Raw genomic sequence first — 111,687 nt, 5'->3', positions numbered from 1 at the left:
TGCTCGGCGCGGGCGGGGATGGCGATGACGCTGCCGCCCCAGTTGCCGCCGATGCCGGGGACGCTGGTGACGCGCCAGTTGCCGGCGGTGTCGGGGGCGTCGGTCTTGATGCCGGCGAGGATCCACGAGGGGGCGATCGTCACGGCGAAGGCGCCGTTCGCGCGGCCCGGGGCCCAGCCCGAGGACCAGGCGGCGATGCCGGCGCTGATGCCGGCGTCCTTGGTGTCCACGGCGACCTGGAACGCGTCCTTCACCTGCGGGTTGGTGTCGTAGACCAGCTCGCCGTCGGGCGAGTAGTACTTCTCCGAGACCTGGTTGACGGTCGAGAAGAAGACGCTGGTCTCGATGTTGTCGACGAACGGCTTGCCGGTCGCGTCGGTGTACTTCTTGCCGGTCTCGATGAAGGACGGCCAGTCCTTCCAGAGCTCGGCGACCTGGTCGGGCTCGGTCGGCAGGCCGGCCTGCTCGAAGAGGTCGGCGCGGTAGGCGAAGCCCAGTCCGCCGACGTCGGTCGGGACGCCCACGACGGAGCCGTCGTCGGCGGTCGCGGCGGAGGCGGCCCACGGGAGGTAGGTGGAGGCGACGTCGTCGCCGCCGAGGGTGCGCAGGTCGAGGAAGTTCGAGCTGTTGGCGACGAACTGGGGCAGGTCGTCGTTCTGGATCATGACCAGGTCGGGCACCTTGCCGCCGGCGAGGGCCGCGGTGAGGGCGGTGGCGGTCTCGGTCGTGCTGCCGACCTCGGAGAGCTTGATCTTCGCGTCGGGCATCTTCGCGAGGTACTCGTCGACGCTGTCCTTGGCGTTGATGCCGGTGAAGGACCAGAAGGTGGCTTCGGCGTTCGGGTCGTCCGAGGCGCCTCCTCCCCCTCCGGACGAGCACCCGGTCAGGGTGAGCGCGACTACTGCTGCTGCTGCGGCTACGGCCGTCAGGCTTCTTTTCACGACAATTCCTCTTCGTTGGGGATTCGCAGGGTTTCGGTGAGGGCGGGCCTCAGAGAACGATCTCTTGGCGGCAAACCTAACCCGCCCGCGAGCACGATGCAAGCGAGAACCGGTCTCCACGAGATAACGATCTCCGCCTAGTATCAAAGGGAAGTTTCGCAAATCGAGCAGTTCCGGACGGCCGCCCGCCGCCCCGTGCGAGTCTTCACTCCGACGTTCTCCCCACCGTGCTCCGCGGGGAGGCGCGGAAGCCGGAACCTCCCCTCGCAGAAGGAAGCAGCATGACTCGACCCACGCTGGTGGACGTCGCCCAGGCCGCGGGCGTCTCGCGCGCCACCGCCGCCCGGGTGCTCGCAGGCGGCACCAATGTCGACGTCCGGATGACCGCCGCGGTCGAGCGCGCCGCGAAGTCCCTCGGCTACGAGGCGAACAGCGCCGCCCGGATGCTCCGCGGCGGGCGGGCCGGGGCCATCGCCCTGATCGTCGCCTTCAACGAGCTCGACAGCCTCACCGGGACGTTCTTCACCTCGGTGCTGAAGGGCGCCGCTAAGGGCCTGTACGCCGGCGAGGTGCAGCCCGTGCTGCTGCCCGCCGACCACGACGACAGCGACCGCATCCCCCGCTTCCTCCGCTCGCGGGCCGTCGACGGCGCGATCGTGATCCTCCAGCACGAGATCACCCACCTCGCCCAGGCGCTGGCCGACTCCCCCGTGCCGATCGCCTGGGTCGGCCGCCCGCGCGTCGCCCTGCCCGAGGACGCCATCGTCATCGACTCCGACAACTACGGAGGCGGCCGCCTCGCCGCCCGCGCGCTCGCCGACTCCGGCCGCCGGCGCCTGGGCATCATCGCCGGCCCGCACGACATGGAGCCCGCCCGCGACCGCATCCGAGGCTGGCGCGACGAGCTCACCGAGCTCGGCCTCGACTCCAGCCCGATCGTGCACGGCGCCTTCACCCTCGAGAGCGGTTCCGCCGCGATGGCCCGCCTCCTGCAGCGCCACCCCGACCTCGACGGCGTCTTCGCCTCCTCCGACCTGATGGCCAACGGCGCGATCCGCGTGCTCCAGGCGTCCGGCCGCCGCGTCCCCGCCGACGTCTCCGTCATCGGCTTCGACGACGTCGTCATCGCGACCACCTCGGATCCGACCCTCACGACCATCCGGCAGCCCCTGGAGGACATGGGCCGCGTCGCCGCCGAGACCGTCGTCGCCGTCGTGCAGGGCCGCCCGGTCGACCGGCAGCCGATCCTCGCGACGACCCTCGTGCAGCGCGAGTCCGCATGACCCCGCCTCCCCCGCACCGCCTGATCGTCAGCACCGACGCCGCGAACGAGGCCGACGACCAGTTCGCGATCGTCCAGGCGCTGCTGACCGAGACCCTCGACGTCCGCGGCCTGGTCGCCGCGCACTTCGGCCGGCCGGGGAGCATGCCGGAGTCGCGCGCCGAGATCGACCGCATCGTGGAGTTGGCGGGATCGACGGTGACCGTCGTCGACGGCGCCGAGTCGGCCCTGCCCGCGACGGCATCCGACGGCGCCCGCCTGATCGTCGCGGAGGCCCTGCGCGACGCGGGCCGGCTGTGGATCGCCGTGCTCGGGCCGCTGACCGACGTCGCCGCCGCCCTGCTGCTCGAGCCGTCGATCGCCTCCCGCGACGTCGTGGTCGTCTGGGTCGGCGGCCCGCCCTACGACGAGATCCCCGCCTACAGCCCCGAGTTCAACCTGATCAACGACGTCGGCGCCGCGAATCTGGTGCTCGAGTCGGGCATCGCCCTCTGGCAGATCCCGATGCCCGTGTACTCCGGAGTCGGAGTCGGACACGCCGAGCTGCGGACCCGGCTGCGCGGAACCAGCCCCCTCGGCGACTACCTGGTGGACCAGCTGATCGCGTTCAACGACACCATCCCGTACGGGCCGCTCGACTTCCGGTCGCTGGGTGACAGCCCGGCGATCGGCGCCGTGATGAACCCCGCCGGCGGACGCTGGCGGAAGCGCCGCGCACCGCGGTTCTCCGCGGACGGCGAGCTCCTGCCCGAATCCGGGCCGTACACGATCCGGGTCTGCGAGGCGTTCGACACCCGCTGGCTGATCGAGGACCTGTTCGCGAAGCTCGTGGAGTTCGGGGAGCGGTCGGGCGGCGAGCGCTGATGGTCCCTCGTGGCGAGGCATCCGATGCGTGCGCTCGCTGAACAAACGAAGGCCTTCTGCGATGCGAGCGGACACCGCGGGTTGCTCGCACGATCCCGAGATCAGGTGTAAAGACGCAGCTCGGCTTCGAGAAGCGACTCAGCCCTGAGTTCCTTTATGAGTTCTTGAAGAGCTTCCACCGCGACGGTCTCGGCGCTCTCCGAGTCGGTCGCCTTGTGCGCAGCTCTCAGTACCGCCTGATGTCTATCGTAGATCGGATCCTCTGCATAAACAGTCTCGAGCACATCCGCGAAATCGACGAAATACCGGTAGAGAGTGCCGATGCCGACGCTGGCGCGAGCCGCCACCTTGGCGGTTGTCGCCCGATCTCTACCCACCTCGATGACGACTTCGCGTGCCGCCGCGACGATCGCGGCTCGCGTTCGATGAGCTCGATCTTGGAGTGGTTTCACTGGTGTGCTGCGATTTTTCGCTCCTGTCATACCTTTCATCCTCTCACCACACGCCTGGAACGTGACACATACTCATATGGTCGATCGGAGTGTGCTGCCAACGAGAGTCGCATTGCGGGCGGCCCCCGAAGTGATCTCACCAGCGCGCTGGCCGCCACCCTTCCGGCCACGCCAACCGAGGGCGCTGAAGCAAGCGAAAGCGGAGGAGAGAAAGAAGTAGAGCCGAATTCACGAAGATCCGAGTAAGACTCCTCGCTCACGAACGCGCCACTTATCCCGCCACTTGAAGGTCCGCTCTTGACCGTTCCTGACTTCGCTGCAAGCGTTCTTCAAACGCGGAGATCAATCCGCATTTGAAAAAACGCTACAGATGAAAGGCCGTTCGATATGCCATTGAGGGAATTCAGAAGTGCCAATGAGAGTAGAGACAAGAAGCTAAAGGTGGATCGCATGAAGCGTTTCCGTTCCTTCGCTGCAAGCCTGCTTATTGCGGGCATCGCAGCCACCGGAATCGGACTGGTCTCTACGGGACCGGTGATGGCAGCACAACCGCCCGCCGGCTACCCCAGTACAGACACCTTCGCGACGGTGTCGAGCAGTACGCATGGGAGTTTCCCGATCCGGCGCGGCTTCTACGATGCAGACATCGAGCGCGGGTGGGGCCTCGACAAGGTTTTCCACAAGCACAACATCTGGAGCACCAACGCAATGAAGAAGGTGATGGCTTCCACGAACAGCACGCTGCAGGGGAACGGCAATTACAATCTCAAGGCCTACGCGGGCAACTACGACTGCGTCGACGGCAGGTGCGTGCTCCGCGAGCAGGTCGAGTTGCTGGGCATCTACAATCCCCGGTCGTACGACCTGTACTACGGATGGCCCGTCGGCGGAAAGATGGGCATGCAGACCCTCTACTGCAAGCAGGGCGGCGAAGCTCGCTGCGCCGACTGGGTGACGTACTCGATTGACTACCCAGGTGTCGACAACCCGTTTAGCCGGTCGAGCACGCCTGCGGAGGAAGGGCTCACGGCGGACCAACAAGCGAAGCAGGCCGAGATCCTCGCGTCGCCGGAGATCGAGGAGCTGAAGGCAGAGATCGCAAGCGACGTGACCGAGGTCGCGTTCGACTACGCGCCCCTGCCGGAGATCATGTTCACGGAGTAAGTTCGGTCAGTAGCAGAGGAGAAGAAATCTACTCTTCTCCTCTGCTACTGTCGATTAGGAGGAGTTGGGCAATGACACAGGCGGAACATACAGCCGACGCCTTCCTGCGCGGAGTGCGTGTCTTCCTAAAGCAAGATCGTGCTGGTGATATCGAACTTATTCACTGCTGGGCACAGGAACCTAATGACGCCTTCATCCTCTATAGATATCGAAGAGGACCCTCCAACGTTTTCGGGTGGCATGAACAGCTTCTCACGTCCGAAGGAGTGGAAGCCGCACTACTTCATGGTATGGATACAGCCCAAGAGCTTTCGGAACCCGTTGGAACCGCGTCTATCAAGGCTGATGAGAATGGCATCAAATGGGTCGGGCAAGCAATTCAGACCAGCCAGCCGAAACTTACCTTCGAGGCAGTGACTTTATTGCGTTCCGCTATGGAACGCTAGAAGAGGTAACGCGGGGCTTCGCAGGCCCGGCGGCGTGGCCCTGTGGCCGGGAAGGGTGGCCGACGGGCATGGGGGCTGGGCGTTTACATACCCGCGAGCCCCTGTGGTACCTCCTAGTTGGGTGTGACGGCGGAGGGAGGAGGGAGCGAGCCTTTGCTCGAGCGGTGCGTGTGAGCGCATCGCGTCACTCAGCTCCGAGCACCGTGCTGTCAAGGGGTCGGTTCAGGGTCCTGCGCATGGTGTCCGACCTGATCGGCACCTACGACCGGGAGACGACCTCCGCGAGCATGAACAAGGGTGTGCGCTCGACCACGAGCGCGTTGAAGCGCGAACTGATCCTCGACGGCGCGGAGCTGGCGAACCTCCCCACACCGCGGAAGGGCCGCAAGATCGGGCGCGCGGTGATGATGTCCTCCGGTAACCTTGCCGCGATCCTGCGCACCGTCCCGTTGTTCGACGGACCCAAGGCGCTGGTGGAGTCGATCAACGCCTCCATCGCGAACCACAAAGCGGGCAAGCCCGCACCGACCACGCCGCCCCTCGTCACTACCGCCGCTATGGAGGAAGCATGACCGCAGACGACTTCGACCCGTTCGGCGGTGAGGACTCCGCACCCGCCTCGGAGCACGCTCCGGCGCAAGACGAGGAGGCAGTGACGACGCACTACGGGTCCGCGGATGAGTTCGTGCGCAAGCAGCTCATCAGCACCTACCGGCGCCGGGTGATCGCCTACGGCTCCGGGGGCGGCATGCGCTGGAAAGCGGCCTGGTGGGAGAGCAAGGAGGCAGTGCAGCGCATCGAAGCCCTGTGGCGGGCGTGGGAGGCCGCACGACGAGACGAGACGGACGGGCCGAGCACCTGGTGGGTCAACCACTGCGACCCGCACATGAACGTGCTCCTGTCGATGGATGGGCCGTTCGCGGACTCTCGCGACGAGAACGACATCGGAGATCCGCTGCCCTACACGCCGCCACCGGCCGGCATGTTCGAGGACGACAACCAACCCCCGCTCTATACCGACGTGGTAGCGGCCCGCGAGGACACTGGCCTGCGCGCCTCTACGGGTGACGCCTAGCCACCGTTACCGGAAGTGGGTGGCAACGGGTTCCTTCGGCATCGCCTGTCATACTTTCTAAGCGAGATATAGCGATCTGTCGCAATGTTTCGGACGTACTTAACGCCATGACCGTCAGTGAAGACTACAAGCGGTCGAAAAGTTTTCCGATCGATGGCACGCGGGCCGCCAAAAATACCCGTCATTCCACCTTTGACTCTCGAGACGCCAAAGTCGCTGCTCGTTCCTCCGAGAACCTGTCTCACCTTCGCGTCCTCACGCATCTCGCCGATCGGAAACACAAGACGTTGACTTCGCAGATCGAAGTAGTCGATAAAGGGATCGGTTACAGGAGCTTCTCCCAAGTTATAGGCCGTGCCGCGGAATCGCGTACGGTTATCAGTCGACTGCTCGAGGAAATGTACATTCACCACAAATTGGTCCGCCCAGGCAGTCCGACGTGTGGTCAACTCACGCCTGGCAGTTGCGACACCGAAGAGGATAGCTCCTACAGCGCCAAGCCCAGCGACCCAATCGGGGACCGATCCCCAGTCCTGGGAACGCCACCAGGACTCAAATCCTTCTAATACCTCCACCTTATGCAAAGTAGCCTATCCTTCTGGTTGCCGCCGCGGCGGAACGGTTTCAGGAGTCAGAGAAGGGAGGCGGGCAAAAGTCCCGATTGCACTGACCCCTTGGCGCTAACGGTGTACTTCACGAACCAACGGTCGGAATGGCCAGGTGCCATAGTGAGCATGACGGGATCTCCGGTAGCCCTCCGAGCCGGATGATGCGTTCGTAAGGCTTCCTCTTCTCCGCCGATAATGAATCCTGCTTCGCGCCAGAACGGTATTGCGGCCGGCAAGCTCTGCCCATAAACGAGTACCGCGCCCGCAGCACGCGCGGTTTCAAGGACCACCTTGAGTAAGCCGGTTCCGTACCCGCGCCTCCGGTACTCGGGGGCGACCACGAGGGCGTTGATGCACCACCACGGCTCGACCACGTTGGCATCGACGAACATCGCGTCATCCACCCAGCTGAACCCGATGAGTTCGCCGGAGGGGTGACCCGCTCGCAGGACCAAGGTCCAACTACTACGAATCGACGTGCCGGTGTCGAACCGATGCGCCCACCGGTCCGGATCGTGCAGGAACGTCATCGTGGGCATCTCAGCGCGCGCGAGGGCTGCGAGTTCCGGCGCGTCCTGCGCCGTCGCAGCCCCTTGATAAACGTGCTCATCCATGAGCGCAGAGTACCCGAAGGGCGCCACTCGATGGCCGGCGCGCACTCGACCTGCATACTTAGTCGCGAGCATGGGGGGCGGTGCCGTGGGTAGGGCAGCCAAGAACAAGGCAGCACGTGCTGCGGCACGAGCAGCGATCGCAACTGCGGTTCCGTCGATCAGCCGGGTTGATGAATTGCGTGCAGCCGCAATCGTTGTTGGCGACCTCTTCGGGACCACCCCGGACTGCGCCAGTGCTGCAGGTTTTCTCTATGAAATTGCGGCAGAGCTAGGCCAGGAGCTCCACCCCCGACCCGTATCAGTCATGGGCTCCGACCAAAGAACGGGAACGCAGATCGTAATGGGGCCGCGGGCTACAGCCCTACTCGGCCCTGACGAAGCGGCGCGCTTAGACGACCAACGTCCCAATGGTAAGGACACCGGCCACTTGGTACTGACATCGGATGAGCACTCCTTGATGCTCGATCCAAACATGCGTCAACTTGGAAGGTACGGCATCTACGCTCCGAGCGTGATAATCGAGGTGAATACCGAGCCAGACAATCACGAATGGGGGTTAAGGGCGGGCGGCCTAACCTTGCGGTATTTGCTCGATGACGACAATGAGACACTACTGCCAGCATACGAGAAAGCGCGCGTCAGATTCCGAGAAGAAGCCCGACGGATTGTGATAGACATACGAGCGGGGCTCCCGACCGATCAGGCAGTCAGGCGAGCCCGACAACGACTTGCGGCCTAATCAGAAAGGCCTCCTCCTGCGTCATTGGATCGAGGCGCGTCAGGAAAGTCGCAACATCCTCGTTGAACTGGCTGACTCCGGCGGGGCGGTCGAATGTACCCTCGCCCTCCTGGCCCTGTCAGCGGGCGCCGAAACACTCTGTCCTGCACGCCGCCACCGGTCGGCATTTTCGAGGACGACAACCAGCCCCCGCTCTAAACCGAAGTGGTGGCGGCGCGGGAGGCGACAGCCTGAGCCCAAGGCAACAGCGAAGGGGAGCATCCGACTGGTTGCTCCCCTTCTTTGCGTGGTGTGCCTCAGCGTCCGAGGTCGCTACGGTCCGCTCCTTGACCCCTGCCGCGGGTGCGGCGCGTCTGCTGAATGGAGCCGCTCCGGGCGGTGCTGGACACCGCGGCGCTGGCGGGGGAGGCGTGCGCGGCATCGGCGCTCATGCGCGTTTCGATCGCGTGCGGAGGGACTCCCTTGGCTTCCATCGCCGCGATCATCGACTGCCGGCGGTCCGCGCTGTCGTAGGAAGCCTCACCGGCCTGGCGCGCCGCTGACGCGCGAGAATCGGATGCGGGGGGCGTGTGGAATCGCCCGTAGCCGTCCCGGGGCCCTGAGCGGCGTCCTGGCGCTCCATGGGGGCGTCGTCGCGGAAGAGCTGTGCCTGAGCGCGTGCGTCGGCGGCGAGCTCGCGCAGCTCGTCGGGATTCGCGTTGACAGTGCCTCCGGCTGCCGCATCGCGGTCGTAGTCGTTCGCGCGATCTTCGAGCTGTGCAGCCATCTCCGCGCGACCGTTGTCGACGTCGGAGGCGCCGGGGGTTTCTCGAGCGGCGTCCTGGCCGCGAGCGTCGTTCGCGCGGTCGAGCCGGTCGGCCTCCGCGATCTGCAGTTGCGCTTCGGTGACCTCTGCTGCCGCTCGAGCGCGCTCGGGGACTACCGCGTCCTTCCACTCCTCCACGAGCCCCGCTCGCGCAGCGGCGACGGCCGCGGGGTCCGGGGAGGACACCTGGCCGGCGTCGGTCCAGTCGATCGACGTCTGCACGCGGTAGTCCTGGAACCCGGCCGGGTCGGTGTCGCGCTTCCACTCCTCGGCCGCGGAGAGTTCGAGGGTGCCGGCGTCGCCCGCGAGCGCGGCGCGATAGTCGGTGATCAGAGCGCGCTCCGCGTTCACGTCCGGCTCCGCGCGATCGCCCACCTGCATGGTGAGGCGGTCGTCGTCGTGGCGGTGGTAATGCTCCGGCGCGGAGTTGGTGGCCCATTCCTTCGCCAGGTCCAGCTCCGACTTCCCCTGACCGGCCGCGTCGCGCAGCACGGCGGTGTCGACACCGTAGCGCTCGAGCACTTCGCGCTACACAACGGCCGCGGCGCGCTCCGCGATCGGGTCGTGGGTCTTCCACGCCTGCGCCGTCTCTGCGATCTTCGCGATGTCCTGGACGCTCGCCTTCTCCCACCAGTCGGGCCGATCCACGATCTGCAACGTCGCTCGTGCAGCGCCGCGCTCGGCGTCGAACCGCGCGGACAGCTCGCGCGCCTGCGCTGCGGAACGTGCCTGCGCGTCGCGTGCCAGCTCCTCGCGCAGCCGGGCGAACTTCTCGCCCATCTGCAGGGCGATCGTCAACGCGATCCGGACACTCTGACCGACCTCCTGGCCTACCTCGTCGTCGTCACTCATGGGGTCCCCTCGTTGTTCTGCCTAGTGCGGGTCATCGGCCGCGGTCGCCGCGATCGGTGTCTGGCTGGGTGCGGCTCTCGCGGGCTCGGCGTGCGAGCTGATCCGCAGCTTCCTACTCGCGCTTGGTCAGCGTCGTCGGCACCGGGCTACCCGAACCGAACGACGCCTGTGTGAGCCGGCGGTTCTCCTTCAGCTCGTCCGGGAGTGCCTGCCACTGCTGCTCGCGCTCCGCGGCCTTCACCGATGGGATCCAAGTGGAGTAGCCGTCGCGGACTTGCGTCAACTGGCGCTGCAAGGTGGACGACAGCTCCGCTGATCGGCGGGTGTCTCCGGCTGCCTTGTGGGCGCTCATGATCGCGTGGCTGGTCTTCGCGAGCTGACGGAACAGCAGCAGCTCCGCGGCCGCGTTCTTGTTCTTCCCGGCCGCCGCCAGGATGAGCGCGGTCGACGCGGAGCTCGACGGCATGCCCGCCGGTCGCGGAGCACTCTCGTGCGCCCGCAGGTGCGCCGACCGGGCCAGCGATCGCGCAGCGTCCGCGAGCGGTCCCGGGGTGGGCTCCATGCGCCGGGACCACGCCGCGTAAGCGCCGGCCGTCTCGCGTGCAACGTGCGCCCACGTCGCCTTGTCGGAGGGATCCACGGACCTGATGTAGTCGTGCAGCCGGTCCATGTCCGTGGCGTACTTCTCGAACAGCTGAGGCGACGGCTCCGCGACCTCCCGGCCGGGATTCACCGGCTGGTAGCGCCACGGGTTCTTGGACGTCGCGCGCCACTCCTCGGCAGCCTCCGTCGCCTTCGTGGGGTCGTCCGGCCAGCCTTCGCGCAGCCGCGGGAGGGTGAGGTCGCGGGCGAGCGTCCCTCCTCCGTGCCAGCGCACCGGCTCGTCCTTCTCAGGGCGCAGCGCCACGCTGTAGCCCTGCACGACGTCGTTGCGTCCGACCGCGAACCGCGGGCGCACCAGCAGACCCTCTTGACGCATCCGGCGCACGAACTCGCCCTCGTCCACGCTGGACGATGCAGCAGCTCGGACGCTGCGCTCCAAGCGGCGCACGTCGGGCTCAATGGCGCTGCGCGAACGTGCCGCCTCGCGCGCTCCGGGGACGATCCCGCGCTCTCCCAGCTCGCGCCCCTCGGGGTGGAGCTGCGTCAATCCGTGGTCACGTTCCAGCTCGCGGGCGACCTTCTGGCTCAGGCGCTTGTCGTAGGGGATGTGCGCCTTCGTCCCGTCCTCGCGGACGAGGGAAACGGCGATGTGGATGTGGTCGTTCCCGTTCTTCGACGCGCCATGACGGACGGCGACCCATCGCGCGTTCGCCTTCCCGATGTCATCGCCCGCGAAGCCCATGCGCTGCACGAAATCGGTAGCGATCGCGCCCCACTTCCCGTCCGTCAGCGAGCCCTCCTCGGCGCTGAGGGAGAGCGAGCAGTGCCACACGTGAGCGTCCTGCTTGACGACGGCCTGCTTGCCCGTCGCAGGGTCCACGATCGGCTTGCCCGTCTCGCGGTCGAACTGCTTCACGGACCGGATGACCTTCGTGCCGTAGAGCTCCGCCGGCTCGTCAAGATCGCGGGCGATCGCCAACTCGGCAGCACGGTCCAGCACCTCGTACCCGTGCAGCGCCATGATCGCGGAATCCCCCGCGATCAAATGCTGCTCCGTGTGCTCGTCCGAACGGCCCGGGCCGGCGAGATAGCTCATCAGTCCGCCCATCTGCGAGCCGTACGTGACGTTCGGGATCACTTCCCCGCCACCGACCGGCACGCTGCACTGATCTGCGGCACCAACGCCGCGAACTGCGCACGGAACTCCTCCACCTGCGCCGGGAACTGACCCTCGGTGTTCGCGAACCGGGCGAGCTGGTTGAGGTTCCGAGCCATGCCGCCCAAATCGGCGCGCACCTGCATCAGCTCAGCTACAACGCTCTTCCACTCCGCGTCGGTACGCACCTGGGCGTTCATCGCGGACTCGAACAGCAACCGCGGGACGGTGATGTCACCGGCCACCACGGCACGAGCCTGCAACGCCGCGTCCTCCTCGGCGGTGACGTACACGCGGTAGTACTTCTCGCGTGCGCCCTCCGTCGCGTTCTCGCGGCGCTTCCGAGCGAACAGCCGTCGAAGATTCCCATCCGACACCCGAACCACCGCCCTTCACAGCCAGCGCAGCGAACCCGCCAACGGGGGGGACCAGAGCTGAGCCCGCGTCGCGGTCTAGCCCGGCGGTGAGGGTGTCGGTGCCGACCGATATAAGTGGGGGATGGACTTCACTGAGCTCGCTGGCCGCGTGGAGAAGAACGTGTTGGGTCGCCTGATGCATGGGCAGCGTGAGTTGTTTCACAGCAACCTGCTCGCCTGGTTCTTCGAGACGTTGCCTGATGCCGCGGATACAGTTTTTCTGCCACTCAGTGCACCCGGTGCGGGCACGGCGCGCCTCGTTGAGCGAGAGCGTCAGAACATGGATCTGGTGCTGCGGTGGCCTGACCGCGCACCCCTGGTGATCGAGAACAAGGTGTTCGCGATGCCCGACATCAACCAGCTGGACGAGTACGCGCAACTCGCCGCGGCGTGGCGAGGTTCGCCTCCCGCCTTCTGCCTGCTCGCAATGTCGGCGCCGGTCCTGCACGCCAGCGCCAGTGGAAACCTCGTGACGCAGAACGGTTGGCAGTACCTCAGCTATGCGGAACTGGCGCGCAGAATCGAGGCAGCTCTCCCTGCTAGGGAGTCCTACGAGGTGGAGACAATGCGTCGATACACAGCGCTGATCGGTGACCTTCAGCAGTTGATCTCCGCCGTCGACGTGACGTCCGATCAGGAGGAAGCGTGGCTTCCGGAGACGATGTTGGGTGCGGTGGGGAGTTCCCAGACCCGCGCTGCGTTGCAGAAGGCCCGGTCGCAGCGCATCGCTAGCGCCCTCCGCCGGGACACGTCAGGTCGAGCGCGGTCAATTGGCCACGGGATGACCCGTTCGGTCGCGCTCGTCGAGTCCTTCGAGCACGTGCTGGTCCAAGGAATCGACCTTTGGGCTGGATGGCAGCTTCAAGGTCCACAGTTCCGCCGAGTGGTCATCTTCACCGACCCCGCACTTCAAGGCGGTAGTCCTGCTGCACGGGAGCAGCGAGCCTCGCTCGCCCGATCGCTCCCGGAACTTTTCACACTTCCGACAGTCCTCTCTGCAACTCCCGCGGGGCGGAACGAGTTCAACCACTACGCACCGAACTTCGTCTACCAGTACGGCAAGGTTCCCTCACTGAGACTCGATGCCCTACTCCAGGCGACGTCGGAGATCCACACCGACCTCGCCCGCTTCGAGAGCGTCCATGCGGAATCGCTCGACCGAAGTCACGTACGCACCCCCTCCTACTAGAGACTGAACGGCAGCAACCGATGTACCTTCCCGCTCCCCGTGGTTTGAAAAGCCCTGAAGCAGTCCGCGAACGGCTAGACCTCCTCAAGACGGAGCCACGCGTCCAGCCACTCCGCGCTTGGGCAGCAGAGGTTGTCGAACGCCGCCGCCCGAGACAGCCCGACATCGTCATTCCGCACTTCGACCCAGCCGAGGCGGGGGTAGAGGCCCGAGCGCTCCTGCTCTTCGAAGCACCTGGCCCCAAAACGGTTCCCGAGTGGGGTGGCTCCGGCTTCATCTCCGTCGACAACAACGACCTGACAGCGCAGAACGTTTGGACGGCCCGTAACGACGTCGGGCTCCACGAATACGTGCTGGCCTGGAACATCAACCCGTGGGTTCTCGGCCGAGCAGATGTGAAACCGACCGCTGACGAACTCGGGCAAGGTGCGTCCGAACTACGCCGGCTGCTAGCCGTCCTCCCGGACCTGCGCGTTGTCATCGCTAGCGGAAAGAAGGCGCAGGCCGGCTGGGACCGGCACGTCGCGCCATTTGTCGGCGAGAAGTACGTATCAATCCATGCGCCGCACCCCGCCGGGCAGTCCTTCGCTCAAACAGGGAACCGGGAGCGCTTCGTGCGCTCCCTCGAACGCGCGGTTCAGCTTGCAGGTTAGGCGAGCGCGGCCAGCACTCTGATCCCCGCGTTGATCCGCGGCGCCGCGCTCGCTCTCGCGAAGGAGTCCACCACTACGACTGCGGTCCCGTCCTCGGACGCCGTGATGTCGAGAGTCCGCGCGTCGATGCGGTCTGCCCTAACCACGGCTCGGGTCTGAGGTGCGCGAGCGGCGGTAGAACGTCGCTCGGGACATGCCCAGATCCCGGGCGACCTGAGCGGCCGGCTCCCCCGCCTCGACCAGGCGCAACGCGGACTGGATCTGGCTGTCAGTGATCTTCTGCGGACGGCCGCCGAGGTTCTTGCCGGCAGCTCGACGCTTGCTGATGGAATCGACCACCCGCTCGCGCTTGATCTCGTGCTCCATCTGCGCAAGCGCCGCCATGATTGTGAACAGCATTGACCCCATCGGAGTTGACGTGTCCACGTCCCCTCCCCCGAGGTTGAGCACGCGAAGGCCTGCACCACGACCGCGTAGCTCGTCCGCGAACGCCAGCATGCTCTGAGTCGACCGGCCCAGGCGATCCAACGTCGTGATGACCAGCGTGTCTCCCTCGTGCAGTGCGTCGAGCGCGCGATCAAATTGTGGCCGTGACGCTCGAGCACCTGAAACCCCGTGATCGACGTAGAGGTCATCGCGCCGGATCCCGGCCTCTAGCAGATCGGCCTTTTGCCGATCCGTGGACTGCTGGCGCGTCGACACCCGCGCATACCCGATCAACTTCGCCACAGGACTTCCCCACTGTCTCGAAACTCTCGCCTAGTACTATCGCTGAGCCACGAGGTTACGCGACGTAGTTACAAGAATCGGCGATCCGCCGAAATTCGCTCTCGCTGCGGACGGACGGCGGCCGTGCACGAGACGTCTCGTATCGCTAGCGATGCGAGACGCAGTCGCGGGTTGGACTGCTCGTCGTAGCGTCCAAGCACGACGATGGGCAGAGCGGACTTGGGTCCGTTCGCGGCAACCGACTCCGCGGACACGCCTGCATCACATGCGCTCTCGTAGAGGCGCCGGCCGGTTTCTCGCTGCAGCACTGCAACGACGGAGGTCAGGTGGGTCGCCAACGCGAGGCTTCCGCTGCCATTTCTGCACGTGCACGGCTGAGGCGTGCGAGGCGCCTAGGGTTCTTGTCGATATTCAGCGGCGGCGTGAGGTGCTCGATCACCGCGGTCTCGACCTCCTTCAGAGGGACTGGCATGCACGCGGGTACGGGCCACACCGCGAGCGTCAGTCGCGTGTGCATCCACAGAGTCAGCCGCTCGTCACCGCCGGGCGCGAGCGCGTAGTTCGCGAACCGCTCGGGATTGGCAGGGTTGCGAGGAACAGCCTCCAGTTGCAGCGATGCCCGAAGGAGCGCGGCGAACGAGCGTCGCACCGTTGAGCTCCCGGTTTGCGGTTTCGACCGCGGGTTCGTCGCGAAGTGACCGTTGAGGTCTCGGGAGACCAGGCTGTCCTCCGCCTTGCCGACGTAGAGAGGCCGCCCAGGCGCAGCGAGCGCGAGTTCTGCCCAAGCCTGGTCATCGCCGTAGATCGCATACAGGCCAGGCCGCGCCGGCACGTGCCCGCCTGCGGCGGTGATCGCCCAGCGTTCTCCGCTCAGCGTGTGGACCGCGGCTGTTACGAGGTCAGTAAACGGGATGATTGCGACCATGATCGCGACTGTACAAGCGGTCCGCGACGGCATGCTGCACCGAATGTCGGCGACTCACACCATGCTGAAGGTGTGCGACACATCGACTCTCCTCAGGCTGCTCGTGAGCTGGGCACCGAGGTCCTGAGTCCGCGGCGCCGTCCGCTCGTGCTGATCAGCACCGACGAGTCCGGAGCGTTCCTCTACGACCCGCAGCACGTCGAAAGCGAAGTCGGACAGCATGTCGACGTTGTGACGATCGCCACGGCTGAAGCGACCTACGCACTTGAGGCCGTGTTGCCGGCAAAGACGAGCCTCTATGGCGGTGCGGCACGCGCGTATCCGCCTGATTTCCACAGCGCGCCGGACTGGTGGCGCTCCTCGCTGCGCTTCCCGAAGTACCACGGTGTCGAGGAGCTGATCGAGGATGCGCTCGCGCAAGTGGTCACAACGGTCATCGCTCCGGTCGAGCGAGCTCGCTGGGTGAGTGCGACGGTAGAGCTCGTCTCCGGCACGACCGGCAACATCGCTCGCCTCGAAGACGGGGAGCGGGTGATGATCGTCGCCGACCGCCTCTCCTCATTGGCCTCGCTCGCAGAAGGGCTCGAGGTCGGCGGCCACGTCGATGGCTGGCTCCTCGGCAAAGACCTCGCCCCGGAGGCTGAGCAGTTCACCCCCAGCCGGTTCCTCGATGGATCCAGCACGCTCGCCCGAGTGGTCAAGGTCACCGACCGGCGCGTGAATCTCCTGCTGCATCCGCTGGCGCCGGAGTTCGTACTGCGCAGACGGGACGTCATCCCAGGCGTCGACGAGGGCGAGAACGATGACGTTTCCTGCGCCGACATCGTGCGTGAAGGCGAGACGGTTCGTGTACGCGTGACACGAAACGGGCAGGCTCTTGCCCTCTCCCTGATCCACGTGGATCCGAACGCAACGCTCGTCGAGCCGCTGCCTCTATTGAAGGGCGGAGTGCCGTGGCTGCGAGAAGGCGTGCATCAGCAGGTCGCAGCCCCGAAACCGCTACTCGATCCGTCAACCGCGGCGCCGCCGCCGTCGGAGGCGACAGTGGTGCCGGCGTTCCTACCGCCCCGGACCGCCGGAGCGAGCGCCGGCACCCGTGATCTGCAGGACATCCGCGACGAGCTCGCAGGGCTCCGCAGCGCTATCGGACGCCTCGGGCACGAACTCCGCGAGGGCACTGACCTCGAGACACTCGATCGCCTGCGCGACGAAGTCACCACGCTGACGGCGCAGCTACGCGAGGAACGCGAGAAGAGCGGCGAACGTGCCCTCATGATCGGCAGGCTGACACGTGACCTCCGCGAGGCAAAGGCCGCGAGGCCCGAGGTAGCGCACGACCCCGACTCGCCGTCCCAGCGACGTGGCCTCTGGCCCGACCCCGAGTCGTGGATCCGCAACGAGATCCGCATCGCGTGGACGCATCGGGTCCTGGCTGGAGAGAAGAGCCGCTACCCGCTCCAAGACGGCTACCTCGTGGGATCGGACTTCGTCAGCTCTCTCCAGATCCTCGATGACGGACAGCTAGACAAGATGCTGCGCGCCGCCGTGCACGTGCTCACCGGGCGTGCACCCGAGGTACCAAGCCTGGAGTTGCACGAGCTGCGCACAGGGCTGGGCGGTGAAGACGCCCCGGTCACGCGCGCCGATGGCGCTAAGTGCTGGCGGGTCGCGATCGAGCAGAAAACCGCATCGGCACGAAGCCTGCACTACTGGGTGCTACCCGGCAGGCGGATCGAGCTCAGTCGCGTCGTCATCCACGACGACTACACGCCATGATCAGCGCGTGCGGACCGAGAGGCCGACAGTAGCCTTAGATCAAGAATAACGAGCGGCGGAGAGAACATGGGATTTATTGACAAGTTGGTAGTCGGCGGGCGTGATCAAGCCCTCCAGCTTCTACACCGACCATTTCATCGTCGTTCGACGGGGAGCCATATGACCTCCTCGAGCGCGGTGCTGACATCACACTCCGGCTCCGAGGGCGCGTGCCCAGCCGCTACAAGCAGGGTGGCATGGACGCCGACTTCGGGCGTGGGGCGGACGAGGAGGGCGTCATCGTCGTCGAGCGTTTCCTCGCATGGAATGAGCAGGCCGGACCGGGCGGCGTCGTCCGATTCGAGGGGCTCGTGCGGCTGCACGAGCAGACGCTCCGCGCCAAGGGGACACTCGTCTTTGGGAGCCTGGCAATGCCGGCGGGTATCCTCGCGATGCTCGGCCACGAGGGGAGCAGCCCGGAGAAGCGGCGCGCGCTGAGCATGATGGCGTCGCCTCCGTGAAGGTGGGTCCGAGTTAGACCGTCCCCGACACCCCAAAATCGGCCAAGAGGATTTGAGTTGCATTGCCCCGATGAGTCCCACCAACGCTGTCGCAGACAGGTTGCCGAATTAAAGCCGTTGGCCCGTCTAGAATCAGGACTGACCTTCGCCTTTGGCCTTGGTCTTTCTCATCTACCGGACGGTGCGGCGTTATGCTAATGAATGGTCAAGGGCTCGCCTAAAAAGGAGCATTTTCCGATGACGGTTTGTTCACGAAATCCAAACCACGTGTATCCCGGGCACAACAGAACGTGCCCCTGGTGCGCAGCCGCTACCAGCAGTGCCGTTCGACAGAAAACATCCCCGCAGGCTCGCGCGTCATCCCGCGGAAAAACACCACATCCCACGCCCTCCTGCGTCGCCGCGCCGGTGTTTCACTCACCTCCAACACCGACTGCCCCTCTGGCCGCCTCCCGCCCGGCCGGTGCGTCAGCAAAGACGCCCGCCAACCCCCGACGGGTCGATCATGTGATACTGAGCGTCGGGATAGTTCTATGCGTTACAGTCGTCGTGCCCTGGCTTATTGGTCGGCATTTGCTACGCGACAGCATTTTCCGGGTTCGCGACACAGAAGTGTTTGATGTCGCGGCCCGTAACGATGGGGACTACTTCATGACCGATTGGCTCTCCGGCTGCGTTGTGGTGATGGTCATCACCGCGCTCATCATGCTTCGACCGTCGTGGTCTCGCCGCGTTCTTCCCGTCGCCACCGGAGCCCTCATCGCGAGTATTTCAGCCCTGCTTCTTGTGCCGCAGGCTGCAGCTTTATGGTCCACTGCCGAAGCTGCGACTGTTGCGCGTCTCGCAGCCGAAGCATATCCAATGGCGAAGTCGGAAGACGTGTGTGGAAGTACCGGAACCACGGTCACGGACGCAACCGGGGTCACGCATAACTACCAAATGTACGCAGTCGCGGGGTGCAGCAAAATCGAGGTGTTTGACGGCTGGACCCGGGTCGGTCAGTTTTCGCTACCCACAGGCGCACGATTCGGCGGCACGGATGGAATTACTGGCAGCTTATGGACGAATTTTGACCCTTTTGAGTCCGGATCGGCCGAGACTTCCGGGGCACTTTTGCAAACTACAGTCGGCACCTCGGTAGGCCTGACATACGCTAACCCCGCGGGCGCTTGGACGCTGGGCGGCGCGGCGAATGTCTATGACGCAAACCTGGCTCTTATCACACTCCTCGCCGATAGCGCCGAGGGCAGACTCGTCGGTATTTCACCGGCAAGCGGTCAGAAGCTTTGGTCAATTGAGTGCCCGGTCCCAGGCCAGGTGATGAGGAGCGCCGGTCTAGGCTCGTTCAACTCAATCGGAATGAACTGCCTTGGAGAACCTGCGACTGGTGACACCGGCAGTCGTAACTACGATATCGACCCGTCCGGCATCATCCTGAATGGATCATAGTCGGCCGCCGCGGGCACTTCCTGGTGCCCCCGGCAGACGTGGCTGGGTCACGCTCGCAGACTGCCATGCGCCTACTCAACTTTGCAGACGCTTCCCGTACCCCATTCGGTGAGGCCCGGGCCGAGTTTTTACGGGGCTAGGAAGTCAATGCGGGTCAGATCGACGGCAAAGGGGACAGCGGACACCGGGCGGCATTGCACGAGGGCGGAGCGCACGCCCCACGGAGGGTTCATAATCTCCCGCTTGCCGAGCACCGGCACGGTCGAAAGCACCCGCGAATATTGTGTGCTCGACGGCGCGTTGAACCCTCCCACGGTTCGGCTCTCCGTCAGCGTCGAGACCTGCCGCGTGCCGAGCCTGGAGGCGAAGTATGTCGCAGACTCGTCCGAGGGAGAGGGGAGCGCAACATAGGTCGCGCAGTTATCCAGGATCGTTGCCCGCTCGTTCTTGTCGGCGAACTGCGTCACGTTCTGCGCCGCGAGGACGACCGAGATGCCTGCCGCACGTGAGACTGATAGCAACTCCTCGAAGTCGATGCGATCAGTGAGCCGTGCCGCTTCGTCGATGAAGTAAAAAACCTTGCGCGCGTTCCTCTGGCCGAACCTCGTATACAACTCCCGCGTGAGCATGGAGATCATCAACGACGACAGGCTGACCGACGTGCGGGAGCCGCTCAACGGCGCCCCGATGATGAGCAAGGACGGGGCGTCCGTGAGAGAGCCGAGCGTGAAACCGCCCCCGCGGGTGACCGCCTTCACGCCCGCGTGGCCGAAAATATCGAGAGCATTTACAACGCCGCTCATCGCGCGACCGAAGTCTGTCGCAGGGAGACCCGCTACTTCGGCAAGCCGATTCCCTACCGACGGGCTGAGGGTTGCCAGCCTGCGGAGCAGAGACTGGTCGCTCGCGCTTGTAAGCAAAGTATCTAGGGACGGCGAGGACGTGGCAAGCACGCCCTCGATGAGTCCTCGGAGCACCCGCTTGTCGCGCTGCATAAAGTACGGCTGAGGATCGTTGGGCCTGTCGCGGCCGATCAGCGCCTCCACGGCGGCGACGACGGCATCCTCCGTGGTGAGGTCATCCAGCCACCCCCAGGTTGCGGAGTTGGCCGGCCGGGTAAAGTCCCACACCGCGACCCTCGCACCGAGCGCGCCTGTATTTTGCGCGTACTCTTCGACTTTGTCGAAAAGATTGCCGGTGACGTCAACCGCGATGACCGAATGGCCGTCGCGTAGCGCCCCGGCGATCCAGGGCACGATAAGCGAACTCGTCTTCCCAGCGCCGGTGGGGCCGATGATTGCGGCATGCTGCTCGAGGACTTTGGCGGTAATCCCGATCGGTGCGACCGGCCCCCTGCGGGGATCGACGGCGTTCCCAAGCGGGAACTCCCCAGCCATGCCGCGGAGTTGGCGGGCCGGGATAATGCCGCGGTAGTCGTAGATGTCGCCCGAGTTCGGGGGAGGAGATGCGTCGCCGGGACCGAGGATACCCGATCGTGCGGCGAATGCGCCACGAGTGGCCATCGCCGATTCAACCTGCCCGCCCACGGCCCGCCCCAAGGCGGTACTCGCCTTCGCGGTCCCCCTCGCAAGCGCGGAGACGATTTGCCAGCCGGCCCCCACGTCGTTACCGATCCCGCATGCGCTCTTGCGAGCGTTCGATCTCGAACCCGCGCTCCCGCTCCCCGGATACCTGTGTGCGCACTTCCCCACGGGCAACCTCGTGTGCTCGGTCGAGCGAACGCTGCTGATCGACAACCTCTGGGGCGACGCGGTTCATCTCGCTCTCCAGCTGGGCACTGATCCTGTCGAGAGTCTTCTGGTCGGCAGCTCGAACGTGCACGGGCAGGAAAGGCGCGCCACTCTCCTCGGCAGCCGAGAATCGATGCCGCCCCCTCGTGACTACCAGGCCCACGCCATCCTGAAACTCCGCCTCAAGGCGGGACTCGCGACCCAAAACGGAGTACATCCGCGTATAAGCATCACCAATGACCCGCTCCTGCTCCGTAAGCGGTGCGGCGCTCATCTGCCGGAAGTCCGCCTCTGTGAACCCCGCGGCCAGCCTACGGTGAACCTCCGGCACCGCGGCCACGTAGGCCGAGAGCTGCTGCTGCGTAGCTTTATCAGTCGGCGCGAGCCGCTCGCCACCGAGAGTCATCGCAGACGTCGGCACAGCGAGGAACCGCGACGGCCACGTCATGGCGCGGACTCCGACCCAGGCACGGCCATCGCATGCACGGGAGGCAGAGGAGGTGCTGGAGGAACGGGAACGGCAGAAGAACTAGGGGGTACGGGGGGCACGGAAGGTGTGGGAGGAGCCTGAGAAGCCAGCGAGGCAGGAAACATGCTCTCGCTCAAGGGGGCCTCGACCAGAGCGGCGGCGACGAGCGTCAAGTCGTCGCCGGTCTGATCATCAAGGGAGGTCAACCAGTCCGATAGAGCGGCCGCAGACAACGAACCGTCGGCGACGGCCTGCCACACGGCTTCAAAGAACGGGTCGAACGGAATGCCACCTTCATGCAGTCGGAGGATCTTGTACCTAAGTCCGTCGGTGCTCATAGCAACGCGGGGAACCAAGTTGTCGAAAAACCGTGTACGGACATGCGAGTCGAGTTCCCTTGGAGATGTTAGGAAGACGACTTCGTTCGCGTACTCACCTTTCTCCTCGGGAATAAGCGACTCAAAACCGGAATTGAGATCGAAGACGATGATCCCGTCGCCAATCTGAGCGACAACGGCGCTCCCCGGTGTGATTACGGCAACAGCAAGAGTCGTGGCGAGGTCACGCGTCTGGAGGCCATGCTCTCCCGCATAGGACTCGACCGCAGCTCGCGCCGCAGCGAAGCATCGGCGAAGCGCGGGCTCCGCGGAGATTTCCGACGTCGCGGCCACTATTAGCGCGGAAGCTTCAGCGACAACCGCTCGACAGGCCGCGAAAGATCCGAGCGCAGAAGTTCCACTACGGCTTCCAGCCCCATCAGCGACCGCGATGACAACACCGCGACCATCAGGCGCGACCTCGTACGCGAACGCGTCGTCGCACCCCCGACCCGACTCAACATGAGAAGTGCCAGGAACGCTTGCCGCGGTCACCCGCCAAGTCCGATTCAACCCGAGCGGCGGAACACGCGCAGCGTCCAGGCCCAGGGATCCCGGTCTCTTACGCCGGGGTGCTGCCCATCGGGGCCCCCGGAATCGGATTCGCACCCCTCTACAGCACCGCCCAGCCCTGCGGCGAGGGAAGGGCGATCTGCTGGGTCTGGTTGGCGACGTCCGCGTCATTGGCGCCGTAGTTCGACGAGTTCGAGACAGAAGAGAGTGATGCAGACAGCCACTTGAACATGGCGCCGAAAGCGAGACCATCCATGTGGACGGCGACACGGTCCTTGCTCAGCTCGTTCAGCTTCTCCCAGTTGACGGCGCTGCCGACACCGACGCCGAATACTGTGACTTGCCTACGCGCCTCCGCCTCGTTGAGGCGCTTCACTGCGACGTCGAAGCCTCCCGAGTTGGGCTCACCATCGGTGAGCAAGAAAAGCCACGGGCGGAAGTACTCCAGGTGCTCAGCCTTGTACTCCTTCTTCCGGGCCTCCAGCTCATCGAGCGCGAGGTTGATAGCAGCAGCCATGTCCGTCGATCCCTTGGCCTCGAACGACACCGGAGAGAGCGAGCGGGCCTCCTGGAACGGCACGAGAAGATTTGCATCGGTACCGAACGTCACCACGGCAACCTCGGCGCGCTTCCGAGCCAGCGGGTCGGCCTGAATGTCATCAATGAACGTCTTGAAACCCCGCGCGAGGTCTGCGACGTAGCTCGACATCGATCCCGATACGTCGACGAGCAGCACGCACGCGATGCGCGGGTCTCTGTTTTGCGTGTTGACCGGAATATCTAGTTCGCCGAACGCCATGCTCGACCTCCCAAATTGATCTGCTTGACGGCCGCGTCGTCCGTCCCCAGCGACACAGCGAGCCCGCCAGACGAACTCACGATCACCCTAGTGGTTTGGAGTAGCTGTTGGCAGGGGCGTCGCGAGGCTGGGCTGAAAACAATCACCGCCGCAACAGAGCAGTCGCTGAGCTCGACATCGCGGGCAAGCAGCGCCTCGCTGCCGCCCGACACGTCGCCCCGGACGGGGCGATCCTGCGGGGTCATACCCCCGGTGCGACGTAGCTCAATTGCGGGTTCGTCTCAGCCTTCCCTTGTGCCGCTACTTAACGTCCCACCCGCAGTGCGGGCACTTGTACGGTCCGTTCGGGTGCATCTGGTCCTTATACACCGTGTGGCCCTTCTCGCAGGTAGCACGTATAAGCCAATTGCCGGTCGCCGCCGCCGAAGCCTTAGTTTTGAACATTTGAGAATCCCTTACTCAAAGCGTTTTAATCATTTTCGTCAGCGCAACACGCCAGTCCGCCCCTGTCGGGCGGGCTTCAGGGTTATTCACTCCGACATTGAAGGCCTTCTCGAACAGCGTGAGAATGTCGGGAGGGAGGAACGTCATCGGAAGCGCGGAGCGCATCGGCCTAACCGGAGACTTTGGTCCACCCGAGTAGTATCCCCGCTTGATCCGCTGAGCCGCGCCAGGGCGTTCACCGCGGCCAGTCCACTCGCCGGCTTGGAACGGATGCGCGCCGTCGAGCAGCAGCATGTATATATGGATCGCGAGAGCGAACAGGTCCGAGGCCGGGGTGCGCACCACAGTGCGGGTATCCGCACCCTGGAGCTCTGGCGCAGTAAACTCCGGGCGCCCCACCTCGCAGAGATAGATATCATTTCCCTGCCGAACCTGCATCGAATCACAGTCGACAAGAGTGACCAGCGTCGTAGGCTTGACGAGCACATTACGTTCATTGAAGTCGCCGATAACGGCACCGCCGATGTGTGCCGTGCCAACGGCGGCGGCGAGGTTCAGAGCGATGTGAGACAGGTGTCGGAAATTCACCCCGCGGCCCCACTGAGGCCCATTGGGCATCGGATCGGCCCGGTCCGATGGATTCGCCACCTGATGCAGCTCGAGCACATCTGACAGGTCGATTTTCGGCATTACGAACCCAACGATGGTGCTTCCTTCAAGCAGGACGTCCTCGGGCCAAGCGAGCACGACATGCCCGCTTCCGTCGCGCCAGCCGACGGGCTTCTGCTTGACCATCGCAGCGACTTTGCTGCGCTTGCGCGCGAGGCCGGCCTGCTTCCGCCGCAGATCCGCCGGGCCGGCTACGCCAACGAACTCTGTGTGGAAGATCTTGGCAACGAGCTTGGGTTGTCCGACGACATCCGTGACACGTCCCTCCCCGGCGCTAGCAAGCTCCCGCCCGAGTTCCACAGCCCGTCCGGAGCCAAGACGATATCGCGGCATCAGCATCCCTTCGTTGAACATGCAGATCGCACCGCTGCTTTGGCCGTGCGATGCCGCGACGAACCTGGCCATTACGACGATACCGGGTGCTCAGAGCAGGACCGGGATCGTGACCGATGGGGCGACGCCGCTGCCGGGCATCCTGGGGAGCTGACTGTAGAGCGGGAATGACTCAACGCACGACCAAACCTCGACCCGCTACCCTCCCAAACACGGGCGCCCGCTCAACGTACGTTTTGGACAGGAGCTGACATGGCAGTCTGCAGCCGTGATCCGCGGCACGTCTACCCCGACCACAACAAGACCTGCCCGTGGTGCCGACAGCAGCAGCCGGCGAATATTCCGCAGCAGACGGCGATGGCACCTGTGAACTCGTCCGCCCCATCGCCGATCCGTCAGAGCCCGCAGCCGACGCCGGTCTCCACGAGCAGAGCGCATCGGCCCCGTAGAACCTTCACCGGGATCACCTCCCTGATGATCATCGGCATCGTTGTCGCCGGCATCATCGTCGCCCTTATTGCAACACAGGGCTCTCCCGAACAGAACACGGCATCTGATACAGATCAATCTGAAGTCGTCGACGACCCAACAGTCGTAACCGAGGAACCCGCGCCCCTCGACGGGGCCGACGACTCGAGCGAAGGAAGCTTCGTCGGTACGTGGACCGGCCCCATCAATCAACCTGGATCATGGGGCTACACCACGGAGTTGACCATCGCGCAAACCGCGGACGGCGCCTACACCGGGACCGTCCGCTACCCGGAGCTGGGGAACTGCGCGGGCTACCTCTCCGACATCACGGTCTCAGGGGAGCGGATGACGGCGACGGAAAACATTACGACGACTCCGGGCAGTTGCGTGCAGACGGTATCGCTGGAACTCGTCCTTGAAGGGAACACCCTCCGGTACGCGATCCCCACCGGATCTGGCTCGGGAACCACCGGCACCCTTAATCAGGTGCGGCCGCCGAGCGAAGTCGAACTGTCGACCGGCACGCAATGATTTACGAGTTCTCGACCGGCGGGACAAACACCTCCTGCGAGCAGGACAAAGCGCGCCTGACGACGAACGGAGGGCGGCCCCCTGCGCGCCGCTGCCGGGCATCCTGGGGAGCTGACTGTAGAGCGGGAATGACTCAACGCACGACCAAACCTCGACCCGCTACCCTCCCAAACACGGGCGCCCGCTCAACGTACGTTTTGGACAGGAGCTGACATGGCAGTCTGCAGCCGTGATCCGCGGCACGTCTACCCCGACCACAACAAGACCTGCCCGTGGTGCCGACAGCAGCAGCCGGCGAATATTCCGCAGCAGACGGCGATGGCACCTGTGAACTCGTCCGCCCCATCGCCGATCCGTCAGAGCCCGCAGCCGACGCCGGTCTCCACGAGCAGAGCGCATCGGCCCCGTAGAACCTTCACCGGGATCACCTCCCTGATGATCATCGGCATCGTTGTCGCCGGCATCATCGTCGCCCTTATTGCAACACAGGGCTCTCCCGAACAGAACACGGCATCTGATACAGATCAATCTGAAGTCGTCGACGACCCAACAGTCGTCACCGAGGAACCCGCGACAGTGAGCCGCGCAATAGCGCAGCCTTCCGTCAATCTTTACAGCGGTGCTGAGAGTCGATACTCCGCCGACTACGCGGCGCGCATCGACGCGGTAAGCCATGATGGCATCCAAGTTCACATCGACGTCTCCGCGTTCGGACAGTCGGACCTCCGTCGCCCAGAGACATCTTGTCTAGTTATCATTGGCACGGACGGCCAGACTTACATGGCCCGCCCGACAGAGGTCGCACTCACGACCGACGAGCGCGGAAATTTTGCAGGCAGGTTGTCGTTCCCCGCGATTATCACAGGCGCCTACGGGTTCCAATACTCCTGCTCAAGCGACTACTCCACCGCCGAGATCGGGTCGATCATCGTCCCCGCAGTCGGTGTCAGCCGGTTCAGCGAGGACTACTACGCTGTCGTCCTCGGCTTTGACGGCACTCGCATTCAGTTCGCGGTGCACGGCCACTCAGACCTCCGCAGCCCCGAGAGCAGCTGCATCAATCTCAACGGCCAATCATTGACACCGGAGGTCGCGATCGAATCAGAATGGGCGAATGACGCAATAACCATCACCGGGGCGATGCTGTTCCCACAGGACGTTGGAGGATGGACGTTCGTGTACTCGTGCTCCGACTACTCCGATGTTCATCTCGACTGAACGTCGAAAGGACTTTCGGCAGCGCCGCAAGCGAAGATATGCGCATGGACGCAACCCATCCGTGGAATGTGCGGCCGACCGACGACTTGCGCCACGCTCAGAGCGAGAAGCCGGTTCGTTGTACCATGGCAGACAATCGCTTCAGCTAGGCCGATGTATCTCCTTATCCTCGCGCTTAACTTGCATCCTCACCGCGTAGGCGTGCACTTTCGAAGCCGACCAACGTCGCGACTCTTTCGCGAGCGCGCCGGCTACGATCGGACGCAGTTCGATGGGAACGAGGTCGGGCAGCTCGTCCGCATGGGCACGCTTAATGCGCTCGCCAGCGTTCCAAACAGAACCGAGCGCGCATTGAACCAAAATCAGTCCAAGAGCCCAGACATCATCCGAGGGGCGAACACTTTTGTCTTGTGCAGAAGATCTACGCCGATGCGCCCATTCCGGCGAGATACACACTTCTGATGTTCCGAGGTAAGGGGCGCTTCCGGTGCCTGGATTGAGTTGCGATGTGACATTGAAATCCACTAGCCGCCAGCTTAACTGATGTCCCGTCCGACGTCCCACTACATTGGCCGGCCGGACATCAGCATGAACTAAGTGGAACTTTGCGTGTAGCGCCGATAATGCTGAGGCAATGTCACGTGCGACACTTAAGAGGTCTGCAATCGACATCGCTCCGTCGGAGTTAACATATCGGGCGAGGTCCGTGTCAGCCCATTCCAGTATCTGGACTAGCGCGCCTCCAAACTCACCAAAAACTAACTCTTTCGGAAGAACGAAGCTTCCAAAAGCCGCGACCAGGCCGTCCGTCGCAGAGATTTTCTCGGCAATCGAGATCTCCCGCCGTGCAACTTTTGAGTTGCCACTGCCAGCGCGAGTACATTTCGCTGCAAACAGCTGAACCCCACCTGCCGCGCTACGACGGCGCACCTGCAACACCGAAGCGAAGTACCCCGACGCTCCGGCTGAGGGCGAAAAGAAGTCGAAGCCGTCAAAAGTGAAAATGGGCTCGGTGTCCTCGGGGATTCCTCTGCCCACGGGCCACTGAGTTTGGGCGGCAGCAAGCTTCACCGTCACCGTGGGAAAGACGGTGGATTCTCCTCTCGATCGCTCGGTCCCGATGCGGTAGCCAGGCGCTCGTTGTTCGTCCTCTGCCCACGTGTATTCACCGACGGAAAGCTGCAATCGGTTTTTATCAAAGGACCAACGGCCGTGCCAATCCCCCGCTGACCAGCCTCCGAGCAAGTCGTATTCGCGAAGCATCCCATGCGGGTGCAGTTCCCCTACAATTGCCGATCTTTTTTGAACGAACTTAATCACGGCGATGCGTTCATTGCTTAGTGTCGATGAATGTGGTTCAGCGACAGCAAAAATAGCGAAAGGCTGAGGTTGCTCAGTCGGCTTGTCCAGGTTGACTTCGAGACCGGAGTGCGAGCCGTCAGCGATCGATAGACGGTACGGTCCAACGTTGACTTCCAACGCACGGGCGGTTCTCCTCCACGAGCCAGACCACGTTCGATCCCAGCGTTCGACAGCACGTTCGGTCAGAGTGCCGTCCGGATGAAGCTCCGTGTACAACGCACGGCCGTGTCCGCCGAGCTTAAGTATCGGCCCTGGTGTCTGCCACTGTGGACCCTCAAGATTTCGCATGTGTACCCACTCATCTAGCGGGACTTGCTGTGCCGCTGAAACCATTCTGTTCTGCTCTTCAGTCCCGACCGTCGTGGGTTTGATGGCTCCTCGGTGGCGCACGGTCGCGCCGCGAGGTGCTGATCGCGTCCGTCTGCGCGGTGATGCGATGACGACGCTGAACGGGCAGTCGTGCCGGACGCGAAGCTTGACGGCCAGTCGCGCGTTGCAGCCGGGGCGACGAGCCGTGCTCCTCACGAATGAGAGTATCGCTCGTCGTCGTGCCCTCAGCGACCGTCGCAAGCGTGTCTGCACCCCTCTCCCTCATTGCCGCGTTCGACGCGCAGCGAAGCGCGGAGAATGTGACGCCGCATTGCAGGCGGCAGACCTGGGTGCCGCAGACGGGCCAAACGCCGGATGCGGCAGGTTGTAGTTGCCCACAGCCCTGTGAATCCACGCGCAACGCCATGCCGTCCTTAAGACGGGACGATAAGCATTGTCGATGCGGCTGGCAACCTAGTTGGAGTACACCCCAACGCAACAGTGGGGAAACCCGACGACGCGCGTAGCAGTAGAGTCCCTGCTCCGCCTTTCGCTACACATCTGTGTCAGGGTCTAGGAGTGACGCAACGAACGCAGACCGTCGGCTACGTCCGAGTCAGCACGACCGACCAGAACCTGGATCGGCAAATTGAGGCGATCGGCGCCGTCGACCGGATCTTTGAAGAGAAGGTCTCCGGCGCTACCCGCACCGACCGGCCTGCTCTCGCCGACTGCATCAAATACGTCCGAGACGGCGACCTCGTCCGAGTCGCCTCGATGGATCGCCTCGCGCGCTCGCTGCGAGATCTTCGCGACGTCGTCGACGAGATCGTCGCGAAGGGCGCCTCCGTCGAGTTCATCAAGGAACAGCAGACCTACGGACCTGGCGGCGACGATGCGCTCGGTCAGCTCATGCTGCACCTGCTCGGCGCGTTCGCGGAGTTCGAGCGTTCCCTGATCCGAGAGCGGCAAGCCGAGGGCATTCGCATCGCGAAGGCCGCGGGGAAATACACGGGCCGGCAACGCCGGCTCGACGCCGACCAGGTCGCTGCAGCTCGAGCGGACATCGCAGCCGGCATCCCGAAGGCAGCAGTGGCACGCAAGCTCGGCGTCGACCGTACGACCCTCTACCGAGCGCTGGCACTCCCCCCACCCGACGAGCTCGCCAAGACCGAGATCTAGACCGGCGTCAGAACGCCGCGACGTCCACCTCTGAGCGCAGCTGCTGCTCGAGGTCGTCGAGCGCCTCGGCTCGAGTGCGCAGCATCGCCTTCTGATCCACCATTCCAGTGTCCCGATAGCCGCCCGGTCACCGGGCATTTCGTCGGGCGGGTCTTACGGGACACTGCTGCCCGCGCCGAAGCGCGGCGCATCCTGCTCGGCGAACTGACGCGGTGAGCGACCGTCTTTCGGACGGACAGATGCCTCGTAGGTCCCTTCCCTCACGAGACGTGGAAGTCTCCCTCTGCAGAAACGAAAGGGATCACTGCCGACGCTCGCGCTGGTGCCTCGAGCATTCGCGGAGCATCTGGAGCCACCCGGTCTTGATCGTCGTCCCTGTCCTGATCGTTGTCAGCAATATTCACGGCGTCCCGTGTTCTGAGGAGTTCGAGGGCCCATGGCGACGACGTTGCGCTCGTCAAGCCACTCAGGGTCGTTCCTTGCGAGTCGATGGGGTTGTGATGCTCCGAGACGTGCAGAAGATGTTCTAGCTGAAAGTGCCATTTTCTCATGGACAATACAGGCACTGCCGGTGAGAGCATCTGCTTCGTATTAAGGAAGAGGCTGATTCCACCGGGCGTCTGGGCAGGGCCACGAAGCCACGGTTCGTTCGGGTCGTTGCTGTAAAGCCCCGCCTGCGTCCGGCTTACCTTAGTGCAACCACCGAAGGCCACACACACGTAGTCCGCCGACGTCTTGGGCTGCCTCCTCTTCACGAACGGCGGTACGACATCATTGTAGAGCAGCATGCCGGGGACGAGGTTGTGACCCCGAGCCCAATTGATCAGGTTCAAGTTCTGCGCTGGCTTCCACGCGCTGTACTCACCCGAGGGCTTCAATGCCTTTGCTTGGAGTAGCAGATTGAGCCACTTCCCCGGACTGATTTCAATCGACAGCTCGAGGTCAGCTCCACTAGGAACCCGTACCTTCGGTTTCGCCTTCGCCTTGTATCCACCCTCAAGCGAACGCGTGTGCTGAATGGCCGAGGCGCCTAGGTTCTGGCCCAGATAGCCAAGCTGGCGCAGAAGGTTGCTGGTGGTTGTTTCCTCTGGCTGCCTAGCCGCACGCGGTTTCAGGTCCACACCGAGCTCGAAAACGTGCTCTCGAGTCTGCCTGGTGTTCAGCATCGCCAGGGACGACACGTTCCACAACAGTTCCTCTGAGCTGGTCGCAATCCTCATGTGACCGGACTCTAGCGGTGACGGTCACGGCCACACGCAGAGGGACGTCCCCAGCGTCCTAGGGGTTCCGCAGGAGCGGATCTACAGCGACCGCGGCATGACTGGGACCAACAGGGAGCGGCCGGGGTCGTCACGAAACTCGATCGACTCGCGTGATCGCTAGGAGACGCAGCCGACATCGCCGAGGAGCTGACGCGCCGCCAGGTGCGGCTGAACCTTCTTGGATCGGTCTGCGACCCGACCAACCCCATCGGGCGATTGCTCTTCATCGCCCTGGGGATGGTGGCCGAGTTCGAGTCCGACCTGATCCGAACGCGCACGCGCGAGGGCATGGCGACGGCGAAGGTGTGGGGGAGCTCAAGGCGCAAAGCCTCCAGGGCGACCTACCCGTTCCGAGCAACAGCGTCCGCTCCGCTACCCGGTAGCCTCCTTGAGTGGCCCACATCGACGACCTGATCCAGCGCATCGCCGACAAGACCCTCCGCAACCAGGTAGCCGACGAGGTCGGAAAGATCCTAGAACGTAAGGACTTCGGCCTCGTTTTTCAACGTCACCTTCCAGAAGACATTGAAGTACCCGGGGTGCGCCCTCGTCGCGGAGACGAAGTCCGCTTGCGGCGCGACGCGGAAAAGCAGAACCACTTGGTGTTGTCGGTCCGCGCAGACGCCGCCGAGATCGTCGCTATAGACAACTCGAAGAAGCCCGTTACTGGCATCAAGCCCGAGTCGATAAAGCTGAACGAACTTGTAGTCGTCAAAGACTTCAATACGGAAATTTATCCCGGTCTCCACTCTATATCTGCAGTGAATCGGGGCGGCACGAAGCCTTACCACATTGTGATCGAGGGTGAAAACTATCACGCACTCGAAACACTACTCTACACACATGAGCAAAAGGTCGACGTAATCTACATCGATCCCCCTTACAACACAGGGTCGGACGAGTGGATCTACAACGATCGCTACGTTGTCCAAACCGACTTATACCGGCATTCAAAGTGGCTGTCTTTCATCGAACGCCGACTCCTTCACGCCAAGCGTCTCCTGCGAGATTCAGGAGTGATATTTGTCGCGATAGGTGATGACGAACATCATCGTCTCAGAATGCTACTTGACGAGATCTTCGGAGAACAGAACTTCATTGCCAACGTGGCCTGGCAGGGCGGCGTCTCCGCTCTTGCAAAACACACCGGCGGCGGCCTAGATTACATGCTCGTTTACGGACGCAACTCTAACGAGGTGAAAAGCTTTCGAGATCCAAAGCCGTTCGCACCTGAGATGCTAGACATCGTAGCTGCAGCACTTCATCGAGGAGCTAACCCTGACGAAGCTCAGCAGGAGCTTGCTCGTTACATCAAGAGCAAAAGCAAAGAAATATCTATCGGTCTCGCAAGATTCAATAAGGTTGACGAAGCGGGTCGTATCTATCTCGAAGGAGACCTCGCCAACTCCCTCTACCGCCCCAATCTGCGTTACCCAATCACCAACCCGGAGAGCGGCCGCGTTTACGAACCGCCCGCAAACGGGTGGGCCGTTGGATGGGACGCAATGCAAGAATTGCTGAACGACGGAATGGTCATTTTCGGTGGCGGGAATGTTCCCGCGAGAAAACGGCTCCTTTCTGATCACATGACAGCCTTGCCCGCTCCAAGCTTCACTCGAGACCGACGAGCTTCTACCTTACATTTACAAAAAATTCTCGGGGACAAACGATTTCCCAATGCAAAAGACCATGAGGTGCTCATGCGTTGGCTTCGAATGGCTTGCCCGCAAAACGGGATTGTTTTGGATTTCTTTGCTGGTTCGGGCACAACTGCCGAAGCCGTCATGCGCCTTAATGCCGACGACGAAGGCACGAGGCAATCCATCATAGTCACCAATAATGAGCTGGGCGCGAAAAATGCCAAGCGCCTACGTGACGGGGGACATTTGCCAGGCGACCAATCCTGGGAAGCGGAGGGTGTATTCCAACGCGTGACCCGCCCGCGCATTGAAACCGTCGCGTCAGGTATTCGCGAAGACGGCTCAATCTACTCCGAAGGGCTTCGGGAGAACGTCGCATTTTATCAGCTCACCTATGAGGACGAGAATCTCGTTGCGCTGGGGCGGAAGTTTGAAGCTGTTGCTCCCTTACTCTGGCTTAAAGCTGGCGGCGTCGGCGATATCGTTAATCGCAATGGTGATGAACCTTGGTCAGTTCCCCGGACCGCCAAGTACGGGGTTCTCTTTGACACCGCGCATGCGAAGTCATTCGCAGACGAAGTAGCTGACCGAGCAGATCAGTTGGTACATGTGTTCGTAGTCACGGACTCAGAAAGTGCCTTTCAGACGGCGATTGCGTACTTGCCAGCCGAGCTGCGAGTAACGACCACCAGGCTCTACGCCGACTACCTGCATTCCTTCAAGATCAACGGTAGGGACTAACTCGTGAAATTTCAGCTTCTCGATTTCCAGCGAGCAGCGTCTGAGGCTCTCGTAACGGAGATCAAAAAGGCGCAGTCCCGCTACGACCATGATCCCGAGGTGCTTGGAGCAGTTGTGCTCGAAGCCGCAACTGGAGCCGGCAAAACCGTCATTGCTACCGCAGTAATAGAGCAATTTTTCTTCGGCTCCGACTTCACCGAGCCCGTTGACGGAACGACCATCTTGTGGGTAACAAACGACCCGAGTCTCAATGCGCAGACAGCGCGTAAGATGCAAGAAGCGAGTGAGCGGATCAATGACATCCGCCTTATTGGACAGGGAGCGTCCTTCGATGAGGAAGCCTTCGAGCCGGGGGTGCTCTACTTCCTTAATACGCAAGCTGCATCAGCATCAGCACGGATCACTAAACGATCCGACACACAGTCGTTCACGATCTGGGATACGATTGCCAATACAGTTGATCGGTTTGGTAGTCGATTCATCGTCATCGTGGATGAGGCACATTACGGAGTCACCGAAAAAAGCAGCGGATCTCCTACCATCATCAACAAAATCCTCAATGGAGCCTCGCCCATTCCCGTATTTGTCGGGATTTCGGCCACAGTTGAACGTTTGAATAAAGCACTCGCCCAACAGAACCGGCTTCGGCGGAGCGTCGTCGTCCCAATTGAGCTGGTCAGGGACTCCGGCCTTGTAAAGGACCGGATCGCCCTCGCACCCGCAGCCCACTCCGGTGGAGTTATCGCCGACACCACATTCGTGCGTCTAGCAGTGCAGAAGACGCTCGAATACGAGCGCCGTTGGGAGGAGTATTCACGAAAGCAGCGCGAGTCGCCTATTCGTCCTGCACTGGTCGTCCAACTGCCCGACCGGCGCACGGACGATCAAGACTTCAGGGCGCTCGTGCGCTCAGTGGTGGACGCTGTCCTAGAAGAATGGCCGCGCCTCATAACCGCGAACATTGTCCATACCCTCGGCGAACACACTGCTATCGATCTAGGCTCTGGCCGCGCCGTGCGCTACATGCCACCGCAAGACATTCAGGACGCAACGGAAGTTCGCGTAATTCTAGCGAAAAACGCAATCACTACCGGCTGGGACTGCCCTCGCGCCGAAGTTCTCGTCTCGCTTCGGGCATCGACGGACTACACCCCAATCGCCCAGTTGATCGGCCGTATCGTTCGACAGCCTCTTGCGCGGCGTATTGCATCAGACGAGACACTAAACCGAGTGCACGCCTATCTGCCCCGATTCGATCGCAAAACTGTGATGGACGTGGTTCGCCAATTCTCCGGCGCTGAGGCGGGCGCCACAGCCGAAGTCGTCCGCCTTCCCCTTAACTACAATGCGCCTGCTGAGATGTCAGATGCACTCGCAACTCTCTCGCTGTTGCCCTCATACGCCGTCCCTGCGCAGGCCTCTACCCCGGAAGTCCGACGCTTACATACTTTGTCAACGCTACTGGATAATGATGAAATTCGGCCAGGGGCGTTCTCGCAAGCAACGCTTTACCTTAACGGGCAACTTGACAACGAGGCGAGCAAGCTTGAGGCGGGAGGCGAACTCGAAGCCAAACGCGCCGAGGTATCTAGCGCCTCCGTTTTTGAAGTACTTACTTCCCTCGATGGGTCCGTCATCGACGGAGAGCGCACACTCGTTGGCACGCGGCTAGATGCCAAGAATATTGATGACGTCTTCCGTCGAGCGGCGAGGAATTTAAAGGACGGGACAGCGGAGGCCTATTGGGGATACCTCGTCGACAAGAACGAAGATGAGGACCCCATCGAAGCCAAGATCACGGTAGCCGCACTTGCACTTACAAATCAGGTCGTATTGAATATCGAGCAGGCTGCGGCCTCTCTGACCGCAGACTGGTTTAAAAGCCACGCCAAAGCAATTTCCATGTTGCCAGAAGCAGATCGAGAACGATATTCTCGCGTCCTCGCTGAGGCAAGGGAGCCAGCGCAGCGACCTGGAATAGCCATCGACGGAACTATCGAGGATGCCCTACCGCTTACTCGTTCAGCAGACCTGACAGACGAGGAGCTATTGGCCGACCTTCACGGCAAGACCAAAGACCGCTGGCCTAAGCATCTTTATCAGGACGCCGATGGCCTTTATTGGAAAAAGGCTACGACTTCCGACGGGCTGGAGCGCGCCGTCCTCGACTCGGAACTAGCCGAGTCAAATCTTGTCGCCTGGTATCGCAACCCGACCGGCGGAGACCGAGCTCTCTGCATCCCGTATAGAAATTCTGGAAACGGTAAGTGGTCAAGACTGTACCCAGATTTTATCTTTTTTCACCAAATCAACAACACCATCCGTGCATCGATCATTGATCCTCATGGCATTCAACTCGAGGATTGGGGTGATAAGCTCCGCGGCTACCTTGATTATGCGGACAAGCACTCCTCCGACTTTCGAGCTATTTTCCCTCTCACCCAAATCGATGGCCAGATGCTGGTACTTACCTTGCACGAGGCAGGGACCCGAGTAAAGGTGCGCGAATCTCTGGATGCCGGAGATAGTGTTGAAGCACTTTTCCGGAAGCACGGCATCACGTATTAGGTCCGCGTAACTCACGGCTCCGCTCGGGTCGTCCTCGGGAATGTTCCTGTTAGTGACGAGCTAATGGATCGATCGTGATTCCGGGAGCACGAGGTGTGGCACGTCGAGGGCCTGCCATCAATGACGACACAGTGATGTTCGGTCTTGCCGGCGTCGATACCGGCCCAGAGTTGGGGCACGCAGGGTCCTTCCGTTGAGGGGGGCGGTGCGCCGTGAACGACCGTGCCGGCATGTCATCACGGGGCGATCTGGTCGCGTTTCTCAATGAGCGGTCCTGCCGTTGCGGGGTCCCGAGCGGCTCATCACGGCGTGCCATCAGTCGGCTGAAGGCGGTCAGCCATACCCGGGACCCCTGGCGCGTTCCGGAGCCTACAACTGCCCCGAATCCACGGAAATAACGGTAAGGAAGGCGGTTCTCCGCCTTAGCAACCGAAGGGCGCAGTGCAACCAGCTTGTTCAATGGGGGCAGGGATGACGGGTCTGCAGCCCGTGGTCCTCAGATCGTGGATGGTCTCGCTCTAGTGCAACCTGTCGGCTCTTGTGGCCTGGCTTCCTGCGGGCGCGCGGGCCATCCACGATCTCTTGGTGGCGTGGCTCGAGAGAGGCCTGGATGCGTTCTGGAAGCTGGTTTGCCCTCCGCCAAACCCATTGAATGGACTGAGCTGGAGGGCACGACATGTCGACGACGATCATTGGTATCGACCCGCACAAAGAGAGCTGGACAGCGGTAGCTGTCGGCCCTCGCGGTGAACGGATCGGCGCCGTGCGGGCGCCGGTAACGAGCGCCGGCTACCGGCAACTCCGGCGGTTCGCGGCCCGTTTCCCCGAGCCTGTCTGGGCGATTGAGGGCGCCTATGGTCTCGGAGCACCACTGGCGGCGATGCTGACCGAGGACGGAGTCACCGCATGGGACGTCCCCGCGAAACTCGCCGCACGAGTGCGGGTCCTCTCCACCGGCCACAGCCGGAAGACCGACGAGGACGACGCCCTCTCGGTCGCGGTCGCTGCCACGACGTCCAGCAAGCTGCGAACCGTGCAGGTCGACGCGGCCTCCACGGAGCTGAAGCTGCTCACCGAGCATCGCGACGACCTCGTGCGCACCCGTACCCAGACCATCAACCGGCTCCACGCCATCATGACGTTGCTGGTCGTCGGAGGAGCGCCTCGCAGGCTGACCGCAGACATAGCGGCTGCCCTGCTGCGCCGAGTCCGCTCGACCGAGAGCATGACCACAACACGCCGGCTCATCGCGGTCGACCTCGTCGCGGAGATCCGCCGTCTCGACAAGCGGATCTCCACCGCGACTGGACACATCCTCGAGCGGGTCAATGCGACGGAGTCCACCCTCACCGTTGTTCCCGGGATCGGGCAGCTCACCGCGGGGAAGATCCTCGCCCGCACCGGCCCCGTCACCCGATTCGCTACCGAGGCCCACTTCGCCGCTTATGCCGGCGTCGCACCTCGCGAGGTGTCTTCAGGCGACGTCGTGCGGCACCGCCTCTCCCGAAGCGGCGACCGGCAACTGAACTACGCCCTCCACGTGATCGCGCTCACCCAGGTCAGCATGAAAACCAGCCCCGGCCGAGTCTTCTACGAGCGCAAACGCGCCGAGGGCAAGGGCAGCAAGGAAGCGCTCCGCGCCCTGAAACGGCGCCTGGCAACGGTCGTGTTCCGCATCCTCGTCGCCGACCACCTACGCGCAGCGGTGGGTCCGGCGGGACAACCAGGAACGACGCTTCAATCCAGCGCGGCCGGCTCACATCCCAACGCCGACTCTTCGGATAAGTCACTCACCGAACCCACCTCAACAGAGCCTATCCACGTCGCCGCTTGACCAGAGAGGCGCCCGCAGGGCGGCGGTGGAGAGAGTTTCGGCGCGGTGAGAGGGAGCGCAGCGACCGCGTGCCGAAAGTCTCGGAGGAGCCGGTGGCGCAGCCACTTGAACGGAGCCCGTAGGTAGCTACGAGCGCAGCGAAGCGGAGGGAGCCGCCGAAGGCTTCACGGCAAAGAAGCGTGAGCCCAACGGGCGAACATCAGCGGCCGGCACCGCCGGCCGAACCTCTGGGCGGCGCTCCGTCGCCGCTGCGCGAGTGCAGCTCGCGCCCCCGGAACGGGGATGCCGGGGAGTGTGAGGGGATCGCCCCTCGCGGGCCGGCTGGAAGGCCGGCCCTCCCCCACCTGCGACCCCTGCATGTGAGACCGAAATCCGACTGCTGGACGCGGCGGATCTGGGGCACACCGAGATCTGATCGTCGCTGAAGGCCGGGGTCCCGCTCCCGGCCTTCGTCATTTCTGGTCCCCACCCGGAAAGGGGCCGCCGCGGAGGGACATCTGCCCGTTCCTGCACGGATGTTCACGGTAACGTCAGCCGACTCCTCAGCGGCGAGGAGGTCGGCGGGAGCTCGTGCCCCCGCCTGCTGCCGCTCGGGGCACTCAGCGAGGACCGACCCAGAGGACGACCATGCGACGACGACACGCCCTGCTCCCTGGAGCGCTCACCGGACTGCTGCTGGCCTCCGGGCTCGTCGCCGGAGGGCCCGCCGCGGCTCCAGCGGCGGCCGCTCCGGTGGCCCCCGCTCCCGCCGCTCCCGCTCCCGCTCCGGACCGCCCCGTCGCGGCTCCGGACGCCGAGCCCACCGTGATCGAGCCGGAGGCGGACGCGACGACGCAGCAGGCCGCCCTCGCCCTCGACGCCGACTTCGTCGACGTCGAGATCCCGGCGCGCGCCCAGGTGCAGACGCATCGCGTGACGATCGCGCTCGTCGCTCCGCAGGGCACCGTCCCGGGCGGGTACACGACCGCCGACGCCGTCCGCGCCCTCGACCTCGTCGACCGGTTCTACTCCCGCGAGACCAGCGGGGCGATCCGCTTCGAGCTCGACCAGGTCGTCGACTGGCAGGTCGTCGACCAGCCGATCGGCTGCACGAACACGGGCGAACTGCAGGACTGGATCGCGCAGAGGACCGGCTGGCAGCGCGGACCGGGCAAGCACCTGGTCGCCATGGTGCCTGAGGGTGACCCGTGCCCGAACTGGGCCAACGGCGAGCAGTCCGGCGATCCCGATGACGGCGGACGCGCGTTCCAGCCCGGACCGGACGCGTACTTCCTCGCGCACGAGCTCGGCCACAACCTCTCGCTGCCGCACGCCTACAGCGTGAACTGCGCCACGACCCGCGACTACGCCTCCACCCCGCTGCCCGCGGACTGCCGCCGCGAGGAGTACGGCAACCGGACCGACGTGATGGGCGGCGCCTGGTCGTTCCTGCCGCTGTCGTCCCCGTCGCTGGCGCGCCTGGGCACGCTGCCGAACACCCGCCAGCCGGTCTGCGGCGCACCCCGCACCACAACGCTCGACACCCTCGGAGCCGGACCCGCCGGCCGGCGTGCGCTCACCTGGAACGACCCGCAGGACACGGGCATCCGCTACTGGGCGCAGTACAACGACCGCGCCGACACGACGTCCGACGGCGGCGCGTACACGAGTCCCTTCCAGGTGCGCCGCGACGTCTCGGGCGTGCAGATCCTGCGCTCGAACCCGGGCCAGCCGTACGCCGGCGACCTGCTCGAGCGTCCGGGCGACGCGAGCGAGGCGAACGAGTTCGTGCTCGCCGGAGAGAGCGCAGTGCTCAACTCCGGCATGTCCGTGCGGGTCGACCGGATCGACGAGCTCACCCGGACCGCGACGGTCACCGTGACCGTGCCGTGCACCGACTACGTCGGCGACATCGCTCCGCTCGCCTCGTCGACGAGCGCTTCGTACACCTCGCCGTGGACCTCGGTCGGAGCGGTCGCCGACGGCGCCGCCTCGACGATCTGGGGCTCCTGGCCCCGGGTCGGAGAGCAGCACGTCGAGCTGCGCTGGCCGAGCGCCGTGACCGTCGACAGCGCCTCGGTGCTGTTCGCGAGCGACGCGGCCGACGCCGACGGACGCGGGCTGATCCCCGCGCGGTCGTGGCGGGTCGAGCACCTGGTCGGCGACGTCTGGACTCCCGTGAGCGGAGCGGCTCCCGGCCGCGAGCGCGACGTGCTGAACCGCGCGACGTTCGCTCCGGTGACCACGACGGCGCTGCGGCTCGTATTCACGGCGTGGGGAGCCGGCGAGTACGGCGGGTCCACGGGCGTGGCCGAGATCGAGGTGAACGGCATCGCCCTCGCGGCCTCGGCGGAGGCGCGCGGGACGCTGCAGAGCGTGCCGACCGCGACGACGCGCGACCTCGCGCAGTCCGTGCTGGTGCGCGACTCCTCCGGTCGCGCCCTCGCGGGCCGCTCGGTGGGCTTCGCGATCACCGGGCCGGCGGCCTTCGAGAGCGGAGCGACGACCGCCGCGGTGCTGTCGGGCGCCGACGGCGTCGCCGCGCTCCCCCGGATCCGCACCGGCTCCACCGCCGGCACCGTCTCGATCACCGCGCGCGTCGACGGCGTGACGACGGCGCTGGCCGGAGCGAGCGTTGCGCCCGGCGCCTCCGTCACCGCGAAGGCGACCTCGCGGCTGATCCTCGGGAAGGTCGTCGTCACGGTGACGGCGACGAACACCGGCCGCGCGGCCGCAGATCTGACCGTCGTGACGCCCTACGGCACGGCGTCCTCGGCCGCGGTCGCCCCGGGCGCCACGGTGACCAAGGTGTTCCGCACGGGCAAGAGCTCGATCGCCGCCGGCACCGGCACGGTCACGGCCGTCTCGGGCGCCTCGCGCGCGAGCGTCTCGGTGGTCATCCCGCGCGCGTGACCGGGACGGGGGCTGCCCGCCCGCCAGGACGACTCCGTCCGGGCGGGCGGCTGCTGTTGGCGTCGAGGTGACGCGCCCGGCGACGTGCCGCGGCGGAGTGATCGGGGGACACGATGAGGCGGACGACCGCAGGGATCGCACTGGCAGGAGCACTGCTGCTCGCCCTGACGGGATGCGCGGGCGGAGGCGGGACGGTGGGCGAGGTCCGACTTGTAAGCATGACAACAAGTCAGCGCGGCCCGCTCGTCAGAACAGAGGAGGGAGCTGCCCTGAGGTGAGGATCAGCCGCAGCCCGACCGCGAGAAGAGCGCCCGTCGCGATGACGACTCCGACGATGAGCCGCCGCTCAGCGGCGCTGTCCGCCGCGGCGATCCGGTTCGCTCGGATCGCCTCCTCCTGCTCGATCAGGCGGCGGCTCGTCTTCCGACTCAGCCCCGTCAGCCGCTCGCCGTGCAGGCGCACACGGTCGGCCTCCTGCTGGAGTCGGCCGCTGGACAGGCGCGAGAGCTGATGAGCCGCGCGCGCGGCCCCGGGCCGCTCATCGACACGGCTGCGCTCGATCACGTAGTCACCGCCGGGATGAGGAACGCGATCAGCGCGGCGGCGTGGTCGGTGCCGTCCTCCCGGACGGGGAACCCTCCGAGCACCCACACCCCGGGGAGGGTGAGCGTGTTGCGGACGCCCGCGAGCAGCCGTTCGGTGCTGTAGCTCTCGTGCTCCTCGTAGTAGTTGCGCTCGAACGCGACGATGAGGCCGATCTGCTCGGGCGTCGCGCATCCGGTGTCGGCGTCGATGACCGGTGCGGTGCGGGCGGGGTCCGGGGTGAGGAACGCGATCAGTGCGGCGGCGAGGGCGGAGCCGTCGTCCTCGACGGGCTCGGCGCCCGGCAGGGCGTGGGCGTTGCGGACGGCGGCGAGCATCACGTCGTCGCTGTCGTCGGCGTTCTGGTCCCAGTGAGCGCGCTGGTCGGTGATGATGAGGGCGACCTGATCGGGGGTCGCGAGGCCGGTGTCGGTGTCGGTGCGGTACATGGTCTGTTCCTCTCAGCGGGTTGCGGCCAGCGCGGTGTTGATGTCGACGGTGATCCCGCGCTCCGCGAGGCGGTCGAGGGTGGCGGGCTCCTTCGCGATCTGCTGCCAGCCCTCGGGCGAGATGACGACCGCGGGATCCCCGTCCGCGTCGTTGAAGACGACACAGGTGCGCGAGTCGAGAACGGCCCCGGTGCGCGGGCAGAGGATGTTCTTGCTGACGAGGTAGGTGACCATCTGGTCACGGAGGATCGCTTCGAGGGTGTCCATGTGTGTTGCTCCTGCTCCTAACTGATCGTTTTTCTTTGCCTCTCCGGCGGGGAAAACCGTTTGAGTGGAGCCGGCGGAGTGACACCGATCACGGGCGAAATAAGCCCGTAGGGCGCGTCCGGGATCGGTGGCACGCAGCCGGTGGAGCGAAATAGGTTGGAACCGCGGAGAGGTGCAGAAAACGGATGGAACGGGCCGCATCGCGGCCTCCCATTGGCGGTGCTCCGTCGCCGCTGCGCGAGTGCAGCTCGCGCCCCGGAACGGGACACCGGGGAGCGTGAGGGGGTCGCCCCTCACGGGCCGGCGCCGCCGGCCCCCACGCTCGAGCGGGTCGTGTCAGCGTCGGATGCGACGATGGAGGCATGTGGGAACTGGCACACCGGACGCGCGCGGAATCGGCATCAACGGTGGTGCGCAGCAACGCGGCGACGAGCGCCGCGGCGATCCCGGAAGTGCGCGCAGCGATCCCGGAGGATCACGTCACCTCTACGCGGTCCGGATCGCGAACGGCTGGGAGTAGAACCCACCGGGATTCGCTCGGAACCACTAGCGTTGCGATCAGTTCCGGAAAGCGATGGTCTCGTGATGGCAAACGTGTTGAAGTTCGTCGGAAAGGCATTCGTGATCGTCTTCCGCCTTCTGGGCGCGGCGGTGTCCGCGGGACTCGCCGCTCTGGGCGTGGGCAGCTTCCAGCAGCCCAACCCCGGACCGCCTCCGTCCTCTACGGAGAACCGCGAATATAGGCCGTAGAACGGCGAACTCTGCGGCGGATGGCGGAGTATCTCGGAGGACCGAGTCCTACTCAGCCGCGGAGGCGGCGCTGCGGCGGGGTGCGCGTTGGGTGGTTGTGGTGACGACGGCGGTCGCGCGGGTGAGGTTGGGGCCGATGGCGTCGGCTTCGAGGACGCGGCCGGTGCGGCGGTTCTCTCCTTCTCCCCAGGCGACGGTGCGCTCGTAGCCGACGACGATCACGGCGTCTCCCTTGTGGAGGGAGGCGAGCACGTGCTCGCCGAGTTCGAACTTCGCTTCCACGTAGTGCGTGGTCGGGGCGTCGTGCGGGGTCCACTCCCCCGCGCGGTATTCGCCGGTGTTCTCGATGACGCGCAGCTTCACGATCTGCACGCGGCCCGCCTGCACGGCCTCGGGGTCGGCGGCGAGGTTGTTGTTCTTCCTTCTCTCCCAGCGTTTTTTTGCCTGGAAGGCACGTAGTGCCGAGCAGGGTCGGAGGTGGGAGCGCAACCCGGAGGGCGGAGGAGGAGAGGTTGTCGGCGCGATGTGAGGGAGCGCAGCGACCGCGTGCCGAGAACGTCGGAGGAGCCGGCCGCGCAGCGGCTTGCGTGGACGCCGCAGGCCCGTACGTTGCCGAAGGCTTCCAGGCAAAAATGCGCACAGCGCACAGCACCGCGTCGACCGGAGGTCGGCGTCCATGTCGGTGCCCGCGTCCGAGATCGTCTGCGCACCAGGGGCGTGCTGCTCCATCGGGCCGCACGTGCTGCCTTTGTATGCAGTGCGTACCGCTGAGAAGCCGCATATCTCCGCGGAGTAGGCCAGTTCCGCCGCGCCACCGGTGCGAGCATGACCGTAGGAGGCCTGGATGCGTGACGCGGTGATGGTCGTCGAAGACGACGTCGAGATGGGCGAGCTCATCAAGCGGGGCCTCACCGGCGACGGCTACGACGTCGACCTGTTCTCGAACGGGGTCGACGCGCTCAATTCGGCGCGCGAAGCGGACTACTCCGCGGCGATCCTCGACGTGATGCTCCCGGGGATGAGTGGCTTCGAGATCTGCCGGCACCTGCGCGCGAGCGGTGCCACGCTCCCGGTGATCATGCTCACCGCCCGCGACGCCCTGCAGGACCGCGTGTTCGGCCTCGACGCGGGCGCCGACGACTACCTCGCGAAACCGTTTCACTTCGAGGAGCTCTCCGCCCGCCTCCGAGCGATGATCCGCAGAGAGCACCTCACGAACCGGGCACCGGTCGTGCTGGGAAATCTGCGCGTCGACCCCTACGCGCACGCCGCGACGGTCGACGGCGCCGTCCTGCCTCTGAGCCCCAAGGAGTTCGGCGTCCTCCGCGCGCTCGCGGCGCGCGCCGGGGACTTCGTGCCGCGGGAGGAGATCCTGCTCGAGGTGTGGGGGTCGGCGGAGGTCGTGGACCACAACATCGCGGAGCAGTACATCAGCTACCTCCGCCGCAAGCTGGCCGCGGGCGGGGCGTCGGTCGAGATCCTCACCCGACGGGGTGCGGGCTATCGCCTCGGGGTGACGCCGTGAGCTGGCGGTCCCTGTCGATCCGGGTGCGGATCACGGTGTCGAGCCTGCTGGTCGCGATGCTGTTCTTCGGGATCGTCGCGGTCGTCGTGCGCGAGCAGCTCGATCACATCCTCGATGCCTCCACGATCGAGCTGGTCCGCTCGGGAGCGTCGCAGGCGCTGATCGAGGAGAGCCGCGACACCGCCGAGGCCGTCGTCGGCGGCGTCAGCACCACCCTGCTGATCGCCCTCGCGATCCTCTTCGTCGCGTTCGCCGCCACCTCCTGGCTCCTCGTCGGCCTCGCGCTGCGCCCCGTCGGCCGCATGCGCGCCATCGCCGACCGGCTACGCCACGGCCGCTCCACCGAGCTCCTCCCCGTCGGGCCCGCCCGCGACGAGCTCTCCGACCTCGCCGCGACCCTGAACGCGCTGATCGCGGATCTGCGGGAGTCCGCGGACCGGGAGCGGCGGCTCGTCGCCGACGCGAGCCACGAACTGCGGACCCCCCTCGCCGCCCTGCGCACCCGCCTCGAGCTCGCCGAGCGCGTCCGCGACGATCCGGCGGCGCTCTACGCCGACGTCGTCGACGCGCGCCGCTCGATCGACCGCCTGCAGTCCCTGACGGACGGGCTGCTGATCCTGTCGAGGATCGACGCTGGCATCGCTACCGGCGACGCCTCCTCGGCGGCTCTGCGGGAGGAGGTAGCCGACAGCGTCGACCGCGCCCGGATGCTCGCCCGCGAGCGGGACCTCGCGATCGACTTCGTCGCCCCCGCCTCGATCGTCGCCGCCCGGTACCCGATCTCCCCGACCGATTTCGGCCGGATCCTGGACAACCTGCTCGCGAACGCCGTCACTGCGACGCCCGACGGCGGCAGCGTCAGCGCGACCCTCGTCGAGCGCGCCGAAGAGATCGTCCTCTCCGTCGACGACGACGGCCCGGGCGTTCCTGACGCGTTCCTCGCGGTCGCGACCGACCGTTTCACCCGCCCGGATGCCGCCCGCTCCCGCGACGGCGGCGCCGGCCTCGGGCTCGCGATCGTCGCCGGTCTCAGCCGCGCCGCCGGCGGCGAGCTCCGACTCCGCAACCTCGCCCCCCACGGCCTCGGTGTCGACGTCCGCATCCCCGCGACGCAGCCCCACCCGACCTCTCGCAAGGAGAACCGATGATCGACCCCCAATCCCTCCTCGACGGCGCCGGCCCCTGGGCGATCGCCCTGGTCTGCCTGATCGCCTTCGTCGAGACGGGCCTGCTGATCGGGTTCTTCCTCCCCGGTGACACCCTCCTCTTCTTCACCGGTGTCTTCGTCGCGACCGGCGTGATCTCCCTGCCGGTGCCGCTGGTGATCCTGATGGTCGCCGCCGCCGCGTTCCTGGGCGACCAGCTCGGGTTCGTCATCGGCCGCGCGAGCGGGCCGCGGATCTTCGAGCGCAAGGACAGCGGGCTCTTCAGCCGCTCGAGCGTCGCCCGCACCCAGTCGTTCTTCGACCGGTTCGGCGGCTGGGCGGTCACCATCGCCCGCTTCGTGCCGGTCGTGCGCACCTTCGCCCCCGTCGCCGCGGGCGTCGGGAAGATGCACTACGGCCACTTCGTCGGCTTCAACGCACTCGGCGCCGCCGTCTGGTCCACCGGCGTGATCCTCCTCGGCTTCTTCCTCGGGCAGATCCCCGGCGTCGCGGACTTCGTGGGGAAGTACATCGACATCGTCCTCGTCGGCATCGTCGTTCTCAGCCTCGCCGGCATCGCCCTCACCTACTGGCGGCAGAAGAACCGCGCCGGACGCGACGCCTGAGCCCAGCGCTCAGGGGGTCGCCGTGACGGCCGCGCGCGGTCGGCGGAGCGCGATCACCGCGACCAGCAGCAGGAACACCGCGAGGGCCGCGAGCGTGACCGGGCCGGTGCCCAGGCCCAGGCCCTTCTGGGCGACGGGATCCGCGAGCCAGTCGCAGACCGAGGCGCCGAGCGGTCGCGTGACGACGTAGGCGGCCCAGAACGCGAGGACCGCGTTCCGCCCCGTGAACCGGTGTGCGAGAGCGGGGATCGCGATGATCGCCGCGAACAGGACGGCGGAGGGCAGGTAGCCGAAGCCGAGGGTCGACGCGGTCAGGTCGCCCGCTGCGGTGCCGAGTGCGAACGTCCCCGAGACGGCGAGCCAGTAGAACGCGGCCCGGCGCGGCGTCGTGATCGAGTGGATCGACAGCGTCCGCTCCACCCGCCACCACACGGGGAAGACCGCCGCGAGAGCCACCGCGAACCCGAGGGTGGAGACGAGGTACGGGACACCGGCGACCACGTGCAGCACGTCGGCGGCCATCGTGCCGAAGACACTCACCATCAGCACCGCCAGCCAGTACACCCAGGGGACGTACCGGCGGGCTGCGAACTGCAGCGCCAGCGCGGCGAGGAACGCGAGCCCGGTCACTCCGACAACGATCACCGGGTCGAACGCGGTCGCGAGGAAGTCCGACGCCGTCTCGCCCATCCCCGTCGTCAGCACCTTGAGGACCCAGAACAGCGCCGTCGCCTCGGGCACCGTCGAGGCGGCGTAGCGGCCGGCGAGGAGGCGGGAGCGGATCCGAGGGAGCGGAGGGCGGCGCTGATCGGTGAGATGCGTCATGCCGCCATGGTCGGCCAGTCTGCGGCACCCGGGGCTGGGGGCTTCGCCGGGTCCGTTGAACAAGCGCACAGCGACCCGCTCACCGGCAGCGCTGCCCGCTGCCTTCCGCCGTCATCTGGTCGGACGGTGCCCGGAGAAGCGCCGCCAACGGAACGACGGTGATGCAGCACGTTCGGTGTGCAGCCTGACCGCGAGCGGCGCCCAGACGATCAACGCCACCCCGGCGCCCAGGAGCAGCCCGCCGACGGTGTCGGAGATCCAGTGCGCACCGAGGTAGGTGCGGCTGAGCATCATCGCCACCGTGTAAAGGGCTCCGGCGATGCGGACCCACCACAGCGGGAAGACGATCGCGAGGACCATCGCGGTCGTGGCGGCGTTCGCGCTGTGGCCGGAGGGGAACGAGCCGAAGTCGGCGTTCACGAGGATCTCCAGCGGCCGCGGACGACCGACAGCGTTCTTGAGGATCTGCACCAGCAGCCCGCTCAGCGGCGCGGCGATCGCGAAGTACGTCGCCGCCCACCGACCCCGCCAGACCAGCAGCCCCACGAACACGACGAGCGGAATCACGATCGTGCCGACGATCCCGCCGCCGAGGCTGTTCATCACCAGCGACGGCACCAACCAGAACGTCGACCGGTGCTCGATGATCTCGTTCATCCACGCGGTGTCGAACCCGAACGGCTTGTCGTGCTCCCGGTAGAAGATCAGCGCGGCCAGAAGTCCCGTGAGCAGCACCGCGAGGCCCGCCGAGATCAGCGGCCAGCGTCGCGCCGCCCGATAGGCGATCGCACCATCGGCCGGGGGTCCGCTGTTCGGCATCAGTGCCGTCCTCCTCGCTCGGCGCGCAGCACGCCGGAGGAGTCCACGCTACGAATGCGCGGGCTCCGGGTGCGGAGGATTCCCCCGCATCCGTTGTGAAAGCACAGAACCTGAGCCCATCGGCTCGGTACCGACCTGGTCGAACCGCGGAGCTTCGGGTCGTTGTGAGCAAACACAACGCAGCACGGCGCATCCCGAGCCGCCGCCCACGTCCCGGCTGGGACTCTGCGGGCATGGACATCTCAACGACGGCAGCACCGTCCCGCGGCCGGCGGCTGCTCAGCAAGGTCCCCGAGGTCACGATCTGGTTCTGGATAATCAAGATCCTCTGCACCACGGTCGGTGAGAGCTTCGCCGACTGGATCAACATGGTCCTCGGCGTCGGCCTCATCGCGACGGCTGTGATCTTCATCATCGTCACCGCGGTCGTGCTCGCCGTGCAGATGCGGCTGCGACGCTACGTGCCCGCCGCGTACTGGCTGACTGTCGTGGTGATGAGCGTCACCGGCACCCTGCTCACCGACATCCTCACCGACCAGCTCGGAGTGCCTCTCTGGGCCAGCTCCCTCGTCTTCTCGCTGCTGCTCGTGATCGTGTTCGGCGTCTGGTATTCGAAGGAGCGCACCCTCTCGATCCACAGCATCGACACCACCCCGCGGGAGGCGTTCTATTGGGTCACCGTCCTGGTCACCTTCGCGCTCGGCACCGCCCTCGGCGACTGGACTCTCGAGCTCACCGGCTGGGGCCCTGGCGTCTCGATCCTCCTGCCCCTCACGCTGCTCGCGATCGTCACCGGCCTCTGGCGCTACGGCGCGAACCCGGTCCTCGCGTTCTGGATCGCCTACATCCTCACCCGCCCCCTCGGCGCCAATATCGGCGACTGGCTCGGCCTCTCCCCCGACGAGCAGGGCCTCGGGCTCGGCACCTTCGTCACCAGCATCATCTTCCTGCTCGCGATCCTCGCCACCGTCGTCTACCTCTCCCTCAGCAAGGCCGATGTCGACAAGGGCGCATCCGAGCACTACACCACGCCAGTCGCCCGCGAACGCCGTTCACTCGTCGCCTTCGCGGTCCTCGCCGTCGCCGTCGTCGGGCTGCTCGCCTTCACCAACAGCCAGCCGCACACCAGTCCGGCACCGGAAGGCGCAGCCCCGGCCTGCGATGCGTCGGGAACGCTGTCCGCAGCTGACGCGAAGGCATCCGTTCAGACCGACTTCCCCTCCGCCGACGTGCAGAACTTCCAGACGATCACCGCCGACACCCTCGCCCTCGTCACCAGCGGCGATCAGGCCGGCGCGAAAGCCCGCGCCACCGACCTTGAGACCGCCTGGGACGACGCGGAGCCCGCACTGAGCGCCGCGAACTGCCAGACGTGGACCTACGTCGACCAGCAGATCGACCCCGTTCTCTCCTCCGTCCGCGCCGGCAGCCCCGACCCGGTTGTCGAGAAGACGAGCATCCAGGACCTGCTGACCACTCTCGCCGGACGCTGACATGAGGCGTCAAGGTCTTCTTTTGCGACCCGAATCTGGCCTCCTCCGACCAATTGATCACTGCCGCCCTGCCCTGCCGCCGCCGCAGCGGCATCGGCGCGACTCAACACATCGATCGGAACCGGTCGGTGACAAATCGGTCCGCTACTGAACCCATGCTCGAGCTCGTAGACGCACTCCGAGCACACGGGGCTGCCGACCAGGCCGGCGTCCGCGAGGTGCTCCACCCAGGGGTGCGAGCACTCACCACAAACCTCAGCGAGCAGAACCCGGAACCGGGCGCGGCGCGAACGGCGAGCGTCAGCTCGCCGGCGCCACTGCGAGAGGCCGACCATCACGTGAGCGTAGCGAGCGCGCCACCAAGCAATCGCGCGCTTCGCCTCATCCGCATCGCCTCTGGCGTCCCGTTTGGGGATTCCCATACGGACGGTAACTAAGGATCTATCCGGCGGTGATCAGCTCGCCGGGCGCACCGAGAGACGCGAGGTCGACATCGCCCTGTGACGTCAGGAGCTCTCCGCTGATCCCGTCGTAGACGGCGGTGAAGACGTCCACCCGATGGAGGTCGAAGCCATAGGGCACGTCTGTTCTCTCCGCGGGCGCGTGCACGGTCAGCGCCCAGACCGGCTCGTCCTGTGCGACCCAGTAGTGGTCCGCGAGAGCGGGGTCATACGCGGCGAGCTCCTCGTACGTGGTTCCGACCGCGTAGATCGGGTACTGCTTCTTCTCCTCCGCACTGAGCGTCGAGAGGAGTCTTCCGGTGCCGTTGGCCAGGTCGAGCGCCGGATTTGTCAGCTGCTGGACGTCGATGATCGGCCCCTCAGAGGCGGCGGCGGCGATGGGGGTGCCCGGCGGGCCCTGTGTCGGGACGGTGGGTGTCAGGGCCTCCGTCGTCTCCGTTGGTTGGGCAGGCGTCTCGGTGGAGATGGGGGTCATGCTGGCGGTGGCGTCGATGGTGACGGGGCCGGAGCGGATGCGCATCGTCGTGGAGGTCTGGGTGAGGCTGACGTCCTTGGTGCCCAGGACGTCCATCAGCCACTGCTCTCGTTCGCCAGCGGCGGCGAGGCAGCCGACGTAGGTCGTCGCGGGGCCCCCGCTGACGACCCACACGGACGTCTGCAGCCCCGCGGACTGGAGGTCGTAGGCCAGCGTGTTGCACGGCCCGTCGACGCTGAGCTTCGACCGGCCGTCGATGCCGATGATGCGAAGGCTGACGGGGTGATCGAGCAGCCATCCGCCTGATCCTTGATCGCCGATGACCGAGGTGGTCTCGTAGACGGACCTGGTCGCGTCCTCGGCGCTGAGCAGCTCGCCGGGTATCTGCGTCGTCGGTGGGGAACCGGGGCTGCCGGCGCTCGTCGCGCATCCACTGACGAGGAGCGCCGCGGAGAGGCAGAGGATTATGAGGGGGAGGACTCTCGCCCGCCTGACGGTCACTGGTCCACTCCGGTCTGCGTCGCGGGCGGATTGGTGCAGTCGACCGCGGTGGTCAGTCCCGTGAAGATCTCGATCCGGCCGCCCTCCTGGCACACCTGAGTTCCTGCGAGGGAGAACAAGGCTGCGTCAGTCCCGTCTGCGTCGGTCCCCGTGAGCGCAGCGCACGCCGCTGCGAGCGACGCAGTGGACTGCTTCGCGGGCGTCTGAATCTCGCCCGACAGGGCAACGCCCTGCCCGTCCTGTTCCCAGCAGGTGACGGGCGCTGCGACCGGAGTGCCGCGCTCCGTCGTCACCGCCGTGAGGACTGCCGCGCTGAGGACGGCGCCGGCGATGCCGGCGAGCGTCACCGCCGCGGCCTGGCGAAGACGTCGGCGGCGGCGGATTCGGTCCGCGAGGCGTGCGCTGATGCGCTCGAGCTGCTCATCGCTCAGGTCACGACTGTCCATGGTCCTCTGTCCGTTCCGTCAGGGCTCTCGTCACCGATGCCCGTGCCCGCGAGAGGCGATTGCGGACCGTCCCGTGGGACAGGCCGAGGGAACGCGCGGCATCGCTGTAGCTGAGGTCGTCCTCGATGCACGCCGTCCAGATCGCACGGTCCGTCGCGCTCATCTGCTCGACCAGACGTCGCACGTCCAGCAGCCGCTCGCTCGCCTCCGCGTCGACGCCGCGAGAGGCGGTGTCGTCGGAGAGGGGCAGGTGGCGTCGGCGCTGCTCGCGGCGATTGGTCGAGAAGCTGAGGTTGCGTACCGTGACCAGCAGCCAGGGCAGCACCGACTTCCCCACGATGCGCACGCCCGAGCGGCGCTGCCAGAGCAGGAAGAAGCTCTCCTGCACGACGTCCTCGGCATGACCGGCGTCCGCGAGGAAGCTTCCCGCGGCGCGGTAGAGCGCGCGGCCGTGCATCCGGAAGAGAGCATCCAGCGCCGAAGGGTCACCACCGCGAAGACGATCCACCAGCGTCACCTCAGTAGCACCGACCATCCGACATCACCCCCTCAGTAGTGAATGCCCTCAGAGCACGGTTTCGTCCCAGACTGCACGGACGAACGTCGCCAGTCCCTCGATGTGTCTGTGAACGATCCCCTTACGGGGCAACGATCTGGAGACCCTCTTCGTCTTACGCGCACTCTGCTTAGGCGAGACCCTGCTGAGAAGCCGAGTTCAGCGCCTACTGTGACGTGAGCGGCAGAACGAGGGGACTCATGCGACCACTTGAACTGACTATCGGCACCCGCCACTTCTACCTCGCCGGCGAGACGAACCTCGGAGAGCTCGAACGTGCGATCGAGGAGGCTGCCCGCGTAGGCGGCGGCATGATCGAGATCCCTGGCCTGCAGCAGCACCGCGTCTGGGCGCTGATCACACCGAGCACGCCAGTTTTCCTGGAACACGTCGACCCGGCCGATGTCGGCCGTGATGACCACGACGGGCTCACATCGTCAAGCGACTACGACCTCCAGGGCAGCCTCTCGGGATGGGACGCTTAGCAGGCTGATCGACTCCGACCAGTGAACGATCCTTGTGTCGCCGGCGGCGCTCCTCCTCCGGACCTCGTCGTCAAGCGCTGCCGGGCGCTGCGAGCTCGCCGGTGACATACTGCGCTCGGCCGTAGCCGAAGGACCAGTCGGCTGCGGTGTTCTCGACGAAGCCGATGACGAGGTCGGCGCTGTCGACGCCGACCTCCTCGAGCGCGGCGGCGAGGGCGGCGAAGAACGCCTGCTTCTCCCCGGTGCTGCGGCCGGCCTGGGTGAAGATCTGGATGATGACGATCTGCTCGGACCGCTCGATACCGAGTCCGACGTCCAGGGCGGTGAGCCGGCCGGGCTTGTGCTCGGTGACGATCTGGAAGCGGTCACGCTCCGGGAGGCCGTACACCTCGACGAGGGTGCGCATCAGCGCGTCACCGAGTGCGGTGATCTGCTGGTCGGAGCGGCCCTCGATCAGGTCGATGCGGATGAGCGGCATGGTGATTCCTTCGGTCCGGGATGTGCTGGCACCGTAGCTCCCGGCCGGCGCTGGGCTCTGCCTCTTCCCTGCGTCTCTTCTCAGCCGGGGCAGCACCGACGGGATTGGGCAGGCTTTTCTGGCTAGCGCTTCCGAGGGGTGGGTGCTTGCATGGCCCTCATGTCGACCCCATTCACGCCTCAGCCCTCCTCGCCCCGCGCGGAACCGCACGACAGCGCGATTTCAGGGCGGCTGAACTGGTTGCGAGCGGGCGTGCTCGGCGCGAACGACGGCATCGTCTCGGTCGCCGCTCTCGTCGTGGGTGTCGCCGGAGCGACGACCGCCACGGCACCGATCCTGACGGCGGGCGTCGCAGGGGTCGTCGGCGGTGCGATCTCGATGGCGCTCGGCGAGTACGTGTCGGTGAGCAGCCAGAGCGACAGCCAGCGCGCACTGATCGCGAAGGAGCGGGTCGAGCTGGCCGAGGACCCCGACGGGGAGCTGGAAGAACTCGCCTGGCTCTATCGAGCGCGTGGCCTGACCCCGGAGACAGCGCATCAGGTCGCCCGCGAGCTGACCGAGAACGACGCTCTGACCGCACATCTGGAAGCGGAGCTCGGATTGAACGAGGAAGCGGTCGCCAGCCCGCTCGCCGCCGCCGGCGCCTCGGCGCTGGCGTTCCTCCTGGGAGCCGTGCTGCCGCTGCTGGCGATCCTGCTCCCTCCGCCGGACTGGAGGGTTCCGGTGACCTTCGCCGTGGTGCTGATCGCCCTCGCCGCGACCGGATACATCAGCGCACGGGTCGGCGGCAGCCCGGCTCTGCGCCCGATGATCCGCATCGTCGTCGGCGGCGCTCTGGCCCTCGCGGCGACGTTCCTGATCGGCCTGCTGCTCGGCACGTCCGGCGCAGTCTGATGTCCCGGATCCTCGTCGTCGAGGACGACCCGCAGATGGGTGCCCTCGTCGAGCGGGGACTGCGGGAGGACGGCTACGACGTGCAGCTCGTCGACAACGGCGTCGACGCGCTGATCGCCTTCACCGCGGGAGACGTCGATGTCGCCGTCGTCGACGTGATGCTGCCAGGGATGACCGGGTTCGAGGTCTGCCGACGGATGCGGGAGTCGGGCAGCACCGTCCCGGTCGTGCTGATCACGGCGCGGGACGCCGTCGAGGACCGGATCTTCGGGCTGGACTCGGGCGCCGACGACTATGTCACCAAGCCGTTCCACTTCGGCGAGCTGAGCGCCCGGATCCGCGCACAGATCCGGCGCCGAGCCAGCGGCCCGCAGCCAGTGGTCCAGATCGGAGCGCTGCGCCTGGATGCCCTGTCCGTGCGCGCGACGGTCCGAGAGCGTCCCTTCGCGCTGAGTGTCAAGGAGCTCACGCTGCTGCGCTTCTTCGCCGTGCATCTCGATGAGGTACTGACCCGGACGGAGATCCTCGCCGAAGTGTGGGGGTCTACGGAGACGTTCGAGCCGACCCTCGTGGATCAGTACGTCAGCTACCTCCGCAAGAAGCTCGCCCTCGCCGACACAGGCCTCCGGATCACGACCGTCCGCGGCGCCGGATACCGGCTGGAGCGCGCCGAGTGAGGCTGCTGCGCTCCCTGTCGATCCGCTCCCGGATCACCCTCGGCAGCCTCCTCGTCGCGCTGATCGGGGTCGGCGTGATCACCCTCGTGCTGCACGGGCAGTTCCGCAGCATCGTCGTCGCGTCCGAGGTGACCCTCGCCGAGGGCGACCTCGCCCCGTATCTCGCCGATCTGGGATCGGACCCGACCGAGACCCCCGACCCTCCGGCCGAGGGGATCCTGATCTTCGCGCGCGCTCCCGGCGGAGCGGTCCCCGTCGATACGATGCCGCACGACGTCCACGAGGTTCTGGAGCGCAGCACCGGCAGCGACGGCACCTCGACGGTGATGACCGACGAGGACGTCCGGTTCACGATCGTCTCCCGGACCCTGGACACGAGTGCGGGCACGTGGGAGCTGTGGGCGGCTCGCAGCGGCGCCGGCAGCGACCTCACCGTCGCGGCCCTGGACCGGACGCTGCTCGTCAGCGCCGCGGCCCTCGTGATCCTGTCCGCCCTCGCCGCATGGCTGCTCACCGGCGCCGCCCTGCGTCCGGTCGAGCGGATGCGCCGCACCGCCGCGTCGCTCGGCGACCGGCACGGCGGCGAGCTTCCCGTAGGCCCGGCGACTGATGAGCTGTCGGATCTGGCGGAGACGTTGAACGCGTTCATCGCTCGGACGCGGGACACCGCCGATCGGGAGCGGCAGATGGTGTCCGCGGCAAGCCACGAGATCCGCACGCCGCTGGCAGTCGTCATCACCCAGCTCGAACTCGCGCACCGGCACTTCGGCGACGCGGACGCCCTCGAAGAAGAGATTCGCGCCGCCGAGGGGTCCCTCGCCCGCCTGTCCCGCCTGGCGACGAACCTCCTGGAGCTCTCCCGGCTGGACGCCGCCCCGCCCGTCACCGCGCGCGCGACGGCGAGCGAGCTGGAGACCGAGCTGATGGACTCCGTCGACCGGCTGAGGACGATCACCGGCGGCACCGGCCCCGACATCGAGCTCGATACCGCGATCGAGCGCGCCGACGCGCCCTACCCGCTCTCGGTGAGCGCGTTCTCGCGGATCCTCGACAATCTCGGCGCGAATGCGATCGCCGCAACACCTCCTGCCGGACGCATCACCCTCCTCCTCGAGCAGCACGATTCCACCCTCGAGCTGAGCGTCCGGGACACTGGGCACGGCATCCCGGAGGAGTTCGTGCCGCACGCGTTCGAGCGCTTCTCTCGACCCGACGAGGCGCGCACCAGCCGCGACGGCGGCAGCGGGCTCGGGCTCGCCCTCGTCGCAGCTCTCGTTGACACCGCGGACGGATCGGTCACCATCGAGAACTGTCGACCCGCCGGAGTGACGGTGACGGTCGTGCTGCCCGAGCGGTGACATGTGAGACCTCGAACACGAATCGGGCTCCGGCGGGGAATCGGCACGCATCCCTCATAGTCGACACCAAGACTCCCCCGCGACGGTAGGAGCGCGCCCCCGGAAACCCGAGGTCGGCGCATGCGACACCGACCGGAGGGCGCCGCCGTGAGCACCACGATCCGACCGACCGACGCACCCGCACCCCACGCGCCGACCACGCTGCGGCGGTCGCAGGCCGACCGCGAGCGATCCCTGCGTCGGCGCCTGCGTTCCGCGGACGCGCTCGTCACCGCCAGCTGGGTCTCGGTCGCCCTCGCCATCGCGCTCTACCTCGCAGCCGGCGGGCCCGCGGAGGCCACCGATATCGCCGGAGCTCTCACGGCCGCAGGGATCGTCGCCGGCCTCGTCGGCACCGACCTGATCCTGGTCATGCTCGTCCTCGCCGCCCGGATCCCCTGGATCGATCGCACCTTCGGCCAGGACACCGCGATGGCGCTGCACCGTCGCCTCGGCAAGCCCGCCCTGTCTCTGATCCTCGGGCACGGTGCCCTGCTCACCGTCGGCTACGCCCTCACCGACGGGCTGACGCTGTGGAACGAGACACTCGCTCTGTACTCCGGCGCCGACATGGTCCTGGCGCTGCTCGGCAGCACCCTGCTGGTGCTCGTCGTCGTCACCTCCCTCGTCGCCGTGCGCCGCCGCTTCGCGTACGAGGCGTGGCACGCGATCCACCTCCTCAGCTACGCGGCGGTCCTCGTCGCCGTCCCCCACCAGCTCTCCGCCGGCCAGGTCCTCGCCGAGAGCACCCCGCAGCGCGTCTACTGGCTCGCCCTCTACGTCCTGGCGTTCGGAGCGATCGCCAGGTTCCGGTTCGCGGTGCCGGTCCTCACGACGCTGCGGCACCGGATCCGGGTCGAGGCCGTCGAGACGATCGCCCCCGGCGTCTTCTCCATCCACCTCTCCGGCCGCGACCTCTCCCGCCTCGGCGTGATCGGCGGGCAGTACGCGATCTGGCGGTTCTGGAGCCACGGCACCTGGTGGCACGCCCACCCGATCTCCTTCTCCGCCGTCCCGACCGACACTCGCGCGCGGATCACCGTCCGCGCACTCGGAGCCGGGACCGACCGGCTCGCACGACTGCGCTCCGGGACCGCGGTCTCGATCGAGGGCCCTTACGGGATCTTCACCGACGTCGCCCGCACCGCCCCGCGCCTCGCGATCATCGCCGCCGGCATCGGCATCACCCCCGCTCGAGCGCTCCTCGAGCACGGCGGCCTGCGCCCCGGCGAGGCCACCGTCCTGCTGCGCGCCACCGACGACTCCCAGACCTACCTCTGGGACGAGACACAGACACTGGTCCGCAGCAGCCACGGCGCACTGTTCGGGATGATCGGCCGGCGGCCCGCAGGGCTCGCGACGTGGATGTCCGCCGAGTCCATCGCCCGCGGTGTGACGCTCGCCTCGGCGCTGCCGGGCCTGCTCGACTCCGACCTGTTCGTCTGCGGTCCCACCGCCTGGGCCGACCTCGTCGTCCGCGACGCGCGAGCGGCAGGCCTGCCCGACCGGCAGATCCACGTGGAGAGGTTCGACTGGTGAGAACACGAGCAGCAGTCGCCAGCGTCCTCGCCTCCCTCGCCGTCCTCGTCGGCGGCTGGCAGATGGGATCCGCCGGCGCCACCGGTTCCCCGCTCGCCACCGGGACGAGCGCCACCACAGCCACGGAAGGAGCGGCTCCCGCGGTGACCACGCCGACCCCGGCCGGCGCCCCCGCCTCGACGACGCCCTCCGCCGGCGCGCCCACCGACCCGTCGGCCGGTACGAGCTCGACGGCCACTGCGAGCCCGTCCGCCTCGGCCGACGGCACGTGGACCGGCTCATCTGTTCCGACTCGCTTCGGCGCTGTGCAGGTCGCGATCACCGTCGCCGGCGGGCAGATCACCGACGTCACGGCCGTGCACCTCACGGACAAGGACGGCCGGTCCGTGTCGATCTCGCACCGGGCCGCGCCGATCCTGCGTCAAGAAGTCCTCGCCGCCCAGTCCGCGAACGTGCAGGCGGTCAGCGGAGCGACCTACACCAGCGACGGGTACCTCACCTCCCTGCAATCGGCGATCGACCAGGCCGGACTCTGACCGTGCACACGTTCACGACGATGGGCACCGTCGTCAGCCTGCGCGCCGCCGACGACACCCCGGTCGGCGACGTCGAAGCCGTCTTCGCCGACGCCGACGCCCGCTTCAGCCTGTACCGGCCGGAGTCGGAGGCGTCCCGGATCGCCCGCGGCGAGCTCGCGCTGACGGCCGCGTCCGAGCAGATGCGGACCGCCTACACCGAATCGCTGCACTGGCGAACGGCGACGGACGGCGCCTTCACCCCGCACCGGCCCGACGGGGTCATCGACCTCGCCGGAACCGTCAAAGCGACCACCATGGCGCACGCGGCCCGGCTGCTCGGCGACGGCGAATGGCTCCTCGATGTCGGGGGAGACGTCCTCACCTCGCCCGCCGACAGCTGGACGATCGGGATCGTGGATCCCGGCGACCGGCAGGCGCTGCTCTGCATCGTCCCCCTCGGCGACGGTCGCCGCGCGATCGCCACCTCCGGGGCCGCCGAACGCGGAGAGCACGTCTGGCGCCGACCTGCCGAGCCCGGTGACGTCCCCTTCGTGCAGGTGTCCGTGATCGCCGAGGACATCGTCACCGCCGACGTCCTCGCGACCGCGATCCTCGCCGGCGGCGTCGGGACGCTCGACACCGTCACCGACCGCTTCGACGTCGACGTCCTCACCATCGACGCCGCCGGTGCCCTTCTCGTGACCGACCGGCTCCGCCGCCTGATCGCACCGGCGAGCCGGCACACGTCCTGACTCCGCTCGGTCGGCTCCTCGCATATCGGCGGTGAAGCGGGGAGTCGGCTCGGAGGACGGGCGAGTGATCGTTCGAGGGCTCACACGAACACGTCCAACGGCAGAGCGCGCAGGGCGGGGCGCGTTAGCGTCACGAGGACAGCCCCCCTCTCGACCGAAGGCGCCCCCGATGAACGACTGGCAGATCAACGGCCTCCCCCTCCACCCGCTCCTCGTGCACGCCGTCGTGGTTCTGCTCCCCCTCGCCGCACTGATGCTCATCCTCGGCAGCCTCTGGCCGGCCGCCCGCCGCAAGTTCGGGATCCTCACCCCGATCATCGCCCTCGCCGCGCTGATCGCCGTCCCGCTCACCACGCAGGCCGGAGAAGCGCTCGAGCGACAGACGGAGCCGTCCGCGATCCTCGAGAAGCACACCGAGCTCGGCGACCACCTGCTCCCCTGGGCTGCCGGCCTGTTCCTCGTCGCCCTGGTCCAGTGGCTCTGGTTCCGCCGCACGCGACGAACCGAGGACCGAGCCGCCACCACCCGCCGCCCCCTCGTCGGAATCGTGCTCGCCGTCGCAGCGATCGCCATCTCCGTCGGAGCGACCATCGACGTGATCCGCATCGGCGACTCCGGCGCACAAGCCGTCTGGTCCGACTCCACCTCGAGCACCAGCACCGATCAGGCACCCGCGCCCGACAGCGACGACGACTGACCCACCCGCTCTCGGGCACTGCCCTCTCCGGCTGACACCGCCCCCTCTTCGCAGGAGGATGGTGTGAGTGCCTCAGCACTCGACGCCATCTGCGAGGTCCTCGGCTGCCAGGTGGGCGACATCCTGACTCACGTGCCGGACGACGTCGGGAGCAGTACGGATCGGCTCGGTGACCGAGCGGCCCGCTGACACGTCGCACCTCGGTGGTCGACTGGTCACCGCGGGCGTCGTCCAGCTGGTGGCCGTCGTCGCGCTCAATGTGCTGGGGCCGATCGTGCCCGTCTGAAGGATCTCCGGCCCGAGCGCTCAGGGTCCACTGCGGTCCCCGATCTGTCGCCTCTGCTCTGCTGGGCGATCGCCGCGGCGGTGTTCCTCGTCTGGGCCTGGTCGACGGCGTGGCCGGCCGGCCCGGAACGCACCCGCGACCTCGCCCGCCACGAGGACCGGTCCCGGAAGCTGGTCGACTCGCTCATCATCGCCGCCACCTTCTTCAGCCTCGTCCTCGTGGTCGTCGCACTCCTCCGCAGCCAGCAGAAGGACCCCGTCGGATCCGCGGCCGCGATCCTCGCGGTCGTCGGGGTCGTCGCGGCCTGGGCGCTCATCAACACCGTCTACGCCTTCAAGTACGCGCGCATGTACTACCTCGACGACCGCCACCGCTTCGACTTCGACCAGGACGAGGAACCGTCCTACAGCGACTTCGCCTACACCGCGTTCTCGATCGGGATGGCCTACAGCGCGAGCAGCATCACCCAGTCCTCCACCCCCTCACGCCGCGTAGCCCTGGCCCACGCCCTGCTGTCCTACTTCTTCGGCACCTTCGTCGTCGCCGTCGCCATCAACCGGATCACCGGCCTCACCCAGGGAGGGTGAGGAGCGCCGCACATCCTCAGGCAGGCGTGTCGGAGCTCGATACTGATGTCATGGCATCACCCCTCGTCTCCGACGTCGCTCACTCCGGTCTCACCGTGGCCGACCTCGACGACGCGCTGGTGCTGTGGTGCTCCGGTCTCGGGTTCGTGCTCGAGCGCACCTTCACGCTCGACGTCGACGTCACGGCGGCGACCACGGGCGTCCGTGGAGCCGTGATCCGCGCAGCGACGGTGACCCTCGGCCCCCACCGGGTGGAGCTGCTGCAGTACGACCCGCCCCGACAGCTCGAGTCCGCCGGCTCGCCCGCACAGGTCGGCACGGTGCACATCGCGCTCACGGTCTCGGACCTCGATCGTGTCCTCGAGCTCTGCGCTGGACACGGTTGGAGACCGGTCGGGACACCTCACCGGATGACCGCTGGCGCCCGAGCCGGCACGCGCATCATCTACCTCGAAGGTGCCCTCGGCGGATTCCTCGAACTGATCGCGCCCCCGCAGCTCCCGTAGGCCGCGTCGGCCGATCGCGTCGAGGGCCCGATCTCTCAGCCCGCCAACCTCGCCATCCACTCCTCCACCGCGTCGGGCGTGCGCGGCATCGCCGCCGAGAGCAGGATCGACGACGTCTCCGTGACCACGAGGTCGTCCTCGATCCGGATGCCCAGGCCCCGCAGCTCGGCGGGGACCGTCAGGTCGCCCGGCTGGAAGTAGAGGCCCGGCTCCACGGTGAGGGTGTGGCCGGCCGCGAGCACTCCGCCGAGGTAGGTCTCGTGCGGAGCGTGGTTGCAGTCGTGCACGTCCATCCCGAGCATGTGCCCGGCGCGGGAGATGCTCCACCGGCGGTGGTACGACGCGGACGGGGCCATGGCCTCGTCGACGGAGCAGCGGATCAGGCCGAGGTCGATCAACCCCTCGGTGAGGGCTCGCCCGCACGCGTCCTGGTAGTCCTGGAAGCGCACTCCCGCGCGCAGGGAGTCGATGCCGGCCTGCTGCGCGCGCAGCACGATCGAGTACACGTCCCGCTGCAGCGGAGTGAACTCCCCGCTGACCGGGAAGGTGCGGGTGATGTCGGCGGCGTAGAGCGAGGGCAGCTCGACGCCCATGTCCATCAGGACGAGGTCGCCGTCGGCGAGGGGCCCGGTGTTCCGCGTGTAGTGGAGGGTCGTGGCGTGCGCTCCCGAGGCGACGACCGATCCGTAGGCCGGCCCCTGTCCCTCGACCAGGGCGCGGCGGGCGAAGGTGCCCTCGAGGTAGCGCTCGCCGCGGGGCATCGCGCGGGCGACCTGCCACGCCTCGAGGCAGTCGTCGAAGCCCCGCGCCGTGCCGTCGACGGCGAGCTGCAGCCGTCCGATCTCCCAGTCGTTCTTGATCAGGCGCAGCTCGTCGAGCGTCGCCTTGAGCACGAGGTGCGGTCCGAGCTCCGGTCCGCAGATGCTCCGCACCAGCTCGTCGACGCTCTCGTCGAGGGTGGGCAGGACCCGGATGCGCCGGGCCCGCCGCGCGGCCCGCTCCACGTCGCGGGTGAAGTCGGCCAGCGGCCGGGTCTCGACGCCCAGCGCCGCCTGCGTCTCGGCGAGCGACGGCCGCGGCCCGACCCAGAGGTCGCCGAGCGCGTCGTTCTGCCAGAACTCGTCGCCGTCGCGGCCGGAGGGAGCCCGCAGGTACAGGATCGAGCCGGCCTCCCCTCCCGTCGTGTCGACGACGAGCACGCTCTCGGCGACTCCGTTGCCCGTCAGCCACACGTGGTCGGTGCCCGGGCGGAAGCGGTGGTCGCTGTCGTTCGAGCGCACCCGCGGCAGGCCGGCGGGGACGATCAGCAGCTCGGCGGGCAGCGCCTGCGCCAGTCGCGACCGGCGCTCCGCGGTGTAGGCGAGCACCGGCTCGTCGGGGTCGATCACCGGCTCCGGATCGGCCCAGCCGGCGGTCATGAACGCGCCGTCCCCGGGGAGCGGGCTGCGGTTCACGGCCCTCGGCATGCTCCAGAGTGCGGACTCCTCTGCCCGGGCCTCCTCCACAGCGCTCACGCGCCCGCCCGCTCCAGCGCGTCGGGCAGCTCCTCGAGCCAGGCCGCCCGGTCGGAGTCGAGCGGAGCCAGCGGCAGCCGCCCCAGGCCGTCCGGCAGCGGGATCGCCGCGAGCAGCGCCCGGGTGTACGGATGCAGCGGGCTCTGCCACACCGTCTCGGTCCCCCCCGACTCCACGACCCGGCCGCGGTACATCACGAGCACCCGGTCGGCGATGCGCCGGACCACCGAGAGGTCGTGCGAGATGAACAGCATGCCCGCGCCGGCCTCGACGCTGAGCGAGCGCATCAGCGCGGCGACGCTCGTCTGGGTCGAGGCGTCGAGGGCCGAGATCGGCTCGTCGGCCACGAGCATCCGCGGCCGCGCCGCGAGGGCCCGCGCGATGGCGATGCGCTGCTTCTGGCCGCCGGAGAACTCGTGCGGGAACCGGCTCGCCATCGCCGGGTCGAGCCCGACGCGGCGCAGCCAGTCGGCCGGGTCCGAGCCCTCGGCGCCCCGGGCGAGTGCCGCCCGGACGCCGTCGCCGATCTGCTCGCCGATGCGGCGACGGGGGTTGAGCGAGGAGTTCGGGTCCTGGAAGACCATCTGCACGCCGGTCATCGCCGGACTGCGCCGACGGAGTCCGAGCGCGGGCACGTCGACGCCGTTCAGGCGCACGTCGCCACCGCGGCGCTTCTCGATGCCGACCACGGCGCGCGCGAGGCTCGACTTCCCGCAGCCGCTCTCTCCGACCAGCGCCACGACCTCGCCGGCCGCCACCCGGAAGCCGACCCCGTCGACGGCACGCAGCGGCGGTCGCCGCCCGTACTCGACCACGATGCCATCGGCCTCGAGAACCACTCCCGCGCTCATCGCGCACCCCTCTCGACGTCGCCTGCCGTGGCTGCGCCCGGATCGTCCGCGGCGGCGGCCCTCTCGTGCCCCTCGACGAGCTCGGCGACCAGCTCCTCCGGGCTCTCCTCGAAGCTCGAGCCGGGCAGAGCCGCCAGCAGCGCCCGCGTGTACTCGTCCGCGGGCGCGGTGAACAGACGCTCCCGCGGAGCCGACTCCACGACGAGCCCCTGGCGCATCACCGTCACCTCGTCGGCCACGGCGCTCATCACGCCGAGATCGTGGGTGACGAGCAGGATGCTCAAGCCGCCGTCGTCGACCAGCTCCCGCAGCAGCTGCAGCACTCCGGCCTGCACGGTCACGTCGAGCGCGGTCGTCGGCTCGTCGGCCAGCAGCACGGAGGGCTCGCACGCGAGCGCCACCGCGATCGCGATGCGCTGCCGCTGACCGCCGGAGAACTGGTGGGGGTAGCGCCCGAGGGAGGCCCGGGCGTCCGGCACCCGCACCCGCTCGAGCAGGGCCTCGGCCCTGGACCGCGCGGCCTCCTTGCCGAGACCGAGGTGGTGGCGCAGGTGGTCGGTGAGCTGGCGGCCCACGGTGAGCTGCGGGTGCAGGCTCGTCGACGGGTCCTGGAAGACCATGGCGACCCTGCGTCCGCGCACCGTGCCGAGCACCTGCCGGGACGCGCCGACGAGCTCCGTCGTGCCGTCGCCGGTGTCGTCGGCGAGGCGGATGCTCCCGCTGGCCGTCATCGATCCGGGCAGCAGTCCGAGCACCGCCAGGGCGGTCATGGTCTTGCCCGAGCCGGACTCGCCGGCGAGGCCGTGGATGCCGCCGCGGCGCAGCGCCAGATCGATGCCGTCCACGACGGCGTGGCTGCGGGTGCGGATGCGCAGCCCGCTGATGGTCAGTGCGTCGCTCACAGCGTGGCGCCTCCTCCGCGGATCGTCTGCGACCGCGGGTCCAGGGCGTCGCGCAGGGCGTCGCCGACGAAGTTGAACGCGATGACGACGGTGAGGATGGCCAGGCCCGGGAAGACGCCGATCCACCACGCGTCGAAGTTCTGGATGGCGTCCGACACCATCGAGCCCCACTCGGCGGTCGGCGGCTTCGCCCCGAGCCCGAGGAACGACAGGCCCGACAGCAGGAGGATGGCCGTGCCGATGTCGAGGCTCGCCAGGACGAGCACCGGGCCGACGATGTTGGGCGCGATGTCGCGGACGAGGGAGCGCAGCGGCGAGAAGCCGAGCAGCTGTCCGGACACGACGTAGTTCGACGAGCGGAGGCCGAGCACGAGACCGCGGGTCAGCCGGGCGTAGGACGGCCACGACACGATCAGCGCCGCGAGCACCGCGTTCAGGAGCGACGCTCCGAGCGCGGCCGCGATCACCATCGCCAGGATGACCGTGGGGAACGCCATCACGAGGTCGGTGATGCGCATCGCGACCTCGTCGACCGCACGGCCGAAGAATCCGGCGACGGATCCGACGATCGCGCCGATCAGCACCGACATCACGACGAGCAGCAGGGCGAGCGGGATGGTGACCCGGGCACCCCAGATCACGCGCGAGAACACGTCCCGGCCGAGCGCGTCGGTCCCCATCAGCGTGCCCTCGCCGGGCGCCTGGAGGAGGGGCAGGTCCTGCGCGAGCGGATCGTGCGGGGCGATGACGGGGGCGAGCACGGCGATGAGGATCCAGAGCACGCCGACGGCGGCGCCGAGGAGTCCGAGCGGCGCCGACCAGGGGCCCAGGCGCAGGCGGGGGCGACGCAGGCGGGGGCCGGGGGCGGCGACCGGGTCGAGCACTCCGGCACCGACGCCGTCGCGCGGACCGGCCGGAGCGCCGTCGCGCGGGTCGGACCGGGTGGTTCGCGGATCCGTCACGAGGCCAGCCTCACTCTCGGGTCGAGCACGCCGTACAGCAGGTCGACGATCAGGTTCACGAGCAGGTACATCACGCCGATGAGCAGGCCGACGCCCATGATGCCGCGCAGGTCGAGGTGCGACGCGGCCTGGTAGGCGTAGGAGCCGATCCCGGGCCAGCCGAAGACCGCCTCGACGAGCACGGTGCCGCTGAGCAGGCTGCCGAAGGCGAGGCCCACGACGGTGAGGATCGGGATGCTCGCCCCGCGCAGCACGTAGGAGAAGGTGACCGCGCGGTTCGGCAGCCCCTTCGCGCGGGCGGCCCGCACGTAGTCCTGGTCGAGGATCTCGAGCACCGCGGTGCGCACGAACCGGGTCAGCAGGCCCACCGTGTAGAGCGTCAGGACGAGCACGGGGAGGAAGAGGTGCGACGCCGCGTCGAGGAAGGTGTCGAGCTGGCCGGCGAGCAGGGCGTCGACCGTGTAGAGGCCCGTCACCGTCGGCGGCGTGGTGAAGTCGCTGCTCAGCCGACCGGATCCCGGCGCGATCCGCAGCTGGAAGTAGAGGACGTAGTAGAGGACCAGCGCGAGCCAGAAGGTCGGCACGCTGAGTCCGGCCAGCGACACGACGCGCAGAACGTGGTCGGAGGCCCTGCCGCGCCGGTAGGCGGCGACGGTGCCGAACAGCACACCGATGATCACGCTGAGCACGATTGCGCCGAAGGCGATCTCGAGGGTGGCCGGCAGCGCCTTCGCCAGGTCGGCGACCACCGGGTTGTGCGTGGTGGTGGAGACGCCGAGGTCGCCGTGCAGCAGGTTGCCGAGGTAGGTGAAGTACTGCACGACGAGCGGCTGGTCGAGACCGTACTGGGCGCGGAACTGCGCGACGATCTCCGGATCCTCCGCAGCGCGCTGGCCGAGGGCGGCCGCCACGGGGTCGCCCGGCACGAGGTTGGTCAGGATGAAGGTGACGAGGGTCACGCCCACCACCAGCAGCAGCGAGGTGAGCACGCGGCGGAGCGCGTAGCGGAGGAACGGGTGGGCCGCCCGGCCCCCGCGCTGACGCGGGGTCCGGACGGCCGTCGTGGTGGTGGACACGGGCTACTGCGCGGTGAGGGCCGCGATGTCGATGGTCCACACCGCGTTGTAGACGACACCCGAGACGTCCTTCGCCGCGGCGATGTTGTTGCCGGGCTGGAGCAGCGGGATGAAGGGGCCGTCGGCGTTGAGCGCGGTCTGCAGCTCCTCGAAGCGCGACTGGCGCTCGTCGTCGCTGCCGCCGGTGGCCGCGGCGTCGGCCAGCGCCGAGATCGCGGGGGCCGCACCGTCGGTCCAGCCGGAGCGGAGGCCCACGACGTCGCCCGGGGTGAAGACGAGGTAGTCGCTCGGGTCCGGGTAGTCCGGGCCCCAGTACCAGAGGCCCATGGTCTCGGTGCCGTTGCGGTAGGCGTCGAGCTCGGTGGCGACGGGGGCCGGGGCGAGCTCGACGGTGATGCCGGCGTCCTTCAGCTGCGACTGGATGCGCTGCGCGATGGTCGGGAAGTCGATGCCGTTCAGGCTGATGTCGCTCGGGAAGTTGAGCGTCACGGACTCGCCGGCGTAGCCGCTCTTCGCGAGGTCCGCCTTCGCGGCGTCGAGGTCCTGGGTGAGCGCGCCGCTCTCGGGCAGGGCGCCGAGCAGCATGCTCGGGATGACGCCGGACGCCTGGGCGGTGCCGTTGCCGGCGATCGAGACGAGGTCGTCGTAGTCGACGGCCTCCTTCACGGCCTTCACGAAGTCGGGGTTCGACGTGATCGCCGAGACGCTCGGGTTCTGGTTGAGCAGCAGGAAGATCACGTTCGCCGACGGGTCGCTGGTCACCGCGACCGAGTCGCCGAGCGCCTCCGCCTGAGTGCCCGAGAGGTCCAGCGCCACATCGGCGCTGCCGCCCTCGACGTTGATCTTCTGGGTCGCGCCCTCGACGTTCTGGATGACGACGCGGCCGTAGCCCGGGGCGTCGCCGTCGTAGTTCTCGTTCGCGGTCAGCACGACCTGCGAGGCGAGGTCGAGCGTGTCGAGCACGTACGGGCCGGAGCCGGCGGAGGTGGTGTTGAGGAACGTCTCGGCGGTGTCGGTCTCGTCGGTGGTGCCGCCGTTCTCCTTCACGACCTTCGAGTTCAGGATGCCGAGCGCCGGGTTCGCCAGGATCGCCGGCAGGGCGGGCGTGGGGTTCTCGGTGGTCAGCACCACCGTCGTGTCGTCCTTCTTCGTGACGGTGACGCCGTCGAGGAGGAACGAGGGGTTGCCCTTGAGGCCGATCACGCGCTGCAGCGAGAACACCACGTCGTCGGCGGTCATCGCGGTGCCGTCCGAGAAGGTGTGCTCGCCGTTCAGGGTGAGGGTGAAGGTCTTCGCGTCGTCGGACTGCTCGAGGCTCGCGAGGCCGTCGACGACCTGCGAGACGTCGCCGCCCTCGAAGGTGAGGAGGGTCTCGTAGAGCGCCTTGTCGACCATCTGGCCGGTCGGCTCGTACATGCGGCCCGGGTCGGCGGTCTTCAGGTCGAACGCCTTGTTGATGGTGAGCGTCGCGCTGCTGCCGTCGGCGGTGTCGACGCGGCCCGAGGAGCAGCCCGCCACCAGAAGGGCGAGGGAGACCGCCGCAGCGGCGATCACCACTCGCGTCGGGGCGGAGCGCGGGGTGCGGGTGGAGCGGACAACCATGGAGGCCTCCTGGCGAGGGTTCGGCTGGACGTGTTGCGAAACGATGGCACATCGCGACGCACTCCGTTTCCAGAGGGCCGCTATCGTGGACGAACTGCCGACCGCAGCGACGAAGGAGTGGATTATGTCGATCACCGATCCGGCCGCCGGTGCGGTCGCTGGACAAAGCGCGGGCGGGCTCGACGACCTCAATCTGCGCATCCTCGCCGTGCTGCGCGAGAACGGGCGCATCTCGATGTCCGCCCTGGCCGAGCGGGTGAACGTCTCGCGGGCGAGCGTCTACAACCGGGTCGAGCAGCTGACCGCATCCGGCGTCATCACCGGATTCTCGGCCCTGGTCGATCCGGGAAAGGTGGGGCTCGACGTCTGCGCCCTGGTGTTCGTGACGGTGCATCCGCAGTCGTGGCACCGGTTCCGCGAGGGCATCCTCCAGATGCCCGACGTCGAGTACTGCTGCATCACGACCGGCGAGCACGACGCGATGCTCCTGGTCCGCTCGCTCGACATCGGCGGCGTGCACGACTTCGTCACCGGCGTGGTCGCGGCCCGGCCCGAGGTGAAGTCGGTGGTCTCGGTCGTCGTGCTCGACGAGGTGGTGCGCAAGGCCTACCTGCTGCCCTCCGACATCCCCGACCGCTCCGGATCGACGAACCGGCTCGGCATGACGCGGTTCACCACCGCGGGGAACGGCCGCGACGCGGCGCGCTGAGCGTCAGACCTCGACGCAGATGCTGACGTGGTCGTCGCCGTCGATCTCGAACTCCTCGACGAGCCGCAGCAGGCCCTCCCCGTCGAGCTCGACGCGGCTGCCGCCGGTGCCGCTGACCACGGTCCCGCCGTCGATCAGCTGGTGCACGAACGAGACCTGCAGGGCGTCGCCGGTGCGCGTGCCCACGAACCGGCCGAAGGTCACGGTGTCGCCGACGTAGTCGCCCCAGACCACTCCGTCGCGCTCGGAGTAGTGGAACCGCGACGGCGACTCCGGGTCGACCGCACTGTTGGTCGAGGAGGTCATCACGAACTCGCGGCCGTCGAGACTGGGGGCGGTGGTGGCGTCGTTCACGTCATGGAGTATGCCGGAGAGGCCGATGTGTCCTGGCCGCACGCCGGTTTCGTCTCGTTCTTCGGGTCCGCGGCCCCCGGGGCTGGACGAAAGCGCCGTGTGCGGGTCTCTCGACGGTCCATTCGTCTGCGATCCTCCGCCGCCCGTCCCGATCCACCGAGCGACTCCGGGATCGGACGGACGATCTCCGCGGACAGGCGGCGGCGAGGCGTCCGGACTTCCCTTGCCGCCTCGATACTCCATCGACTCGTCCGTGATCGGAAACTTTCCCGTACTCTCAGGACCCGTACGGGAAATGAACCGGGGGCTCATTCGCATCCGGTTCGAATTCGACATCTTGGGGGCGCAATGGATCCGCAGCAATCGGTGAACAGTGATCGCGCCGTGTGCGCCCACGCGAGGAGCGGCGGATGACCGGGTCGAGTGCGACCGGCGCCGTGGTGAAGCGCCCCGAGTCGCGGGAGTGGATCGACTTCGCCAAGGGCGTCGCGATCAGTCTCGTCGTGCTCTACCACTCGTCGTTGTTCCTGGGATTCTTCGGCCTCGAGGGGTACGTTCCGAAGCTCCGCACTGTGCTGCTCTACTTCCCCATGCCCGTGTTCTTCTTCATCGCGGGCCTCACGGCCGCCCGGATGCTGACGTGGACGTTCGCCGAGCTGTGGCGCCGCCGGGTCCTCGCGCTGGTGTACCTCTATCTGCTGTGGTCGTTCATCCGGGTCGTCTTCTACCTCATCGTCCCGTTCTCACGGTCGGAGGCCACCTCACCGACGGACCCGCTCAACGTGCTGGTGCTCCCCATCCTGCCGTCGAGCAGCTACTGGTTCATCTGGGCTCTCGCGATCTTCAGCATCCTCGCCTGGGCGATCCGCAAGGTGCCCCGGTGGATCCAGCTCTCTGTGGCCGGGCTGCTGTCCGTCGCGTCCACGACCACGGGCCTGCTGGACACCGACAACATCGGCTGGGACCGGGTGCTCCAGAACTTCATCTTCTTCCTCGTGGCGATGTTCATCCCCCGCACGTTCTACCGCTTCGCCGCCCGCGTGAAGGTCTGGCAGGCGCTCGCGCTCGCAGTGTCCTACATCGGCATCATCGCGGTGATCGTCGCCTTCGACGCCAACCGCATTCCGGGCGTCATCCTGATCGCCAGTTCGGTCGCGATCGTCCTGGGCATCGCCGGCTCCCAGTACCTCGTCAAGGTCCGCGCACTGAAGATCTTCGTCACCATGGGGCAGCAGAGCTTCCAGATCTATCTCCTGCACCTCTTCGTGATCGCTGTCGTCGTCGCGTTCGTCCCCCTGCTCGGCGAGACGAATGTCCCGACCGGCCCGGCGACGGTCTTCCCGTTCGCCCTGACGGTGTTCTCCCTCTGGGCGTCGCTGTTCCTCTTCCAGTCGCTGCGGCGCTTCTCCTGGTTGTGGGTGAGCCCGTTCAGCACCGGCAAGTCCCAGAAGAAGCGCCTCGCCGCCAAGGAGGCGAGATCGGCCGCGGTCCAGCCCACCGCGGTCGAGTCCGCAGCTCCTGTCGCCCCGGCCGATGAGCCCGCTGACGCGGGGACTGCGAGCAGACCGGAGAAGGACTGACCGGCGAGCACCTCCCGGGCGACTTCCCGGGCGACCCTTCTGCAGGCCCGAGTCGTCTCGGGCGCTGGTGAGTCCGCCTCAGACCGGCCCGGCCCGCGCTGCTCGGTCTCGGGTGAGCCGAGGGAGCAGTCGGACGAGGACGACCATGCCGACGAGTTCCACGAGGGTCTGCGTGACGACGACGACGGGCGCGAGCGACAGCGGTGCCGAGAGCGCGAGTGCGAGGGGCAGCACGACGAGCGAGTTGCGGGTCGCGCCGCTGAACACGAGGGCGCGCGTCGCGGGCACGTCGAGTCGGAAGACGCGTCCAGCACCCAGCCCCAGAGCGGTCATGACCACGAGGAATCCCGCGTAGAGCGGGACGAGAACGAGAAGCCGGCCGGCCGAGGCGCCCACGGCGCCGGACTGGGAGGCGACGACGGTGAAGAGCGTGGCCGTCATGAGCGGCACCATGAGCCCGAGCATCGTGGACTCGACGATCCGGCCGGACACGTGTCGGCGCGCCAGGGCCTGCACCAGCCCGGCCGCGGACAGCGGCACCACGATCAGCAGCAGGAACGCCCGCGCGAACGGACCGGCGTCGACCACCGCCACCCCCGCAGGACCGATGAAGAGCACCAGATACACGGGGAGGAGGAGGATCTGCGCGAGCATCAGCAGCGGTGCGGCGGCGAGCAGCCGGTCGGACGCCCCTCCGGCGAGCCCGGCGAACACGATCACGTAGTCGATGCACGGCGTCAGGAGCACCAGGAGGACCCCGAACAGCAGCACCGGAGTGTCGGCGACAAATCGGGACAGCCCGTAGGCGACGAGCGGCACGACGACGAAGTTCAGCACCCCGACCGCGGCGAGGAAGCGGCCGTCGCGCAGAGACCGTCCGATCGCGGCGAACGGGACACCGAGGAACGTGGCGAACAGCAGCAGCGCGAGCACCGGTTCGATCGCGACCTCGAGGTGGTGCGCGGCGGGCAGCAGCAGTCCGAGAGCGGCGCCGGCGGCGATCGCGGCGAGGTAGAGCGGGATCTGGCGGTGCTCGAGCCAGGCGACGAGCGCTCTCACGACAGCAGGTCGGCGAGAAGGAGGGGCACGGGTGCAACGGTAGAGGCTCGCCGCCCGGCTCACCGACGTGGCCGAGACCACCCGCGAACCGCCGGCGCTGACCTGATCGCGCGTCGAGCGGAAGCACCGCCGCACAGTGAGTCCGCTGACGACCGCGACCTGGCGCGCCCGGGCGGATGATGGTCGGGTGAACCGCACCGATCGTCTCTACGGGCTCGTCGAGGAGCTGCGGGCGGTCTCGCCCCGGCCGCGGAGCGCGCGCCGTCTCGCCGAGCGGTTCGAGGTGTCGGTGCGGACCATCGAGCGGGACCTGTCCGCGCTGCAGCAGGCGGGTCTGCCGATCTGGGCGGAGCCCGGCCGCACGGGCGGCTACGTCATCGACGCGTCGGCGACCCTCGGTCCGGCCGGGTTCACGCTGGAGGAGGCCGTCGCCGTGCTGATCGGCCTCAGCGCGCTGCGGCGCAGTCCGTTCCGGCAGGCGGTCCTGCCCGACGACGTGGCCGCCCGCGCCGGCGCGGTCGCCTCCCGGGTGCACTTCCTCGAGAGCGAGGAGGAGGCGCCCGTCCCGGCGGAGTTCGCGACGGCCCTCCGAGCGGATCGTGTCGTCCGGCTCCGCTACCGCGACAGCAGCGGTGCGGAGTCGGTCCGCGACGTCGAACCGCTGGGCTCGATCGGGAAGGAGGAGCACTGGTACCTGATCGCGTGGTGCCGGCTGCGCGAGGGGGTCCGGGCGTTCCGCGGCGACCGGATGCTGTCGGTCGAGGTGACCGACGAGCGGCCTCCGCAGCGCACCCTCCGAGCCGAGGACCTCGCGCTCCAGTACGGACGACTGCGGTCCGTCGTCGACGACTGACCCGCTCCGGGGACGCCGACGACCGCCGCGGACCTCGCGGAGACGAGGACGATCTGCGGAAACACCGACAGGACGGTGTCGCGACGACCGGCGAGCCTGGTGCCTCCACCTCGTCCCCGCCCCTGAAGGAGCCCCATGCCGTTCACCTCCCTCCGCCTCGTCACCGACGACCTCGACGGCCTCGTCGCCTTCTACGAGCAGGTCATCGGCCGTCCGGCCGAGCGCCCGGCGCCGGTCTTCGCGCAGTTCACGGGAGCGGGTGCGACCCTCGCGATCGCCCGCACCTCGACGGTCGCGATGCTCGACGGCGCCGTCGTCCCCGCGTCGAACCGCTCCGTCCTGCTCGAGTTCGAGGTGGCCGACGTCGACCGCGCCTTCGCCGAGCTCGCACCCCGGAGCGAGGACGTGGTGCTCCCGCCGAGCACCATGCCGTGGGGCAACCGCTCCGCCCTCGTCCGCGACCCGGACGGGAACGTCGTCAACCTGTTCAGCAGGCCCGCCGGCTGATCGGACGCACTCCGTCGGTCCGAGCACGCTCACGCCTGGCCGGTGGGACCCGACGGGGATCGCGGAGACCACCGGGGATCCTCTCTCGCGACGCGATCCTCCCGAGCCGGCGTGGCGTCGGGCCGACCGCGACCGGTCTGCGGTTCGCAGGCGGGAGCACGGCGACTCCGTCCAGCGTGACGTCCCGACCGCACTCCGACCGTCGGGACGGCCACCCGCCGCCGGCGTCCTCGGCGGTACCCTCGCGGCATGACCTTCGTGAACGTCGGCACCCTCCGGGCCGTCCCCGGCAGACGCGACGAGCTCGTCGCCGTCCTCACCGAGCACAACGACGACCTCGTCGACGCCGGCTGCCTGCTCTACGAGGTCGGGGTCGACGACGAGCAGCCCGACACCGTCTTCGTCGTCGAGCTGTGGGAGAGCGCCGAGGCGCATCGGGCCTCCCTCGCCCTCCCCCGGGTCCAGGCCGCGATCGCGACGGCGCGCCCGCTGCTCAGCGGCGCCTTCGGCGGCTACCGCTTCGACGCAGCAGGCTCTCCCCTCCGGAGCTGACTCGCGCCGAAGGCCTGCCGGCCGTCGGCACAGGCCGACCTGGAGTGAGCGGGCCGTCCGTCAACGGAAGACCTCTTCCTCTCCCGCCACCCCGACACCTCGAAGCGGAGCACCGTGATCAGCACGTTCCTCGTCGACCACGCCGCGCTCGTCCCGATCGCCTTCTGGATCGCGGTCGCGGTGGTCACGGCGATCGCCTGGCTGCTGCACCGGCGCGGCGCGGAAAGGTCTCTTCTCGTCCTCGCCGCGCTCGCCTTCGTCGTGGGGATCGCGCTGACCGTGTATCCGCCCGACGGGACGCCGCGGGTCTTCTGCACCGTGCAGTTCTCGGTGCCGTTCGACGGCATCGACACCCTCGCGAACATCGCGCTCCTGCTCCCCGGGGCCCTGCTGCTCGCGGTCGCGGTCGGCCGGCCCCTGCTCGTCGCCGCCGCCGTCTCCGGCCTGTCCGCCCTGATCGAGCTGGTCCAGGCGGGCGTTCCGGCGATCGGCCGCTCCTGCGACACGAACGACTGGTTCATGAACACCATCGGCGCACTCCTCGCCGCGCTCCTCGCCGCCCTGATCCTCACAGGGGAGAAGCGGCGCGGGCGTCGGCGAATGGTCCGCTGACACCGCCTGTCACGTCGCCCTGCTCTCGGCCGGGTGTCTCGGCGGCCGACATCAGCACGGGTCCGTCGATCCACGTCCCTGTGACGCGGACCTGCTCAGAGGACGGCCGACGCCACGGGTGCCGTCTCGGCGACGCCGAGGACGACCGGGCGCGACCGGGCGTCACCGGGTGCCGCGGTCGCGTCTGTCGACCGACCCAGGAGCTGTCAAGTCTCTCCCCCGACGGCCTCGGCGCTGCGCACGCTGGGGGCATGAAGCACCTCCTCTTCGCGAACAAGACGATGCTGGTCGGAGACGACGCGGCGGACGCTCTGGTCGAGTACGGCGTCGCCCTCGCCGTGAGCAGCACGGCGGACCGCGTGGAGTACACCGGCATCGGCGGCGACGGCGGCACCGTGCAGGCGGTGTTCCTGCTCAACGCCGGCGCCGCCCTGGTCGCCGAGACCACTCCCTCCGATCTCCCGGAGCCGGACAACACGGCCGAGGTCGCCCGCATCCGCGAACGCACCAGGACGCTCACGGGAGTGTTCCCCGTGCAGCCGAGCGAGGACGACGTCACCTTCGACGTCGAGCTCGAGCACGGCTTCGGGTACTGACCGGCCCGCCCATGCCCTCCCTCCACGCCTCCTGGCCGACGCTCTGACCGAGGACACGGACGACGCCGAGGTCCGTCGCTGAGCGGCGTCCCGCGCCCCGCTCACGCCGGGGACGATCGCCGTGCTACAGGCCGTCGGCTTCATCAGCGCAGCGCAGCGGGTCCCCGCCGACACGGCCCTCGGTCTCCTGCTGACGGCGGCGGAGCACGACCGGCGCGATCCGCCCGACGTGGCTCGCGATGTCCTCGCGCGCCGCCATCCCCTGGCCGATCCCGGTGACGATCGCGGCGCGTCGGTGACCCCGTGATCACCGCCCTTCCAGAGCCGTGGTCGGTCCGCCGCCGGAGGCGCTGTCTCCCGAGTCCGCGACGTGAAGCGCACCGCGCGCCGCCCGCCCCGCGCGCTGGATGCGCGCCCGCACCAGCCGCTGCAGCAGCGCGGGGTAGAGCTGGACGGCGATCGTCGACCCGAGCAGCCAGGCCGCGCCGCCCGTCGCACCCGTGACCGTCGCGGCGAGGGCGAGCGCGACTCCGACGGCCGTGCACGCGAGGTGCACCGCCTCGGAGCGGCGGGTGTGCTGATCGAGAGCGGTCAGTCCCGCGCGCGTGCCGTCGAAGCCGCGCTCGCGGGTGACGAGGCGGTTCCACCCGACGACGTCGAGCAGCCGGCCGAAGACGCCGACCCCGAGCGCTCGCAGCAGCGCCGGCTCGCGGCGACCCACGTCGAACCAGGACTGCTCGAGCGGACGCGTGCGCCCGCCGAAGGTCAGTGCCGCCCAGCTGGTGAGGACCATCTGCGCGACCGCGGCGAAGACCGGATGCGAGGGTCCGATCGCGGTCCAGCCGGCCGCGAGGAGGGCGGCCGCGAGGACGGTGGCGACGAGGATCCGGATCACGTCCGCTCCCTCCTGCTCGTGCTGCGGTGCTCGAGGCCAGTCCAGCAGATCCGCGGCATCCGTGCGCCGAGTCCTCCTCCGGACGCCCCGCGCCGGGCATCCACCGCCTTCTCGGCAGCGCTTCCTTGACACCGCCGCCGGCCGGTCATCATCATGCAGTCACGACCGGCGGCGGCGCGCCACCGGCGTCCCGACAGGAACGGTGCACCGATGCCCACCATGCTCTTCGTCAACCTGGCCGTCGCCGATCTCGCCCGGGCGAGGGCCTTCTACGAATCGCTCGGCTACTCGATCAACGAGGGCTTCAGCGACGAGAACGCCGTCAGCGTGGTGATCAGCGACACGATCACCGCGATGCTGCTCACGCGGGAGTTCTTCGCCGAGTTCACCAGCAAGCCGATCATCGACGCCACCACCTCGACCGAGGTGCAGCTCGCCCTCAGCGCCGACAGCAGGGAGGAGGTCGACACCCTCCACGGTAAGGCCCTCGCCGCGGGCGCGACCCCGGCCGGCGAGCAGGACCACGGGTTCATGTACTCGAAGAGCTTCGACGACCTCGACGGCCACCACTGGGACTTCGTCTGGATGCACCCGGCGGCCGCGGCAGGCGGTGCGCCGGAGCTGTCCGTCGAGGAGATCCGGGCGAACACGACGCACAACTGAGTCACGACCCGCGGACTCCGAGCGGTCGACGTCCACGACCCGCGACGGCGCGCCCTCGCAGTCACACTCCGTCACGATCCGGCGCGCACTCCCCTCGGCCTGACAGGCTCCCGGCATCCGCCTTCAGGGCGTCTGGACAGGAGCACACCGTGACGATCACTGCACCGGCGACCACCGCGACCACCGCTGCGGCGACCACCGCGACCTCGACCCCGGCGCCCGAAGACCGTGCCTCCGCGGCGGCCGGCTTCACCACGCGCCAGGTGCACGCCGGTGCCGCGCCCGACGGCGCCCACGGAGCGCGCGTCACGCCCGTGCACCTCAGCGCCGGCTTCGTGTTCGACAGCTTCGAGCACGCCCGCGAGCGGTTCGCCGGCGAGGACGAGGGCTTCCTCTACACCCGCAACGGGAACCCGACCACCGAGGAGGTCGAGCGTCGGCTCGCCGATCTCGAGGGCGGCGCCGAGGCGATCCTGGTGGCGAGCGGCCAGGCGGCCACCGCCTCCGCTCTCCTGGGGATCCTGCAGGCCGGCGACCGGGTGCTCTCGTCGCGCCGCTTGTACGAGGGCAACCGGGGGCTGCTGGTGCAGAACTTCGGTCGGCTCGGGATCGGCGTGGACTTCGTCGACGACGCGTCGGACCTCGGCGAGTGGGAGCGGCGGATCGGGCCCGACACCCGGGTCCTCTTCGGCGAGCCGATCCCGAACCCGAAGAACGATCTGCTGGACCTCCCGGCGCTGGCCGCGATCGCGCACCGGCACGGGCTCCCGTTCGTGGTCGACAACACGCTCGCGACCCCGTACCTCCTCCGCCCGATCGAGCACGGGGCCGACGTGGTCGTGCACTCGACCAGCAAGTTCCTCGCCGGGCACGGCTCCGCCCTCGGCGGCGTGATCGTCGACGCCGGCACGTTCGACTGGGCGGCGCGCCCCGCGCTCTTCCCGCACCTCAACCAGGAGGAGCGGTCGTTCGGCGGCCGCAGCTGGACCGAGCAGCACGGCCGGCGCGCCTTCGTCTCGTACACGCGGGACATCGTGGTCTCCCGCCTCGGACCGACGCCGTCACCGCTGAACTCCTTCCTGCTGCGGCAGGGCGTCGAGACGCTGTCGCTGCGGGTCGAGCGGCACTCCGCGAACGCCCTCGCCGTCGCCCGCTTCCTCGAGGGGCGGCCCGAGGTCGTGTCGGTCGACTACTCCGGCCTGGAGTCGAGCCCATCGTTCGCCCTCGCGCAGCGGCTGCTCCCCCGCGGGCAGGGCTCCGTCTTCTCCTTCACCGTGGCCGGAGGCGAGGCGGGCGCGGCCGCCTTCATCGACGCCGTCGAGCTGTTCAGCCACATGACCCACCTCGGCGACGTGCGCTCGCTGGTGCTGCATCCCGCGTCGACCACCCACGCCGGCCGCACCTCCGCCGAGCGGGCCGCCGCCGGCATCCACCCCGGGCTCCTCCGGCTGTCGATCGGGATCGAGGACGTCGACGACCTCCTCCGCGACCTCGAGCGCGGGCTCGCCGCGGTGCGCGCACACGCCCTCCCCGCGCTCGCGGAGGTGTGAGCGTGGCGCGCCGTCAGCACTTCGGCTGGTTCTTCTCCCGCGGCTTCGGACCGCAGGGCTGGGGGCACCCCTACCGGGAGTGGAACCACGACTGGACGAAGCCCGGCCTCTACCAGCAGTCGGCCCGCGAGCTGGAGCAGGCCGGCTTCGAGCTGATCGTGATGGAGGACGCCGTCTCGCTCGGCTCCCCGGAGACGCTCGACCTGCGGGTGCGGGGAGCGTACGGCGGGCCGAAGCACGATCCGCTCCTCCTGGCGCCGTACCTGTTCGCGGCGACCGAGCGGATCGGGCTGGCCCCGACGATCAACGCCGGCATCACGCCCCCGTACCTCGCCGCCCGGCAGGCGGCGACGCTGCAGCACCTCAGCTCCGACCGCTTCGGGATCAACCTGGTCACCGACGTCGGCAGCGCCCGTCACGTGGGCCTGGAGCCGCTGTCGCACGACGCGGCCTACGACCGGGCCGACGAGTGGATGGCGGTCGTCCGCCGGCTCTGGCACAGCTGGGGCGAGGGCGCGCTGGTCGCCGACCCCGAGTCGGGCCGCTACGCCGATGGCACCCGGATCGACGCGTTCCGCCACCGCGGGGAGCACTTCCGCGTGGACGGACCCCTGAACGCCGTCCCCTTCGAGAACGGCGACCCGATCGTCGTCTCCCCCGGCGGGTCTCCGCGCGGCCTGGCCTTCGCCGGCACGCAGTCGGACGTGCAGCTCACGCTCGCCCCTCTGGAGGCCCGGGCGGTGCGCGACTACCGGGCGCGCGTGCTCGCCGCGGCCGAGCAGCACGGGCGGACGGCGGACGACCTGCGCGTGCTCTTCGTCGTGAAGCCCGAGATCGTGTCGAGCCCGGAGGAGGCCGCGCGCGTCGTCGAGGCGTCGCGCCACCCCGACGAGGACGCGCTGCGGCGGATCGCGCTCGGCTGGTCGAGCGACCTGGAGACCGACCTCACCGGGCTGGACCTGGACCTCCCCGTCCCGCGGTCGGTGTTCGGCGAGCACGTCTCGCACGGCACCATCGCCGGCCTGTACGGCGGCACGGAGGACGCTCCGCTGCGGGAGCTGCTCACCAGGAAGGCGCGCAAGGGCCGCGTCGCCGAGCGCGCCGGCTTCGTCGGCACCGCGGAGGAGTTCGCCGACTTCGTCGAGGAGCTCGGCGACGACGGCGGCAGCGACGGGCTCCTCCTCTCCGGGGACCTGCACCCGGTCACCCTGCACCGGATGCTCGACGACCTCGTCCCCGTCCTGCGCCGCCGCGGGATCCTCCGCGACGAGCTCGCTCCCGGCGGGACCCGCGCCAACCTCTTCGGGACGTAGGGGACCCGCCCCGCCCCAGTCCCTCCTACCGATCGGCCGATCATGACGAACGAACCCGCCTTCAGCATCACCCTCACCCCCTTCGACGAGGACTACTCGCCGGCCCAGAGCTCCCGGATCACCACCAACTTCGCGAATCTGGCCCGCGGCGAGCGCCGCCGGGAGAACCTCCGGACCGCGCTGCGGATGATCGACGACCGGTTGAACGATCTCGTGCCGGGCGACGATCCGAGCCGCGGCCGCTACACGGTCGGGCTCGACATCGTCTCCGTCGGGCTGCGGCTCACCACGGACGGCGAGGACCGGGAGTTCCCCCTGCTGGAGGTCCTGCGCACCCGGATCCTCGACCGCCGCACCGGCCGATGTCAGCCGGGGACACTGGGGAACAACTTCTCCTCCTACCTCCGCGACCACGACTTCAGCGTGCGGCTGCCGGCGGTCAACGCCGCGCAGGCCGGCTTCACCGTCCCCGACGACTTCGGCGTCCTGCACGGCGCGCTCTTCCAGCACTTCCGGGACTCCGCGCAGTACGCGGAGCTCTCGTCGACGCCGCCCGTCATCTGCATCAGCGTCTCGACGAGCAGGACGTACCGGCGCACCGGGACCCTCCATCCGATCCTCGGCGTCGAGTACCGGCAGGACGAGCTCTCGCTGACCGACCGGTACTTCGCGGAGATGGGCCTCGGGGTCCGCTTCTTCATGCCGCCCGGCAGCACGGCGCCGCTCGCGTTCTACTGCGGCGGCGACCTGCTGGAGGACTACTCGGACCTCCAGCTCATCGCCACCATCAGCACGATGGAGACGTTCCAGAGGATCTACCGGCCCGAGATCTACGGCGCGCGCTCGGCCGCCGCCGACGTCTACCGGCCGGACCTGGAGCAGCAGGACTACGTGCGGCCCGCGGTCTCCTACGACCGCGAGGAGCGCGGCCGGCTCGCGGTCGAGCAGGGGCGGTTCGCAGAGGAGCACCTCATGAAGCCGCACGGGGAGCGGCTGCGGCAGTGGGCCGCCGGGTACGCGGGAGCGGTCCGATGAGCGCCCGCGGATCCTCGACGTCCCTCCCGCTCCTGCCCACCTCGATCGCCGGCAGCCTGCCGAAGCCGTCGTGGCTCGCGCAGCCGGAGACCCTGTGGTCCCCGTGGCGCCTGACCGGCGACGCCCTGGCCGAGGGCAAGCAGGACGCCCTGCGCGCCGCTGTCCACGAGCAGCACCACCGGGGCCTGGACATCGTCAGTGACGGGGAGCAGACCCGCCAGCACTTCGTCACGACGTTCATCGAGCACCTCACGGGCGTCGACTTCGAGCGGCGCGAGACGGTGCGCATCCGCGACCGGTACGACGCGAGCGTGCCGACCGTCGTCGGCGCCGTAGGGCTCGAGAGGCCCGTGTTCGCCGACGACGCCCGGTTCCTGCGCGAGCAGACCGATCAGCCGATCAAGTGGGCGCTGCCCGGCCCGATGACGATGATCGACACCCTCTCCGACCGGCACTACGGGAGCCGCGAGAAGCTGGCGTGGGAGTTCGCGACCATCCTCAACGAGGAGGCGCGAGCCCTCCAGGACGCCGGAGTCGACATCGTCCAGTTCGACGAGCCCGCCTTCACCGTCTTCTTCGACGAGGTGCACGACTGGGGTGTGGCCGCGCTGGAGAGGGCGGCGGAGGGACTCCGCATCGAGACCGCGGTGCACATCTGCTACGGCTACGGGATCAAGGCGAACACCGACTGGAAGGCGACCCTCGGGTCGGAGTGGCGGCAGTACGAGGAGTCGTTGCCGCTCCTCCAGCAGTCCTCGCTCGACATCGTCTCGCTGGAGAGCCACCACTCCCACGTGCCGATGGAGCTGATCGAGCTCGTCCGCGGCAAGAAGGTCATGCTCGGAGCGATCGACGTGGCGAGCGGGACCGTCGAGACGCCCGAGGAGGTCGCCGACACCCTGCGCCGCGCCCTCCGGTTCGTCGACGCGGACCTGCTCCTCCCCAGCACGAACTGCGGCATGGCGCCGCTGCCCCGCGACCTCGCCTGGGGGAAGCTCAGCGCGCTGAGCGCGGGAGCAGCGATCGTCCGCGAGGAGCTCGCGCCCTGACCGGCCTCCGGGGAGACGGGTCGCGGCCGGCCCGTCTCCCCGGAGGTCCCGCCCGCCTCACCCCTCCGCTCGCGCCTCCTGCGCCGCGATGTCCTTCATCGCCAGGTCCGCCCGGCGGAACTGGTCCGTCTCCGGAAGCGCGAGGTGCAGTCCGGCGACGGTCGTGAGCGAGACCGTCACCTCGGCCACGGTCACGTCGAGGACGTGCCCGCCCTTCTCGCGGGCGTCGTCGACGTAGTGCAGGTGGTACCCGGGGACCGACACGGCCTGCTCGAACTGCGGAGTGCGGAACCCCGCGATCGTGCCGCGGGTGTCGGCGATGCCGGTGACGCTCTGGTGGGCGGTCGCCTCGATCAGGGGCGGGTACGGCTCGGTCTGCGCGCCCACGGTCCGGGTTCGGACCTCGGTGAACCGGCCGTCGATCCGCAGGGCGACGGGGATGTTCCCGCCGTCGACCGCGTCGTCGATCAGCCGGGTGAGGCCGGCGAGACCGGTCGGCTCCTCCACCGTGAACGTCGTGGTCGCGTGGAAGGGCAGCACGGCGGCGAAGGGCGTCCGGTCGTCGCCGTCCGCGACCTGGACGGAGCCGTCGCTGCGCAGGTGGTAGCAGACGCCGTCGACGATCACCATCTCGCCGTCCAGGTGGTTGAAGGTGCCCAGCCCGAGGTCGCCGTGGGTGAGCAGCTCGCCGATCGTCAGGTCCCCGTCGTAGACCCCGGCCAGCAGGGCGGCCATGGTCGAGCTCTGGTAGATCGCGTAGTCGTCGGTCGAGTCGACCGTGTGCGTGCTCATTCGAAGGCGTCCTCGACCAGGTGGGCGGCGATGTCGACGTTGCGGCTGTAGTCCACCGCGACGTCGATGATCGAGACGCCCGGCTCGGCGAGGGAGGCGCGGAAGGCCTCCTCGAACTCGGCGAGGCCGCTCACCCGCCTGCCCGTGGCGCCGAACGCCGCGGCGAACTTCTCGATGTCGTAGTCGCCGAGCTGGACCCCGGACTTGCGGCCGTACTTCAGCAGCTGCTGGAAGCCGACCATGTCGTAGGTGTCGTCCCGCATGATCACGTGCGTGAACGAGAGGCCGAGCCGCGTCGCCGCCTCGATCTCCGTCGCGGAGAACAGGAACCCTCCGTCACCCGAGACGGAGACCACCGGGGTCCCGGGGCGCAGGAGGCTCGCCGCCATGCCCCACGGGAAGGAGACGCCGAGGGTCTGCTGCCCGTTCGAGAAGAGCAGGTGCTTGGGCTCGTACACGCGGAAGTGCCGGGCCATGAAGATGTAGTTCGAGCCGATGTCGCAGGCCACGGTGGCGTCGTCCGAGAGCAGGTCGCGCATCAGGAGCACGAGGCGGGCGGGATCGACGGTCCCGGGAGCCGCCTCGGCCGTCCGCGCCGCGTCGTCGATCCGCTCCAGCTCGCTCCGGTGCCGGGCGACCCGGTCGGCCGCGTCCTCGTCGAGCTGCAGGCCGGAGACGAGGGGCGTGAGGGCCGCGACCGTCTGCGCGAGATCGCCCTTCAGCTCCAGCGCCGGCAGGTAGTGGTTGTCCAGCGGGGCGTCGACGGAGTCGATGTGGACGATCCGACGGTCGACGTCGCTGTTCCAGATCACCGGGTCGTACTCGACGGCGTCGTAGCCGATCGCGACGACGAGATCGGACTCGGCGAGGGCGAGGTCGGCGGGCTGGTTCTTGAAGAGGCCGACGCGGCCCAGGTAGTGGTCCTCGAGCTCGCGGGAGACGAGGCCGGCCGCCTGGAACGTCTCGATCACCGGCAGCTCCGTCTCGCTGATCAGGGCCCGCAGGGCCGCGACGGTCTCCGGCTCCGACGCGCGGAGGCCCACGAGGAGGACGGGCCGCTCCGCGGTGTTGATCAGGTCGGCGGCGTGCGTGAGGTCCTCGGCGCGCGCCGGACCGCTCGTCGGCCCCGTGGCCGCCCGGGTGATGACCTGCGAGGTCGGCGCGGCCATCACGCTGGCCGACAGGACGACCGCCGCGGCGCCTCGGGGCTCGGTGACGGCGGCGCGGAAGGCGTTGCTGACCGCCTCCGAGACGTCGTCCGGATCCGTCGACTCGACCGTGTACTTCGTCACGGTGGTGAGGAAGGCGGCCGCATCCATCGACTGGTGCGTGCGCTTGAGGCGGTCGGAGAGCTGCACGGCCCCGGCGAGCGCGACGACCGGGTCCTGCTCCGTGTTGGCCGTGAGCAGGCCGGTGGCGAGGTTGGTCGTGCCGGGGCCGGAGGTCACGAGGACGACGCCCGGGCTGCCCGTCAGCCGTCCCACCGCGGCAGCCATGAAGGCGGCGTTCTGCTCGTGCCGGCAGACGATCAGCTCCGGCCCCTCGTCGGCGAGGACGTCGAAGACCGCGTCGATCTTCGCTCCCGGGATCCCGAAGACGTACTTCACGCCGTTGGCGGTCAGGGTCTCGATCACCCGCCGTGCACTGCGCGTCTCGACGTTCGGCTGCTCCATGGTCCGCTCCGCTCTCTCCTCGGTTGTACCGACGAGCGTAGGAACGGGGGCACCCGGAGCGACCCGGTCAGATGACTCGTTCCCACCGGTGCATCTCCGGCGGCGTACCGATCGCAGTGACGGAGCGCTCGGGCGGGACACGCTCGGCTCCCCCGCCGACGGTCTGCTCGGAGAGTCGTCCGACGCTCGCCGCGACGTCCCCGGTCGTGATGGACTTGCCCGCATGATGATCTCTCCGCGCGAGTCCGCGCACGACACGAAGGCAGGCGTCTGATGGCCGAGGAGCGCGCGATCCTCGCGGGCGGATGCTTCTGGGGGCTCCAGGAGCTCATCCGCGACATGCCGGGCGTCTTCAGCACCCGCGCCGGGTACGCCGGCGGCAGCACGCCGAACGCGACCTACCGCCACCACGGCGACCACGCGGAGGCGGTCGAGATCGAGTTCGATCCCGAGCAGCTCTCCTACCGCGACCTGCTCGAGTTCTTCTTCCAGGTGCACGACCCGACGACGAAGAACCGTCAGGGCAACGACATCGGCACGGCCTACCGCTCCGTGATCCTCTTCCTCTCGCCTGAGCAGGAGAGGGTCGCGCGCCAGACGATCACCGAGATCGACGCGTCGGGCCGCTGGCCCGGACCGGTCGTCACCGAGGTCGAGCCCGCCGGCGAGTTCTGGGACGCCGAGGAGGAGCACCAGGACTACCTGCGCAAGCACCCCGGCGGCTACACCTGCCACTGGGTCCGGCCGAAGTGGGCGCTCGACGCCTGATCCCGGTCACGCGGGACGCGGGGCCCCGGGCTCCGCTCCCGCGGGCACGGCTCGCGCGCGGTGCGCGAAGAGAAGCACGACGGCGACCGCCGAGAGCACCAGGGCCGGCGTCGGGGCCCAGGCCGGAGCGAGCGTCACGGTCGCCGCTCCGACGACGGCCCCGACCGCGAGGCTCGCGACGATGAGCGCCTGGACGGTCCTCGACCCGGACGAGCGCTCGGCGAGCTCCTGCATCAGGCTCGTGAGCGTGCCCGTGACGAACGTGGTCGTCAGGCCGGCGGCGCCGGAGATCCGCTTCGCGAGCACGGTCTGCATCCCCAGCGCCGCCGCGCTGGTCGCGATGAACGCGCAGTCCACGAGCAGCGACGTGCCGCCCTGCACCGTCGGCCAGGCGACCGCGACGGCGAGCTGCAGGACGACCCCCACGAGCGCGATCGCGCGGAGCGGACGTCTCCCGTCGCCGGTCGACGGCGTGCGCGCCCGGGTCGTGCGGAACCCGGCGTAGACCGCTCCGGCGAAGAAGACGATCGCCGTGACCGCTCCGGCCGCGGTCGTCAGCCAGGCGGAGCGGGGGTACAGCCCCAGCAGCACCAGGTTGCCCGTCATGTTCGCGGTGAAGATGCCGCCGAGCAGGAGGAACGCGAACGCGTCGGTCGCGCCCGAGGCGATGGCCAGCAGCACCAGGGCGAGCCTGAGGCGCGCGGGGCCGGTCACCGCCGTCACGCGCGGCCCTCACCCATGGAGCTGCCGCCAGGTGACGATCTGCTCGCCGCGGAGCTCGTAGCTCCCGAAGCAGCGGAGCCAGTGGCCCTCCCCCGTGTCCGAGCGGAGGTGCAGGGCGTGCTCGGTGAGGACGACGCTGCCGGCGACGGCGATCGTGACGAGGGCGATCCGGATCTCGGTGAACGCCCGGTGGACCTCGTCGCACATCTCGAGGACCCGCGCCCGCCCCGCGATCTCCTGCGAACTCGACGCGCTGTAGACGACCTCCGGATGCAGGAACGGGATGAGCTGGCGGCTGTCGCGAGCGCTCCACACCTCGAGGAAGTCGCGCACGACCAGCTCGTTCTCGATCATCGCGACGCCCCGCACCGACGCGTCCTGCCAGCTCTCGGCCATGGGTCCTCCCGCCGTCCCCGCACCGACACTCGTCGATGGCGACGAGCCTGCCCGAGAGCGCCCCGGGCGCCTACGCGTCGGATGACCCGATCTCCCCGCCGGCGGGCTCACCGCGCGTGGGCCGTCGCCAGCTCTCCCCAGTGCGTCGTCGCCCGGAGCGAGAGGGCGTCGCGCCTCATCGTCCACACCGGCCCCGTGCGGATGCCCGCCAGCCCGAGGCCGACCGCGGACCGGCCGTGGCGCTTCGTCACGGCGTCGATGGTGGCGCCGAGGCCCTTCGTGTCGAAGGCGGTGTCGAAGATCTCGAGCAGCGCGTGGGAGTTCCGCGGCGACAGGTTCGTGAGGATGACGCCGGCCCGCACGTAGCGCGCGCCCTCCCGCAGCCGCGGGCGCAGGGTGCCGATCGCGGCCCTCACCATCGCCACCGGGTCGTCCGTGGGGACGGGGAAGCCGGCCAGGCCGCCGGCGGACTCGTAGGGCGCGTCCGCGAACGGCGACGTCGACGCGAACGCGCTCATCGTCCTGGTGACCGACTCCTGAGCGCGGAGGCGGTGGGCGGCGCGCTGCGCGTAGACGGAGAGCACCTGCTCCATGTCGCTGATCGTCGTCACGGGAGTGGCGAACGACCGGGAGAAGATCAGCTGGTCGCGGACGGTGCGGGCGGCCTCGAGCGGGATGCAGTCGACGCCGCGCAGCTCGTAGACGGAGCGCTGCAGGACGACCGAGAACTTCTTGCGGATCAGCGCGGGGTCCGCGTCGCGGAGGTCGCGGACGGTGTGGATGGACAGCTCCGCGAGGCGCTTCCCGGTGCGGCCGGCGACGCCCCACAGCTCCGTCACGTGCTGCGAGGCCATGAGCGCATCGAGCTGCTCGGGCGTGTACCAGTCCGTGTCGCAGACCCCGCCGAGGCGCGGGTGCTTCTTCGCTCCGCCCTTGTTGACGAACTTCGCGAGCGTCTTACTCGGCCCGAATCCGACGCAGACGGGCAGCCCGACGTTCTTCGCGACCGCCGCCCGCATCGCCCGGCCGATCTTCGCCCGCTGCGCCACATCGCCGTCGATGCCGAGGAAGGACTCGTCGATCGAGTACACCTCCTGCCAGGCGGAGTAGCGGCCCAGCAGCTCCATGACGCGCGCGGACAGCTCGCCGTAGAGCTCGTAGTTGCTCGATCGGGCGATCACCTCCGGGAGGCGGCCCGAGCGGATCAGGGGTTCGATCTGGAACCAGGGCGTGCCGTTCTCGATCCCGAGCCTCTTCACCTCGTCGGAGCGGGCGACCACGCAGCCGTCGTTGTTCGAGAGGACGACGACGGGCCGGCCCGCGAGTCTCGGATCGAACAGCCGCTCGCAGGAGACGTAGAACGAGTTCACGTCGACCAGGGCGATGCGCCGCTCAGAGCGCACGGTGCAGCCGGTGGAGGCAGACGGTGACGACGCCCCACACCTGGAGGTCGCTCAGCTCGGCGACGTGGATCGGCGGGTACTCCGGGTTCTCGGCCCGCAGCACCACTCCCCCGGGGTGCAGCTCGAGGCGCTTGACGGTCAGCTCGCCGTCCAGGATCGCGATGACGACGCTCCCGTGCGTCGGCGTGATCGACCGGTCGACCACGAGTTCGTCGCCGTCGCTGATGCCCGCGCCGACCATGCTCTCGCCCGAGACGCGGACGATGAACGTCGACGTCCTGTCGCGGATCAGGTGGTCGTTGAGGTCGAGGGACCCGTAGAAGTAGTCCTGCGCCGGCGACGGGAACCCCGCCGCCACCGCCTCGCTGGTGACGAGGAAGGTGACGGCGACGGCGTCCGAGGCCGGAGTCGCGATGCGCTCCACGACGGTCACGCTCATGGTCGGCTCCCTCCTCATCGCATCGAACGTGTGTTCGAACGCGTCCGAGTGTAGGTCGGGGGCACCGACATTCGGGAGGCGCTCGGCGCTGTCCTGGACCGCCGGCGCGGAGGATCACCGGCGACGCCGCTGGGAGCACGGAGGAGTGGCGCGTCGGCCGACGCGAGTCCAGCCTCCCTGGAGCCTTCTCCGGCACGATCCGACCTCATCCCCTCGGAAGGAGCTCCTCTCATGCGCGCATCCCGTCCTCTTCCCGGCGACCCCTGGCCGTCGGAGATGGTCATCACGGTCGAGGACAACCCCGCGGCGCTGCTCGAGCTCCTCTGGATCCGCGAAGCGTGGGGCTTCACTCCGGCGGGCGACGGGCCGCCGCCGCTCGAGCGGTCCCCGGAACGGGTCGGGTCGGCGGAGCCCGGCGCCGACGAGCAGCGCGCCTGGCCTCAGCTGTGGCAGGACTGCGTCGAGCATCTGGCGGTCGAGACCGGCCCGCTACTCCGGCAGCTCTCCAGCACCGCCGACGGATCGCTCGAGCGCGCACGCCTCCTCGACCTCGCTCGCGGCCCCGGCTGGCGCGAGCGCTTCGGCGACGACTCCCTCGGAGCCCCCTTCCGCGCCTGGCACGACGAGCTGCGGTCCGCCCGGATGGACGCGCGGGACGTCCCGCTGGACGCCGCCCCGGAGCGGCGCTGCCTCGGCTCCCTCGTCCCCGCCTGGGAGGCCGGACTGAGGACGGTGGTCACCCTCCCCTGCCGCGGCGAGTACACCCGCGCTGTCTCCGGCTCGGTGCTGATCCTGACCGACAGCGACCACCGGGACCCGGACCGCTACGGCGCCGCGCTCCGAAAGTTCGCCGACGGCTCTCTGGAGTGACGGGGCACGGATCTCCGCATCGGATGAACGCTCGCGCGCTCCGGACGGTATCCCCCTCCGAGCCGCCGATCTCCGGCGACCGCAAGTCTCGAGGAGTGCACGATGACCAGGAACATCAGAGTCGGTATCGCAGCTGTCGCCGTCGCGGGCGTGATGGCGGTGGCACCCGTGCTCGCCGGTGCGAGCAGCGTCGCTCCCGCCGCGGCGACCAGCGACTCCAGCAGCGCGTCGGACAGGAACCTGATCAACGCGGTCCGCTCCGTAGCGGCGAAGCTGCGGGTCGTCGGACTCTCCGACGGCGGCACGAAGCTCGTGCAGTTCAACCCGACCAAGCCCGGCAAGGTCACGAACCGCGTCGCCGTCACCGGCCTCACCGGCGGCGACACCGCGCTCATCGGCATCGACTACCGGGTCCAGGACGGCGCCCTCTACGGCGTCGGCGACAACGCGGCGAGCGCCGGCGTCTACTCCATCAACCCGTCCACCGGCGTGGCCACCCAGGTGACCCGTCTCACCGTGGCGCTGAGCGGCACCTCCTTCGGCGTCGACTTCAACCCCGCCGCGAACGCGCTCCGCGTGGTCAGCGACACGGGCCAGAACCTCCGTCAGCCGTTCGCCACCGCGGGCGCCGCGACGGTCGCCGACGGCACGCTCAGCTACGCCGCGCCCGCCGTGGCCACCGGTGTCGCCGGGGCCGCGTACACGAACAACGACCTCGACGCGAACAGCGCGACCACCCTGTTCGTCCTCGACACGGCCCTCGACCAGATCGCCATCCAGTCCCCGGCCAACGCCGGCACCCTGGCGCCGACCGGGAAGCTCGGCCTCGACGCAGTGGGTGCGACCGGCTTCGACATCTACTCCGTCCTCCGCAACGGCAGCTCCATCGGCTCGGTCGGCCTCGCCGCCGTCAACGGGTCGCTCTACGAGATCGGACTGCTGAACGGCACGGCGACTCCGCTCGGCGCCATCGGCGCGGACGTCACGGACATCGCCGTCCCGCTCGTCCAGCGCTGACCCGAAAGGCTCCGGCGACCGCGCCCCTGCCGACCGACGCTCCCGGTGAGCGCCGGTCGGCAGGACGCCGGTCGGCAGGACGCTCCGGCGGGCCGCCGGGGCCGAGAGCCCTCGTCGGAAAGTTCACTCAGCTATGCATCACCGTTCACCCACCGATGCGGCGATGAGGAGTGAGATGAGCGTGCCCCTTTCCGGGGTCTCACCTCTCAAGGAGTCCACGACGTGACACGACTGTTCCGCTCCGCGAACCGCGGACGCTCCGCTCTGGCCCTCTCGGCCGCTGCTCTGGTCTGCGCCGCCGCCCTGGCCGCACCCGGCGCCGCCACTGCCGTCGGTGCCGCCGACCTCTCCGCCACCGGCGGAGCCGCCCGCATCTCCCCGGTCGACGCCGACCTCTCCGACTCGCTGCGCGCAGCGGTGAAGGAGCAGGACGCGAAGAACGTCATCCTCCTCATCGGGGACGGCATGGGCGATTCGGAGATCACCGTCGCCCGCAACTACCAGTACGGAGCGGCCGGCCGCTTCCCCGGGATCGACGCCCTGCCGATCACCGGCCAGTACACGACCTACTCGCTCTACCGCGCGGACGACCCGGCGACGGGCGCCGTCAAGGGCGCCCCGGACTACGTGCCCGACTCCGCCGCCACCGGCAGCGCCTGGGCCACCGGCACCAAGACCTACGACAACGCCATCTCGGTCGACATCGACCAGCAGCGCAAGGACACCCTCCTCGAGATCGCGAAGGCGAACGGCCTGAAGACCGGCAACGTCACCACCGCCGAGATCCAGGACGCCACCCCGGCCGTGCAGGCCGCCCACGTCGACGCCCGCAGCTGCTACGGACCCGACAGCGCGAGCTGCGGCGACGACGCGCTGGAGAACGGCGGACTCGGCTCGATCAGCGAGCAGATCCTCGACACCCGCGCCGACCTGACCCTCGGCGGAGGGTCGGCCAGCTTCGCGCAGGTCGCCCGCGCCGGCGACTGGAGCGGCGAGCCGCTGTTCCAGCAGGCCGCGGAGCGCGGCTTCCAGGTGCTCGGGGACGCCACGACTCCCGCCACCGCCGCGCAGCTCGACGCGCTGACCGTCGCCGACCAGGACGCGCCCGTGCTCGGACTGTTCAACTCCGGCAACCTGCCCGTCCGCTACGCGCCCACCCCGGCGACGGTCGGCGGAGCGGACGCCGCCCCGCAGACCTGCGTCGCGAACCCCGACCGTCCGGCCGAGCAGCCGACGCTCCGCTCCATGACCGAGAAGGCGATCGACCTCCTCGACACCGGCGACCAGGGCTTCTTCCTCCAGGTCGAGGGCGCGAGCATCGACAAGCAGGACCACGCCGCGAACGCGTGCGGCCAGATCGGCGAGACCGTCGACCTCGACGAGGCCGTCCAGGCCGCGCTCGCGTTCGCCGAGGCGGACGGCAACACCCTCGTCATCGTCACCGCCGACCACGCCCACTCCAGCCAGATCGTCGACTCCACCCCGCCGACCTCGCTCAGCACCGCGCTGAAGACCGCCGACGGCAGCACCATGAAGGTGTCGTACGGCACCGCCGCCGAGGGCGGATCGCAGCAGCACACCGGAACGCAGCTGCGCATCGCCGCCTACGGGCCGGGCGCGGCGAACGTCGCCGGGCTCACCGACCAGACCGACACGTTCTTCACCATCACGAACGCGCTCGGAGTGGACCGCGACATCCGCTCGATGAGCTTCGGAGCCACCGCCGAGCTCTCCGGCTCGTCGTTCGCCCCCGGAGCCGACGTCACTCTCACCGCGAGGGGCTTCAACGGAGACACGCAGCTGATCGGCTCCGCGCCCCTCTTCACGGACCGCACCGCGACCCGCGACCTCGCCGGCGGCGGCCTCACCGTCACGGCGAAGGCGCCCGCCACGCCCGGCGACTACAGCGTCACGGTGACCGGCGACCAGACCGGCAAGGCGATCACCCTGCCGTTCACCGTCACCGAGCGCCCGAAGTCGAGCACCCCCATCACCGACAAGGTCAAGGACATCGGCGGGAAGCTGATCGACAGGATCCGCCAGCACTGAGCACTCGTCGGCCCGGCTCCTCTGGAGGAGCGCGGGCCGACGGAGTCGCAGGAAGGGCCGTCCCTCGGGGCGGCCCTTCCTGCGTCGGGGGGGTGTCGGCACGACCGGACCGGTGAGCCCGCCTCCGATCAGGACGCGCCGACTCCCGGCGACCGGTCGCGATGCGGCACGGCCCCCGCGCGCTGCACGATCGAGCGGATCAGCACTTCGAGCAGCAGCGCCGCCCGGCTCGCTGTCAGCGGAGTGGGCTGCCGATCCGACGAACCACTGCGACTCCCCTCGGAGGAACAGCCCGCTGCTCGAAAAGGTCCGGCTCATCAGAGGGAAGCGCGACTCGGCGGTCGGTGCGGTTGATGTAGAAATCGAACCCGCTGCCGTCGATCGTCCGCCGCGAGTGGAAGACGGCGCCGACCATCTCCGACGGGAGCTCGGAGGCCACTCCGGCGGCCTCGAGAAGTTCGGCGACGACATCGAGGAGGTCACCCCCTCGGAGACGGGTCGAGACGTAGGAGGCGCTGCCCGCTCCGGCCGCGCGCCGCGTCACCGCCGGCTCGCCCGCGTGCGGTCCTGTCGCGTAGCGGCGGACCACCCGCGTCTCAGGACTGCGGAGCTGGATCCCCTCGGTCCACAGGGATCCGCGCAGGTCACCCTCCAGCAGGACGTGCTCCTCCTCGAGGAGCGGGTGGAACTCCTCCACTCGGATGCCGAGGAGGTCGCGCAGAGCACCCGGGTAGCCGCTGGCGACGACGTGGTCGTTCTCGTCGGCGATCCCCGAGAAGTACGTGGTGATCAGGTTCCCGCCGCCCTCGACGTAGCCGGTCAGCTCGCGACCTGTCCGCCCGGAGACGAGGTAGAGCATCGGAGCGACGACGACGTCGTACGGGGTCAGGTCGGTGCCCGGGGTGATCACGTCCGCGCGGACGCCCGCGTCGGCGAGCGCGCGCCACCAGTCCAGCGCCTCGCGTCGGTAGCGCAGCAGCGTGCTGGGGTGCGATTCCAGCTCGCTCGCCCACCAGGAGTCCCAGTCGAACAGGACGGCGACCGGGGCCGCCTCGCGCCGGCTCCCCGCCACATCGTCCAGCCGGCGCAGCCGCTCCCCCAGCTGGACGACGTCGCGGAACAGCTGGCTGTCCTCGCCGGCGTGGGGCAGCATCGCGGAGTGGAACTTCTCCGCTCCGGCGACGGACTGCCGCCACTGGAAGTAGCAGACGGCGTCGGCGCCGTAGGCGACGTGGGTGAGGGCGTCGCGCGCCATCTCCCCCGGCTGCTTGGGCTGGTTGACCGGCTGCCAGTTCACCGCGCTGGTCGAGTGCTCCATCAGGAACCAGGGCGATCCCTGCGCGACGCCTGAGGTCAGCGCCGCTGAGAAGGCCAGCTCGTCGAAGGACTGCTCCCCGGCGAAGCGGTAGTGGTCGTTGGAGACGAAGTCGACCTCCCGCGCCCAGTCGTCGTAGGCGGCGTGGTTCTTGCCCTCCATGATCATGAAGTTGGTCGTGACCGGGATGTCGGGGGTGATCCGCCGCAGCACCTCGCGCTCGGCGACGAGGTACTCCTTCAGGGCGTCGGAGGAGAAACGGAGGAAGTCCAGGCGCTGGGTCGGGTTCGGCAGGGCCGCCACCAGACGCGGAGTGAGCACCTCCTCGAACGAGCTGTAGCGCTGCGACCAGAACGCTGTCCCCCACGCCGCGTTGAGGCCGTCGATGCCGGTGTAGCGGTGCTCGAGCCAGGTGCGGAACGCCCGCGTGGCGTCCTCGGAGTGGTCCCAGGCGTTGTGGCAGCCGAGCTCGTTGCTGACATGCCAGGCGACGATCGCGGGGTGGTCCCGGTAGCGCTCGGCGATGCGCTCGACGAGCTCGAGGGCGTGCGCTCGGAAGACCGCCGAGGTGGGACGCCAGTGCTGCCGGCCCCCGGGCGAGAGGATCCTGCCGTCGGCGGTGACGGGGAGGATCTCCGGGTGGGCCAGCGTGAGCCAGGGCGGCGGGGAGGCGGTCGCCGTCGCCAGATCGACTCCGATGCCTCCGGCGTGCAGCAGGTCGAGGACCTCGTCGAGCCAGGCGAAGTCCCACTGGTCGGGGGCGGGCTGGATCTTCGCCCAGGAGAAGATGGCGACGGAGACGACGTCGACCCCGGCCTCCTGCATCAGCCGGACGTCCTCGGCCCAGACCTCGCGCGGCCACTGATCCGGGTTGTAGTCGGCGCCGAAGGAGATGCGCGGGGTGCGCTCCTCGCCGGTGCGGAGCCATCGGTGGTTCATGGGAGCCTCTCGTCGGTGTCCGGGCGCCGTGAAGACGGCGACCGCGGGTCGTGTGGGGTCGGGTCGGGTCGAGCGCGGGTCGAGCGCGATCAGGCGGAGCGCTGGGAGAGCGGGGAGATGACGAGCTCGTCGATCCGCACGTGGCGGGGTGCGTCGACCACGAACATCGCCGAGCGGGCGATATCGGCGGGCGCGAGCATCACCGATCGGGCCGCCGCGCCGGGGACCTCGGGCCGCTGGCGCAGGAAGTCGCTGTCGATGTCCCCGGGGCAGAGGAGTGTCGCGCGGACGCCCGAGTCCGCCTCCTGGTCGTTGAGGGTGCGGACGACCGGCGCGAGCGCCGTCTTCCCGGCGCTGTAGGCGACTCCGGCGCCGGGCGAGGGGCGCCAGCCCGCGATCGAGGAGACCACGACGATCACGCCGGATGCGGCGCGCAGTCCCGGAAGTGCGGCGTCGGCACTGCGGACGACGCCGAGGAGGTTGGTCTGCACGACGCTCGCGAACTCCGCCATCGACTGGTCCGCCCACGCCCGCCGCGGGGTGTTGGCACCGGCGGAGAGAATGACGGCGTCCAGGCGGTCGGTGCCGGTCGCGGCGGCGATCGCCTCGACGCGCTCACGGGCGTCGTCCGCGGCGACGTCGAACGGCAGCTCGAGGGCGGTGCCGCCTGCGGCGCGGACGAGTCCCGCCGTCTCGGACAGCTCGGGCGTCCTGCGCCCCGAGAGGGCGACGGTCCACCCCCGCTCCCCCAGGGCCGTCGCGCAGGCGCGCCCCACTCCGCTTCCGGCTCCTGTCACCCAGGCGACTCGCATCTCCGCGTCCATGAGATCTATAATAAGCAGACTTTTCAGAACGACGGGGGTAGGACATGCTGATGGATCTCACGGATCGGGTCGTCCTGGTGACGGGTGGCGGCCGGGGCATCGGGCGGGCGCTCGCTGAGCGGTTCGCCCTCGAGGGTGCGAAGGTGGCGGCGTTCGACGTCGCCTTCCCTGAGGGCGCGCCCGAGGGCGTCCTCCAGATCGAGGGCGACGTGACCGAGCCCGACTCCGTGGCGAGCGGCGTCGCTCGCGTCGCCGAGGAGTTCGGCGGTATCGATGTCCTGGTCAACAACGCGGGCATCAACCTCGAGGGCCGGGTGGAGGATCTCGATCTGGCCGCCTGGCGCCGCTGCTTCGACGTGAACGTCGGCGGCGTGTTCCTGATGTCGCAGGCGGTGCTTCCGCATGTGAAGGCCTCCGGTCATGGACGCATCCTCAACGCGGCCTCGTTCGCGGCGATCGTCCCCTCGGTGGGCGCGGCCGCCTACGGCGCATCGAAGGCGGCCGTCGTGCAGTTCAGCCGGGTGCTCGCCGGCGAGCTGGGGCCGTGGGGCGTCACGGTCAACGCCTACGCTCCCGGTATGATCCCGAGCGCCATGAACGGTTTCGAGACGATGCCCCAGGCGGCTCAGGACCGGCTGCTCGACACGCTGACCCTCCGCCGCTGGGGCACCGCCGACAGCATCGCCGATCTGCTCGTGTTCCTCGCGAGCGACGCCGCCGACTACATCACGGGCACGCTCATCGACGTGAGCGGCGGAAAGCTCGCCACGCAGCTCCCGCAGCGCGCCTACGAGGGAGTGGTCCCACCCGTCTCATGACTCATCAACGCTCCCTCGTCGACACCATCGGCACCGCCATCGTCGGTGGAGATCCGCCGACGGGCACGGTGCTGAACATCGAGACGCTCACCCGCGAGCACGGCGTCTCGCGGTCGGTGATCCGAGAGGCTCTGCGCATCCTCGAGACGCTCGGGATGATAGTCGCCCGCCAGCGGGTGGGGATCACCGTCCTCGGCCGCGAGCACTGGCAGCTCCTGGATCCGCGGGTCATCGCCTGGCGGTCGCACACGGACGACGCGCAGATCCAGCTCCGCGAGCTCATGCAGCTGCGCACCATCATCGAGCCGGCGGCGGCGGAGCTCGCCGCGGTCCAAGGCACGGAGGAGCAGCTGACCGCGATCGTCCGGGCCGCCGAGGAGATGACCGCGACCTACCGCGACCGGCGCGTCGCCGCGTTCACGCGGGCCGACCTCGACTTCCACTCGGCGATCGTCGTCGCGGCCTCGAGCTCCGTCCTCGCGCAGCTCTCCGACACCGTCCTCGCCGCCCTCCGGCTGCGCTACTCCGGCAGCGTGCCGGTGTTCGACGAGGAGGGCGAGCGGGCCCTGGCCATCCACGTCCGGCTCGCCGACGCGCTCACCGCACGCGACGCCGGAGCAGCGGTCGGCCTCACCCGTGCGCTCGTCGATCAGACCCGGGGCCGCCTGGAGGAGCCCGTGGAGCACCCGGACGACGCGGTCGCGGCGACGCCGGGAGGCGGCGCATGAGCTCCGCCGTCCCCGCCTACTGGGAGGCCGCGGTGTGCATCCCGCCCGTGTCGCATCACGCCGAGGGCCCGCTCTGGGACCCGCGCGGCGACACGCTGATATGGGTCGACCAGTACGCGGGACTCGTCCGCTCCGCGACCCCGGAGGGTACGAGCTTCCTGCTCCGCCCCCCGATCGCCTTCGACGGTCCCGTGGGCGCCGTCGTCGGAGACGTGCGCGGCGGCTGGCTCGTCGCGGCTGCGGACGGCCTGTGGTCCCTCTCCCCAGAGGGCACCGTCTCCCCCGTCGTCGACGTCCTTCCGCGCGACGGCGTGCACCGGCGCATGAACGACGGGAAGGTCGATCCGGCCGGCCGGTTCTGGTTCGGCACGATGGCGATGGACAAGCGCTCGGGCGCCGGCTCCCTCTACGCCCTCGACCAGGGCGTCGTCACGGAGGCGGTCCCCGAGGTCACGATCTCCAACGGTCTGGCCTGGTCCCCAGACGGCGGCACGATGCATTACATCGACACCCCGACCCACCGCATCGACCGGTATCTCACGGAGGGGTCCGCCCTCCGTCGTGACGGATCGCTCGATCTGTCGTCGCGGCCAGGGAGCCCGGACGGCATGACGATCGACGACGAGGGGGCGCTGTGGGTAGCGATGTGGGGTGCTTCGGCAGTGCATCGCTACGACCCCTCCGGCGAGCTGATCGGTGTCGTCCACGTCGACGCCCCGCAGGTCTCCAGCGTGACCTTCGGCGGACCCGATCTGGACACCCTGTTCATCACGACGTCCCGCGAGGACTACTCTCCCGCCGATGCCGCCGCGCACCCTCTCGCCGGAGCGCTGTTCCAGGTGCGGCCGGGAGTCCGCGGCACAGCGGCCGTCCTGTACCGGCCCTGATCGCTCCGCGCCGATCCTCTCCGGTCCCGCGGAGCGCGGCGGCTGTCGCGGGACAGTCGATCGCGCCCTCGACCGCGCAGGAGAGCGCGGCGCGGGGAGGCCCCGCGCCGCGCTCTCGTATCGCTCAGCGACTCCGTATCACTTGTTGACGGAGAAGCCCTGCTGGTCGCCGTACTCGACGAGCTGGTCCTGCCAGTCCATCAGTCCGCTGCCGATGTCCTCGTGGTTGACGAAGGACTGACCGACGGTGTCCGGGAAGACGCTGTTGGCGTAGACCTGGAAGGGCAGGTACTGCCAGCCCGTGCTGACGGTGCGGGACGCTTCGACGAGGATCTCGTTGATCGCCTGCCCGCCGAAGTACTCGGGGGTCTGCGCCAGGAACTCGTCCGACTCGAGGTCGGCGACGGTCGCGGGGAAGCCGCCGGACTGGAGGAAGATGTCGATGCTCTCGTCGTCCGAGTTCAGCCACCGCACGAACGCAGCGGCCAGAGCCTTGTTCTCGCTCTGCTCGAGCACGACCTGTCCGCCGCCGCCGTTCTCCGAGTTGCCGCCCGTGCTGCCGCCGTCGGCGGTGGGCAGGGCTGCGGCGCGCCAGTCGCCCGCGGCCTCGGGCACGGAGGACTCCAGCACGCCGGGCATCCAGGCCCCGCTGAGGAGCGTGGCGATGGTGCCGTCGCCGAGTGCGCGGTACCACTCGTCGCTCCAGCTCGGGATGTCCGGCAAGAGCTCGCCCTCGGTCAGGCGGGACCAGTTCGCGGCGAAGGCCTGAGAGCCCTCGTCCTCGAGGTCGACGGAGATCGTCGTGCCGTCGTCCGCGACCTCGAACGGGCGGCCGCCGGCCTGCCAGATCATGCTCGTCGCGAAGCCGGGGTCGCTGGTGTCGCCGGCGATGTAGGCGTCGGGGTTCGCTGTGTGCAGCTTCTGTGCGGCGGCGTAGTACTCGTCCCAGGTAGTGGGGACCTCGATGCCGTACTGGTCGAAGACGGCCTGGTTGTAGAACATGGCCATGGGGCCGGAGTCCTGCGGCAGGCCGTACAGGCCGCCGCCGATGCTGACCGAGCTCCAGGGACCGGTACTGTACAGATCCTCGAGGTCGGCGAGGCCGTACGGAGTCAGGTCGACGAAGGAGTCGGCCAGCGCGAACTGCGGGATGGCGAAGTACTCGACCTGGGCGACGTCGGGCGCGCCGGAGCCGGCGGTGATCGCGTTCTGAAGCTGCGTGTACTCGGTCGTGCCGGTGCCGACGTTCACGACGTTCACATCGACGTTCGGGTAGGCCTTCTCGAACGCGGCGACCTGCGCCTCGGCGGACGGAGTCCATGTCCAGTAGGTCAGGGTGCCGCCCTCTTCGAGGGCCGCGTCCAGGTCGGCCGCATCGGCGTCCGAGTTCGTCGCGCCGCCGGCGGCGGAGCAGCCGGAGAGCACCAGGCCGAGGGTGAGCGCGGCGCCCGCCAGGGTGCCGAAGCGGCCGAGACGCCGCCTGCTGGTGGAGTGAGTCATGGGAGTTCCTTTCGAGTGACTTCGTTGTACGGGAAGGGAGGGGAGGAAGGAGGTGCGGAGGTTCACTGCTTGACGCTTCCGGCGGTCAGACCCGACTGCCAGTAGCGCTGCAGGAACAGGAACGCGATGACGATCGGGACGATCGTGAGCAGCGAGCCGGTGATCACGAGGTTGTAGATCGGCTGGGCTCCGACGCCGGTCGCCTGCGCGCTCCACTGGCTGAGGCCGACCGTGAGCGGATACCAGGTCGGCTCGCTGAGCATGATGAGCGGCAGGAAGTAGTTGTTCCAGGTGGCGACGACGGTGAGGAGGACGACCGTGACGATGCCCGGGGAGAGCAGTCGCAGCGAGATGGTGAAGAAAGTGCGGAACTCGCTCGACCCGTCCATGCGTGCCGCCTCGAGCAGCTCGGTCGGGACGGCCTCGGTGGCGAAGCTCCAGATGAGGTAGAGCGCGAAGGGGCTCACGAGCGAGGGCAGGATGACCGCCCAGGGCGTGTTCGTCAGTCCCACCTGGCTGAACATCAGGAAGGTCGGCACGGCCAGGGCGGTCCCGGGCACCGCCACCGCCCCGAGGATCAGGGCGAAGACGCCCCGCTTCCCGGGGAAGTCGAACTTGGCGAGTCCGTAGCCGGCGACCGTGGCGAGGAGTGTCGCTCCGCCCGCTCCGACGACGACGTAGAGCAGGGTGTTGGCGAACCACTGCAGGAACACGCCGTCGCGGTAGGTGAGTGTCTCGTAGATGTTCTGGAAGAGCGCGAACTCGCCGCCGAAGCCGAGGCCGAAGGTGGAGAGCAGATCGCTCTGGCTCTTGGTCGCGTTGATGAGGAGCCAGACCAGCGGGACCACTGAGTACACGACGAAGACGACCATCATGACGGCGAGCAGGATCGAGCGGCGCGGGCGTCGAGCGCGGGGGCTGGTGCGTGCGTAGGAGACGGTCATCTCAGCGCACCTCGGAGCGCTGTCCGCGCAGCTGCACGATGTAGGCGATAACGGCGGTCAGGAGCCCCATGACGATCGCCACCGTGGCCGAGTAGTTGTACTGCTGGCCTGCGAAGGAGAGGTTGTAGGCGTACATGTTCGGGGTGAAGTAGGTGGAGATCACGTTGGGGGCCAGCACTTTCAGGAGGTTCGGTTCGTTGAAGAGCTGGAAGCTGCCGATGATCGAGAAGATGGTGGCGATCACGACCGCGCTGCGGATGGCCGGCAGCTTGATGCTCCACACCACTCGCAGGCCGCCCGCTCCGTCGAGGTCCGCCGCCTCGTAGATGTCGGCGGGGATGACCTTCAGTGCCGCGTAGAAGATGAGCATGTTGTAGCCCAGGAACTCCCAGGTGACGATGTTGCCGATCGAGCCCAGCACCCACTCCGAGCTGAACGGCTGCAGGATCTCCGCGCCGAGCAGATCGTTGACGCTGCCCGTGAGGCCGAACTGGTTGCCGTAGAGGAAGCCCCAGATCAGTGCTGCCACGACGCCGGGAACCGCGTAGGGCAGGAACAGCAGGATCCGGAACGCGCCTCGGCCGACGAGGTGGGCGCTGTCGATGGCGAGAGCGGCGACGAGGGAGAGCACCAGCATCACCGGAACCTGCACGACGAGGAACAGCGTGACGCGGCCCAGCGACTCCCAGAAGCGCGGGTCCTGCAGGAGGAGGACGTAGTTCTCCACTCCCACGAACGCGTTGCCGCCGACCAGCTGCTGGCGGAACAGGCTGAGGTAGATCGCGTAGACCACCGGCGCGACCAGGACCGCCAGGAACACGAGCATGAACGGGCCGATGAACCCCCAGCCCCGCCAGTCGCGGCGGGCGCGGCGGGCGCTCACCGGTCGGGCTGTCGTCAGGGACACCATCGTCGCTCCTCAGTCGTTGAGATTTTTGGTCACGTGACCATCCGGGTCCGGACTCTAGCATGGAGCCATGAGCAACGAGAAGGATCCCCGTGCGACGCCTCCTCCCGCGGCCCCGGTGCGCGCGGACGACCAGGATGTCTGAGGCGCACCGTCCCGGTGCGACGAGGCACAAGGGACCGTCTCAGAGCGACGTCGCCGAGCGGGCGGGGGTGTCGAAGCAGACGGTCTCGCGCGTCGCGAACGGGGCGCCCGAGGTCGACTCCTTCACCCGGGAGAAGGTCCTCCTGAGCATGACCGAGCTCGGCTACCGGCCCAATCGCGCGGCCCGCGCGCTCCGATCGGGCCGGTACCGGAACATCGGCGTGGTGCTCTCGACCCTCTCCTCGTTCGGCAACCGCCGAACCCTCGAGGCGATCTCCGCAGAGGCCAACCGGGCCGGGTACTCTCTCACGCTCATCACCGTGGACGTCTCCAGCCGGGACGAGACGAGCAACGCCTTCTCGGTGCTCGCCGACCAGGCCCTGGACGGCATCATCATCGTGCTCGAGCAGTTCCACTACCGAGACAACCCGGACGTGCACCTCCCGCCAGGCGTTCCCGTCGTCTCCCTGGACGCCAGCCGGGAGACCAGCCATCCCGTGGTCGACTCCGACCAGAGGCACGGCGCACTGCTCGCCACCCAGCATCTACTCGACCTCGGGCACGACACGGTCTGGCACGTCAGCGGACCGAGCGACAGCTTCGCGGCTCTGCGACGGGAGGCCGCCTGGCGGGAGGCGCTGCGTGAGCGCGGCATCGAACCGCCGGCCACCCTCGCCGGCGACTGGTCGACCGGATCGGGGTACCGCGCCGGAGTCGCGCTGAGAGAGCGGGATGACGTCACCGCAGTGTTCGCCGCCAACGACCAGATGGCGCTAGGAGTCCTCCTCGCCTACCACGAGGCGGACATCCCCGTGCCCGGCCGGGTCAGCGTCGTGGGGTTCGATGACATCGAGGAGGCCGAGGCCTTCTGGCCCCCTCTGACGACGGTCCGCCAGAAATTGATGGAGGTCGGCCGTGTGAGCGTTCGGACACTCGTCGCGGTCATCGAGGGCCGCGAGGCCGTGGATGCTCGAACGACGGTCTCAACCGAACTGATCGTGCGGCGAAGCACGTCGTCCCCTCCTCCGCGAAATGGCAACGCGACCGATCATCGAGGTGGATGAAGCCGTCGGAGCGGCGATTCGAGGTCGACGGCAGGCGGCCGATCGGCGAGTGACGCGAGATGAGCACACGGCTCATCCGAAGATCCGCGGTGCGGCTGGGTGTGGACCGAGCCGAAGCGCTGGCTTGCGTGGACTCGCTGACCAGCGCGCGCCGTCCGGCTCGGCGGCGATCAAGAGGGTGCAGTGGTTGGTCGAGGGGATGTGCACGAGCGCGAACCGACGCCCGTGCGAGAAGCTGCCGGTGGGCGGGGGCGTCCTGGTGGTCTCCTGCCCGGACGCGGACAGCGACAGTGCGGATCGGCTCAGCATGCTCTCCGCCTGGGACGGCAGCGCGTCCGGATCCGCGGTGGGCGAACGCGGGTGAAGACGCTGAGGGGGGACGACCTGCGCGCCGTCGCCCGATCCCTCTGCTGCGCCGCCTGCGTCGGCGATCAGTCCGCGGCTGCTGCGCCGAGCGCCGCCTGCACCGCGCGGATGCTCGATCCGAGCACACCCGAGGTCAGGAGTCCCGGACCGAGCGGGCCGGACGGGTCCTCACCGAGGAGCGGCAGGGTCCGCAGCGCCGCCCGCACCTGACCGCTCATGTGCCCCAGCTGCCACCGGATCTCGGCCTCGCCGCCCTCCCGCGTCGAGGCCAGCCCGACCGCCTTCACTGCGTAGGCGGCGGCGCCGAGCGCGTGAGCTCCCATGTGGGCGACGCCGGACGCCTGTCCCGCCGACCGCGCCGCAGCCTTCGCCGCCGGAGAGATCGCCGACTGCGCCGCACGACCCGCGACGAAGCGGAGCCGGATCTCCCCCGCCGCGTCCGACTCGCCCCGCGAGAAGGCTCGGGCGCGGGCGATGCCGTCCCGTGCCCGGACGTCGTCGGGGGCCTCGGCCTCGAAGAGGGGGAGCACCCTCTCCGCGCAGTCGGCGGCCCACGCGGCGACGAGGCGACGATCGGCTTCGGACAACGACTGCGGGGACATGCCAGCACTCTCGCAGACGGCTCGAGCGTCCGTCCGTCCGGAGCCGCCCGTGGCCGCGGTCGTCGGGGCGGATGTGCCGGTAGTTCCCGCTCACCGGCGCCCGACCCGCGGAGGGGGCGCCCGGCTAGAGCACGTCGGCGATCGCGGCGAAGGTCCGGTCAGGGTCCTCGAGCTGCATGTCGTGGTGCACGCCCGGGAGCCGGCGCACCTGCCAGCCCCGCTGCTCGAGCCGCGCGGCCAGGGCGTCGGGCAGCACCGCCGGCGACTGGTCGGAGAGCACGATCGTCGACGGGACCGCCGGCGCCTCGACCGGGACCGGGTGGAAGGCGACGTCCCGGAACACGCCGACGGCCATCCGCGTGTCGAACCTCTTCTTCGCGTCGTCGAGCAGCGCGCGGATCTCCGGGCTGTAGGCGGCGCGGACCGCGGCGCTCGCCCGCGCCTGCCCGAGCTGGGCGACGCCGAGCGACAGCAGCGGTGCCGCCCAGAACAGCCGTCCGCGCAGGCCGCTCGTGGGGAGCGACAGGGCGAACCCGGGATCGAGGTAGACGGCCCGGCCGGGCGCGAGTCCGGCGACGGCACGCTGCAGCACCGCGCCGCCGAGCGAGTGGCCGACCACGCTGTGGAGCCCTGCCGGCAGCGTCTCGACCAGATCGGCGGCCATGTCGTCGATCCGGTACGACTCCGCCCGGGCGCTCGCGCCGTGCCCGCGCAGGTCGACGGCCGTGACCGTGTAGCGGCCGGTCGCGCCGAGCCGCTCGACGAACGGCCCCCAGGTCGCCGCCGACGCACCGAGCCCGTGCACCAGCCCGACGTGTCGCGGTCCGGATCCGGTGGTGATCGTCTGCAGGAGCATCCCCTGATCCTGCCCGAGACAGTGCCCGAGGCCGAGGTGCCCAGCGGAGAGAGCCTGCGGCTGCACGCTCCGCGTCGATGATCGCGCCACATCTCCTGCCATCGAGGTGTGCGCTCTTGACTCCGCCGATGAGCGCTGGGGGGTTCTCCGGATGCGGTGGCACTCCGCCGTCCGCCCGAGCAGCCGGCCGAAGAGAGGACCTCCATGACAGCGACGAGCAGAGCCACGGGAACGGTCGGCCGGACCGCCGTCGTCTTCGGGGCGGCGGGTCTCGTCGTCGGGGCCGTCGTCGGCGGAGCCGCCGTCTTCGGAGCGGGGCTCCTCCTCGACGACTCGAGATCGAGGATCACGATCCGGGACGTCACCCGCGCGGAGCTGGACGGACTCGAGCGCGCTGCCGCTCCGAGCAGGGAGGCCTGCGGAGATCGTCGTGGGTGCGTGGAGGGCGTCGACGGGCCCGGGGCGTCGATCCACCGCTACCACTCCCTCGATCTCGCGCGGCAGGCGACGGTGTACAACACGAGGGACGTCTACCGGTCGGACCGGCTCGTCGTCGAGTTCGAACCGGATCTGGGCCCCGATGAGCGGCACGACCTGATCCAGGTGATCGAAGGGACCTGGACCGGGAGCAGCGACTGACGGGCGTGAAGCGAGCCGCCCGGACGGCGTCGACGAGCGACCGGAGGGCGGGGCCCTCGACTACTCGCTCAGCGCCGATCCTCCTTCGGAATGCCCACCGGACAGGGGCCTCCACAGGGGGTCCGCCCGGGTGCGGTCCGGGCCTACGCTCGCCCCATGCATCTCCGCACTGTCGCGATGAGGCCTGGCGCCGCCGCTCTCGGGCCGGTCGGCGCGCCCCCACGGACCGCGCTGGACGACGTGCTCGCCCACCTGGTCGCGGCGCTCGCGATCGGATCCGGCCTGCTGCTGGTGCCGGCGGGCGTCGGCGGAGTGCCGCTCCTCGCCACCGGATCGACCGGAGCGAGCGCCTTCGAGGCGTGGGCGCTGATCCGGACGACGGTGGCCCTGCAGATCGGCATCGCCGTGCTCGCGATCGGGCTCGGCGCCGTGGCGCGGACGCGCGGAGCCGCAGGGACACGAGCGGAGCGCTGGTGCGTGGTGGCCGCGGTGAGCGCCGCGATCGGCGTGGTCCTGCTGGTCGTGCCGCCGGTCTGAGGAGCCTCCGGAGAGCGACGACCACCGGCCCGTCGGAATCGCCGCGCCCGGCCGTGACCGAACCGTCACCTCGCGCCGCGCGGCGTGATCGGATCGTTGCAGGATCCGGCACAGGCTGAGGTTCCGCATAGGACACACTCGGCCACAGGGGGCGATCGTCCCCCGCTCATGGGGAAGCCGACCGCGATCAGCGGCTCGGAGAAAGCAGGAATCGTGCGTTCTGCGCGACGACGCCACGGCGTCACCATCATCACCACTGCGGCACTGCTGGGGGCGCTCGCGTTCCCGTCCGTCGCCCTGGCCACCGAGGTCGTCCCTGACGCCGCCTCGAGCCCCGCACCGGCCGAGCCGGCTCCCACCGCGGAGCCCACCGCCACTCCGGAGCCGACCGCGACTCCGGAGCCGACTCCGACCCCGGCGCCCACTCCGGCTCCGACCACCGCGCCCGTCGAGAGCGCGCAGTCGCCCCTGGCGATCGCCCTCGACCGCACCACCTACGAAGCGGGCTCGGCGTTCTCCGCGATCCCGTCGGCGGAGGGCTGGGCCGGCGGCCTGGACGTGTCCGGGACGGGTTTCCAGCCCGGCACCGTCGCCGTCGTCGTGCTCCGCGACGGCGACTCGGAGGAGGCCGTCACCACCAGCGTGATCACCGCCTCCGGCGAGCTCCGCCTCCGGGACTGGCTCCCCACCGACGCGGACGGCGTCGCGGTGGACCCCCACCTCCCGCTCCCCGGCGAGACGATCTCCGTCGTCGCGGAGGGACTCGACGCCTCGGGCGCCCGTGTCGCCTCCGATGCCGTCGAGCTGACCGTGACGCAGCCCGACACGAGCGTCGTCTTCCAGAACCGGGAGGACGGCGGGGTGCTCCCGGCCGGTGCGGACATCCAGGTCGGAGAGTTCCGGATCTACGGCGTCGTCGCCTCGTTCCGCGGATTCGACCGCGGCGAGGACGTGTCCGTCACGCTCACCGCGCCCGACGGCAGCACCTCCGCCCTCGTGCCCCCCACGCCGACCCCGCTCTCGGGCGAGGCCTTCGTCCTGCTCGACGCCGACACCATGGCGGACCAGCTGGGCACCTTCTCCGTCACCGCCACGGGAGAGACCAGCGGACGCTCCGTGACGTCGTCGCTGGAGCAGGTCCCCTCACGCACCGCGATCCGGATCTGGCCCCAGGGCGCTTCGCCCGAGCCCGCCCCGGCGGACGGACAGCCCACCAGCGGTGGCGCACTCCTCGGCTTCGGCGCGGACGAGACCGTCTCGATCGGCGTCTTCTCGACCTCGGGTGCGCGCCAGACGCTCACGGGCGGCGGCTCGAGCCTCGAGGTCGGCGTCGACGCGCTGGGCTGGAGCCTGATCTCCCTCGGCCAGTACCCGCTGCAGGACCCGGCGAGCGAGATCTACTGCGTCATCGCCCGCGGCACGTCGAGCGGTCTCGTGGCGAGCACCTCCTACGACTACACGCTGACGGAGGAGGACCCGATCGCCGGAGAGGCCGACTGCTCCGCCGCGGTCGCCGCCGTCACGGCGCACCCTGCCGGCGCCGGGCCCGCAGTGCACCCGGCCGGCTCCGGACCCGCGGCGCAGACGGGCGGCCACCGCCCCGTCCTCGCCTCGACCGGCGTCTCGACGACCGCGCCGCTCGCCCTGGCCGCCTTCGGCATCCTCGGCGGTCTCGCCCTGACGGTGCGCCGCCGCCGCCGCGCGTAGACGGCCGCGCACCGCGCACGACGAAGGCGCCCGGGCACACCGCCCGGGCGCCTTCGTCGTCGCGAGACCTGTCGGGTCAGTCGGACGGCACCGCGCAGGTCTCCTCCGCCGCGGTCTGGCCCGGAGCGTCGACGGCGACGGGAGCGGGATCCGTCGGAGCCGCGCCGCCCTCGGCGGGCGCCTCCGCCGCGGGCGCCTCCTCCGCCGGAGCGTCGGATGCGAGGGTCACCGGCTGGTCGTTGAGGACGCGGCTCATGAGCTCGGCGCCGACCTCGGCGTTCGGCACGACCTTGCCCGGGTAGTCCGGGTCGTCGAGCGCCGGGTACTGCACGAACACCATCTTCGAGAGGTCGACGTCCTTCAGTGCGAGGGCGAGCGAGATCATCGTCGCCGGGCTCGTGAGCGACGTCGACAGGTGCACGTTCGACGAGGTCGCCTGCGCGAGTCCGTAGAGGGCGGGGATGTTCGAGAGGGTGTCGGCCGAGCGGACGGTGCGCATCAGCGAGGCCAGGTACTGCTGCTGCGACGAGATGCGGCTGAGGTCGCTCTGGTCGCCGACGCCGTGGCGGCTGCGGAGGAAGGAGAGGGCCATCGACCCGGAGACGGTGGAGGTGCCGGCGGGCAGGTCGAGTCCCGAGTCGGTGTCGAGGATCGGACCGGTGAGGCAGATCGGGACCCCGCCGACGGCGTTGCTCATCTCGATGACGCCGTTGAAGGACACCCAGCCGGCGTAGGGCACCGTCAGGCCGGTGAACTGCTGCAGGGTGTCGTTGACGCAGGCGAGCCCGCCGTACTGGAACGCGGAGTTGAGCGGGACGCCGGCGGCGGCCTCGGTGACGACGCCCGTCTCGGGGTCGGTGCACGCGGGACGGTCCAGGATCAGGTCGCGCGGGAAGCTGATCACCGTCGCGCTGCGGTGGTCGGCCGAGACGTGGAGCAGGATGTTGACGTCGTTGAGCGTGTCGTCGCGGACGCCGAACGTGTCGCCCTGCGTGGCGTCGTTGTCGGTGCCGACCACCAGGACGTCGAAGCCGCCCTCGACCGCGCCCATCTGCACGTTCCCGGTGGGAGGAGCGACGCCCAGATCGACCGCGTTGTCGGCGACGTTCCGGCTGATGCTCACCGTCGCGATCGCCACGAGCGAGGTGGCGCTGACGGCGAGGACGCCGACCACCGCCGCGATCCCGACCACCACTGTCCGCACCCCGGACCGCCGCCGGAGCCGCCCGTGCCGCACCGCGCGCTCGTGAACCCTCATGCGCTCCCACCCCTCGCCCCGCCCGCCCGTTCGCGGACGCAGTCGCTCGCCAGTGTAGGCAGGCCCCCTCCGATGCGGCGCGGAACGGCCCTGCTACCGTCGTGCGCGCATCGAGGAGCGGAGGAGGAGCCGTGGAACGCCGAGTCGTCGATCCCGTCACGCAGATCGAGTGGATCGTCCCGCCGTTCGCGACCGAGGAGGACACCCTCGCCCGCGCGCGGGCCGATCGGGAGGGGCGGCTCGCCGACCTCCGCCTGTACCCGGACCACGGCGCGGAGTATCCGCTCTGGGCGGTCGACGGCCCGATCGACGATCCGGGTGCGATCGGCGTCCCGGAGGCCCTGCACGGACCGCTGCTCCGCTGGCAGGAGCTCTGGGCCGCCGGATGCGACGTGTTCGAGGGCTGGAGGAGCGCCGAGGCGGAGGAGCGCTGGCTCGCCCTCGGCCGGGAGCTGCACACCGAGCTCGAGGCCGCCCTCTGGCTGACGACCCGCGTGCTCGCCTGCTTCTGAGGACTGCTGCTCGGACATCCGCGGGAAAGCCGGCGCAACCCGTCCCCGGACCGGCCCCCGCGTGCCTACCCTGGACGGTGCGCTCTCCTCGTCTTCTGCAGCAGGTCGTCGGCAAGCTCGGCGGGCAGCGGCCCGCGGCCCCGGTGAGCCGTCGAGCGCAGCGCGCGCTCCTCGCCGAGCAGACGGTCCGCGGAGTGCTCGAGCTGGCCGTGCGGCTGGGCGAGACGCTGCTCTCGCTGGGGTCCGCGGCAGCCGAGGTGACCGAGACGATCCAGCGGGTGTGCCGCGCCTACGGCATCGAGTGCCAGGTCGACCTCACCTTCACGTCGATCCTGGTCGTGCACGACGGAGGCGACGACTCCCCCAGCGTGAGCGTGCTGCGCGTCGTCCCCTCCCGCAGCGCCGACTACGAGCGGCTCGCCCGCGTGACGGCGCTCGTCACCGCCATCACCGAGGGCTCGCCGGAGGTGCGGGTCGCCGACGCCGTCGACTCCGCCGAGGCCCGCGAGGAGGCCCGCCACCAGTTCGAGGCCGCGCACGACCGGCTCGACGCGATCCTCGTCCAGCCGCACCGCTACCGCCGCGGAGTCGTCACCCTCACGCTCGCGCTGATGGCCGCGGGCGTCGCGCTCCTGCTCGGGGGCGGCCCGCTCGTCGTGCTCCTCGCCGCCGCGACGGCCGCCGCGATCGACCTGGTCAACCAGCTGCTCGCCCGCTGGGGCCTGCCCGCCTTCTTCCAGCAGATCGCGGGCGCCGCGCTGGCGACCGGAGTGGCGGTGGTGCTGCTCGCGGTCGTGCCGCGGCTGCCCGTGGAGCTGGCGGTTCTGCCGCCCGCGCTCGTCGTCGCGTCGGGGGTGGTCGTGCTCCTCGCCGGGCTCTCGTTCGTGGGAGCGGCGGACGACGCGATCAACGGGTTCCCGATCACCGCGGGCGGCCGACTGCTCGAGGTCGGGCTGCTGACGCTGGGCATCGTCGTCGGCATCGCCGTGGTGCTCGACGGCGCGCGCTCGCTCGGGGTCGAGCTGGTGCTGGTCGACTCCTACGCCCGCCCCTGGCCGGCCGCCGTGCAGGTGCTCGGCGCCGGGGTCGCGGCCGGCGCCTGGGCGCTCTCGTCGCACACCCCGCCGCGGCCCGCGCTCATCGCCGCCCTCACCGGAGCCGGCGCGTTCCTCGTCTCCGACTCGCTGACCACCTCGGGCTTCGCGCCGCTCATGGCCAACGCCCTCCCGGCGCTGGCGATCGGCCTGCTCGGCGAGATGCTGGCCGAGCGGATGCGGGTGCCCGCCGTGGTGACGACCGCGTGCGCGATCGTCCCCCTCCTGCCCGGCCTCACCCTCTACCGCGGCGTCCTCGGCCTCACCTCGAACGCCGGCCCGAGCGCCGGGATCGAGCTCCTGCTCCAGGCGGGCATGATCGCGCTGGGCCTCGCCGGCGGAGTCACGCTCGGCCGGATCGCCTACCGCCGCCTGCGCACCCCGATCGTGCGCGCGGTGGCGCCGGTCCGCGCCCGGACCCGCCGGGACCGCGGGATCGAGCAGGCCCTCGCCGCCGACGTCCTCTACCCCGACGGCGCCGAGGCCGGGCAGGCGGACACCGCACAGGTCGTCACGGCGCCGAGCAGCGGATCCGGCCTCACGGCGTCCGACCCGTCGGCGCCGGCCACGGTCGACCCCGCGCCGCTGCCCGATGAGCCGGCGCCGGCCGCCGAGGAGCCGTTCACCCGCACCGGGATCGTCCCGATCGTCAGCACGATCGGCGTGACGGAGCCGGTGCCGATCGTCACCGAGGAGGATCCGGCCGACCGGGGCTGACGACAGGGCCTGCTCCCGCGGTCGGCTCCTCGCCGCAGAGGGAGGCGCCGCGCCGGTCAGTCCGCGTGGCCCCGCACGACCGCGGTCCGGCGGGTGTCGATCACGATCACCGAGCCGAGCACGATCAGGGCGAGCGACACCGAGGCGAGCGTGTCGGTCAGCCAGTGGTAGCCGAGGTAGAGCCGGGCGACGATCTGGCCGGCGATCATCCCGAGCGAGAGCGCGAAGCCCCCGATCATCCAGCTCCGGGAGGAGCGGCGGGAGGCGAGGAGGAACGTGGTGATCAGGAAGAAGTCGCTCACGCCGGTGACGTGGCCGGAGGGGAACGAGAACGTGCCGTCGGGCCCGAGCAGCATGTACTCGACCGGCGGGCGCATCCGCATCACGAGGTGAGCGGCCAGCTGCACGCTGAGCATCCCGACGAGCATGCCGCCGGCCAGGAGGATCGGCCGCCAGAGGTGGCGGGCGAGGACGAACCAGAGCACGAGCACCGCCAGGATGATGACCGGCAGGTAGACCGGCCCGAAGACGGTGGCGAGCGCGTCCATCACGACCGTGCCCTCGGCGGAGCGCTTCTCGCGGAACCACTCGGCGACGACCGGATCGAGGACGGTGAGGCCGGTGCCGCTCGCGACCTGCGCGGTGAAAGCCGCGAAGAGGACGACGCCGACGCCGATCAGGCCGAAGCCGGCCCGGTCGAGGCCGCGGCGCGCCTCCGGGGCCATCACGCGCTCCTCCACGAGGAACCGCTGGTGGAAGCGGGCGCGGCGCGAGAGGGCGGGGGCGGTCATCCGCTCACCCTAGGGCTGCGGAGGCGCCGCCGACCGGGCCGTTCGCTCAGCGTCCTGCCGCGTAGTGCGTCTGGATCTGCTCCGGCGTGAGGACCGTCGAGTACACCGCGGCGTAGCGCAGGCTCCCGCCGAAGTACGAGGAGCCGACGTTCGGCCACTGGCCGCCGAGGCTGTCGTATCCGATCTTCCAGGTGCCCGTCGTGTTCTCGGCCGTGCGGTACGTGCTGTTCGAGGCGACCTTCACGCCGTCGACCCAGAGCGCGATGCCCGCCGTCGGCGAGAGCGTGGAGACGACGTGGTGCCAGAGCCCGTCGTTGACGGCTCGGGTGCTCGTGATGGTCTGCGCGGCGCCGTTGTAGACGCCGAAGACGAGCTTGCCGTCGGCACCGATGTAGGTGTGGCGGTCGTACTGGCCGCCGGGAGCGGTGGCGCCCGCGCTGAAGCTGAAGAGCTTGCCGCCGGCGTTCGTGGTCTTGAACCAGATCTCGGTGCTGAAGGTGCCGGGGTTCCTGATCTCCAGCGGCGTGCTCAGGTACTGGTTCGTGCCGTTCGGCGTCCAGGAGCCGCCCGCGTCGCGCGGGCAGGCCTTGGGCGTCGCGGCGGAGCTGACCATCGCGGTCGGGAAGAGGCCGGTGGAGCGGTAGGTGCCCGGGTACTGGCCGGAGTCCGTGTCGGGCGCGGTCGTCGATCCGCTCGGCTGCGCGAGCGTGTAGGAGAAGAGCGCGGCCCCGCGGTCGGCGGCGAGGGCGCCGTCGCAGGTGAAGAACGCGGCGGCGCTGCCGACCGTGTTGGTCGAGTTCAGGATCGAGGCGGTGTACGCGCCGGAGGTGGCCGGGGCGGTGAGCAGCACGGCGGCCAGGGCGGCGGCGGCGAGGGCGGCGACGACAGACCTCGGGCGGGCGAGGAGGGTGCGCAGCCGCGCGGCCGGTGAGGCGGCGGAGAGGCGGTGCCGGCTCATGCCGTCTCCTCCTCGCGGGCGGCGCGGCGGCCGCGCTCGGCGGTCCGCTCCGGCTCGCCGGGGAGGCCGACGAAGACCGTGTAGAGCACCGGGATCGCGCAGAGCAGGACGAAGAGGACCCAGCCCCAGAACGGCAGGTGCAGAGCGGAGGAGAGGGCGTAGGCGTCTCCGTCGTGCGCCGGGATCTGCAGGCGGCCGACCTGTCCGGAGACCAGGTCGACGGGGTCGGCGCCCTCGGCGCTCACGCGGATGGGGAGGACGCCCGTCGAGACGAGCGTGGCGTTCGTCGTGCCGCTGTCGACGGTGGCCTCGAGGACGACGATGCCGACCAGCGGGCGGAGCACGAAGACGGTGACGGACGCGACGAGCGAGAGGCCGAGGATCCGCATCGACGCCCGCTGGGTGGGCGAGGCGATGAAGCGGGTGAGCAGCTGCACGAGGACGGCGCCGATGATCAGCAGCGGCAGGCCGCGCACGAGCCAGCCGAGCACCGGCAGCGCCGTGGTGACGACTCCGATGAGCTGGTCCTGGCCGGTGGCCCACGGATCGACGGCTCCGTTGATGTCGCCCTGGGTGCGGAGCGTGCCGTCGTCGGCGATCTCGACGACCCGGTGGGTGTAGGTCTCGTCGGGCGTGGTGGTGGGGTGGAAGCTGACCGCGTCGCCGACCCGGACGTCCTCGAGGGCCGTCGGCTCGGTGAGGACGAGGGTGCCGACCGGGGCGGCCGTGCCCATGGAGGGCGTCTGCACGATGAACCAGCGTCCGCCGGACGCGTGGAACAGGAGCGCCGCCACGACCAGGACGGCCAGCAGAGCGGTCGTCGTCCCGATCAGGGCGGTGCGGAGGAGGGACCGGCGGGGGCGGTCGGTGCGGGGGC

Annotated in this window: 111 protein-coding genes and 1 pseudogene (1 of these 112 only partly in view); 60 read left to right on the top strand and 52 right to left on the bottom strand. The window is 68.8% G+C overall.

Annotated features, from left to right (window positions below; all coding sequences use genetic code 11):
• On the bottom strand, positions 1-941 hold the 5' portion of the coding sequence (locus C5D04_RS00535) for an extracellular solute-binding protein (RefSeq protein ID WP_104347033.1). It extends 334 nt beyond the left edge of the window; 941 of the gene's 1,275 nt are visible here — the first part of the coding sequence; its start codon is at positions 939-941; the stop codon falls past the left edge of the window.
• A 281-nt stretch (positions 942-1,222) separates the two neighbouring features.
• Here C5D04_RS00535 and C5D04_RS00530 point away from each other — a divergent pair, with 281 nt between their 5' ends.
• Both C5D04_RS00530 and C5D04_RS00525 read left to right on the top strand, forming a co-directional pair.
• The gene (locus tag C5D04_RS00530) at positions 1,223-2,224 is read left to right on the top strand and encodes a LacI family DNA-binding transcriptional regulator (protein WP_104224675.1); all 1,002 of its coding nucleotides are present in this window, start codon (positions 1,223-1,225) and stop codon (positions 2,222-2,224) included.
• Positions 2,221-3,087 (top strand): nucleoside hydrolase, encoded by an 867-nt coding sequence (locus C5D04_RS00525; protein ID WP_104347032.1) that lies wholly within the window; start codon positions 2,221-2,223, stop codon positions 3,085-3,087. Before C5D04_RS00530 ends, C5D04_RS00525 begins: the two co-directional genes overlap by 4 nt.
• Before the next feature lie 101 nt (positions 3,088-3,188).
• Here the strand turns inward: C5D04_RS00525 and C5D04_RS00520 are convergent, their stop codons facing one another.
• Positions 3,189-3,569: a TetR/AcrR family transcriptional regulator gene (locus C5D04_RS00520; protein WP_181137648.1), complete on the bottom strand. Its 381-nt coding sequence runs from the start codon at positions 3,567-3,569 to the stop codon at positions 3,189-3,191.
• A 411-nt stretch (positions 3,570-3,980) separates the two neighbouring features.
• Here C5D04_RS00520 and C5D04_RS00515 point away from each other — a divergent pair, with 411 nt between their 5' ends.
• From C5D04_RS00515 to C5D04_RS00505, 4 genes are all read left to right on the top strand, one after another.
• Entirely contained in the window at positions 3,981-4,703 is a 723-nt protein-coding gene (locus C5D04_RS00515) for a hypothetical protein (RefSeq protein WP_104262297.1), read from the top strand.
• A gap of 71 nt (positions 4,704-4,774) precedes the next feature.
• On the top strand, positions 4,775-5,149 hold the full coding sequence (locus tag C5D04_RS17830) for a hypothetical protein (protein WP_146087819.1): 375 nt from the start codon (positions 4,775-4,777) through the stop codon (positions 5,147-5,149).
• A 236-nt stretch (positions 5,150-5,385) separates the two neighbouring features.
• Complete coding sequence (locus C5D04_RS00510) at positions 5,386-5,721, top strand: hypothetical protein (protein ID WP_146087818.1); 336 nt, start codon at positions 5,386-5,388, stop codon at positions 5,719-5,721.
• A complete protein-coding gene (locus tag C5D04_RS00505) occupies positions 5,718-6,224 on the top strand; it encodes a DUF4913 domain-containing protein (protein ID WP_104326338.1) in 507 nt (168 codons plus the stop codon). Before C5D04_RS00510 ends, C5D04_RS00505 begins: the two co-directional genes overlap by 4 nt.
• Positions 6,225-6,855: 631 nt before the next feature.
• On the opposite strand, the gene C5D04_RS00500 is transcribed toward C5D04_RS00505, so the two are convergent.
• The 5 genes from C5D04_RS00500 to mobC all read right to left on the bottom strand — a co-directional run bounded on the left by C5D04_RS00500 (position 6,856) and on the right by mobC (position 11,978).
• On the bottom strand, positions 6,856-7,446 hold the full coding sequence (locus tag C5D04_RS00500; RefSeq protein ID WP_181137647.1) for a GNAT family N-acetyltransferase: 591 nt from the start codon (positions 7,444-7,446) through the stop codon (positions 6,856-6,858).
• Between the two features lie 1,220 nt (positions 7,447-8,666).
• Positions 8,667-9,482, bottom strand: coding sequence for a hypothetical protein (locus C5D04_RS00495; RefSeq protein WP_146087817.1), 816 nt, complete (start codon positions 9,480-9,482; stop codon positions 8,667-8,669).
• Between the two features lie 36 nt (positions 9,483-9,518).
• On the bottom strand, positions 9,519-9,842 hold the full coding sequence (locus C5D04_RS00490) for a hypothetical protein (RefSeq protein ID WP_104347027.1): 324 nt from the start codon (positions 9,840-9,842) through the stop codon (positions 9,519-9,521).
• A 112-nt stretch (positions 9,843-9,954) separates the two neighbouring features.
• Positions 9,955-11,583 (bottom strand): relaxase/mobilization nuclease domain-containing protein, encoded by a 1,629-nt coding sequence (locus C5D04_RS00485; protein ID WP_104347026.1) that lies wholly within the window; start codon positions 11,581-11,583, stop codon positions 9,955-9,957.
• Positions 11,580-11,978 (bottom strand): plasmid mobilization relaxosome protein MobC, encoded by a 399-nt coding sequence (gene mobC, locus C5D04_RS00480; protein WP_374954368.1) that lies wholly within the window; start codon positions 11,976-11,978, stop codon positions 11,580-11,582. Before mobC ends, C5D04_RS00485 begins: the two co-directional genes overlap by 4 nt.
• Before the next feature lie 121 nt (positions 11,979-12,099).
• On the opposite strand from mobC, the gene C5D04_RS00475 reads away from it, so the two are divergent.
• Positions 12,100-13,206 (top strand): PD-(D/E)XK nuclease family protein, encoded by a 1,107-nt coding sequence (locus C5D04_RS00475; protein ID WP_104347025.1) that lies wholly within the window; start codon positions 12,100-12,102, stop codon positions 13,204-13,206.
• 20 nt (positions 13,207-13,226) lie between these two features.
• On the top strand, positions 13,227-13,859 hold the full coding sequence (locus tag C5D04_RS17825) for a uracil-DNA glycosylase (protein ID WP_146087816.1): 633 nt from the start codon (positions 13,227-13,229) through the stop codon (positions 13,857-13,859).
• A 138-nt stretch (positions 13,860-13,997) separates the two neighbouring features.
• Here C5D04_RS17825 and C5D04_RS00470 read toward each other — a convergent pair whose 3' ends face one another.
• A complete protein-coding gene (locus tag C5D04_RS00470) occupies positions 13,998-14,588 on the bottom strand; it encodes a recombinase family protein (RefSeq protein ID WP_104347024.1) in 591 nt (196 codons plus the stop codon).
• Positions 14,589-14,910: 322 nt separating this feature from the next.
• Complete coding sequence (locus C5D04_RS17820) at positions 14,911-15,513, bottom strand: GIY-YIG nuclease family protein (protein ID WP_146087815.1); 603 nt, start codon at positions 15,511-15,513, stop codon at positions 14,911-14,913.
• A 72-nt stretch (positions 15,514-15,585) separates the two neighbouring features.
• On the opposite strand from C5D04_RS17820, the gene C5D04_RS00465 reads away from it, so the two are divergent.
• The 3 genes from C5D04_RS00465 (at position 15,586) to C5D04_RS17815 (ending at position 19,238) form a co-directional block, all read left to right on the top strand.
• On the top strand, positions 15,586-17,289 hold the full coding sequence (locus C5D04_RS00465; protein ID WP_146087814.1) for a hypothetical protein: 1,704 nt from the start codon (positions 15,586-15,588) through the stop codon (positions 17,287-17,289).
• A gap of 236 nt (positions 17,290-17,525) precedes the next feature.
• Positions 17,526-17,789 (top strand): hypothetical protein, encoded by a 264-nt coding sequence (locus C5D04_RS00460; protein ID WP_146087813.1) that lies wholly within the window; start codon positions 17,526-17,528, stop codon positions 17,787-17,789.
• A 549-nt stretch (positions 17,790-18,338) separates the two neighbouring features.
• Positions 18,339-19,238, top strand: coding sequence for a hypothetical protein (locus C5D04_RS17815; RefSeq protein WP_146087812.1), 900 nt, complete (start codon positions 18,339-18,341; stop codon positions 19,236-19,238).
• Between the two features lie 128 nt (positions 19,239-19,366).
• Here C5D04_RS17815 and C5D04_RS00455 read toward each other — a convergent pair whose 3' ends face one another.
• From C5D04_RS00455 to C5D04_RS00435, 5 genes are all read right to left on the bottom strand, one after another.
• Positions 19,367-20,785, bottom strand: a complete 1,419-nt coding sequence (locus C5D04_RS00455) for a type IV secretory system conjugative DNA transfer family protein (RefSeq protein ID WP_146087811.1) — start codon at positions 20,783-20,785, stop codon at positions 19,367-19,369.
• 79 nt (positions 20,786-20,864) lie between these two features.
• Positions 20,865-21,437 carry a hypothetical protein gene (locus C5D04_RS00450; protein ID WP_104347020.1) on the bottom strand — a complete coding sequence of 191 codons (573 nt, stop codon included), beginning with the start codon at positions 21,435-21,437 and terminating at the stop codon, positions 20,865-20,867.
• Positions 21,434-22,519: a PP2C family serine/threonine-protein phosphatase gene (locus C5D04_RS18850; RefSeq protein WP_374954366.1), complete on the bottom strand. Its 1,086-nt coding sequence runs from the start codon at positions 22,517-22,519 to the stop codon at positions 21,434-21,436. The genes C5D04_RS00450 and C5D04_RS18850 overlap by 4 nt, the downstream gene beginning before the upstream one ends.
• A complete protein-coding gene (locus C5D04_RS00440; protein WP_219814996.1) occupies positions 22,449-23,147 on the bottom strand; it encodes a VWA domain-containing protein in 699 nt (232 codons plus the stop codon). Before C5D04_RS00440 ends, C5D04_RS18850 begins: the two co-directional genes overlap by 71 nt.
• Before the next feature lie 459 nt (positions 23,148-23,606).
• Positions 23,607-24,665, bottom strand: a complete 1,059-nt coding sequence (locus C5D04_RS00435; protein WP_104347018.1) for a hypothetical protein — start codon at positions 24,663-24,665, stop codon at positions 23,607-23,609.
• Between the two features lie 180 nt (positions 24,666-24,845).
• Between C5D04_RS00435 and C5D04_RS00430 the strand changes: the two genes are divergently transcribed.
• Together C5D04_RS00430 and C5D04_RS00425 are read left to right on the top strand one after the other, a co-directional pair.
• The gene (locus tag C5D04_RS00430; RefSeq protein ID WP_146087810.1) at positions 24,846-25,595 is read left to right on the top strand and encodes a hypothetical protein; all 750 of its coding nucleotides are present in this window, start codon (positions 24,846-24,848) and stop codon (positions 25,593-25,595) included.
• Between the two features lie 435 nt (positions 25,596-26,030).
• Positions 26,031-26,813 carry a hypothetical protein gene (locus tag C5D04_RS00425; RefSeq protein WP_146087809.1) on the top strand — a complete coding sequence of 261 codons (783 nt, stop codon included), beginning with the start codon at positions 26,031-26,033 and terminating at the stop codon, positions 26,811-26,813.
• Positions 26,814-26,954: 141 nt separating this feature from the next.
• Here C5D04_RS00425 and C5D04_RS00420 read toward each other — a convergent pair whose 3' ends face one another.
• On the bottom strand, positions 26,955-28,463 hold the full coding sequence (locus C5D04_RS00420; RefSeq protein ID WP_181137645.1) for a protein kinase: 1,509 nt from the start codon (positions 28,461-28,463) through the stop codon (positions 26,955-26,957).
• Between the two features lie 600 nt (positions 28,464-29,063).
• Here C5D04_RS00420 and C5D04_RS00415 point away from each other — a divergent pair.
• Positions 29,064-29,666, top strand: coding sequence for a recombinase family protein (locus tag C5D04_RS00415; protein ID WP_104326322.1), 603 nt, complete (start codon positions 29,064-29,066; stop codon positions 29,664-29,666).
• Positions 29,667-29,926: 260 nt separating this feature from the next.
• On the opposite strand, the gene C5D04_RS17810 is transcribed toward C5D04_RS00415, so the two are convergent.
• On the bottom strand, positions 29,927-30,886 hold the full coding sequence (locus tag C5D04_RS17810; RefSeq protein WP_146087807.1) for a hypothetical protein: 960 nt from the start codon (positions 30,884-30,886) through the stop codon (positions 29,927-29,929).
• Positions 30,887-30,923: 37 nt separating this feature from the next.
• Here C5D04_RS17810 and C5D04_RS00410 point away from each other — a divergent pair.
• The 5 genes and pseudogenes from C5D04_RS00410 to C5D04_RS18075 all read left to right on the top strand — a co-directional run.
• Positions 30,924-31,255 (top strand): annotated as a pseudogene (locus C5D04_RS00410) (recombinase family protein); the annotation flags it as partial.
• 65 nt (positions 31,256-31,320) lie between these two features.
• Entirely contained in the window at positions 31,321-33,309 is a 1,989-nt protein-coding gene (locus tag C5D04_RS00405) for a site-specific DNA-methyltransferase (RefSeq protein WP_104347014.1), read from the top strand.
• Between the two features lie 3 nt (positions 33,310-33,312).
• On the top strand, positions 33,313-35,877 hold the full coding sequence (locus C5D04_RS00400) for a DEAD/DEAH box helicase (RefSeq protein ID WP_104347013.1): 2,565 nt from the start codon (positions 33,313-33,315) through the stop codon (positions 35,875-35,877).
• Positions 35,878-36,553: 676 nt separating this feature from the next.
• On the top strand, positions 36,554-37,711 hold the full coding sequence (locus tag C5D04_RS00395) for an IS110 family transposase (protein WP_104308586.1): 1,158 nt from the start codon (positions 36,554-36,556) through the stop codon (positions 37,709-37,711).
• A gap of 627 nt (positions 37,712-38,338) precedes the next feature.
• Positions 38,339-40,603: an Ig-like domain-containing protein gene (locus C5D04_RS18075; RefSeq protein WP_181137644.1), complete on the top strand. Its 2,265-nt coding sequence runs from the start codon at positions 38,339-38,341 to the stop codon at positions 40,601-40,603.
• A gap of 246 nt (positions 40,604-40,849) precedes the next feature.
• Here the strand turns inward: C5D04_RS18075 and C5D04_RS00385 are convergent, their stop codons facing one another.
• From C5D04_RS00385 to C5D04_RS00370, 4 genes are all read right to left on the bottom strand, one after another.
• On the bottom strand, positions 40,850-41,167 hold the full coding sequence (locus C5D04_RS00385) for a hypothetical protein (protein WP_104260266.1): 318 nt from the start codon (positions 41,165-41,167) through the stop codon (positions 40,850-40,852).
• Complete coding sequence (locus C5D04_RS00380; RefSeq protein WP_104326317.1) at positions 41,164-41,634, bottom strand: hypothetical protein; 471 nt, start codon at positions 41,632-41,634, stop codon at positions 41,164-41,166. The genes C5D04_RS00385 and C5D04_RS00380 overlap by 4 nt, the downstream gene beginning before the upstream one ends.
• A gap of 12 nt (positions 41,635-41,646) precedes the next feature.
• Positions 41,647-41,901, bottom strand: coding sequence for a hypothetical protein (locus C5D04_RS00375; RefSeq protein ID WP_104308045.1), 255 nt, complete (start codon positions 41,899-41,901; stop codon positions 41,647-41,649).
• Between the two features lie 798 nt (positions 41,902-42,699).
• A complete protein-coding gene (locus C5D04_RS00370) occupies positions 42,700-43,140 on the bottom strand; it encodes a hypothetical protein (RefSeq protein WP_146076860.1) in 441 nt (146 codons plus the stop codon).
• A 355-nt stretch (positions 43,141-43,495) separates the two neighbouring features.
• Here C5D04_RS00370 and C5D04_RS00365 point away from each other — a divergent pair, with 355 nt between their 5' ends.
• Genes C5D04_RS00365 through C5D04_RS00355 form a run of 3 tightly spaced genes read left to right on the top strand, consistent with a single transcriptional unit; the run spans position 43,496 to position 45,947 of the window.
• Positions 43,496-44,176, top strand: a complete 681-nt coding sequence (locus C5D04_RS00365; protein WP_104347012.1) for a response regulator transcription factor — start codon at positions 43,496-43,498, stop codon at positions 44,174-44,176.
• Positions 44,173-45,324, top strand: a complete 1,152-nt coding sequence (locus tag C5D04_RS00360) for a HAMP domain-containing sensor histidine kinase (RefSeq protein ID WP_258068799.1) — start codon at positions 44,173-44,175, stop codon at positions 45,322-45,324. The genes C5D04_RS00365 and C5D04_RS00360 overlap by 4 nt, the downstream gene beginning before the upstream one ends.
• Positions 45,321-45,947, top strand: a complete 627-nt coding sequence (locus C5D04_RS00355) for a DedA family protein (RefSeq protein ID WP_104226507.1) — start codon at positions 45,321-45,323, stop codon at positions 45,945-45,947. Before C5D04_RS00360 ends, C5D04_RS00355 begins: the two co-directional genes overlap by 4 nt.
• A 9-nt stretch (positions 45,948-45,956) precedes the next feature.
• Here the strand turns inward: C5D04_RS00355 and C5D04_RS00350 are convergent, their stop codons facing one another.
• Together C5D04_RS00350 and C5D04_RS00345 are read right to left on the bottom strand one after the other, a co-directional pair.
• The gene (locus C5D04_RS00350) at positions 45,957-46,772 is read right to left on the bottom strand and encodes a hypothetical protein (protein ID WP_104347011.1); all 816 of its coding nucleotides are present in this window, start codon (positions 46,770-46,772) and stop codon (positions 45,957-45,959) included.
• A 111-nt stretch (positions 46,773-46,883) separates the two neighbouring features.
• The gene (locus C5D04_RS00345; protein ID WP_181068049.1) at positions 46,884-47,591 is read right to left on the bottom strand and encodes a phosphatase PAP2 family protein; all 708 of its coding nucleotides are present in this window, start codon (positions 47,589-47,591) and stop codon (positions 46,884-46,886) included.
• A 233-nt stretch (positions 47,592-47,824) separates the two neighbouring features.
• On the opposite strand from C5D04_RS00345, the gene C5D04_RS00340 reads away from it, so the two are divergent.
• Positions 47,825-49,084: a hypothetical protein gene (locus C5D04_RS00340; protein ID WP_104226509.1), complete on the top strand. Its 1,260-nt coding sequence runs from the start codon at positions 47,825-47,827 to the stop codon at positions 49,082-49,084.
• Between the two features lie 441 nt (positions 49,085-49,525).
• Here C5D04_RS00340 and C5D04_RS00335 read toward each other — a convergent pair whose 3' ends face one another.
• The 3 genes from C5D04_RS00335 to C5D04_RS00325 are packed head-to-tail and all read right to left on the bottom strand — an operon-like array spanning position 49,526 to position 51,484.
• Positions 49,526-50,521 (bottom strand): hypothetical protein, encoded by a 996-nt coding sequence (locus C5D04_RS00335; protein WP_104347010.1) that lies wholly within the window; start codon positions 50,519-50,521, stop codon positions 49,526-49,528.
• On the bottom strand, positions 50,518-50,967 hold the full coding sequence (locus C5D04_RS00330; RefSeq protein WP_104257594.1) for a hypothetical protein: 450 nt from the start codon (positions 50,965-50,967) through the stop codon (positions 50,518-50,520). The genes C5D04_RS00335 and C5D04_RS00330 overlap by 4 nt, the downstream gene beginning before the upstream one ends.
• Entirely contained in the window at positions 50,954-51,484 is a 531-nt protein-coding gene (locus C5D04_RS00325; RefSeq protein ID WP_181137643.1) for an RNA polymerase sigma factor, read from the bottom strand. Before C5D04_RS00325 ends, C5D04_RS00330 begins: the two co-directional genes overlap by 14 nt.
• Positions 51,485-51,723: 239 nt before the next feature.
• Here C5D04_RS00325 and C5D04_RS00320 point away from each other — a divergent pair, with 239 nt between their 5' ends.
• Positions 51,724-52,008: a hypothetical protein gene (locus tag C5D04_RS00320; RefSeq protein ID WP_104325995.1), complete on the top strand. Its 285-nt coding sequence runs from the start codon at positions 51,724-51,726 to the stop codon at positions 52,006-52,008.
• A 70-nt stretch (positions 52,009-52,078) separates the two neighbouring features.
• Here C5D04_RS00320 and C5D04_RS00315 read toward each other — a convergent pair whose 3' ends face one another.
• A complete protein-coding gene (locus C5D04_RS00315; RefSeq protein WP_104325996.1) occupies positions 52,079-52,486 on the bottom strand; it encodes a tautomerase family protein in 408 nt (135 codons plus the stop codon).
• 150 nt (positions 52,487-52,636) lie between these two features.
• On the opposite strand from C5D04_RS00315, the gene C5D04_RS00310 reads away from it, so the two are divergent.
• The 10 genes from C5D04_RS00310 (at position 52,637) to C5D04_RS00265 (ending at position 60,339) form a co-directional block, all read left to right on the top strand.
• Positions 52,637-53,380: a VIT1/CCC1 transporter family protein gene (locus C5D04_RS00310; RefSeq protein ID WP_104226515.1), complete on the top strand. Its 744-nt coding sequence runs from the start codon at positions 52,637-52,639 to the stop codon at positions 53,378-53,380.
• Entirely contained in the window at positions 53,380-54,057 is a 678-nt protein-coding gene (locus tag C5D04_RS00305; protein WP_104226516.1) for a response regulator transcription factor, read from the top strand. Before C5D04_RS00310 ends, C5D04_RS00305 begins: the two co-directional genes overlap by 1 nt.
• A complete protein-coding gene (locus C5D04_RS00300; protein ID WP_104347009.1) occupies positions 54,054-55,415 on the top strand; it encodes a cell wall metabolism sensor histidine kinase WalK in 1,362 nt (453 codons plus the stop codon). The genes C5D04_RS00305 and C5D04_RS00300 overlap by 4 nt, the downstream gene beginning before the upstream one ends.
• 147 nt (positions 55,416-55,562) lie before the next feature.
• Positions 55,563-56,993, top strand: a complete 1,431-nt coding sequence (locus C5D04_RS00295) for a ferredoxin reductase family protein (RefSeq protein WP_258068797.1) — start codon at positions 55,563-55,565, stop codon at positions 56,991-56,993.
• Positions 56,990-57,529 (top strand): FMN-binding protein, encoded by a 540-nt coding sequence (locus C5D04_RS00290; protein WP_258059424.1) that lies wholly within the window; start codon positions 56,990-56,992, stop codon positions 57,527-57,529. Before C5D04_RS00295 ends, C5D04_RS00290 begins: the two co-directional genes overlap by 4 nt.
• A gap of 2 nt (positions 57,530-57,531) precedes the next feature.
• Complete coding sequence (locus C5D04_RS00285; RefSeq protein ID WP_258066080.1) at positions 57,532-58,263, top strand: FAD:protein FMN transferase; 732 nt, start codon at positions 57,532-57,534, stop codon at positions 58,261-58,263.
• Between the two features lie 169 nt (positions 58,264-58,432).
• Positions 58,433-58,960: a DUF2231 domain-containing protein gene (locus tag C5D04_RS00280; protein WP_104226519.1), complete on the top strand. Its 528-nt coding sequence runs from the start codon at positions 58,433-58,435 to the stop codon at positions 58,958-58,960.
• Positions 58,961-59,023: 63 nt separating this feature from the next.
• Complete coding sequence (locus C5D04_RS18845) at positions 59,024-59,149, top strand: helix-turn-helix transcriptional regulator (protein WP_181065426.1); 126 nt, start codon at positions 59,024-59,026, stop codon at positions 59,147-59,149.
• Between the two features lie 93 nt (positions 59,150-59,242).
• The gene (locus C5D04_RS00270) at positions 59,243-59,833 is read left to right on the top strand and encodes a DUF1345 domain-containing protein (RefSeq protein ID WP_104347007.1); all 591 of its coding nucleotides are present in this window, start codon (positions 59,243-59,245) and stop codon (positions 59,831-59,833) included.
• A gap of 50 nt (positions 59,834-59,883) precedes the next feature.
• Positions 59,884-60,339 carry a VOC family protein gene (locus C5D04_RS00265; RefSeq protein WP_104308035.1) on the top strand — a complete coding sequence of 152 codons (456 nt, stop codon included), beginning with the start codon at positions 59,884-59,886 and terminating at the stop codon, positions 60,337-60,339.
• Between the two features lie 35 nt (positions 60,340-60,374).
• On the opposite strand, the gene C5D04_RS00260 is transcribed toward C5D04_RS00265, so the two are convergent.
• From C5D04_RS00260 to C5D04_RS00235, 6 genes are read right to left on the bottom strand one after another with little or no spacing between them, the layout of a single operon-like run.
• Complete coding sequence (locus C5D04_RS00260) at positions 60,375-61,793, bottom strand: aminopeptidase P family protein (RefSeq protein WP_219814995.1); 1,419 nt, start codon at positions 61,791-61,793, stop codon at positions 60,375-60,377.
• A gap of 56 nt (positions 61,794-61,849) precedes the next feature.
• Complete coding sequence (locus C5D04_RS00255; protein WP_104347006.1) at positions 61,850-62,704, bottom strand: ATP-binding cassette domain-containing protein; 855 nt, start codon at positions 62,702-62,704, stop codon at positions 61,850-61,852.
• Positions 62,701-63,606, bottom strand: coding sequence for an ABC transporter ATP-binding protein (locus C5D04_RS00250; RefSeq protein WP_104347005.1), 906 nt, complete (start codon positions 63,604-63,606; stop codon positions 62,701-62,703). The genes C5D04_RS00255 and C5D04_RS00250 overlap by 4 nt, the downstream gene beginning before the upstream one ends.
• On the bottom strand, positions 63,603-64,568 hold the full coding sequence (locus C5D04_RS00245) for an ABC transporter permease (RefSeq protein WP_258068796.1): 966 nt from the start codon (positions 64,566-64,568) through the stop codon (positions 63,603-63,605). Before C5D04_RS00245 ends, C5D04_RS00250 begins: the two co-directional genes overlap by 4 nt.
• Positions 64,565-65,644, bottom strand: coding sequence for an ABC transporter permease (locus C5D04_RS00240; RefSeq protein WP_104223257.1), 1,080 nt, complete (start codon positions 65,642-65,644; stop codon positions 64,565-64,567). Before C5D04_RS00240 ends, C5D04_RS00245 begins: the two co-directional genes overlap by 4 nt.
• Before the next feature lie 3 nt (positions 65,645-65,647).
• Positions 65,648-67,246, bottom strand: a complete 1,599-nt coding sequence (locus C5D04_RS00235) for an ABC transporter substrate-binding protein (RefSeq protein WP_104223258.1) — start codon at positions 67,244-67,246, stop codon at positions 65,648-65,650.
• Positions 67,247-67,370: 124 nt separating this feature from the next.
• Between C5D04_RS00235 and C5D04_RS00230 the strand changes: the two genes are divergently transcribed.
• Positions 67,371-67,955 (top strand): Lrp/AsnC family transcriptional regulator, encoded by a 585-nt coding sequence (locus C5D04_RS00230; protein ID WP_104223259.1) that lies wholly within the window; start codon positions 67,371-67,373, stop codon positions 67,953-67,955.
• Between the two features lie 3 nt (positions 67,956-67,958).
• Here the strand turns inward: C5D04_RS00230 and C5D04_RS00225 are convergent, their stop codons facing one another.
• On the bottom strand, positions 67,959-68,309 hold the full coding sequence (locus tag C5D04_RS00225; protein WP_258060307.1) for a hypothetical protein: 351 nt from the start codon (positions 68,307-68,309) through the stop codon (positions 67,959-67,961).
• Between the two features lie 410 nt (positions 68,310-68,719).
• Between C5D04_RS00225 and C5D04_RS00220 the strand changes: the two genes are divergently transcribed.
• Positions 68,720-69,889, top strand: coding sequence for an acyltransferase family protein (locus tag C5D04_RS00220; protein ID WP_104250843.1), 1,170 nt, complete (start codon positions 68,720-68,722; stop codon positions 69,887-69,889).
• A 78-nt stretch (positions 69,890-69,967) separates the two neighbouring features.
• Here the strand turns inward: C5D04_RS00220 and C5D04_RS00215 are convergent, their stop codons facing one another.
• Positions 69,968-70,948, bottom strand: a complete 981-nt coding sequence (locus C5D04_RS00215; RefSeq protein ID WP_104347004.1) for an arsenic resistance protein — start codon at positions 70,946-70,948, stop codon at positions 69,968-69,970.
• A 187-nt stretch (positions 70,949-71,135) separates the two neighbouring features.
• On the opposite strand from C5D04_RS00215, the gene C5D04_RS00210 reads away from it, so the two are divergent.
• The 6 genes from C5D04_RS00210 (at position 71,136) to C5D04_RS18070 (ending at position 74,375) form a co-directional block, all read left to right on the top strand.
• Positions 71,136-71,801, top strand: coding sequence for a YafY family protein (locus C5D04_RS00210; RefSeq protein ID WP_104347003.1), 666 nt, complete (start codon positions 71,136-71,138; stop codon positions 71,799-71,801).
• Positions 71,802-71,936: 135 nt separating this feature from the next.
• The gene (locus tag C5D04_RS00205) at positions 71,937-72,308 is read left to right on the top strand and encodes a VOC family protein (RefSeq protein WP_104347002.1); all 372 of its coding nucleotides are present in this window, start codon (positions 71,937-71,939) and stop codon (positions 72,306-72,308) included.
• Positions 72,309-72,557: 249 nt separating this feature from the next.
• The gene (locus C5D04_RS00200; RefSeq protein WP_104347001.1) at positions 72,558-72,860 is read left to right on the top strand and encodes a putative quinol monooxygenase; all 303 of its coding nucleotides are present in this window, start codon (positions 72,558-72,560) and stop codon (positions 72,858-72,860) included.
• Positions 72,861-72,974: 114 nt separating this feature from the next.
• Positions 72,975-73,472, top strand: a complete 498-nt coding sequence (locus C5D04_RS00195; protein ID WP_104347000.1) for a VanZ family protein — start codon at positions 72,975-72,977, stop codon at positions 73,470-73,472.
• A gap of 251 nt (positions 73,473-73,723) precedes the next feature.
• Positions 73,724-74,068 (top strand): hypothetical protein, encoded by a 345-nt coding sequence (locus C5D04_RS00190; protein ID WP_104346999.1) that lies wholly within the window; start codon positions 73,724-73,726, stop codon positions 74,066-74,068.
• 121 nt (positions 74,069-74,189) lie between these two features.
• On the top strand, positions 74,190-74,375 hold the full coding sequence (locus tag C5D04_RS18070; RefSeq protein WP_104346998.1) for a hypothetical protein: 186 nt from the start codon (positions 74,190-74,192) through the stop codon (positions 74,373-74,375).
• Here C5D04_RS18070 and C5D04_RS00180 read toward each other — a convergent pair whose 3' ends face one another.
• Entirely contained in the window at positions 74,376-74,963 is a 588-nt protein-coding gene (locus tag C5D04_RS00180) for a hypothetical protein (RefSeq protein ID WP_104250853.1), read from the bottom strand.
• 210 nt (positions 74,964-75,173) lie between these two features.
• Between C5D04_RS00180 and C5D04_RS00175 the strand changes: the two genes are divergently transcribed.
• The 5 genes from C5D04_RS00175 to C5D04_RS00155 all read left to right on the top strand — a co-directional run bounded on the left by C5D04_RS00175 (position 75,174) and on the right by C5D04_RS00155 (position 80,573).
• Positions 75,174-75,626: a VOC family protein gene (locus C5D04_RS00175; protein WP_104346997.1), complete on the top strand. Its 453-nt coding sequence runs from the start codon at positions 75,174-75,176 to the stop codon at positions 75,624-75,626.
• 263 nt (positions 75,627-75,889) lie between these two features.
• Positions 75,890-77,176, top strand: a complete 1,287-nt coding sequence (locus C5D04_RS00170; protein ID WP_104347037.1) for an O-acetylhomoserine aminocarboxypropyltransferase/cysteine synthase family protein — start codon at positions 75,890-75,892, stop codon at positions 77,174-77,176.
• Positions 77,177-77,178: 2 nt separating this feature from the next.
• Positions 77,179-78,489: an LLM class flavin-dependent oxidoreductase gene (locus C5D04_RS00165; RefSeq protein WP_104346996.1), complete on the top strand. Its 1,311-nt coding sequence runs from the start codon at positions 77,179-77,181 to the stop codon at positions 78,487-78,489.
• Positions 78,490-78,531: 42 nt separating this feature from the next.
• The gene (locus tag C5D04_RS00160; protein WP_104291814.1) at positions 78,532-79,524 is read left to right on the top strand and encodes a putative oxygenase MesX; all 993 of its coding nucleotides are present in this window, start codon (positions 78,532-78,534) and stop codon (positions 79,522-79,524) included.
• Positions 79,521-80,573, top strand: a complete 1,053-nt coding sequence (locus C5D04_RS00155) for a methionine synthase (RefSeq protein WP_104226544.1) — start codon at positions 79,521-79,523, stop codon at positions 80,571-80,573. Before C5D04_RS00160 ends, C5D04_RS00155 begins: the two co-directional genes overlap by 4 nt.
• 57 nt (positions 80,574-80,630) lie before the next feature.
• On the opposite strand, the gene budA is transcribed toward C5D04_RS00155, so the two are convergent.
• Positions 80,631-81,365, bottom strand: a complete 735-nt coding sequence (gene budA / locus C5D04_RS00150) for an acetolactate decarboxylase (protein WP_104226545.1) — start codon at positions 81,363-81,365, stop codon at positions 80,631-80,633.
• Positions 81,362-83,038: an acetolactate synthase AlsS gene (alsS, locus tag C5D04_RS00145; protein WP_104346995.1), complete on the bottom strand. Its 1,677-nt coding sequence runs from the start codon at positions 83,036-83,038 to the stop codon at positions 81,362-81,364. Before alsS ends, budA begins: the two co-directional genes overlap by 4 nt.
• Positions 83,039-83,311: 273 nt before the next feature.
• On the opposite strand from alsS, the gene msrA reads away from it, so the two are divergent.
• Positions 83,312-83,806 carry a peptide-methionine (S)-S-oxide reductase MsrA gene (msrA, locus tag C5D04_RS00140; RefSeq protein ID WP_104226547.1) on the top strand — a complete coding sequence of 165 codons (495 nt, stop codon included), beginning with the start codon at positions 83,312-83,314 and terminating at the stop codon, positions 83,804-83,806.
• Positions 83,807-83,812: 6 nt separating this feature from the next.
• On the opposite strand, the gene C5D04_RS00135 is transcribed toward msrA, so the two are convergent.
• From C5D04_RS00135 to C5D04_RS00120, 4 genes are all read right to left on the bottom strand, one after another.
• On the bottom strand, positions 83,813-84,529 hold the full coding sequence (locus tag C5D04_RS00135) for a YoaK family protein (RefSeq protein WP_104346994.1): 717 nt from the start codon (positions 84,527-84,529) through the stop codon (positions 83,813-83,815).
• Between the two features lie 9 nt (positions 84,530-84,538).
• Positions 84,539-84,925: a nuclear transport factor 2 family protein gene (locus tag C5D04_RS00130; RefSeq protein WP_104247117.1), complete on the bottom strand. Its 387-nt coding sequence runs from the start codon at positions 84,923-84,925 to the stop codon at positions 84,539-84,541.
• Positions 84,926-85,032: 107 nt separating this feature from the next.
• A complete protein-coding gene (locus C5D04_RS00125) occupies positions 85,033-86,328 on the bottom strand; it encodes a Y-family DNA polymerase (RefSeq protein ID WP_104346993.1) in 1,296 nt (431 codons plus the stop codon).
• A complete protein-coding gene (locus C5D04_RS00120) occupies positions 86,318-86,767 on the bottom strand; it encodes a LexA family transcriptional regulator (RefSeq protein WP_104346992.1) in 450 nt (149 codons plus the stop codon). The genes C5D04_RS00125 and C5D04_RS00120 overlap by 11 nt, the downstream gene beginning before the upstream one ends.
• 231 nt (positions 86,768-86,998) lie before the next feature.
• On the opposite strand from C5D04_RS00120, the gene C5D04_RS00115 reads away from it, so the two are divergent.
• The 3 genes from C5D04_RS00115 (at position 86,999) to phoA (ending at position 90,703) form a co-directional block, all read left to right on the top strand.
• Positions 86,999-87,637: a hypothetical protein gene (locus C5D04_RS00115; RefSeq protein ID WP_104346991.1), complete on the top strand. Its 639-nt coding sequence runs from the start codon at positions 86,999-87,001 to the stop codon at positions 87,635-87,637.
• 102 nt (positions 87,638-87,739) lie between these two features.
• A complete protein-coding gene (locus C5D04_RS00110) occupies positions 87,740-88,654 on the top strand; it encodes a DUF4394 domain-containing protein (protein WP_219813981.1) in 915 nt (304 codons plus the stop codon).
• A 222-nt stretch (positions 88,655-88,876) separates the two neighbouring features.
• Positions 88,877-90,703: an alkaline phosphatase gene (phoA, locus tag C5D04_RS00105; protein WP_308471764.1), complete on the top strand. Its 1,827-nt coding sequence runs from the start codon at positions 88,877-88,879 to the stop codon at positions 90,701-90,703.
• Positions 90,704-90,938: 235 nt separating this feature from the next.
• Here the strand turns inward: phoA and C5D04_RS00100 are convergent, their stop codons facing one another.
• Positions 90,939-92,957: a beta-galactosidase gene (locus C5D04_RS00100; RefSeq protein ID WP_104277810.1), complete on the bottom strand. Its 2,019-nt coding sequence runs from the start codon at positions 92,955-92,957 to the stop codon at positions 90,939-90,941.
• Positions 92,958-93,046: 89 nt separating this feature from the next.
• Positions 93,047-93,781 (bottom strand): SDR family oxidoreductase, encoded by a 735-nt coding sequence (locus tag C5D04_RS00095; RefSeq protein WP_104346990.1) that lies wholly within the window; start codon positions 93,779-93,781, stop codon positions 93,047-93,049.
• Positions 93,782-93,831: 50 nt separating this feature from the next.
• On the opposite strand from C5D04_RS00095, the gene C5D04_RS00090 reads away from it, so the two are divergent.
• From C5D04_RS00090 to C5D04_RS00080, 3 genes are read left to right on the top strand one after another with little or no spacing between them, the layout of a single operon-like run.
• On the top strand, positions 93,832-94,599 hold the full coding sequence (locus C5D04_RS00090) for an SDR family NAD(P)-dependent oxidoreductase (protein WP_308471763.1): 768 nt from the start codon (positions 93,832-93,834) through the stop codon (positions 94,597-94,599).
• Entirely contained in the window at positions 94,596-95,327 is a 732-nt protein-coding gene (locus tag C5D04_RS00085) for a FadR/GntR family transcriptional regulator (protein WP_104223306.1), read from the top strand. The genes C5D04_RS00090 and C5D04_RS00085 overlap by 4 nt, the downstream gene beginning before the upstream one ends.
• On the top strand, positions 95,324-96,214 hold the full coding sequence (locus C5D04_RS00080) for an SMP-30/gluconolactonase/LRE family protein (RefSeq protein WP_104238876.1): 891 nt from the start codon (positions 95,324-95,326) through the stop codon (positions 96,212-96,214). The genes C5D04_RS00085 and C5D04_RS00080 overlap by 4 nt, the downstream gene beginning before the upstream one ends.
• A gap of 138 nt (positions 96,215-96,352) precedes the next feature.
• On the opposite strand, the gene C5D04_RS00075 is transcribed toward C5D04_RS00080, so the two are convergent.
• The 3 genes from C5D04_RS00075 to C5D04_RS00065 form a co-directional block, all read right to left on the bottom strand.
• The gene (locus C5D04_RS00075; protein ID WP_104346988.1) at positions 96,353-97,714 is read right to left on the bottom strand and encodes an ABC transporter substrate-binding protein; all 1,362 of its coding nucleotides are present in this window, start codon (positions 97,712-97,714) and stop codon (positions 96,353-96,355) included.
• Positions 97,715-97,776: 62 nt separating this feature from the next.
• The gene (locus C5D04_RS00070) at positions 97,777-98,658 is read right to left on the bottom strand and encodes a carbohydrate ABC transporter permease (RefSeq protein ID WP_104223309.1); all 882 of its coding nucleotides are present in this window, start codon (positions 98,656-98,658) and stop codon (positions 97,777-97,779) included.
• Between the two features lies 1 nt (position 98,659).
• Positions 98,660-99,568: a carbohydrate ABC transporter permease gene (locus tag C5D04_RS00065; protein ID WP_104223310.1), complete on the bottom strand. Its 909-nt coding sequence runs from the start codon at positions 99,566-99,568 to the stop codon at positions 98,660-98,662.
• A gap of 134 nt (positions 99,569-99,702) precedes the next feature.
• Here C5D04_RS00065 and C5D04_RS00060 point away from each other — a divergent pair, with 134 nt between their 5' ends.
• A complete protein-coding gene (locus C5D04_RS00060) occupies positions 99,703-100,773 on the top strand; it encodes a LacI family DNA-binding transcriptional regulator (protein WP_104238874.1) in 1,071 nt (356 codons plus the stop codon).
• Between the two features lie 431 nt (positions 100,774-101,204).
• Here C5D04_RS00060 and C5D04_RS00050 read toward each other — a convergent pair whose 3' ends face one another.
• On the bottom strand, positions 101,205-101,741 hold the full coding sequence (locus C5D04_RS00050; protein WP_104238872.1) for a putative immunity protein: 537 nt from the start codon (positions 101,739-101,741) through the stop codon (positions 101,205-101,207).
• A gap of 124 nt (positions 101,742-101,865) precedes the next feature.
• Positions 101,866-102,597 carry an alpha/beta fold hydrolase gene (locus tag C5D04_RS00045; protein WP_104346986.1) on the bottom strand — a complete coding sequence of 244 codons (732 nt, stop codon included), beginning with the start codon at positions 102,595-102,597 and terminating at the stop codon, positions 101,866-101,868.
• Between the two features lie 204 nt (positions 102,598-102,801).
• On the opposite strand from C5D04_RS00045, the gene C5D04_RS00040 reads away from it, so the two are divergent.
• The 3 genes from C5D04_RS00040 (at position 102,802) to C5D04_RS00030 (ending at position 105,480) form a co-directional block, all read left to right on the top strand.
• On the top strand, positions 102,802-103,236 hold the full coding sequence (locus tag C5D04_RS00040; protein WP_104226555.1) for a hypothetical protein: 435 nt from the start codon (positions 102,802-102,804) through the stop codon (positions 103,234-103,236).
• A gap of 156 nt (positions 103,237-103,392) precedes the next feature.
• Positions 103,393-103,773 carry a hypothetical protein gene (locus tag C5D04_RS00035; RefSeq protein ID WP_146078433.1) on the top strand — a complete coding sequence of 127 codons (381 nt, stop codon included), beginning with the start codon at positions 103,393-103,395 and terminating at the stop codon, positions 103,771-103,773.
• 213 nt (positions 103,774-103,986) lie between these two features.
• Complete coding sequence (locus tag C5D04_RS00030) at positions 103,987-105,480, top strand: LPXTG cell wall anchor domain-containing protein (RefSeq protein WP_146087806.1); 1,494 nt, start codon at positions 103,987-103,989, stop codon at positions 105,478-105,480.
• Between the two features lie 76 nt (positions 105,481-105,556).
• On the opposite strand, the gene C5D04_RS00025 is transcribed toward C5D04_RS00030, so the two are convergent.
• Positions 105,557-106,738 carry an LCP family protein gene (locus C5D04_RS00025; RefSeq protein WP_146087805.1) on the bottom strand — a complete coding sequence of 394 codons (1,182 nt, stop codon included), beginning with the start codon at positions 106,736-106,738 and terminating at the stop codon, positions 105,557-105,559.
• A 131-nt stretch (positions 106,739-106,869) separates the two neighbouring features.
• On the opposite strand from C5D04_RS00025, the gene C5D04_RS18065 reads away from it, so the two are divergent.
• Both C5D04_RS18065 and C5D04_RS00020 read left to right on the top strand, forming a co-directional pair.
• Positions 106,870-107,250 carry a hypothetical protein gene (locus C5D04_RS18065; RefSeq protein WP_181110599.1) on the top strand — a complete coding sequence of 127 codons (381 nt, stop codon included), beginning with the start codon at positions 106,870-106,872 and terminating at the stop codon, positions 107,248-107,250.
• A 77-nt stretch (positions 107,251-107,327) separates the two neighbouring features.
• Positions 107,328-109,061 carry a threonine/serine exporter ThrE family protein gene (locus C5D04_RS00020; protein ID WP_181137642.1) on the top strand — a complete coding sequence of 578 codons (1,734 nt, stop codon included), beginning with the start codon at positions 107,328-107,330 and terminating at the stop codon, positions 109,059-109,061.
• Positions 109,062-109,117: 56 nt separating this feature from the next.
• On the opposite strand, the gene C5D04_RS00015 is transcribed toward C5D04_RS00020, so the two are convergent.
• The 3 genes from C5D04_RS00015 to C5D04_RS18060 form a co-directional block, all read right to left on the bottom strand.
• Complete coding sequence (locus C5D04_RS00015; protein ID WP_104234004.1) at positions 109,118-109,852, bottom strand: phosphatase PAP2 family protein; 735 nt, start codon at positions 109,850-109,852, stop codon at positions 109,118-109,120.
• Between the two features lie 46 nt (positions 109,853-109,898).
• Complete coding sequence (locus C5D04_RS00010) at positions 109,899-110,810, bottom strand: LamG domain-containing protein (RefSeq protein WP_104317083.1); 912 nt, start codon at positions 110,808-110,810, stop codon at positions 109,899-109,901.
• On the bottom strand, positions 110,807-111,687 hold an 881-nt coding region (locus tag C5D04_RS18060; protein ID WP_104346982.1), incomplete at its 5' end, for a S26 family signal peptidase. The genes C5D04_RS18060 and C5D04_RS00010, both read right to left, overlap by 4 nt.

It is taken from the genome of Rathayibacter sp. AY1D2 (assembly GCF_002932695.1).
GTDB lineage: Bacteria > Actinomycetota > Actinomycetes > Actinomycetales > Microbacteriaceae > Rathayibacter.
The sequence above is the reverse complement of the archived record's forward strand: the minus strand, read 5'-3'. Positions and strand labels throughout refer to the sequence as shown.

What these genes read in the sequence shown, in the direction of transcription:
- C5D04_RS00530 (WP_104224675.1), top strand. Translation starts at nt 1,223, where the DNA reads ATGACTCGACCCACGCTGGTGGACGTCGCCCAGGCCGCGGGCGTCTCG.
- C5D04_RS00525 (WP_104347032.1), top strand. Translation starts at nt 2,221, where the DNA reads ATGACCCCGCCTCCCCCGCACCGCCTGATCGTCAGCACCGACGCCGCG.
- C5D04_RS00520 (WP_181137648.1), bottom strand. Translation starts at nt 3,569, where the DNA reads ATGACAGGAGCGAAAAATCGCAGCACACCAGTGAAACCACTCCAAGAT.
- C5D04_RS17830 (WP_146087819.1), top strand. Translation starts at nt 4,775, where the DNA reads ATGACACAGGCGGAACATACAGCCGACGCCTTCCTGCGCGGAGTGCGT.
- C5D04_RS00510 (WP_146087818.1), top strand. Translation starts at nt 5,386, where the DNA reads ATGGTGTCCGACCTGATCGGCACCTACGACCGGGAGACGACCTCCGCG.
- C5D04_RS00505 (WP_104326338.1), top strand. Translation starts at nt 5,718, where the DNA reads ATGACCGCAGACGACTTCGACCCGTTCGGCGGTGAGGACTCCGCACCC.
- C5D04_RS00500 (WP_181137647.1), bottom strand. Translation starts at nt 7,446, where the DNA reads ATGGATGAGCACGTTTATCAAGGGGCTGCGACGGCGCAGGACGCGCCG.
- C5D04_RS00490 (WP_104347027.1), bottom strand. Translation starts at nt 9,842, where the DNA reads ATGAGTGACGACGACGAGGTAGGCCAGGAGGTCGGTCAGAGTGTCCGG.
- C5D04_RS00475 (WP_104347025.1), top strand. Translation starts at nt 12,100, where the DNA reads ATGGACTTCACTGAGCTCGCTGGCCGCGTGGAGAAGAACGTGTTGGGT.
- C5D04_RS17825 (WP_146087816.1), top strand. Translation starts at nt 13,227, where the DNA reads ATGTACCTTCCCGCTCCCCGTGGTTTGAAAAGCCCTGAAGCAGTCCGC.
- C5D04_RS17820 (WP_146087815.1), bottom strand. Translation starts at nt 15,513, where the DNA reads ATGGTCGCAATCATCCCGTTTACTGACCTCGTAACAGCCGCGGTCCAC.
- C5D04_RS00460 (WP_146087813.1), top strand. Translation starts at nt 17,526, where the DNA reads ATGGACGCCGACTTCGGGCGTGGGGCGGACGAGGAGGGCGTCATCGTC.
- C5D04_RS00450 (WP_104347020.1), bottom strand. Translation starts at nt 21,437, where the DNA reads ATGACGTGGCCGTCGCGGTTCCTCGCTGTGCCGACGTCTGCGATGACT.
- C5D04_RS18850 (WP_374954366.1), bottom strand. Translation starts at nt 22,519, where the DNA reads ATGACGCGGACGTCGCCAACCAGACCCAGCAGATCGCCCTTCCCTCGC.
- C5D04_RS00440 (WP_219814996.1), bottom strand. Translation starts at nt 23,147, where the DNA reads ATGGCGTTCGGCGAACTAGATATTCCGGTCAACACGCAAAACAGAGAC.
- C5D04_RS00435 (WP_104347018.1), bottom strand. Translation starts at nt 24,665, where the DNA reads ATGGCCAGGTTCGTCGCGGCATCGCACGGCCAAAGCAGCGGTGCGATC.
- C5D04_RS00430 (WP_146087810.1), top strand. Translation starts at nt 24,846, where the DNA reads ATGGCAGTCTGCAGCCGTGATCCGCGGCACGTCTACCCCGACCACAAC.
- C5D04_RS00425 (WP_146087809.1), top strand. Translation starts at nt 26,031, where the DNA reads ATGATCATCGGCATCGTTGTCGCCGGCATCATCGTCGCCCTTATTGCA.
- C5D04_RS00420 (WP_181137645.1), bottom strand. Translation starts at nt 28,463, where the DNA reads ATGCGAAATCTTGAGGGTCCACAGTGGCAGACACCAGGGCCGATACTT.
- C5D04_RS17810 (WP_146087807.1), bottom strand. Translation starts at nt 30,886, where the DNA reads ATGAGGATTGCGACCAGCTCAGAGGAACTGTTGTGGAACGTGTCGTCC.
- C5D04_RS00395 (WP_104308586.1), top strand. Translation starts at nt 36,554, where the DNA reads ATGTCGACGACGATCATTGGTATCGACCCGCACAAAGAGAGCTGGACA.
- C5D04_RS18075 (WP_181137644.1), top strand. Translation starts at nt 38,339, where the DNA reads ATGCGACGACGACACGCCCTGCTCCCTGGAGCGCTCACCGGACTGCTG.
- C5D04_RS00380 (WP_104326317.1), bottom strand. Translation starts at nt 41,634, where the DNA reads ATGTACCGCACCGACACCGACACCGGCCTCGCGACCCCCGATCAGGTC.
- C5D04_RS00375 (WP_104308045.1), bottom strand. Translation starts at nt 41,901, where the DNA reads ATGGACACCCTCGAAGCGATCCTCCGTGACCAGATGGTCACCTACCTC.
- C5D04_RS00365 (WP_104347012.1), top strand. Translation starts at nt 43,496, where the DNA reads ATGCGTGACGCGGTGATGGTCGTCGAAGACGACGTCGAGATGGGCGAG.
- C5D04_RS00355 (WP_104226507.1), top strand. Translation starts at nt 45,321, where the DNA reads ATGATCGACCCCCAATCCCTCCTCGACGGCGCCGGCCCCTGGGCGATC.
- C5D04_RS00350 (WP_104347011.1), bottom strand. Translation starts at nt 46,772, where the DNA reads ATGACGCATCTCACCGATCAGCGCCGCCCTCCGCTCCCTCGGATCCGC.
- C5D04_RS00345 (WP_181068049.1), bottom strand. Translation starts at nt 47,591, where the DNA reads ATGCCGAACAGCGGACCCCCGGCCGATGGTGCGATCGCCTATCGGGCG.
- C5D04_RS00340 (WP_104226509.1), top strand. Translation starts at nt 47,825, where the DNA reads ATGGACATCTCAACGACGGCAGCACCGTCCCGCGGCCGGCGGCTGCTC.
- C5D04_RS00330 (WP_104257594.1), bottom strand. Translation starts at nt 50,967, where the DNA reads ATGGACAGTCGTGACCTGAGCGATGAGCAGCTCGAGCGCATCAGCGCA.
- C5D04_RS00320 (WP_104325995.1), top strand. Translation starts at nt 51,724, where the DNA reads ATGCGACCACTTGAACTGACTATCGGCACCCGCCACTTCTACCTCGCC.
- C5D04_RS00315 (WP_104325996.1), bottom strand. Translation starts at nt 52,486, where the DNA reads ATGCCGCTCATCCGCATCGACCTGATCGAGGGCCGCTCCGACCAGCAG.
- C5D04_RS00310 (WP_104226515.1), top strand. Translation starts at nt 52,637, where the DNA reads ATGGCCCTCATGTCGACCCCATTCACGCCTCAGCCCTCCTCGCCCCGC.
- C5D04_RS00305 (WP_104226516.1), top strand. Translation starts at nt 53,380, where the DNA reads ATGTCCCGGATCCTCGTCGTCGAGGACGACCCGCAGATGGGTGCCCTC.
- C5D04_RS00280 (WP_104226519.1), top strand. Translation starts at nt 58,433, where the DNA reads ATGAACGACTGGCAGATCAACGGCCTCCCCCTCCACCCGCTCCTCGTG.
- C5D04_RS00265 (WP_104308035.1), top strand. Translation starts at nt 59,884, where the DNA reads ATGGCATCACCCCTCGTCTCCGACGTCGCTCACTCCGGTCTCACCGTG.
- C5D04_RS00255 (WP_104347006.1), bottom strand. Translation starts at nt 62,704, where the DNA reads ATGAGCGCGGGAGTGGTTCTCGAGGCCGATGGCATCGTGGTCGAGTAC.
- C5D04_RS00235 (WP_104223258.1), bottom strand. Translation starts at nt 67,246, where the DNA reads ATGGTTGTCCGCTCCACCCGCACCCCGCGCTCCGCCCCGACGCGAGTG.
- C5D04_RS00230 (WP_104223259.1), top strand. Translation starts at nt 67,371, where the DNA reads ATGTCGATCACCGATCCGGCCGCCGGTGCGGTCGCTGGACAAAGCGCG.
- C5D04_RS00220 (WP_104250843.1), top strand. Translation starts at nt 68,720, where the DNA reads ATGACCGGGTCGAGTGCGACCGGCGCCGTGGTGAAGCGCCCCGAGTCG.
- C5D04_RS00205 (WP_104347002.1), top strand. Translation starts at nt 71,937, where the DNA reads ATGCCGTTCACCTCCCTCCGCCTCGTCACCGACGACCTCGACGGCCTC.
- C5D04_RS00200 (WP_104347001.1), top strand. Translation starts at nt 72,558, where the DNA reads ATGACCTTCGTGAACGTCGGCACCCTCCGGGCCGTCCCCGGCAGACGC.
- C5D04_RS00190 (WP_104346999.1), top strand. Translation starts at nt 73,724, where the DNA reads ATGAAGCACCTCCTCTTCGCGAACAAGACGATGCTGGTCGGAGACGAC.
- C5D04_RS00175 (WP_104346997.1), top strand. Translation starts at nt 75,174, where the DNA reads ATGCCCACCATGCTCTTCGTCAACCTGGCCGTCGCCGATCTCGCCCGG.
- C5D04_RS00160 (WP_104291814.1), top strand. Translation starts at nt 78,532, where the DNA reads ATGACGAACGAACCCGCCTTCAGCATCACCCTCACCCCCTTCGACGAG.
- C5D04_RS00155 (WP_104226544.1), top strand. Translation starts at nt 79,521, where the DNA reads ATGAGCGCCCGCGGATCCTCGACGTCCCTCCCGCTCCTGCCCACCTCG.
- budA (WP_104226545.1), bottom strand. Translation starts at nt 81,365, where the DNA reads ATGAGCACGCACACGGTCGACTCGACCGACGACTACGCGATCTACCAG.
- alsS (WP_104346995.1), bottom strand. Translation starts at nt 83,038, where the DNA reads ATGGAGCAGCCGAACGTCGAGACGCGCAGTGCACGGCGGGTGATCGAG.
- msrA (WP_104226547.1), top strand. Translation starts at nt 83,312, where the DNA reads ATGGCCGAGGAGCGCGCGATCCTCGCGGGCGGATGCTTCTGGGGGCTC.
- C5D04_RS00130 (WP_104247117.1), bottom strand. Translation starts at nt 84,925, where the DNA reads ATGGCCGAGAGCTGGCAGGACGCGTCGGTGCGGGGCGTCGCGATGATC.
- C5D04_RS00120 (WP_104346992.1), bottom strand. Translation starts at nt 86,767, where the DNA reads ATGAGCGTGACCGTCGTGGAGCGCATCGCGACTCCGGCCTCGGACGCC.
- C5D04_RS00115 (WP_104346991.1), top strand. Translation starts at nt 86,999, where the DNA reads ATGCGCGCATCCCGTCCTCTTCCCGGCGACCCCTGGCCGTCGGAGATG.
- C5D04_RS00110 (WP_219813981.1), top strand. Translation starts at nt 87,740, where the DNA reads ATGACCAGGAACATCAGAGTCGGTATCGCAGCTGTCGCCGTCGCGGGC.
- C5D04_RS00100 (WP_104277810.1), bottom strand. Translation starts at nt 92,957, where the DNA reads ATGAACCACCGATGGCTCCGCACCGGCGAGGAGCGCACCCCGCGCATC.
- C5D04_RS00095 (WP_104346990.1), bottom strand. Translation starts at nt 93,781, where the DNA reads ATGGACGCGGAGATGCGAGTCGCCTGGGTGACAGGAGCCGGAAGCGGA.
- C5D04_RS00090 (WP_308471763.1), top strand. Translation starts at nt 93,832, where the DNA reads ATGGATCTCACGGATCGGGTCGTCCTGGTGACGGGTGGCGGCCGGGGC.
- C5D04_RS00085 (WP_104223306.1), top strand. Translation starts at nt 94,596, where the DNA reads ATGACTCATCAACGCTCCCTCGTCGACACCATCGGCACCGCCATCGTC.
- C5D04_RS00080 (WP_104238876.1), top strand. Translation starts at nt 95,324, where the DNA reads ATGAGCTCCGCCGTCCCCGCCTACTGGGAGGCCGCGGTGTGCATCCCG.
- C5D04_RS00075 (WP_104346988.1), bottom strand. Translation starts at nt 97,714, where the DNA reads ATGACTCACTCCACCAGCAGGCGGCGTCTCGGCCGCTTCGGCACCCTG.
- C5D04_RS00070 (WP_104223309.1), bottom strand. Translation starts at nt 98,658, where the DNA reads ATGACCGTCTCCTACGCACGCACCAGCCCCCGCGCTCGACGCCCGCGC.
- C5D04_RS00065 (WP_104223310.1), bottom strand. Translation starts at nt 99,568, where the DNA reads ATGGTGTCCCTGACGACAGCCCGACCGGTGAGCGCCCGCCGCGCCCGC.
- C5D04_RS00060 (WP_104238874.1), top strand. Translation starts at nt 99,703, where the DNA reads ATGTCTGAGGCGCACCGTCCCGGTGCGACGAGGCACAAGGGACCGTCT.
- C5D04_RS00050 (WP_104238872.1), bottom strand. Translation starts at nt 101,741, where the DNA reads ATGTCCCCGCAGTCGTTGTCCGAAGCCGATCGTCGCCTCGTCGCCGCG.
- C5D04_RS00045 (WP_104346986.1), bottom strand. Translation starts at nt 102,597, where the DNA reads ATGCTCCTGCAGACGATCACCACCGGATCCGGACCGCGACACGTCGGG.
- C5D04_RS00040 (WP_104226555.1), top strand. Translation starts at nt 102,802, where the DNA reads ATGACAGCGACGAGCAGAGCCACGGGAACGGTCGGCCGGACCGCCGTC.
- C5D04_RS00035 (WP_146078433.1), top strand. Translation starts at nt 103,393, where the DNA reads ATGCATCTCCGCACTGTCGCGATGAGGCCTGGCGCCGCCGCTCTCGGG.
- C5D04_RS00025 (WP_146087805.1), bottom strand. Translation starts at nt 106,738, where the DNA reads ATGAGGGTTCACGAGCGCGCGGTGCGGCACGGGCGGCTCCGGCGGCGG.
- C5D04_RS00015 (WP_104234004.1), bottom strand. Translation starts at nt 109,852, where the DNA reads ATGACCGCCCCCGCCCTCTCGCGCCGCGCCCGCTTCCACCAGCGGTTC.
- C5D04_RS00010 (WP_104317083.1), bottom strand. Translation starts at nt 110,810, where the DNA reads ATGAGCCGGCACCGCCTCTCCGCCGCCTCACCGGCCGCGCGGCTGCGC.